Raw genomic sequence first — 115,343 nt, 5'->3', positions numbered from 1 at the left:
GTATCATGCCCGGACATATACACTTGCCCGGTAAAGTCGGTATCGTTTCTCGTTCTGGTACTTTGACTTACGAAGCAGTAAAACAAACCACTGATATTGGCCTAGGTCAATCAAGCTGTGTCGGTATTGGTGGTGATCCGATCCAGGGATCTAACTTTATTGATATTCTTAACTTGTTTCAGCAGGACGAAAAAACTGAAGTGATTGTTATGATCGGTGAAATCGGCGGTAATGCGGAAGAAGAAGCCGCTGCTTACATCGCCGAGCATGTTACGAAGCCTGTGGTTGCCTATATTGCAGGTGTTACTGCACCACCAGGCAAGCGTATGGGACATGCAGGTGCAATCATTGCCGGTGGTAAAGGTACAGCAGAAGATAAATTTACTGCGTTAGCCGCAGCGGGAGTAAGAACAGTCCGTAGTCTGGCAGAAATTGGTGATGCGGTGAAAAAAGTATTATCTAATAACGAATAAAAATAAAGAGTAAAATCATTGACCACCTTCGGGTGGTCTTTTTTGTCGTAATGCTGCGTTCCAGGCACTTTGACTTCGCATAACGAACTACGGTTTCGCAAAAAGTCTAATAAAATAGTTGCACTCTTGGTATATTTATGGGTAAAATACGCCCGGCCTGTAGTGCAGAGCTATTTATGAGTATGAAGTAGAGAATAAAGCAGTTCCTCCCAAATCGTTATCTTTTTGATTCAGCTGTAAAGACGAACCTTCGATAATCTCCAATAAACAGCTCCCATAAGTAACCTTGCTCAATGTGGTCAAGTTGCTTGAAAATAGCGATGTGCTTTTGTGGCAAATTTATTCAGATTTGAAGGTAAAAATTATGTCGAAGAAAACGGGTAAAGTGAAGTGGTTCAATGAAGGTAAGGGTTTCGGCTTTATTGAACAGGACGATGGGGAGAAGGATTTATTTGTACATTTCTCTGCAATCCAAGCGGGAGGCTTTAAAACTTTGCAGGAAAATCAGCGGGTTGAGTATGATATTCAGGATAGCCCTCGCGGGGCGGCCGCCGCAGACGTTACTGCTATTTGACAATGATGTCTCAGTTATATCAGGAAAATAAAATGACAACGTGACTACGTTGCGTGTCCCTGAGTAACCAAACTTTGAAACCCGCATTAAGGCGGGTTTTTTCTGTTAATACTGCTCACGAGAGGTTTAATTAAGAAAACTTTAGGATGGGCAACTGCATCTAAACAATAAATAAAAATAATTTGTTAGGATGCCCAAGAAAAGGAAATTTATCATGATGTTAAAAATGGGTCGAGTGAAGTGGTTTGATCAAGGTGCAGGCTATGGTTTTATTTCACTCTACGGTGATGAGTTGGATGTTTATGTCAACAAAACTGCTATTGCCAATACTAAGAATAAGTCGTTAAAGGAGAATCAGCATGTTGAATTTTCTCTTTATCACGGCGCTCATGGACTTTCAGCCGCAGATGTGATTGCTCTATAATCGATATTAACCCGTCCTATTGGGCGGGTTAATAAAGTCATGACAACCATGACAACTAGGAAAAATTGCACCCGTAGTAAATTTCTTGCATTTCTTTGTACAGTCTGTCACTAATCCTCTTCTTCTCTTCCCCACTCAGTTGTTCCAGTTTGGCATCAAACAGATAGTGCTTTAAATCAAGATTTTTTACCATCATCTTGGTATGGAAGATATTTTCTGAATAAACGTTGACATCTACCATGTTGTATAATTCCTCTATATCTTTAGGTATAAAATTTTGGATAGAATCGATTTTATGATCGATGTAATGTTTAACGCCTGTTGTATCCCGAGTAAAACCACGTACCCGGTAATCTACAGTGACAATATCGGATTCCAGTTGACGAATCAGATAGCCAAGCGCTTTCAACGGAGAAATAAGACCACAGGTAGAAACTTCAATATCAGCACGAAAGGTACACAATTCGTCTTCGGGATGACTTTCCGGATAGGTATGAACACAGATATGACTTTTATCCAAATGTGCTACCACTGAGTTTGACGATGATCCAAGGTGTTTTGCAGGATCAGTGGCACCTGAGTCAATAGGTTCTTCACTAATTAATACAGTGACACTGGCACCTTGGGGATCGTAATCCTGTGGAGCAATATTTAAAATGTTAGCACCGATAATCGAGCAGGTTTCTTTCAGGATCTCGGTCAGACGCTCGGCATTATATCGTTCGTCAATGTAGGTGATGTACTCTGCACGGCCATCTGCAGTTTTAGCATAACAAATATCGTAAACACAAAAACTTAAGCTTTTAGTCAGATTATTGAAGCCATGTAGTTTAAGCTTATGCAATTTTATCTCCTCATGGATATGATATTTAACAGACCTCTTTCGAAATCGACTACGCAGCACAGGATCACGTAGGTCGATTTCGGAAGAGGTCTCATGTCTTATTAGACTTCTTGCAAAACCGTAGCGAGTACTGCAAATTCAAAGCGCTTGGTGCCAGTAACACGGTGTACAGGCGAGGACATGAGAATTGCGAGCACCACGTAACGCAGAATCTGCTGCACACAGTCGATTTTGCAAGAAGTCTATTGATTCCTTATTTAGGTGACAGTGTATCAAGCAAATATTGTGGCAGCGCAAAACTGCTAATATGGATGGTTGGATTATAATAACGGCATTTTTCCAGGTTAGCTGTGGCAAAACGTTGTTGCAACGTTGTGAGATCTAACTGACGTAAGGCCGAATTGTTTGATGCCCAAGCGAACGTCATCACACCACCGTAATAGCTTGGAATAGCAGCCTGATAAAAACCGACATCAGTAAAAAGCTCTTTCAGTCTTTTGTCGCTGTTAATCACTTCTTCTTCCTGTAAAAAACAGACTCCATTTTGCGCAACAAAGATACCGTCGTCATTTAAACAACGCTCACAACCTTTATAGAACTCAGAAGTAAACAGACTGCTACCTGGACCCACAGGGTCGGTACAATCCGAGATGATCACATCGAACTTTTCTACTGTGTTCTGAACAAAATCAGTCCCATCATCAATCACCAGCTTAAAACGTCGATCGTTATAAGCCCCAGCGCTATGATTGGGTAAATATTTTTTGCAAAGCTCAACGACCTTGGTATCAATTTCTACCATAGTAATCTTGTCAATTTGTTTATGGCGACAGACTTCACGTAACATGCCACCATCACCACCACCGATAATCAATACATTCTTCGTTTTTCCATGAGCCAATAACGGCACATGAGTCATCATTTCATGATAAATAAACTCATCGCCCTCAGTAGTTTGTACCACACCATCGAGCGCCATCACCCTACCAAAAGCCGCATTTTTGAAGATAATGATATCCTGGTGTTCGGTTTTTTCAGTGTATATCCTTTCTTCGACTGAAAAATATTGACCGACGTTGTTATGTAACCTTTCACGCCAGAACTCTGTTGCTGACATCTTTAGCTCCTCTGCTGACGGTAAATACCATAAAAAGGTAACTGCTATAAAAATAAGCGCAGTATGATAGCCAACTTTGCTGGATGTTGCACGACGGAATTTCAAGTAGTGGGATAATCCACGGGATCTTACTTAGTGTGAGACAACGGTACCAATGAGCTACGTGCTAAAAAGCGGCATTTTTTCTGTCTTGAAATGGCAATGCCTCTGAGATCGTGATAACTGTCGTTACCTAACTTGCTCATATTAAAACTGTTATAGTTACTTAAATCCCAACGGTTTTGTTGTGCAAAATAAACCAAAGCCTGTTTAATATCGGCATTTGGCAAATTGTTATAGCCACATTCATTTTGCAGATAAACGAAAACAGCAGCCAGATTAGCAAATTCCTCTGCCTCCGGTTGACTCAACGCTTGAGTGATAGAGGAAAATCCAATAAAAAAAAGAACTAACGCAATCAAAGTGATTTTTTTCATCATTGTTAGAGTTATCTCGCAACGTATCCTGTTCACGGATCTTGCTTTTTATTTGCTGTACAGCAACCCGACTATTTATGGCACTGTATTATTATGTAGCGTAGCAATAGCTTTACGGTAATTCATTTCCAATGTTTCCTTGCTGGTTGAGGAGATGTTTAAATCACTGAGACGACCATCTTTAATACCGTAAATCCACCCGTGTAACACCACTTTTTTTCCACGTTTCCAGGCAGAGTTAACAATGGTTGAATGCCCAAGATTATAAACTTGCTCAATCACATTGATTTCACACAGCCTATCGGGGTGAACTTCCACAGGCAGTGTACCGAGTATATCTTTATGCTTATACCAAAGGTCGCGGATATGTAGTAGCCAATTGTCGATCAACCCTCTCTCCTCGTTTTCTAGCGCCGCTTTAACACCGCCACAACCGTAGTGACCACACACAATGATATGTTCGATGGCTAATATATCGACTGCGTATTGCACTACGGACAGACAGTTGAAATCGGTGTGAATCACTAAATTAGCAACATTACGATGAACAAACAATTCTCCTGGCTTCAGACTCGTCAAGCGTTCTGCAGGTACACGACTGTCGGAACAACCAATCCACAGAAAGCGGGGCTTTTGCACTTGAGCAAGACCGGTGAAAAACCCTGGATCTTCTTTGTTCACTAAGTCTGACCAAGTTTGATTATTGGCGAGAAGATCTGTTATTTCTTTCATCGATGGAAATGACCTGTAATAAATGGATTGGCGTAGGATGTTATCAAGAGGTAGCGAACGCAACAACTTATTTGCAAATACATGAGGGTTAACAACAGCACGCACCGCGCTCCATGCGCTTTGACTTCGCAGCACTCTCTGCGGTCTTGCAAGAAGTCTATTGCAAAGATTTACATTAATACATTGATATGAATTAATAAAAACAATCATGTTACCTAAACCACGCTATATACTATAGCCAAGAAATATTCATTAAATAAGGTCTTTTTATGGCTTACGCACTGGAATTATCCCGACTCACCAAAATCTACTCAGGAGGGGTACAAGCACTACGAGGTATCGATTTGCAGGTCGAAGCAGGAGATTTCTATGCTCTACTTGGCCCAAACGGGGCGGGTAAATCCACAACCATCGGTATCATTAGCTCTCTGGTTAACAAAACAGCCGGTAAAGTTCAGGTGTTTGGTTACGATACTGATAAAAATCCTGTTCATGCTAAACATCAGCTTGGCTTAGTACCACAGGAGTTTAACTTCAACCCATTTGAAACTGTGCTACAAATTGTTACAACTCAAGCTGGTTATTACGGTGTCACTCGCAAGCAAGCCAAAATAAGAGCAGCAAAATATCTCGGGCATCTCGATCTTTGGCACAAGCGTAACGAACGTGCTATCCGTTTATCCGGCGGGATGAAACGCCGTTTAATGATTGCTCGCGCACTCATGCATAAACCCAAATTGCTGATCCTAGATGAACCGACTGCCGGAGTGGATATCGAATTGCGACGCACCATGTGGAGCTTTCTAAAAGAACTCAATACCGAGGGAACAACCATTATTCTGACGACACATTATTTGGAAGAGGCAGAAATGCTGTGCCGCAATATTGGTATTATCCAAGGTGGGGAGTTAGTGGAAAATACTTCAATGAAGAAGCTATTGAATAAACTAGAATCGGAAACATTTATTTTTGATCTGGCACCCAAAAGCCCACTGCCGCAGTTAGCGGGTTATCGCTTTTGTTTGCAGGATACTTCTACACTAGAAGTTGATGTCAAACGTGAACAAGGGCTAAATAGCCTGTTTAGCCAACTCAGCTCACAGGGTATTCAGATACAAAGTATGCGCAATAAAACAAACCGCTTAGAACAACTATTTGTTGACCTGCTCAATAAGCCTGATCAATAAAAGGGATGGGAGAAAACAATATGATCCGCTTATGTTGGATTGCATTACAAAGTATTTGGATCAAAGAAATTACGCGTTTTAGTCGCATCTGGATCCAGACACTCGTACCACCGATTATTACCATGTCACTTTATTTCGTTATTTTCGGCAGTCTGATTGGTCCAAGGATTGGTGAAATGGGCGGCGTTGATTACATGCAATTTATTGTCCCAGGGTTAATTATGATGGCGGTTATTACTAACGCTTACGCGAATGTTGCAGCATCATTCTTCAATGCCAAATATCAACGCAATATTGAAGAACTCCTGGTGGCACCCGTACCAACACATATCATCATTATTGGCTACATCGGAGGGGGGGTAGCACGAGGGATTATCGTCGGCATATTGGTGACGCTGATCTCTCTATTTTTTGTGCCATTACGGGTGCATTCCTGGTCAATGCTGGCTTTGATCTTACTGCTAACCGCGATTTTATTTTCGCTGGGTGGTTTGTTAAATGCCGTATTTGCTAAAACTTTTGACGATATTAGCCTGATGCCTACCTTCGTTCTCACCCCACTGACTTATCTGGGAGGTGTCTTCTATTCGTTGACGTTATTGCCTCCCTTCTGGCAAGCAGTTTCCAAACTTAACCCGATCGTTTATATGATCAGCGGTTTTCGTTATGGTTTTCTCGGCGTTGCTGAAATGTCACTGACTGTTACCATTGCAGTATTGGCCACCTTTATTGCTGTTTTTTATGCTTTTGTCTGGTATTTGATCAACCGTGGTTGCGGTTTACGTACGTGACTATTGCAAATAGTCTCTTGGAGACAGGCTCATGACTTATCCCGTTAATGTCAGCCCCTCTGCACAACGACAAGATATCGTCAAAAATTTACATTTCGTTTGGTTAGGTAAACTGGGTGGCATACAACAAGACTATATTCAGGCCTGGGGCGGCATCAATGGCGGTGAGCAGGGTTACACAATAAAAGTCTGGTATGATCCTCAAGCACTATTAGCGAGTGAACTGGGTCGACAGATAAAAAGTTTTGCCGCCAAAGATACCTTAATCGGTGAAGGAGATTGGGTTGATAAAGTCATTCAACTGCAAAATCAAGCACACAGAGAAATCAGTCTCGCACTGAGTCATCAAACCTTTGATCAGGCTGCGTCCCATTTTATCTGTACCCATTTAGCAGGATCAGCAGAAAAGCTTGAGCGTATCAAATCTGATAATCAGGCTTCTTTCGATCATTTCATCGCTAACGCCGGTACAGACTATGTACTGCAAGACATTAATAGCCTGGCGTGGCAAGGGATAGATAAAAGATACTACTATCAGGAACTGGCTTTACGACAAAACTTCGCGGCGGCTTCCGATCTTTTACGACTAGAGATACTGCATCAGCAGGGAGGCGCCTACTTTGACATCGATTTTTTACCTCAATGGAAACCCCTCCCCTTCCCCGCAGAGATAACGACAAAAATTGAACACTTGCAGGTGAGAGGCAGTGTCAATCTTCTGAAAACACAGTTAGTACTGGAACATTTACAGGCAGATTTTCCCCATCGGCAGGCGTTGGCTAATGCGAATCAATATCACAATTATGCTGCCGAATTTGCCAGGCAAAGTACAGAACATGCCGCTCTCGTCAATAGGCTGCGTACCTTTCTCCAAAGTGTCGGTCACTCACCAAGTCATTTCTTCCAAGCATTAGGGCAACAAAAATTACCGCCAGACGGTATTCAACTGGCAAAAATATTATGGGGTACCTCGAATGCCGCTATTGTAGCACCGGCTAACAGCCGATCCTTAACCGAGGTGCTGCGACAAATAGGCAACAATTATCGCCGTTTGTCAGAAGCTGGACTGATTAATATTAAGCAAAGCAGTGATATTAGCCAAAAAAAAGGTCTTGAGTACGCCAGTAAATTCGAGCACGATTATGGTTATGCACGGAATGCTGATCCTCAGCTTTTCCTGGCAATGGATTACCGTTTGGATGGTCTTGCCGACGAAGCAAAAGCAACCATCGGTATTAGTGGGCCAGGCGCAGTAAAACGTGCTTTACAAAAGTTATCACATGAAAGCGATCCAACACTCCCCTTTAGCGGTGATGTGTTTGAGCAATTTAATGCGAATACCGAAGAGGATAGAAAACACTCCTGGCTTATTAAAACAGAAAGCATCTCAGATATGGGATTTCGACGGGTGATGTCTCGTGATCAACTGTTGAAAGAAGCGAGGGTACCCTTGAAACCCATAGGTACGTTATATCAAAATATTCTTACTTCCCTGTACAAGCTTCATCGCACTCGAGGTACCGAACGTGTCGAAACGGCCTTTATCCTGAAAAACCAAATACGCACTTATATTGAAAAAAATCCGAATTCTAATCGTCGTCGTGCAGCTTTTTTACAGTTGGAAAAGCAAATTAATCAAGCACTCTTCCCCGTTGCTGTAGCAGATTTCGCCGAAGTGATCACGCCTATTGCGATCGAACAACCGACGCTAGCAAAAGAACTTTATCGCGATACCTTTAATACAACCAGAAGTTACCTCCTCGATAATCCCGTACAAGGTCAGCATCTCGATCTAACTGATTTGTCCTTAACCCATAATATGGCGATACGATTGGAGAAAATTATTATTCTGGTAGATAATTTAGCATCAGGTAACAAAAAATATCATTCACTGGATACGCAAGATTACCTTTTGCTCACTGATTTTTTCCACCAACATGACGGTAAGTTGGACATCAAACGCGTCATACTGACCGCCTTTAATGAAGTACATTATTTAGCCTGGCGTAAAAATGTACATCATGGGCTGCAACTCCAAGACCTTTCTCCTCAGTCAGGTTTAAGTGGTCAAGCAGCACTGCAACAGATTCAACACTGGAATGAGATACAAACTGAAGGAGCCGTGGCTCTGATAGATGCGGGAAGAAATAATCACGAACCGCGGGTAAAAATCGACACACGACTTGTCTTACAGGGGCTGTATACCGACAACAAGGCATCTCATACCTCTCACCAAACACCTTCGCACACTGCAACCTTAGCTCTGGCATGGCTTGATGCCCGCTCTCAAGGAGAGAGAACGGCAAACCAGTTTTTGACAGGATTAGAAATTCATACCGCATTAAACGAACAAAGAGCCGATAGCCTTCTTTCACAGCAAAAAACACAACAAACAGATCACTTGCGTGAGTTATTTAATCAGATAAAAAGAACACTAGGCAATCAACCATTTTTTACCCACCAGCAGATAGCGGCTTTTAACGGAGAGACCGGTCATTATTTATTAAAAGTGGGTAACCATGTCCTGGCACTGACCCATCAGCAGCAAGGTGAACAATACACTTCGTTGCTCTACGCACCCAATATCGGGGAAATGCGCGTCACGGGTTCAGATCCTAACGATAATATGCGAGCACTTTATGCCGCTGTACAGCAATACCTGGCAGGAAAAAATAGCGTTTGGGGTAGCACAACTCGAGCGGAACACTGGGGATTAACGCAGGTAGAGGGTCAGTATCCCGTTGAGGTTTTTAAGGTCAATATCGATACGACCAAGGAAAGGTTTCCTGAGCTGGCTAAGCTAACGAAACTGTTGGTAGATGCCGACACCAAGCCAACACAAATCGACGCTACATCGGATACATTATGGTCATCATTGCATAAAAAACGGACTGACTGGCAACAGATCAGACAAATGAACCACTATGCTAACAAAATAATGAAAAAATACGGTTACTGGAGCGGAATATCCGGCATTTTTCAATATAGCAGCCTGTTAACACGTAATGATCTGACAAAAAGGCAAAGGGAAGATTTAATCTTTGAAAGAAACATTACTATCGCATCTATGGGTTTAGATAAAGTACAGGATATCAGTCTGACTGGTATGAATCGCTATCTCGCTCGCTTACAATCCGCCAATCACGTTATTCGGGCTGGCCACACCCACCTTGGGATCAAACTGTTCGGCTCCCGCACCGGGCAGATCAGTATTCACACGGCGACTAAATTAACTAAATTTGCTGCCCCAACCTTAGGGCTTTTATCCAGTAGTCTAGACATCGTCAACGCTGCCCGTTTATTTTCCCAACTGTCATCAGAAATTAATCCCGATGTCCGACGTGATATTATCGTTAATGCTTCCCTTTCTACAATCAATGCCGCTGTCGGCATCAGCAGTGGTGTTGCTTTAGCAGCAGGAGGCAGAGTAGCGGTAATCGCCACGCCAGCATCGATTGCCATTAGCATGGCGATTACCGTGGTAACACAAAATTATGCTGCTATTCGCACACTTCGGACAATCGAAAAATATACCCGATTAACTTTCTCTGAAAAAATAGATAATTATGTCCAATTATTCTGGGGAGCAGGGCCAAGAGCCGAGGTGCAAAATCGCATACAGAGGGAACAGACCAGGGAAAATGCGCGTGCATACTATGATCGCATTGTAGATGAATACGCAGATAAAATGGTCAACACATCAACACGCGGTATCAATACAGTCTATTACAGCCGCGGTGATTTTGATCTGCAAAAAAATAACTATCGCATATTATTCGTTTATGAAATAATTGGTCGAAAAAGAAATAAACTGAGAATACTGCCACTCACCAATCAGGACAGGATATACCCAGAAGATATACCTCGTGTCAAAACAGAGTACCGTAATCATCATAAATATAAATACTTTAAACTTCATTTTTCAGAGAGAAGCAGCCAGTATCACTATTTTACGCCAACTAATCTGCATGATGTTGATGATGTCGTTGATGCAAGTGATCCACTGGGTGGCCTGACGGCCAGTGTAAGAAAAACGCTAGCAGTACCCACCAGTGCGGATCAGAGACAGCCCGATCAACAAGCAGGAGCGATGGTACAAGAAGGTGCCATTCTTTTTTATCTTGGCGGCGGTAACGATGTTGCCATTGGCCACCCCAACAAAAAAAACATATTTCAAGTGGCTGCAGGCAGTAAAGACTACACCGGTGGTCAATTAGCTGATGTTTTTTACCTCACAGGCGCGGCAGCACCGACAACAGCCAGCAAACTCAATGGCGGCAAGAGTCATGGCAATATTATTATTGCTGACAGCAAACCTTCGGCAGGCACAGGTTATAACATCGATCTCAAACTGGGTACTGTTCGCTATCACGAACAAGAGGCTTTAATTGCCCGTATTGATAATATTGAACATGCGGTTGGGCATGCTGAGACTAACGATATTCTGATCGGTAATCAAGAGAGCAACCATCTCGATGGTAAAGGGGGTCTATGGTAACGATGGCGATGATATCCTGGTATTAGCCAGAGGCTTCGCTGACGGGGGTAACGGAATAGATACCTACCATATTTTGCAAAACCCAAAAACTGATCTGAGTGTTATCAATATTGATGAAAGCTCATCGCAAGAAACATCCAGGCAAGAAGTTAGTAATATCATGCTCGATTATCACGTTGATCACATCAAGGCCGTCACATTTATTAAGCCAGACAAAAGGATAACCGGGCTTAATACAAAAAGCAGGCGCTACGGAATTGAAATATTGTTGCAAAACGATAATGGTACAGAAACGATTTTGAGATTACAGGATGTCTATCGGCTCGCTGATAATGACGAAACTCAGGTTGAGCAGGTTAAACAGTATCTTTTATCAACCCGAACAGTATCTTTTATCAACCCGTGATGGCATGCAGCTATTCCCTGAATGGCCATCAGTCATAAAGTGGAATACTGAAGATAACTGCTGGCCATTTTCACCCTCATTCAAAGCACAATATAGGGTGACTTATGATCACAGAAAAAGCAGCCTCGATTTTTTCAACACCCCCACAACAAACGGTTTTATTCATCTAAAACAACAGTATATGGAGCAACCAGGAGAGGTAACGGTGGCGGGTACTAGGGTGGTCTTGCCCAGCTTTGTCCAGTTGATGGCTGAAGATACTGCCTTTAATGATCACCTGGAAGGGAATAAACAAAATAACCAATTATACAGCCGCTACGGCAATGACAGATTGAAAGGAGATGCTGGGACGGATATCTACCATATTTACAGCAATCAAATTTCGCCAAACCGGGCTACCTTGCGCCGAGAAATAACCCTCGATAACCAGGACACCCAACCCGATCCTCAATTAGATCTGTTGGTACTACATAACCTATCTATTGAACAACTGAATAAAATTGACCGAGACGGTGACGATATTCTTTTGAGCAGAGCGATTGCTGATCCAGATAATAATGTCGATATGGCAATACGTATTAAAAATTTTATGCGTGATGCCAGTTATCGCCATATTGCCTTGATGGATAAATCAGGAGGTTTTTATCAATTAAATGTTGACCAACAAGAACAACCCTATCTTGATAAGACACAGAGTGACATGCAGGCGACAGAAGGGAACGACATCATTAGATTATCTGGCGTAGTAGTCCTCACTGACAATACCTTTGATGCGTTGGACGGTGACGATATTATCATTGATATCAGTGAACGCGATCGGTGCTTAATCGGTGGTGCAGGTAATGATATTTTAATCGCCACGGGCGCAGGAAAAAAAACATTTATCGGTGGCCTTGGAGACGATAAATTATTTGGCGCTAACGGAGATGACACCTATCATTTTGCCCGTGGTGATGGTTATGATGAAATTGAAGACAGCGGCGGTACTGATACCTTGTTGTTGAGTGGAGCGATATGGAGAGAAGAAATGCTTTTTCAAAGAAATAAAGATAATTTGCAAATTATGATCAGATGGCGAAATACCTATGATGCTATTACCATTAAAAACTATTTCACCTCCTCGGAAAATAAAATCGAAAAAATACGAACAGAGGAAGAGGAAATAACTGCTGCCGAGATAGAAACCTTAGTACAGACGATGCCTCTATTCCCCACTGATGCACCCAGCTCTCTTCAGCCGACACCAACGGCGGCAATCAACGGTGCAAACCTGCTCACTCATCCCTCTTCCTCTTCCTCAGCTTGGTAATCCAATTGCAATACCATCCGCAATAATGCGGAGACAGGTTCAAACAGATGTTCGGGGATAACATCACCACAATTGACATCACTATGTAATGCCCTCGCTAGCGACACATTTTCTACTACTGGCACCTCCATTTGTTCCGCTAGCCTGATAATGGTTCTTGCCACCTCAGCATGTCCCTTTTCGATCACCACGGGCAAAGGCGCTTCTTCTGGATGATAAAACAAACAAACGGCAAAATGCGTGGGATTACGCACCACAGCGGTTGATCGCTTCACATTGGACGCCAAACTACCGCTCTGTATTTGCTGTTGCAATTCCCGCCGTTTCTGTTTGATATGGGGATCGCCCTCGGTATCTTTATGTTCCCGTTTAACTTCTTCCTTCGACATTCTTAGCTGCTTCATCACGCTATGGCGTTGAAAAGAATAGTCGAGCAGAGCAAACAATAAATAACAGGCAATTAATGAACCGAGCAGCCAGCTCATTAACGTACCAAATACCGGAACGGCGCAGGCACTGCCACAATAGGATAAATAGCCAAAGGTAGGAGCATAACGACTGAGTAAATAACCGAAAATTAATGACAGTAAAATAATTTTAGTTAATGATTTCGCCAATTCGAACAGGCTACGTAATGACACTAAATTACGCAAATTACTGATAGGATTAATCCTCTCCCCTTTAAAAGAAAGCGCCTTGGTTGCCAATAAGGGGCCCACTTGGACAATCCCCATCAATAAGGTTATCAATACTAAGGCACCGCCCAAAATACCTGTCACATGCACCAGCAGTGACGTTGCTTCTGAACCAAGACGCAATGCCGCAATATTGAGCGGCTGATTTAGTTGTTCAATACTACTCATAATTAACGCAGCGACTTGATCGACCAGATCGTAACCCGTCAACATAAAATAGACCAACACCACTACCAGCTGTGCACCCGAAGTGATTTCCACACTTTTAATTACCTGTCCTTTTTCACGGGCGTCCTTAATTTTTTTCGGGGTGGGTTGTTCGTTTTTTTCAGCCACTATTCACTACTCCTTAATGACTGAATGATCCTACCCATATCTTGCTCAATATTATCAATTTGAGACAAATAATGGTGGAACGCAAAGGGCAAACCAATAAGTAATAAAAATAGGGCCATCGCGCTTTTGATCGGCATAGCGAGAAAAAAAACATTAAGTTGCTGTGCTGAGCGGTTAATTAACCCCAAGGCTAAATCTGTTAATAACATCACCAATAATGCAGGCAAGGCAAAAGTCATACAGAGTTCAAACATGAGTCTCCACTGTATTTTAATAAAGGTAAAAAAGGATGCAGAAGGCATGATCCCTTGCCCAAGAGGCAACAGTTTATAAGAACCGTACAGCACCAAAAGTAATTGATTAAAACCACCAGAGATCAAAAACAGCACGGATAAAACCTGGGTGAATAAAATACCGAAAATAGAGGATTGCATCCCCATCGTCGGGTTAAGCAAGGTCGCCATAGTGGCACCGCGCATGGTATCTATCAAAAAGCCGGCCATATCTATCGCCCAAAACGGCAAAGCGGCAAAAAAACCAATGATCACCCCGATCAATAATTCGACCAACACCAGTGAAAACCAGGCGATCAGTGAGCCGGAAGTAATCAATGGCGATGAAACAAACAACGGCGTCATGGGTAAAGCAATCGCCACCACTAAACCATTACGCAGTAAACTACTACCCAGACTACGAGCAGTAAACAAAGGTAAAATCAATAACATACCAAATGGTCGCACCATCGCCAGTGCTAATGCTGCTACCCAAAATAGATGCTCAGCCACTTCAGTTACGCATATTGCCGATTTGTGAAAAAACCTGGTGGGTATAGTTCAACAGCGTACTGCCCATCCAATGATAGCTGGCTAACAAAGTCACCGAGACTGCCAATAATTTAAGCAAAAACTGTAATGTTTGGTCCTGTATCTGAGTTAAGGCCTGAAACAGGCTGATCAATAATCCAACGACTGAAGCAACGACCACGACTGGCATGGAAAGCATTAAAACAATCCACAACACCTGGGTGGTGAGTTGAACAACAATGGCATTACTCATGTGTATGATCCTACTAATTGCCCCAACAACAGATGCCACCCACCGACCATAAGAAAGACAAGTAGCTTAAAGGGTAAAGAGATGGTCATCGGTGATACCATCATCATTCCCATCGCCAGTAATATATTAGACACAATGAGGTCGATAGCCACAAAAGGCAGATAGAGTAATAGCCCAATTTTAAACGCCTCTGTCAGTTGGCTGACAGTAAAGGCTGGCATCAATATCAGCAATGAATCAGATTTAATTTTATCGCGATATTTTTCCGGCCAATCGTTTTTAACGATATCAGAGAAAAAACTGGTTTGTTCGGACGCCGTATGACGCAGTAAAAAAGCGCGATAAGGCTCCAATGCTTTTTTATCAATTTCTTGCGCAAGAGCGGCAATATCATCTGGCAATTTTTCTCCTTGCAGGCGTTCATACGCATCTAACCCAACCGGTGCCATAATAAACACCGTTAATACTAACGCCAGGCCATAAATAGCAATATTCGGCGGCACTTGCTGCACGCCGAGCGCGTTACGTAGCAGAGAAAATACCACTGATAACTTTAGAAACGACGTCCCCATCACCACCAAGAGTGGTAATACAGATAATAAAAACAGCAAAACGATCAACTGGTAGGAGCTATTAAGTAATTCCATTGCCGATTCCACTAGGGCTTGTTGTTTATACCACTAAGGTGTTAGCCACCACTGTTCGATTTTCACCAATAATTCATCGTCACAGCTGACTAGGCAGCCAGAGCCTACTGGCTGCCCACGTAATCGAATGCTGACTTCACCGTAGTGATTGCTTTGACAGTTCAATGTCTGCCCCACCTTGAGTTGACCAATTTTAGCCGTCGGGAGGGTGAGGCAGCCAATCTCCATCGTTAGTGTCTGAGGCAATTGATGTAAAGAAACGGATTGGTTTTTTGATGGCGACAGAGCGGCACTATCCAGCTCCAGTAATTCATCAATATCCTGATTTATATTTAGTATTGTCATCTGGTTTTCCTCACTTAACCTGATATGAATCTGCGGCCCCGCGACCTGCCACAACCAGCAGCAGCCCCCCTCAAGATCGGCAGCAGCAGATAACCGCAACCCATCACCAACGTGAATCCTTTGCAATTGTACCAACGATAAGCGACACCAACCCACCACCAATCCGCATTGATACTGCAATGGTAGACGCTCACCTGACGCAGACGATTTATTACGTGGCCAATCCGCTAAAATTTGAGATAACACCCGCAACGGCCAATCGACTAACACAGCATGAAATTGCCGATCTTCCTGGCTAAACGTGCAGACCACTGCCCACTGTTTTAATAAATGCTCTTCACGCGGCAACTGATCAGTCACCGCCAATGGAAGAAATACCGATGTTAATGGCGCAAGCGCCCAGTGAGACACACCAACCAATAAATCCTCGTCCAGACAGCTGGCGTCAGGAACAGCAAGCACAGTTTCTAGCCAGTCAGTCCACTCTTGTTGAGGCAGCCAAACGCCAGCGCTAACCCGATCCAGCGTCACCGGCAGATAAACGCCAGCACCTTCGACCACTTTCAGACTCACTGTTACCGCATTTTGTGTCCGGCCGTCTCCCAGTAGTGAACTTAACGATGTTAACTCAGGGGATAGATTCAACGGCATCAACGACCTCCAACGAACAGGGAACACCAAGCCGTGTTAGCGCGCGCTGCCAACGCGCTTTGAACCGGGACAGCAAGCGTTTCGTCTTACTGTTGGAACAGCGCAACTGTAACACCCAGCCGCTTGCGGTTAGCGTGACACGCACTTGCGTTCCATTAAGGACCCCAGAAACAATACGGTAATCCGCCCACTGATCCGGTGATGCCAATCCGTGTTGCGCGGCCTTAGTTGCCACCAATTTATGAGATAACTGTGGTTGCAGATAACCGGCAAAACGTTCTCGGTCTCGCTGATCGCCCTGTTTAGGGTCATTAGCGATGCTTGCCCTCACGGGTATGGCACCTTCAATATCGATTCGACTCATCTTCAATCAGTATCCGTAGTTTTTCCTGCTCACGCAAATTACGCTGCAACAATGCTCGTTGTTCTTCTACCTTTTCGGCAAGCTGCTGACCTTGTTCCAACAATTCACTAATTTGCGATTGTTGACCACGTTCTTGTTGATAAAGCTGGTGTAATTGATCTTTTTGTTCACTGAATTCAGCCGGCGCTAACAAACCACACCATTGTGTCAGCTCACGTAATTGCTGGCAAAGTTGTTGACGTTTAACACGACTGGCCGCTAGCTGCTCATTCAGCTCCGCTTGTTGTTGACAATACTGCGCAATACCACGACGCAAACTTTGTTCCCTGCGCTCGCGGATCCCCAACAAACGGCCCAGGGTTATGACTCCAGCACGTGCTCGAGCTGCTTTAATGTTTGTTCCAGATCGCAATGTGTCTCTCTCCCCTGTTGCAAAAAAGCACAAACCGCGGGATAACGGCGCAAGGCTTCATCCGCCTCAGGATCATGACCGGTTTGATATTCACCTACACGGACCAATAATTCAATCTCCTGATAGCGTGCCTGTATCAGGCGTAGTTTTTGCGCCAGTGCCAAATGCTTTGCGGATACCACCTGTGGCATAATTCGGCTGACACTGGCCGCAATATCGATCGCTGGATAATGCCCCGCTCCTGCCAATTGCCGTGACAAAACGATATGACCATCCAAAAGTGAGCGAACTTCGTCAGCTACCGGTTCGTTCATATCATCCCCTTCGACCAATACCGTGTAAAACGCAGTAATACTGCCGCGATCGCTATTGCCGGTTCGTTCCAGCAAACGCGGCATCGCTGCAAAGACGCTGGGAGGAAAACTACCGGCTGCTGGCGTTTCACCCGCGGCCAGGCCGATTTCGCGCGCCGCCCTGGCATAACGTGTTAACGAATCGGCCATCAATAATACTTTTAAACCCCGGTCGCGATAATATTCGGCAATGGTGGTTGCTGTGTAGATACCTTTGAGGCGTTCCAATGCCGGACGATCAGACGTTGCGACCACCATTACCGTGCGGGCGCGCGCTTTTTCTGTCAGCACCTGTTCAAGAAATTCCCTGACTTCACGTCCACGCTCGCCGATCAGCGCTAGCACCATCACATCGGCATCACTGCCCTCACACAACATACCGAGTAAAGTACTTTTCCCAACACCCGCAGCAGCGAAAATGCCAATACGCTGACCTTCTCCACAGCACAACATAGCATCAATTGCACGTACACCCGTGACCAAGGGTTTTTCTATCGGATTACGCGTCAGCGGGTCCGGGGGCGCACGATCCAGTTCACGCCAATTGCCACCCAATGGCGCACCATTATCCATCGGTTGCCCTAACCCATCGAGGATTCGGCCCGTTAACCCCGATCCTACCGCTACACGGTGAGCATGTCTTAAAGGAGACACTCTTTGCCCACTACGCAACCCTTCGGAGGAGGAGAAAGGTGACAACAGTGCCACCTGTTGTTCAATAGAAACCACTTCAGCCAGTATCCCCTCAGGCTCTATGCGGCAAAGTTCCCCCATGCTGACTCCTGGCAAGCTAGCGCGCAGCAAAGTGGGCCCGACATCCAGTATCGAACCACTGTAACTTAAGCCACTCGGCGGTGAGGTTGCAAAACTCAATTGCCGTTGTAAATTTGCACTCAGTAGATGAATATCAGGCAAATTCATCGAGTTCTTCCCCAATCAGCTCAACCATACCCACCACTTTAATATTAATTTCATCACCCAATTCCTGCCAGGAAAGCACGGGTAAGATAAACATGTCACGTTCAATAATTTTGCGCAAAAAACGGCGTACATCAATAGCCGTTAATAATGCAACATCAGGGTGCTCTTCAACAGCAGCTTTAATTTTATCCAAGATCAAACGTGATTGCTTTGGATCCAACGACGAATAGGTTCCCGCAGAAGTCTGGCGGATAGATTCACGGATAAGATTTTCGACTCCCTCACCAATACGCAACGCTGGCAACCAACTGTTACCCTTACCGAAACGTAAACAGAGATGACGGCGCAAAGCAATACGCGCATATTCTGTCAACATGATGATATCTTTTTCTTTGGGTGCCCATTCCACCAAAGCACCAAAAATCGTCCGTAAGTCACGGATTGAAATACCTTCTTCTACTAGCCGTTGTAAAATCTCTGTCACTTTGCCTACGGGCATCTGACGTTGTAATTCTTTCACCAGTTCGGCATAACGCCCTTCCATCGCATCCATTAAATAACGTGCTTCCTGCACACCGATAAACTCTGAGGTATGGCGTTCCAACACCCGTTTCAAACAGTGAATGATACGTTGATTCCCTTCGGTATAGGGGATACCTAGCGTTTTTGCGCGTTCTTTCTGGGAGGCGGGGATCCAATGTAATTCGCCTATATTATGAGCCAGTGTCTCGCTACGTGATCCTAATTGTACATTAGGCGTATTGAGCAACAGATCGTCAGGCGGTAACACCAGTTTAAGTACCTGCTCTTGATAAACACGAATCGATAAACTGTTATCCGCCCAAGAAGGATCACAACGTATCACCACCTCAGGGAGCGGCACGCCAAGATATTCAAAACGTCGCCAACGGAGTCCGTCCACATCACGCTTTAAATCCTTGTGATGCAGATTGGTAGAACAGTACAACATCAGTGGTACTGCCCCTGGTGTCATTTCTGCGCCTTCCTGATAGTCAACATCTTCACCGTCCACACTCATGCTATTGCCTGCTTGCGTGCCACGGCGTTTTTTACGGTAGATAATAAAAGCCGGGGCCACAATAAGTGCCGCCAGCCCGGCGAAATCTAGAAACGGAAAGCCAGGCAATAACGCAAACATCAACAGTAGTCCTGCAGCCATCCACAATGCTTCTGGTTGTCGAACAATCTGACTGGCCACATCTTTCGCCAGACTCTGCTTTTCATCGGCAGGAACACGTGTAACCACAATCCCGGCAGTAATCGAAATCAGCAATGAAGGAATTTGCGCCGCTAACCCATCACCCACGGAAAGCACGGAATAAGTCTGTACCGCATCTCCTGCCGACATCTGATGCTGAAAAACACCGATGGCAATACCGCCAATAATATTGACTAAAATAACAATGATGCCAGCGATAGCATCACCTTTAACAAATTTCATCGCACCATCCATGGCACCAAATAGCCGACTCTCTTTTTGCACCCTCGCCCGCTGGCGACCCGCTTCCGCGGCGTCGATAACACCTGCTCGCAAATCACCATCGATGCTCATCTGTTTGCCTGGCATCCCATCGAGAGAAAAGCGTGCGCTGACTTCGGCTACCCGTTCAGAACCCTTGGTGATGACAATAAACTGTACCACGGTGATAATGGTAAAGATGATCAAACCCACGGTGAGATTTCCACCCACGACAAATTGACCAAACGCCTCAACAATTTCTCCCGCATCATGCTGTAGCAATACCAAACGGCTGGTACTGATGGTTAATGCCAGCCGATATAAGGTGGTAATCAACAACAATGAAGGAAAAACCGAAAAATCCAGCGGATCACGTAAGTAAATCGCAATCATCAATAAAGTAACGGAAAGCGCGAGATTGATAACAATCAACACATCGACCAATGCCGTCGGCAATGGCAGGATCATCATAAAGATGGCGACCAACAACATCACCGCCAGAAATATATCTTGCCGGGCAACTATCAGCATTAGCCCACGTTTAATTGGTTCGAACATTATGACCATTCGCCTTGAAGAGATCTAAGTAGTACACATTGCTGCTTATAGAGTTGATACCAGAATTCAGCGCCAGCAGCGGCATGAGGACAGCAACTTACCATAATACCCGTACCCAATCGATAGATGCGTTGCGGGATACCCTGAAAACGCTCAAGCCGCCAACGTTGCTGTAAAGTACGCAATTCATCGAGACTCGGCATGGCTTTTAAACGCCCCGTCGTCAGTAGTAACCTTTGCTGCTTAATCTCAATAAATACTGCACGCTGACCTATGCGCCATTCCATACAGGATGCAACCGCTTTACAGGGTAATTCCGCTAATTTAACAAATAATTGCAAATTGCGGGTCATTACCAAATCCATATCCACTCTCGGCTCCGCTTAAAACCTGTTCGACATCTCTCGTACTCGCTGATACACCGTTAAAAACGCGCTCAACATGTTCATTGACTCCCTTTTGTTGTATACAAAGAGTAAACCGCGCGCCTTCGCCCGTTTTTTCCTCTTCTGAGCACAGCGAGAAAGATTTAGAACAGGTTCTGATAGATAATTGAGTGCCCTCTCCAGTCTAGCAGAGGAAAACACTCATGAGGATTCAAAAAGTGCCCTCTCCAGTCTAGCAGAGGAAAACACTCATGAGGATTCAAAATTAACCAACGTCTCTAGTATTTGCTCACGTTGATCATCATCTTTAAAGCAGGTCGCTGGCATCAGTTTAAACAGCTCACATAATCGCAAGACAAAACCGGGTTGTCGCTGCGGTGTTAACTGTTCCAATTGAGAAAACCGCTGCTGTAACCATTCACTGAATAGCCACGATTGCCCAACAATAGTCAATACTTCCTGCAACACCACTTCCCCTTGCAAACCACATGCACACCCAACCTGGTTACAATGATCTTCTAATCCAAGAAACAGCAGCACACGCCGCAGTTGGCGGAGCATGGCAGCCAATCGATGGCTTCGCCTGGAGGTGGGTGGTTGAGTGCTCATATCAAACGCTAACGCACGCAACAATACGCGGATCTTACGTTTACGATCCTGCCACCGGCTTACCCGTTTAAACCATTCATCGAGTGATTGCTCTTCTTCATCATCAATGCTTTGTTGAAACAGCCGTTTCATCTGGCGCAACGCAGCCGGATTGAGCTGACCGAATTCTAACAAACCAAACAACTCGACTTCCCAACCGGCTTCTTCCATCAATGCTGCCAATTGTTGAGACAAGGTACGGCGACGTGCGGGATTATCGTGGTACTGCAATAACAGGGAACTGATCTGTAACATTTTCTGGGCGCGATTTAACTCGCTATCCTGCCCAGCAAAGGAGAATTTTGCTAATAGGTTTTTATCGCCACTGCTCTCAAGCATTTTCTGAATCAGTGCCAACAAGGCCTGCATACTGCGCTCTTGACGTGTGGTTTTTGCCTGTTTCTCATCTTGCCGTCTTGTGCCTAAGAGCAGGCTCATTTCTTCTACGGTTTCGTACAATGCTCCAGCCCTTGTTTCTTCGGCGATAAGACTCATTATTGAGCTGGCATTTAAAACTTGACCCTCGTCATGAGGCTGCCCGGGATGCGGATCGTTACGGTGAATAACTGGCTGAATACCTTGCACCGAGTTGAGTGGTGTAACCATTAACTTTCATCCTGTAATATCACCGATGACTCATGTAGCCATGATACTAACTGCGACAAATGATCACTGAGCGAGATTTTCAGCGAAAGCAGTGGTGAAGCCAAAATCGCTTGATCCGGCGCGAGATTAGCGTCGGCACGCAGCTTGAGTCGATCGCCCATCGCTTGCTCTAACGCGGTGAGTTGTTGTGGATGGGCACTGAGTATCATCACCCCTTGTTCCGCCATTTCCTCAACCTGATCACTCAGACGCGTGATCAAAATCTTATCGACCGACTGTTCACCTGCCCAGGATTGGACCACAGTCGTGATCGCTTGCATGATCCTGCTGCGTGCCTGTTCCACCAGCACCTTATCAAGCTGTTCAGCCTGAACTAACCAGTTAACATGGCGTTGCAGCAAGGTGCTTTCCATTTCAATCCGCTTTTGCTCCACGATTTCTGTCGCCTGCTGTTGAGCGGCAGCCAAGAGTGCTTTTTTTTCTTTTTCTGCTTGCTGCACAATCAATTGTGCCCGCGCGTGAGCCTGTGCCTCTATTTCCAGGCTAATATCTATTTTTTTAAAGATATCTGCGGGGATATAAGTACCAAGCGGTAAAACGTAATGACGCTTTTGTATACTGATGTGGAATGGATTCATAATAGACGTTCCAGTCTGGCTAACCAGAGATCTGCCGATGGTAGCCACAGAGCACGTGGCAGAGGCGGTAACAAAATAGATAAAGCCTGCCAGGTGATCGCCGCTGACGTTGTCGCATGCAAAATACCGCGACCGAGCTGTAATGCGACAGCGGGTAATTGCTGTGGACTAAAGATAGCTGCGCGCCCTCCTGGACAACCCATGCCTAAAAGTTGACACAGATGCTCATCAGTTAACAACGGATGTAACACCTCTCGATAGCTGCGTATCCGCAAATAGTCAGTGCAACGCAAACTCACCAACCCCAATGCCATACATAATGCATCCAGTCGTGGCTCTAATGCCATTTGTGCGATTTGTTTATCCGTTAAAACGGCAGGAAGGGGTTGCCTGGGAAAACCACGCAAACGGATCAAACACCGGTTTACAGCCCGATCACGCGCATGACAGTCTCCATAACGGTATTTTTTACTCTGTAACCCCATTCTGACGAGCCACAATGGATGCGCGAAACGCACGGGTTGCCAAGCCAATTGGTGTAACCGTATTACCGGTTGGTTAAGGGGCATCTGTTGACCGGAAATTGTCCGTCGTTCGACAGCCACCGATTGTTCAGGCATGCTGTTATGATCAGAAACTCTCTGTGGGTCAACCATAATCAAATACCATCATCTGCGTAAATATTTTATCCAAGCGATAAACGCCAAAGCACCGATTAACACACCCAACCCTGCCAATACAATCTGAACCGTTTTGACGTTTGCCAACAACCATTGAATATTCCACGAATGGGCTGGCTTCAATTGTGCTGTTTGCGCGCTAAAACGAAAATTAGCGGGCTGCATCAATACACTGATTTGTTCATAATCAATACCTGGGATAGCATCATGAATCAAACTTTTTATCTGTGAGCTGTAGCTTTCCAGGTTAACTTCTGGCGAAAATTTGATAAACACCGAGGCAGCATTTGGCACACTGCTTTTGCCGTCGGTAGGTGCGGCTATGGCAATGGTCACATCAGCACGGATCACACCGTCCATATGACTCAGCATGCTTTCTAATTGCTGCTCCTTCAGATAAACCATTTTGGCTTGTTCTTGCACCGGTGACGTGACCAACTGGTTAGAAGGAAAGAGCTGATCGACAGTCACATAACTTTTGCGTGGATAACCGTTTTGCCGCAGTAACTCAACCGCATTGATAAAGTGATCGCGGTCAACTTTCAGTGCCACCGTTCCACCTTTTTCCTGCTCTTTTTCGGCACTGATACTGTGCAACATCAACAGCGCAAGCATCTGATTGGCTTCATTCTCGGCTAAACCGGAATACAGCTCGACCTTACAACCGGCAAGTGATAACACTATCAGTAACATCACTACACCACGTTGCATTATTCTCATGACATATTGACCAATTTGTTAATACATTCACCACCTTTCCCAACGACTTTCGCCAGTAGATTCACTTCCACATCAATACGTCCTATTGTTACTTGATCGGATGCCGTTTTTTCTAGTGTCATAGGTTGAGCATTAAGCATCTGCGTGAAAGTATCAATTTGTTTCTGAGTAGCGTTAAGTGGCGCTTGAGACGCTACAGGCTTGGTCACTGCTTCAATGGCTTCAACAGGAACATAACTCATAATGTATTTCTCCTATCAATGAGATAGACGGCCCGGCTGCTGTGTATCTGCTGGAAACAATTCCGGCGCTAATAACTGACGTAGTGCCAAAGCGTCTGCCGATTGACTTTTCTCCAGTAACTGCAACGCTTGCTGACGTTCTCCCAAGCCAAATAATAACATTGCCTGGCATAACAAACGCACTTCAGGATCGGGCACCAATAGTGGTAAGGCTTCCAGGATCGTGCGTGATTCTTTGAACAAACCGTGATTAACCCCAGCCAGAGCGGCTTCAACCACCAGTTGTCGACAAGATTGAGTCAATAATGTCATATTTTAGCAATTATCCCACTGCATACATCGAAAATCTTTTTCGTTACTGAGCTTCCAAAAGAAACAAAATTTGAATATTGCTGAAGAGCGAACTGCATTTTCATCATTTCTACCGGATTTTGCAAATCGCTAGTCGACATTTTATTTTCAACACTTTGAGAAGCTCGTGCTATCTGACGGCTAATACTATCTAATATTTGTTGAATGTCCATTTGCTTCTCCTAATCCGTCAACGTACGTAGCTGTGAAGGACACTGCTGATAACGGCGACGAAAGCTGTCAGAAAAGTGAGCATGATTGCTAAAGCCACACTCCATAGCGATGTCTGCTACCCGTAAACGAGTCGAAAGCAATAATTCACACCCTTTTTTCAAGCGCTGATCCAGTAACCATTGCTTTACTGACATACCAAATTTCTGATAGAAAAGAAAATTAAGTTTACGGGTTGAAATGCCCAGCTCATCGGCATAACGCGAAACACTCCAAGGATTGAGACTATTCTGCTCAAAGAATTCTAGCAGCTCATTATTGGTTCCGACGATCAAATTGAGTAGGCTTGAGAAATAAGCGTTTTCCATGCCTAGGCAATAGAGATAAAGAAAGCGCAATGATACGCCACGTTCCATATGCGTTAACTGCTCAGCAGCCTGCATCATATCTGCTTGTAGCGGCAACATTTTACAGGTCTCAAATACCACGCGCTGACGCTGTTTAGATTGTACTGACTGTTCCGCCAGTGTTTGATACAGCGGTAATAAATCGATGGGGTAACAAAATACGGTGGTCAATGTGCTACGGCAGAAAGTAGAGGCAATGGCGTTTTCATCTGCCACAACCAGGTGACCCACGGGTATGGTGCTACGTTCACTACCACACCGTAATGTCCCGTCTTGCCGGAATAAAATAAATTGAATTGATTTCATGTTCACCTCCGGAGGACTCTTGACTCTTACAGTCTTGCTCAATTTCAAGCATTACCCCATCAGGTGTATACCTCATATTTTCTGATATAAGGTATATGGAATTTTATTGATATCCTTTATGCGTATGTATAGGCACGATGACGCCGCTTGGCGGAAGCTTCTTTGAGTATGTGATGGCAAGCACCCAGTAGGGTCTCTATAAGTTCGCTATTACTTTCTGCCCTTTTTAGCCTATTGGCTTCTTCCTCTCTTTGTGCACATTCTATTTCTGCCTGACATTTTGCCGCTGCCTGTGCAAGTGATGCCTCTCTTCCTGCATCACATCCCTCTGTAACAATTTGAGTGCATTTCAGGGCGTAATTTAATACGTTGAGCGCTGCTGTTGCCAGCCCCCCCACAGTACTCGGAACACTAAATAGACTGAACGATGGCAGAAAAGCTAAAATCCCACGGATAATTACCGAAATCACAGCCGATGCAATGGCAGCTTGTTTTTCCGGTAGTTTGAGAAGAACAAAAATTTTATTAACAAGGAAAGCAAGACAATCATTGCCGGTAGACAACTCATCCTTTCCTGATTTACTCTGCTTAAAATTATAATATTCACAGCCGATATCACCTAAGGCCACTGCCAATTGGACGCAGGCCAATATCAAAAAGGGTGATGTTGCCCCTCCAGTTAACACTGTTGCGATTGCAGCTACCACCACTGCCGTTGCAGGAAGAATTGTAGCCATAAGCGTTTTTCGCAATCCCCTCAAGGCTTCGCTAACCTTAATAATTTTTAAGTTTTCTTTTTTAAGAAATGCTACATCTCTTGGCGGTATTGTCTCTTCTAATCCTACCTTATCACTATTTGAAGCTCCTGGATGGCAAAGATCCCTAAGAACGGTAGTAACCGCAATAATTTCTTGTTCTTTTTCAAGCGGTGTTATATTTCCTGGCAATCTTTCCTTTTCTAACCCCTCCTTAGAAGGCAATGGGATTTCTAATTTATCGGACGCTACTACATCATGGTTATAATTTCTTTTATCTATTTCATCGCCAATAATCTTAATAGATGTTGTAGGATTTAACATACTGTTTTACCTCGCTACATATATACATTAAATTTTAGCCAATAATCGATTTGCTTTTTCTCTTATCGTTGTATAAGCAGGATCAACGTAGCTTATTTCAATCACTGTTTGCAGTACTTCTCTAGCATCTGCTTTTCTTCCCAGAGCTTGTAAACAGACTGCCATTTCACATAACGGTGCTGGGTCGCAAATATCTAATGCCTGTGCATGGTCGTAACAGGTTAATGCTTTGAGATACTCTCCTTGCATCTGTAAAGCACCCGCCATGGCCAAATGAAAGCGGCGTTCTCCAGGATAATGTTGCGTTAGCCAGGTAAAATCGGTCAATGCCGCCACATAATCTTTTTTTTGCCATGCCTCATAGCCACGGGCATAGAGTTGTTCCGCATCTAGTCCATCGTCATGGTGAACTTCTTGTCGTGTTGTCAATAAATTAGTACGGGAAATTTTTTTTCGATTATTCGCAGCTTGGTAAGAAATATTCACAAATAATTCTCCACTGGCCGACTAATTTTACGAATAGCAATAAAATATCACACTTGCGAATATAAAAAATAATCAATTAGAATATTTTTATTATATTTTCATATCATTTATACCCAATGAATTTCGAGTTACGGCAAGGCGGCAATCAATCGAATCCCAGGCGTGTACAGGTAGTACATGACTGGGATGAGTGCGAGCAACCAACGCCGCCGTAACTTGAAAAGCGAAGGGTATATTTGTGATAATGAATCAATCAATCTTTATTATCTAATGGTTTTTACTTATTGCATTTTTAGAAAAAAATAGAATGTATCATAGTGATTAAATATAAATCACAGATTGTTTCTATTATAAACAAGAGGACTATCCTTACAAAAAATAAGGATAATATATATCGGTTTTATTATAAGTTGGATGGGAAATTTAATAATATTTAACTTAGTCTGTGCCTATTATTTTGCCCAATGTATATGTTTTTCGAGATATTTGAGAGGGTGTGATGTTTATCAATCTCCAGTAGGAACAGTAAAAATAGAGGGTCCATGATCTATGTTGTCTACCTTGGATGACATTAACAGTGTTTGTAATGATCTAAATCTACCTTCAGCTGCCTCAGCTCGTTGTAAAGCGGCGAGGTATTCTTCTTGAAAAAGCGTTGTAACGTTTGTTTGCTGTTGAGAAGAAGGTTCGGTTTCGCTATCTTCTTTTGGTTCTTTTCTATTGAAATATGCCTCTATCCCTGCTTTAAGCAGGGTCATCACATTAAGTAGCCAAGTGATCCCCATAATGACTGCTGGAGGCATGGCGGCAACCTTAACTATACTGGAGGTTCCTCCGACAACGATAAGAGACACACGAGTAACAGATGCAATTATGGATGAATATTTAAGATTGTTTCTACGCGACATACCGCAGCAACTGAATATTTTAAAAAATAGGTTAGCGATAGAATCAGAATGCATAGGCAACAGCGCATGGCCAGATTTAGCGGCTTCCAAATCATGCCATGCGCATAAAAAATCGGCCGAAACGACCATAAAATAAACACCAGCCAGTACTACTGGCAGAATCGGGCATGCCACGCCCGTTGCTACTATTGCTGCAAAGGCTGCAGTAAGTCCTAAAGCGGATAAGACTAACTTACCAATATTTAAGTAAAATGCACGACGAGAAAATTCAACCAGGGACTTATTATGCTCAGTCTTCGCGATCTTTGCTTGCTGTATATTTATCACCTCAAAACCGGGTGCGATAAGTGTTGGTTTTTCATCTATTGCGAAAGAATGATAATCTGTATCGCCCTGTATAGACATAGCTCTGTCACAAACGCCCTGAGGCATAGCTCTGCCACAAACCTCGCCCATATTTCCTCCAAAGATGATGAAAATGGTAAATACAGGGTATTAAATCTCGGCAAGTAACCGATTAGCCTTTTCCCTTGTCACCGCATAAGCGGGATCGCAATAACTCATTTCAATCGCTGTTTGCAATGCTTCTCTGGCGTCGGTTCCTTCTCCCAGTTTCTGCAAACAAATCGCCATCTGATATATTGGCTCTGGATCACAAGGCTCTAAGGTTTGGGCATAGTGGTAACAAGCTAAGGCAGCAATATATTCTTTTTCCATTTGCAATGCTCCTGCCATTGCTAAATGAAAACGCCGTTCATAAGGATAATTTAATGCCAACCAAGAAAAATCGACTAATGCCGCTGCATAATTTTCTTCTTGCCATGCTTGATAACCCCGTGCATAAAGCTGTTTTGCATCGAGACTACCGTTATCATGCACTGCCAACCGTGCCAGTTTCTCCGTAAGTGACGTGTTTTCTCGATGATGGGTTGCTTTATAATGAATACTCATCGCTCATCTCCCTTTAGCACAATCAATTTTACTGACAGTAATAAAATATTATGTTTCTGAACATTAAGAATTGACGAATACTATGCCTTTTTACTTAGCATAATAGTAATAATATTGTGTATTAATTTGTCGCAACTTATTACAGACATAAAAAAAGTAAACAAGAAGATGTTTACTTTATCAGATGTGCAATTTTCGTTTATCGCCCATTAATTTTTCGATAATTCTTCACCATTATGCCTTAGAGCCTGTTCGAAATCTCTTGTGCTCGCCGTGTTTTGGTCAAGTAATTCGTCAAAAACGCGCTCAAAATGCTCATTTACTCCCTTTTTTGTTATATACAAAGAGTAAACTGCGCTTTTTCGCCCGTTTTTTCTCGTCTGAGCGTCGCTCAAGAAGATTTGGAACAGGCTCTTAGCTTATTTAGGCTGAACACTAGCCAGTTGTCGCCATTTTCATCTGTTGAAAATTCAGCACCTTTTTTCAATAATAGTTGGATCAATCTCGCCCTTATTTCATGCAGCTTGTCATCAAAGACATTATCGATCACCATGCCTTTTATTTCAGTGAGTTCACCTTTTTCCAGGGTCATTTTTTTCAGCAAAGAAAATAAGCGTAATAATCCTGTTGGGGACGTTGTTTCATCGTCCAAGCGTGCCAAGTCACATATTATCAAGCCACCCTGTTCGATACGATAAGTGATTTTGTAGTTATCGTATTCGAACTGGTAGCCTAATAATATTTTACTGCCCAAAAAATAGGAGGGTTGCACAGGGATCCCTCCCTGATTTAAGTAATTAGCGATGGGATCTGTCATGGTTTTCTCTCATCCCCCCATTGCTTTTGTCATAGCACCCGTATTTGCTCGCATAATTGTTTCACACGTATCTTGCAACTGCTTAAGATAATCCCGAATCTTATTGATAGATTCCTGCACCAATTTTTGAATTTGCTGCGCCATCTTTTCTTGCATATCAGCGTTTGCTCTATCGATATTTACTTGGTTATTGATCGAATTAACTGGAATTTTTCCAACACTCGTTACAAGTTTATCTGCCATTTGAGCTAAACTATTGACCAGTTCTGTGAGTTTGAAACTACTGCCCGCAGCGGCTACTCCGATCACTCCCATCACTATGCCTATAATAGCTTCAACATTACCCGCCTTTCGCTGCTTTTCTGCTGCTTCCAATTTAGTCTCGAAGTTTTTTACCATCATCTTAAATTCAGCCAATACATTCGCCGTAAGAGTTTCAGATGCAGTTTGAGCCAATTTATTAAAAAGTTTTTTTACCTCAATCATTAGCTGATCCATATTCATGAGAAGATCAGAAATGGAGGTCGCTAGACGCTTATCTTGATCCAGTTCATTAACATTTTTTGTTTCACCGAGTGCATTTGAATACACTTGGTCTACTGTTGTTATCTTGCACATAATAACTTCCTCTCTATATAAATGATGCTGATAACCCTAATTGAGTAAATTTGATATTGTTGTCTACGATAAATTGCACAGTGTCTTGAGTTTGTTTATTTGCATTTTCCATTACGCTCTGTTGTCTTTCTTGTATCTCTTTAGCCCACTCTTGCATCCATTCCAGGACACTTCGACTAGCACTCAGATCGTTTATTTGTTTTTCAATGTTATTGTTAATAACAGCATGAGCATGTTTACTGATAGCCTGCCCCCCGTGTGCTGCACCGGACACAACAGCTAACACGTTAGAACTCAACATCACATTTTTAAGCATCTTGAGGGACATGTCTTTACATAGACTCAGTATAATCTGCTGGGTCAATTTCTTGGCTGAAAGTCGAGCTCCCTTCTGAATTGTCTTAACCACGGCCTTTTCAATAACTTCAACGACCAGTTTTTCCATCACCTCTTTAGTCAAAGATTTTCCTATCGTACCCGTCATTTGTTCAGTCGCTGTTCTCGCTACAACTGTTGCCGTACGTTGGACACTCTCTTGTAAAAAAAGATTAGCAGAGCCTTTTGTTGCTGTACTGGAAACTGCGCTTAGTGCTTCAGCAGCTCCCTCTTTCAGAGCACTTGATGCTCCTTTAACCACAGTATAAGCACCTTTAACCATTCTACCAATCTGCAAGACATCTAACGCCATTGCCGCCATCTCAAAGCCAAATTGCACTTCTCCTGCTTTTTCAATCACTTGATCTAGTGTTTTTTTATCCCCTACACCGGCCAACAGACAGGTCTCTGCCGCGGCCTTGACTAAACAGGCAACACCCGCCGTGACGTAAGAGACCCCTGCTGCTAAAGATAGAGGATCGAAAGTTGCCAGTGCTGCCGCGATTTTAAATGCACCATATACCACTTCTGCGGCACCTATTACCCAATCAAAAACTGCGGAAAAAATCCCCCCTTTTCTCGCTTTATCGGCTTGGTCTACCGATTTTTCAAATTGTTCCATGTACTCCTTAGATTGCTTTGTACGTAACAGCTGCTCTAAGTCAGCATTACTTTTTATCTGTTGACCCGATCCGGTAGAAATTTTATTCTGCGCAGACACTACAGTCACTGAAGCTTCTTCAGCGATAGACATCATCCCGCCAGCAAGTAAATTTTCCAAATTTGTACCAGGCAGTAGACGTGCCAATACTTCGTTGACCCGAGACTCTGAAATCTTCGGACCTAGAACGTTTGATCGATCAACATAAAATTCAACTTTATTAGCATCGTTCTCCCAGTTAGCAAAAGGAGTACTTAACGACTTGTCGAGGTGCCGCCGTCGTATCTGGCTCTTATCAGAACCTACCTGATCAATATCAGACGGACCAAAATTTGAAGGTGTTGCTGCGCTACTTACCTGGTTTTCAGTGTAGGTATCCATTTCATACCTCTAGTGTCAAACTCGCCAATCCATTTTCTGCGCGTACCCGAATATCATTCATTTCAGGATGAACACAGCACCAATTTAAAGCAGCCCGGAACGCTTTTTCTGCATAAGCCTGGTTACTACAGGCAAGATAACACTCACCTGCCAAACAAGACGGTCGAGGATCGTCAACACATATTTGCCCTGATCTGCTGAAACAATAAATGGCTTGATGGTAATCACAAGTCTGTTTATAGCATTGACCTAATGTTTGCCAATATGAAAAATTGTGATGATCCAAATGCACCAATAAAGTCAATAATACTTTGGCATTTTCATATTCGTCCCCTTCACATAACTGAATACAGTATCGATATAATAATGCTAAGTCTTCCGGTGCTCTATCCGCTAATACATGTAGAGAGCCACCACGGCGCATAAAATTAATTAATGCCTCATTGTGTTGATCACTCATAGTCTATCAGTTCCTATATTAATCACCAACTATGGAGAATGTGTTTCAGCAAATCTATATTAACGCCATATCGTCTTAAGTAAGTCGTTATTATCAGATTGTTGTTTATTAATGAAACCCACTAGCATTTGATAAACCTGAGTGATTTTTTGTATCTGCAAATTATCACTGGTGACCTGACTATTATTACGTGTCACCATGTTATCCAACGATGCTTTTATTGCCTCAAGTTGACCTTTATTCAGCTTACCATCGGTTTTTAATCCCTTTATATAGTCATCAATACTCTGATTATTGACGGTAAGATGCAAATCACGTAAAGCTTGACGTATGTCATCTGGCAATACTAGGGTGTCTTTGGTAGGATCTTTACCACCACTCAGAGTGTTAATATCCACGTTAATATTATTCGCCTCTTCTTGAGCCTCATCCACTATTTTTGATCTGCTCTGCATCGCTGCAAGTTGTTCAGCTCCCAATTTGTTTTGCTGTTCCATCAGTCCATATGCTTCCGCAGCGGCTGCTAGCAATAAACCACAGTCTTCTATAGATTGTAAAAATTCGTTAGTAAAATCATTAATCCCAGCTGTCAATTTCCCACTATTTCCGGCACCCGGTGTAAGTCCAGAAGGAGAAGTCGCTCTATTGCTATTTGGTGTAGAAGGTAGTTCATAAGGTAGTGGTGCATAACCAGGTAACATTGTAGAAGCCATAATCTTATCCCCTCTGATTTACATCATTGATAATCGAATATTGTTTATTTTTGTTTTCAACTGATTAGTTTGATTTTTAAAATTCGCTACAACAACTTTAAGTGCTTCCCGTTCTTTCTTAAAACCATCGGGATAGGTTACTGCTAATTCAGCTAATTTCCTTTTCGCTTCAGGATCATGAGCAGCCCTTGCATCCAGAGAAGATATTTCTTGTTGTAACTTTTTAAATTTTTTATAATCTTTTTTTATTTTTTCATACTGAATTTTCATCACGTGCAAAGTAGATTCAAACTGCTCTGTGTTTGTCATATTTGCCTCCTGATACCAATTTGTATAATTTATATCTGCTATAAACACATCCTAGTCAACAATTTTTTTCCTGTCTTTCACTTTTCTACGCTTTCTAACCGAAATTAGCCAAAATGATATTTTTTTTAAGATTTTTTGTGATAACGGTATTCCAATGTCTCAATTATCTTTTTAGCACTGAGAACTGCTTCGGCAAGTTGACAATATTCTTTTTGAATCTCAGGTTTTTCCGGTATTGTAATAACTTTTTTTAATTCGATCAGCGCTTGTATTAATTCATCCAGCTTGGCCTGAGTTTGTTCTGGATTAGATTTGATACAACGTTCAAGATCCGTAATACGTGGCATGGTAATCATTACTCCAAAAAATTAAAAATCAAGTGGGATGTGCACCAGATTATTTCCTCTCATTAATTGAATACCATGAGCACTGAGAAAAATAACTTTATAACCATTCGGTAAAATCGTGCCTTGCTGTAAACGCAAACCGTTCGCCAATTCCATAAATGCAGATTCCTGATTGCCACCATAACTGACAATTTCCGCGGGAAGTAATTGTTTAGATTGGTCTGACGCAGGAATATTTTGATAAACGATCGGCAGGAAATCAGGTTGTTCCTGATGAACGACGGTCAATATGTTGTTGAGTTTTTGCTGCTGTTCGCCAGAAAGTTGCCCACTGATGACAATATTTTTTTTATTTTGTGTCAAGCTGAGGTAACCCAACAATCCTGAAGACCGTAATTTACCAACCAGTAATTGCAACAATTCTCCATCATGGTTGATAACGTTCCATCCTTGTAATCCAGGCATCGCCGTTAGCACATCCTGTACCTTTTTCCACTGGGGACCCGCCTGAATGGTGCCGTGAATGGTCACACGACCCGGTTGATTACCTTCGCTTACCTCGGCGTCCTGATACCCATATTGACGTAACACATCGCTAACACTGACAATCAGATGATCATCGCAAACCAGTTCGTTACGGTATACCACCGCATTCATCGTCAAAAAATTTTGCAGCCGCCGCATAGCTTCGGAAGATAAGCAGTAGCCACTCAGTTGTACACTGCCATCAGGCTGCCAGCTACTTTTAATATCTTTCAATTTCAGCAACTGAAGTTGATGTGCCAATTGACTTTCGATACCTGTCGGTTGATCCGACTCGTCAACTTTATGATGGCCAGATAACCAAAATAAACCGATGGAGACGACCAGCAATAGCAACAATGCACAGCCCGATAGCAACAGCAACGATCCCCGCCCAGAACTTGAGGGGATACTGATCCCACTCAACGTATCGTTATGCTCACCTAACACCATCATGACACCAGACGCTTCGATCACTTGGTGCAAAGGCAGCGCATTTTTTACATCGAAAACGCGACCATTGACCCAAACACGCCCTGGCGCTTGCATGAAAACCTGATTTTCTGCGACTTTCAGGATCAGGATCTCGCCTTTTTGTAAAGGCAGGAGGACATCACATCCTTGTTCTCCGAGCGTAAAATCTCCGGCAGGCAAACGAACTTCACGCCCATTGAGCTCCCCGTTTAACAGACGCACTTTCAGCTGTGCATTCATTTTAATGCCCCGTGTTAACCGGTACTGCTTTAATTAAGAAAAGTCTGACTACGCTATGTGATTGTTTATCGGTACTACGGAATAATCCACCGATTAAAGGAATATCGCCCAATAATGGAATTTTGTTTTGTATTTCACTTTGTTTATCCTGAATAAAGCCACCCAACAGTAAACTCTGCCCCACCCTTAAGGTCGCTTGGGTCGATATTTCAGATTTTTGTATTTGTGGTAAGGGTTCATTAACGATCTCCGACGCTTTTTGTACCCCATCCTGAATATTCAGATTAAGTAGTACCTCTTGTTGACCGTTATCGTTAATCATACGTGGCGTGACTCGCAACAAAGAGCCGGAAGTCACAGACTCAAGTTTTGCTACTTTATCGCCTTGTAATTTTGTATAAAAAGTGATGTTTTTATCCAGCACCGCCTGAATATTATTCAGCGTAACAATAGAAGGCCGAGATAATACCCTAGCCCGAGAATTTTGCTGTAATGCATTGAGACGCACCATAAAATTACCGGTATTACCAATGACAGTAGAAAAACCATTACCGCCTTGCGGCATTAAGCTGCTATTGAAAGAGATTTTGCCCCCCCCTAAAGAGGCGGACGCTGCCCAATCAATCCCCAGCTGGTTGATGTTGGCGGCATCGACGTCAATGATAGCAACAGAAATTTCTATTTCAATCGGACGTACATCCAGTTGATTAATCAGACTTTGGTAGATCGGCATGTTCAGCTGACGATCGCGGACAATAATCGCATTCTGCCGTGGATCCGCCGAGAAAAGAGGCAATCCTGTGCTTTGGGCCTTCACACCATCAGTAGCGGCAGCCGCCATACTACCCATAGGCAAACTACTTGAGGCGCTCATCTCACGTAAAACACTGACCAGGCCTGGCACTTTAACTTGTTGATCGCGATATTGATAATCTGAATCTGTTGCCGAGGCATATTTAAGCGTGAAGACTTTTACCGCTTCTTTATTATTGCCGTGCTCACGCACCTGTTCATTAAGGAGTTTCGTTAAGCGGGAAGCACGTTCAATACACACAGGAACCCCGCTAACTTCGAGGGCATTGAGCGGAGAGACAGCCCTTATAGCGCAATTTTTTCCATCGGATAAACCACTTTTTTTGAGATAGTTGATCAAAGTGGTCATGGACAAACCTTCTGGCGAGATGATTTCTTTTCTCACTTCCTGTGTTTTATAAACATAAAGCACATCGCCGTCGGAATACCACGTCAGATTATATTTGACTGATAATTCGGCTAATATCTCTCCGGGGGTTTTATCCTGTAACTTGCCACTAAAGCTGTCGGTGATCTCAGGGCTAACCATAACCGGAATACCGTAGTTTTTTCCGAGTTCCTGCAATAAATTAGCAACCGTGATCCCTTTGCTGTAAATAAAAAAAGGAGAACCCTGCCAATTAATCGGCTGTGCGTAGACCAATGACCCTGATAGCAGACAAATCAAGCCGGCAATTTTCTTCATGCCGTGATCCCGCCTGTTTTTTTTCCGCCAAAAGACGTCACCATAGGTACCTGGGAAACCAGATAGCGATTAAGCGCCACCAGCTGTTCTAACAAAACAGCCACTTCATCGGTTTTACTGTCAGAATCATAACGCCGCCATAACCACCAGCCGTCTTCACCGAGCTGCAAAGCATAGTCTTTAGTCTCTTCTATCGATGCCAATAATAGGGTGACATGTTGTAATGCTGTATCGGGTAAGCCATTTTTTTCTAATAAAAACAATCCAATACAAATAGAATGGGCAAAATCTTTCGCCATACCCTGAATTTCATCCACTTCGAAGCGAACCATATTGGAGCTGGCTACTACTAGTATATTAGTAATCAACGGTTGCATTTTCAATATTTCGAGCATTAAGTATACTGGCTCCTACGCTGCCTTTTTGTATTATTCATCACATGAAACCTTACCCTATCGGTAGAAGACCTGAACTTAGTAATAAATTACCTGATTTTGCTCTAAATATACCAAAATTTGCAACAAAATGCACTTAACCCTTGATCTCCATTACCTCCTATGGCGTACTGATAAAAAGAATTGGATGACTTTCTATGGGAAATACCTCATCACTGGTCACTAGGTTGACATTATTATTGGGCGCCACACTGGTAGCAATATGGTTAATATCCATTGCTACCAATGCTTTTTTTTCGTTTGAAAACACGCGTCATCGCCTGATTGAAGATTTAACACATGTTGCCATGCTACGCGCTGACTTAAGCAATCAGCAATTCGAAGGCGCAGAACGTGATGCTAATTTGCTTGTTCACCGTCGTGAACATTACCAGACACAGAAAGAGGCCCCCCTACCACAATCTTCTAACAGTTATGACAGCTTTTATATCCCGTTGGTGAGAACAGGAAGCTGTACTTCACCAGAGAATAGCGATGACTGTTGGGTTATTCAGGCTTATGGTGCTGCCGATCAAACCTATTATCTTGATAGCTTCATTATGAATCGCGGCACGGGCATTGCCTTACTGCCTCCACAGAAAATCTCTAAAGACTATCTTGCTAAACGCCGTCGTGAACTGTTTCAGCTACCTGCTTTTCCAACCCATGGCAATGTCTTTTGGGGAACGCCAGTCTATACACCCAACAATGGATGGCATGTTTCTGTTGCTGTCTGTGGTAAAAACGGAATACTGGCTGGCTTTGCCTTAAAGCTCAACGGTATACTTTCTTATGGTCAATCGACAGAACAAAAAGATATTAATCTACTGCTGGACAGTAACGGTGACCTCCTCCCCATTTCTCAACAGGCTGCGCCTGCTGCACAACTCGATAAAATCCTCGAACAGTTGGGCAGAATAAAACTGCATGATGGATGGCAACAGAGCGAGGATTACCTGATATTTCGCACTCAGCTTAAGGGACCAGGATGGCAACAATTGGTGATCTACCCACGTCTCGGGTTTGCCTGGGAAGCCGCAAAACCAGCATTACATCAATTACCTTTCGCGCTGGCTATTTTAGTCTTACTCACACTGGCGCTGTTTTTCCTACTGCGCTACTACTTGGCTATCCCATTATCGAATTTTGTTAACATCATTGGTGCCACTGGCCCAGATGCGATGGATGCACGGCTACCCATAATCCGTGCTGATGAGTTGGGACACATCGCCCGAGCGTATAATCACCTGTTAGATACCCTCAACGAGCAATACGATACCCTAGAACTAAAAGTGAAGGAACGTACCTTGGAACTGGCGGAGGCAAAACAAGAGGCAGAACAGGCTAGTAGCCGTAAAAGCCTGCATCTGACAACCATCAGTCACGAGATCCGCACACCTCTCAACGGCTCGCTTGGTGCCATCGAATTATTACAAAACACGCCACTGAGTCCAGCCCAGTCAAGACTGGCAGATACCGCGCGATTATGTTCACTTTCCTTGTTGGGGATTATTAATGATTTACTCGATTTTTCACGTATAGAATCGGGTCAAATGATGTTGGCACTGGAGGAAACCGCCCTACTACCGTTGTTAGATCACGTCATGCTGGCTATTCAAAGTTCGGCAACGACTAAATCGTTAACCCTATATACACAGGTTGGTCAAGATGTTCCTCTGAAATTGCAATTAGATGCCCTACGTTTAAGACAAATTTTGATCAATTTATTAGGTAATGCGGTAAAATTTACTGAATCGGGTAACATCAGCCTTCATGTTAAACGTAAGAACGATAAACTGTGTTTTATTGTTGAAGATACTGGCTGTGGTATTGATGCCGCAAATCAGCAAAAAATATTCGAACCTTTTTTTCAAAGTGGTACTCATGGTCAGGGAACCGGGTTGGGGCTGGCGATAGCCAGTAATCTTGCCAAACTGATGCAGGGCACTTTGCAATTACAAAGCACGCCTGATTTGGGCACCCGTGTTTCATTACTACTGCCACTGAACGAAACACGTGCTTCCCTCGTTTTCAGCGGCAGTTTAGCGGCACCTGCGCTGTTGCATCCACAGCTAACAGCCTGGGGGATCACCTGTCTACTGGATGACGATAATGAACATCTCTCTGATGCAGAACTTGCCTATCTACCAGGGCGCCTCTATGCACGTGTCAAACGTCTCCTTTTTGAATACCAACCACAAACTCCAGCTGCACTACCAATACAACCCTGGCGGATGAAAATCCTGCTAGTGGATGACGCGGAAACCAACCGTGATATTACCGGAATGATGCTCACTCAATTAGGTCATCACGTCGAATTGGCTGAAAGCGGTGAGCGCGCTCTTGAATTAGGTCGTCAACAATATTTTGATTTGGTTCTGATGGATATCCGCATGCTCGGATTAGATGGATTAGAAACCACTGTTCGCTGGCGTGCTGATGAGAAAAATAAGGACAGAGCCTGTATGATCACCGCCCTCACCGCAAACGCCAGCCCGGCAGAAAAAGAGCGCGTGCAGCAAGCCGGGATGAATGACTATTTATCGAAACCTGTCACTATGGCACAATTGGCTGAGATGCTCGATTTAGCAGCACAGTTTCAGTTGCAGCGTGATATTGTGCTTTCACCCCAACTGTCAGCATCCAAGTCAATATTAGATCTGACTGATCAAAACTTTACCCTAAAAATACATCAGGCATTATTGACGTTAATACAGCAGGTTGCTCAATCAATCGATGATCCCGCCGCGCTATCACATTATCTCCACACATTAAAAGGTTGTGCAGGGCAAGCAGGATTAACCGAACTTTGGGACAGTACCAGCAAATTGGAAGCGCGCATCCACAATGGTGACACGGTAACGCCGGAAGATATAGAAAAGTTAGATCAGATAATCAGTTTGGTAACAGAGTCTAAACTATAATCTGGGCTCTTGGAAAACTCGAGGAAAAGGAAATGCATTTATGAATCTCACAGCTAAAGTCAAGGTAGTCATTGCTGATGACCATGAGCTTATTATTGATGCGATAAAAAACATCATCAACCTCCTGCCAAATTATCAAACCGTTGGTCAGGCAAAAAATGGGCTTGAGGTTTATAGTGTATGTCTTGAAACAGAACCGGACATGATCATCCTTGATTTAGGACTACCAGGGATGCATGGACAGGATGTGATCACGCAATTGCTACGCCGTTGGCCTTCGTTGCGCATTCTCGTATTCACAGCACGAACAGAAGAACACTGCGCGAGCACAATATTAAACAATGGTGCATTAGGTTATGTACTAAAAAACAGCCCACAGCGTACTTTGCTTACTGCAATGGATACCGTAAGGCTAGGTAAACGTTATATTGACCCCAAACTAAAAGAGGATGTGGTACAACAATTGATGGAACAATGTCCTGATAGCGATCCTTCATGGCTCGCCGCTCCAACAAGCACCGCACCAGCGACAACAGCTGCAGACAGAAAAATCATAACAAGAAATGCGCAACTTATTCCAAATAAAAAACTCACTACACGCGAGCGGCAAGTGCTTAAACTCATCACAGAGGGCGCTTGTAACCGTATCATCGCTGATCAGCTCTCTATCAGCCAAAAAACGGTAGAAACTCATCGTCTCAATATGATGAGAAAACTCGATGCACACAAAGTCGCTGACCTTGTCCGATGTGCATATCGAATAGGATTAATCTGTTAGAAATCGTCATCCCTAGCCAACGGAGCCATGTCATCATGCAACTCCATTGATTTTATTGAGTAAAAACAGACATTTCGGGGTGATAGATGAGCAATAGCTATCTGGCGTTTCCTGACTTCGATCCGATCATTTTCTCCATCGGTCCGATTTCCCTTCACTGGTATGGTCTAATGTACCTGGCGGGCTTTATTTTTGCCATGTGGCTTGCTGTTCGCCGAGCAAATAAGCCAAATAGTGGTTGGAGCAAAGAAGAAGTCGAAAACCTACTGTATGCGGGTTTTTTGGGTGTTTTTGTCGGTGGTCGTGTTGGTTATGTATTGTTTTATAATTTCGAATATTTTCTAGATAATCCGCTTTATTTGTTTAAAGTGTGGGATGGTGGTATGTCATTCCATGGTGGGCTGATTGGGGTTATCTGTGTCATGATGTGGTTTGCCCGACACACCAAGCGCAATTTTTTGCAAGTATCGGACTTTGTCGCTCCCCTGATCCCTTTTGGCTTGGGCGCGGGTCGTTTAGGTAATTTTATTAACGGTGAACTCTGGGGTAGGGTAACAACCAACACCCCTTGGGCAATGTTATTCCCTGGTTCCCGTAACGCAGATATCGCCATCGCTTCCACCAATGCCGATTGGCAAAGCATATTCAACCAATACGGTCTTTTACCACGTCATCCATCACAACTCTATGAAATGATCCTTGAAGGCTTGGTACTATTTATCCTCCTGAATCTATTTATTAGAAAACCACGTCCAATGGGCAGTGTTTCCGGTTTTTTTCTAATAGGTTATGGATTTTTTCGTATTATTGTCGAATACTTTCGTCAACCAGATGCACAAATCGGTTTGTTCGATGGGCTGATCACCATGGGGCAAATTCTCTCTATGCCGATGGTGTTAGCGGGTATGATAATGATGATTTGGGCGTATCGCCGTATTTAGCCGTAACTTTCGTGAGGTAATATGCAACAGTATCTGGATCTGATGAACAAGGTGTTAACCAAAGGCGCTGAGAAGACTGACCGTACCGGTACGGGTACGTTATCAATCTTCGGGCATCAGATGCGTTTTAACCTACAGAATGGTTTTCCACTGGTAACGACTAAATGTTGCCATCTACGCTCCATCATACATGAGCTGTTATGGTTTCTTAAAGGTGAAACCAACATCAAGTCTTTAAAAGACAATAATGTTAACATCTGGAATGAATGGGCGGATGAAAAAGGTGATCTTGGGCCAGTATATGGCAAGCAATGGCGTGCCTGGTCCACTGCTGATGGACATCAAATTGATCAGCTTGCTAGAGTGATTGAACAATTGAAGTGTGATCCCGACTCGCGCCGTCTCATCGTTTCCGCGTGGAATGTCGGCGAATTGGAGCAGATGGCGTTAGCACCTTGTCATGCTTTTTTTCAGTTTTACGTAGTAAACAAGGTGCTTTCATGCCAATTGTACCAACGTTCATGTGATGTCTTCCTCGGTTTGCCGTTCAATATTGCCAGCTACGCATTACTGGTACACATGATAGCTCAGCAGTGTGGTCTCACTGTTGGGGATTTTGTTTGGACTGGAGGAGATGTTCACCTTTATAACAATCATCTGGAACAAGCAAGATTACAACTGAGCCGAAAGCCACACGCGTTACCTAAATTGGTAATAAAAAACAAAAAAGAATCGTTATTTGATTATTGCTTCGATGATTTTACCATCGAAGACTATCATCCTCATCCAGCGATTAAAGCCCCGATTGCCATCTAAGGATCTGTCCGAAACCTACTGCACCACTCACACAACGCGCAATACAGGATCTACCTGACACAATAGGCGCCGCAAGAAATCCCGTGATTAGCTGGTGCTGTCATGTTCAGACAGCACCAGCTTAACAGGTTCAACAGCAAAGGTTAGCCCCTTTTTATCATTATCCACTACCACATAACGAACGGCTCCCACCGAATAAGCATAAAAATGAACACCTTTTCCACGTTCCAATAAATTTACAATGTCGCTGATGCTCTGTTGTACAGAAAGCCTGGCCTGGAATTGACGCATTAATGCCGCCATGTAGCTGATCGCCACTGATTTTGCTTCCTTTCCTTTTTCACCGTTGATGGGCAAGTAAGTTATTTGTAACGTCTTGATTTTACTGCTACCGTTTTCTAATACAGTCGAGGCATAGAGATTTTCATTAATTTTGCTGGCCGCTCGTGTGAACGGGGTAAGGGATCCTTTTTCATGGACAGCTCGAAATTTATTGATTGGTAGTGTTGGATTTGTCTGGTTATAGTGTTTACGAAATTGTATGAGTGTTACACCAAAAGTCGGGGCACTAGCAAGCAAATAAGGTGCGGTAGAGGATTTGCTATGGATGCTAATACTGGTGGCGACGGTATTGGCTGCATTAGGATTGGCGATAGCAGCATTGACAGAATGGGCGAGAGCAGCATCGGCACTAACACTACTCGCTGTCACTACTAGCAGTAATAGGACTAGCACAGCCGCCCTCTTTTTCTTCGTCGCTGACACCATAGTGATACCTTGATTTTTATCAGATAATTACCAATATTGTTCGCTACTAATATGCCCTACTTTACTACTCCTCAGATATTTTTTCATCTGGCGGATATCTTGCAGCATTTGTTGTGTATCACGTACCATTTGCGGATTACCACATAACATGACATGACTGTCTTTGGCAGCGATTTTTAACCCCACAGCTTTTTCCAGAGCATCATTTTCAATCAGTGCGGGTATACGTCCATGCAATGAGCCGACGAATTTTTCTCTACTAACGAGGGCACAGGTACGCAATTTGCCGTTGTACTCCTCTTCAAGCCGTTGCATCAAAGGTAAATAGCTGAGATCACAGCCTAATCTGACAGAATGTACCAACACCAGATGCTTAAAGCGTTCCAGATCCTTTTTTTCCTGCAAAATCGACAAATAAGGGCCAATACCCGTACCCGTTGCCAGCATCCATAAGGTATCACACTGGGGGATTTCCTTTAAAACGAAAAAACCAGCGGCTTGTTTACTCACCATGAGCGCCGCTCCGGCCGATAACCGACACAGGTGAGGGCTAAGTTCGCCTTGGGGTACGTCAATCAGATAAAACTCGAGATTATCATCACTTGGAGCATTAACGTAAGAATAAGCACGTTGTATCCGTTTCTCATTAATCTTCAACGCCAATTTAGCGTATTGACCGGGGAGAAAAGGATCTACCGGCGCCGTGACTTTAATACTGTATAAACTACCCGCACAATGCACAACATTAATGACTTTGCCACTAACCCATTCAGCCATAACTTTTTACTGCTCCCTATCAGACTACATTTTTTATTCAATCTACTTCTGCATAATGTGATGTTTCTTCATTTTTTATTTTTTGATGCGAAGAATGGGTGTCTTGCCCACGATGACAGTGCCAGAGAGTTTAATCAGTCCTTTCATTTCATCCATGTTGGAAATAACCACTGGTGTTAAAATAGATTTCGCTTTTTTTGTCAGCAAGGCGAGATCGAACGTAATGACAACATCACCTTTTTTAACCCGTTGGCCTTCTTTAGCAATACGCGTGAAACCGTCGCCTTTGAGTTCAACCGTATCAATACCAAAGTGGACAAACATCTCAATACCATCATCAGATTCGATAGAAAATGCATGATTAGTCTCAAAAATTTTACCAATAACCCCATCAACCGGAGCGACCACTTCATTGCCAGTGGGGTTAATGGCAATCCCATCGCCTACGATTTTTTCAGCAAAAACAACGTCGGGTACATCTTCAATATTAACGATTTCTCCGGACAACGGTGTGACAATCTCAATGGTACTGTCGTCTTTCTTATCATCTGAAACCAGAGATTTTAGTCTATCAAACAACCCCATGATTTTCTCCTAGTTATTGATTTTGGGTTATATTCCATAAATTAACGGTATTAAGCTTTTTTTGCTACGACAAAGTCGTTGATCAATTTCATTACGTCCGACACCGTCGCTTGAGCAAGAGCTTCTTCTGCTAATGCTTTGACATCTGCAAAACGAGTATTACGAATGATTTGTTTGATACGCGGAATTGAAGGGGCACTCATGCTAAACTCATCCAGTCCCATGCCAAGAAGCAACAGTGTAGCGCATTTATCTCCTGCAAGTTCGCCACACATACCTGTCCATTTACCTGCGGCATGCGAAACATCGATAACCTGTTTGATTAAGCGCAAGACGGCTGGAGACATTGGCTTGTAGAGATCAGAAATCAGCTCGTTACCACGATCGACGGCCAAAGTATACTGAGTTAAATCGTTTGTCCCAATACTAAAAAAATCAACTTCTCTTATTAAGTGATCGGCAATAACCGCAGCTGCCGGTGTTTCCACCATAATGCCCACTTCGATATTTTCATCGAAAAGCTGACGTTCTTTTTGCAATTGCTCTTTCAGCTCGGCAAGCTCTGTTTGCAATTGACGCACTTCTTCAACCGAGATAATCATCGGAAACATAATACGCAGTTTACCGAAAGCCGATGCACGTAAAATCGCACGCAATTGAGTACGCAGGATCTCTCTGCGATCAAGATAAATACGGATGGCCCGGTAGCCTAAAAAGGGATTATCTTCTTTCGATAGCCTCATATAGGGCAAATTTTTATCACCACCGATATCCATAGTGCGAATGATCACTGGCTGTGAACCGAACGCTTCTGCAACAATTTTATATGCCATGAACTGTTCTTCTTCTGTTGGCAGATTATCACGATCCATAAACAGAAATTCGGTGCGATACAGGCCAATACCTTCTGCACCATGGCGCTCAGCCATCGGAATATCACGCGGGGTACCAATATTAGCTACCACTTCAACCTGATGCCCATCCAGCGTCATGGCAGGGAGATTTTTCCCTTGCGCTAAAGCATTTTTCTCCGAGAGATAGTCATTCCTCTGCTTTGTTAACAGAGCGATCACCTCAGTGGTTGGATTAATATAGATACAGTTTTTAATCGCATCGAGGATCAAATAATCATCATTTTTCACTTTTTTACTGATATCACCCGTGCCGACAATCGCGGGTAATTCTAAAGAGCGTGCCATAATTGATGTGTGGGAAGTACAACCGCCGACGTCGGTAACAAAACCGAGTACCTTGTTGAGATCAAGCTGTGCAGTTTCGGATGGCGTCAAATCTGTCGCTACTAGGATCACTTCTTCTGAAATAGTACCCAGATCGACAATGGCCAAACCAAGAATATTTCTTAGCAGGCGTTTGCCAAGATCAGCCGTATCGGCAGCACGTTCCCTGAGATATTCATTATCTAATTCCTGCTGCTCTTTTACTTGTTTTTGGAACACGGAGTCAACAGCAGCACCTGCCGTTATATGCTGTTCCTTAATCAAGATAATAATTTCCTGCTCAAGTTCTTCGTCTTCTAACAGCATGATATGGCCTGCGAAAATATCTGCTTTTTCTTCTCCCAAGCTTTCAACCGCTTTGCTTTTAATCACAGCCAGCTGCTCACAAGCTTTCGCCCGACCCGCCCTAAAAGCAGCGATTTCTTCTGCCACTTGTTCACTCGAGATCTTTTCTCGATCGAGAACAATTTCATCTTCTTGCAACAAAAGTGCTTTACCGAAAGCAATACCTGGTGATACTGAAATGCCTGACGTCATACCTTACCTTACTCATATACTGGTTTAAAAAAATGGCGCTCTCTTATTCAAGCTCACTCATTAGCTTTACTAGGTGTTCCACAGCCTCCTTTTCGTCTTTACCCTCAGCGGAGATAGTCATGACAGTTCCTTGATTCAGATCCAAAATTTGTAGTTTAAATAAGCTTTTCGCATTGGCAGTCTTATCGCCTGTAGTGATGGTAATCTCAGCAGAAAATTTTTTCGCTTCTTTGACAAATTGGGCAGCAGGGCGGGTGTGCAAACCATTGGGTGAGGTAATAGTAACTTTTTGCTTGAACATGATATTTTCTCAACTTATTGGATTGATATTATAAGGATCAAGTTTAATGTAAAGTGTAGAGTTAAACCTATTAAAATAATGGGGCAGTTAACTACTAAACCCCGAGGGCTAAATCAACCATAGTGCGGTAAAAACCTTTATCTAGTCTATACAAGAACTATTTAGATCAATGTTTTTTAAGTTTTTAGTGTAATAGTGCCGCTTTTTATCGTTCAACCGTTCTTGATGACATCCATGATGTTCACCATGCCTCTTAATTCTCTACAATATCGAAACTTAGGCTATCATATCGGTAAGCTTTTTCATTAGCTAGCCATAAGTTATGTGAGTAATACGTCAAACAACGGGTATAATTTTTTTGTTAGTAGAAAATTGAGCACAGATTTGTACTGGTGTACATTAGACTTGTTGTTTAGCGGCTCGATTATGTAACAGAGTAACAAAACCTGTAGTGGATCTGTTGGCAACAAGAGTTAAAGGATGGATGTACGCCCTGGCGGCAATCTATGGAAACCCCAAAAAATTGTAGAGATTCTAATGATGCAAGATTTGCGTCTGATATTAATCGTTGTTGGCTCGAGCGCCATAATCGCCTTGTTGTTGCACGGCTTGTGGATCAACCGTAAAGAACGTTCTTCATTTTTTCGCGATCGCCCGGGTAAACGTCCACGACAGGAAGATAAAGAAATCCTGTTTGACGAAGGTGTAGGAGAAGTGCGTGTGGTTGCGCCCTCTTCTCGTCAAGCGGATCCTGTCTCATTGGCCACAGCTTCGGCAACTTTACAACGGATCGAGGACAATCTTGCATCCATGCCAACAGCATCGACGAATGAAAATAACCCAATTACACCACCGATACCACAAACTGTAACAACACCGTCAGCACCGGCTAGAGAAACCAAACAGGAAACAAAAGCCGAGCAAAAAACAGAAACGGAGCAAGAAATATTGAAAGAAACCGTACTGGTACTCAATGTTGCAGCTCATCCGGGTGGTTTAATTGCAGGGGAGCCACTATTGCAAAGTATTCTTCAAGCGGGCTTCCGCTTTGGCAAGATGAATATCTTTCATCACCACTTCAATTCAGCGGGCAATGGTGCGATATTATTTAGTCTGGCAAACATGGTTAAACCAGGATCTTTTGATCTTGGAGCTATGACCAATTTTACCACGCCCGGTATCTCGCTCTTTATGGTAGTGCCCTCTTATGGCGACGCCCATCAAAACTTTAAGCTCATGTTGCAATCAGCTCAGCGTATTGCTGATGATGTTGGCGGCGTAGTGCAAGATGATGAACACCGTATGATGACACCGCAGAAACTGGAAACCTATAAGGCGCGTGTCCGTCAAGTGTTGGATGAAATTGGCTAACTATGAAACCGATAATTCAACAAATCAATCAACTACGAACTGTACTGCGCCGTCATGAACATCAGTATCATGCTTTGGATACCCCAGAAATACCGGATGCAGAATATGATCGTTTGATGAATGAACTGTGTCAATTAGAAACCGAATACCCTGAATTTATCAGCGCGGATTCACCGACTCAGCGAGTTGGTGCAACGCCGCTGAGTACGTTCGAACAGGTGACACATGTGGTTCCGATGTTATCACTGGATAACATCTTTAATGAAGAAAGTTATTTAACCTTTAATAAACAGTTACATGAAAATTTAAACAGTAAATACTTCAATATTAGTGAGCAACTGGCTTTCTGCTGTGAACTTAAAATAGACGGTGTGGCGATCAGTTTGTTGTATGAAAATGGTGAATTGGTGCAGGCAGCAACCAGGGGCGATGGTAACATTGGAGAAAATGTTACGCGTAATGTAAAAACCATTCGCAGTATACCGTTACGTCTACATGGTGATGATATTCCACAGAAAATCGAGATCCGTGGTGAAATTTTTATGCCGCAACGCGATTTTATACGCTTCAATGAAGAAGCAAGGCGCAAAGGGGATAAGGTTTTCGCTAATCCACGTAATTTGGCAGCAGGTTCTTTACGTCAACTTGATCCTCGTATCACGGCTAAGCGACCATTGGCATTTTTTTGCCACAGTGTGGGATTATTGAACGGGGGATTGTTGCCACAGAGCCATATGCAGTGCCTACTACGATTTAAAAACTGGGGTTTACCGGTTAATGATCACACCAAACTTTGTATTAGCAGCGATCAAGTTATCGCTTTTTACCGTCAGATTGAACAACAACGGGATAGCTTAGGTTTTGATATTGATGGCCTAGTGATCAAAGTTGATGATCTGTCATTACAAAAACAATTAGGTTTTGGCACCCGAGCACCCCGTTGGGCAACAGCGTTTAAATTTCCGGCTCAAGAGAAAATGACGCAAGTGCATGACGTGGAATTTCAAATCGGGCGAACGGGGGCTATCACTCCAGTCGCTCGGTTAGAGCCTGTTCAGATAGCGGGCGTGGTGGTGAGTAATGCGAGCTTACATAATGCCGATGAGATAAAACGCTTAGGTTTACGTATCGGTGATACCGTGATAGTGCGGCGTGCGGGTGATGTTATTCCACAGATTGTTAGCGTGATAATCGATGCACGACCGACAGATACACGAGAAATCATTTTTCCTTTGCGTTGCCCAATTTGTGGTTCAGATATTGAGCGAATTGAAGGTAAAGCCATCGCGCGTTGTAGTGGTGCACTGTCTTGTGCTGCACAACGTAAAAAGGCGATAAAACATTTTGTTTCTCGCCGAGCATTAGATATAGAAGGTATAGGTGAAGAATTAATCGAACAATTGGTAGAAAAAGAGTATGTGCAACATCCCGCTGACTTATTCCATTTAACCGTCGAAAAATTAATCGGACTGGATAGGATGGGTGCTAAATCGGCGCAAAATCTGATTTCCGCATTAGACAAAACGAAGCAAACAACGTTTGCCCGTTTTCTTTATGCGCTGGGTATCCGTGGTGTGGGCGAAGCGATGGCAGTAAATCTGGCCACACATTTCCGCAATCTGGAAAATTTACAAGCCGCTGATGTTGAGGTGTTAAAAAAAGTACACAATATGGGCACGGTGAATGCTGCACACATCATCCATTTTTTAGCGCAAAAACATAATCAACAGGTTATTGCCGCACTTGAAACCATTCTCTGTTGGCCGGAAGCCTCGGAACCGATGGAAAATACTGCCGCCAAAATTGATAGTCCATTCGCAGGTAAAACCGTAGTATTAACCGGTCGTTTAACTATGTTAACCCGTAGTGATGCCAAAGATCGCCTACGCGCCTTAGGCGCGGAAGTCAAGAGTTGTATTTCGAGTAAAACCGATTTAGTCATTGCGGGTTTAGCTGCTGGCGAGAAACTGCAAGAAGCGCAGAGACTGAATATCAAAATTATCAACGAAACTGAAATGATGAGTCTATTCGACGATTGATCTTTCTGCCCCCCCTCTGGGCGGGCGTCAGTAACTGAAGAAAATACCAAGAAACAGGCTTAACCCCACATAATTATTGTTCAAAAAAGCGCGCAAATAGAGATCAGACTCAGATTTCCACATGATTTTTTGCTGATAAATAAAGAGTAAAGCGGCAACTAAAATCGCACCATAATAGAGATTGCCAAACTGCATTACATAGCCCAGTGTCATCATCAGTAGCAACGTTATCAGTTGCAATAACCCAATGATTAATTGGCTATATCGACCAAATAGGATCGCTGTGGATTTCACATTAATTTTTAGATCGTCGTCACGATCGACCATGGCATATTGAGTATCGTAAGCCACAGTCCAACACACATTCACCAGCAATAACAACCAACAAACCCAGGGTAGACTACTGTTAACCGCGGCGAATGCCATCGGAATCGACCAGCTAAACGCCATCCCCAATACCAGTTGTGGTAATTGGGTGATACGTTTCATAAACGGATAAATCCAGGCTAATACCAAAGCAACCAATGATAAGCCGATAGTCATCAGGTTTAGCGTTAATACCAAAGTAAAAGCCAGTAGCAGCAATAGAACGAATAAAATTTTGCTCTCTTTTTCGCTGACAGCACCACTGACTAAAGGCCGCACCGCAGTGCGTTTTACATGACCATCAATATAGCGATCAACATAGTCGTTGATCACGCAGCCAGCACTGCGCATAAGGAAAACACCCAATACAAACACGAGCAATATTTTTATCTCAGGCACGCCTTTTTGTGCTAACCATAACGCTGACAAAGTTGGCCACAGTAAGAGTAATGACCCAATGGGTTTATCGAGTCGTATTAAACGACAATACGCTTTCCATTTGTGTAGCATTATATTTGATACATTGGTGATGCCGATAAAAAAACTTCCGTCAGTAATAACGGCTTACCGGATAAACGTAATAATGAGCGCCTCGCCCATAGATCATCCTGTCGCCCAATTTGGATGTAATCACGGGTTAACTTATTATCTCTAAATAGATAGCGTCCAAGCGGAGTGCTACCCAAATCCAATAACTTTTCATGAACGCCTGAGAAGGTTTCCTCTGGGATCACAGTACGCCCCTGTAACCAGGGCATGCCATCTCCATACATAATCACTTCCCGCAACCAATAGCGTTGACTCTCTGGCAACAGTGCCTGCTCATTACCCAAGTCTTGCCGCGTAATAAAACGCTGTTGCTGTGGCTCGACAGTAACACTCCGGCAATAGCGTTCAAAACGTTCCGTCATCGAACCTTGTTCGTGCAACCAATCAGTAATATTTGTAGCCAGTTTTTGTGGCTCCATCGTCCACCATTGGACAGGCTTTAGAATTGATACCCCGCCATCGATCATTTAAATTACTCCCTGCAATGAGTAAAAGAAGAAACATTGTAGCTCAGAATAGAGTACTTTCGAAACCAGTGCTTATCGTGCTCAGTGCGTCTCGATTTTGGAATATTGGCAAAGTTTTATACCCAATGAATTTCGAGTTACGGCAAGGCGGCAATCAATCGAATCCCAGGAGTGTACAGGTAGTACATGACTGGGATGAGTGCGAACAGCCAACACCCCCGTAACTTGAAAGACGAAGGGTATACAAGCACCATATGAAATATCTTCGCTGATAAATGCAGTCTTTTGCTGCTAATTGCTACGATATCATTATAATGCTCGACCTTAACACCGATTGTTATAGCAATCTCATGGTAAAGGGGTGACAAATCGGCCATATCGGGTTATTTTGAAGACAATCAAAAAATTGCTGAGAATGACAGAATGATAATTAGGATAGAGAATGTCAGATAATTTTCATATTTTGCTGCTGAACGGGCCTAATTTGAATTTACTCGGATCCCGTGAAACGGAAAAATACGGTGCTACTACTTTAGAAGAGGTAGTTGATCGATTAAAGGAACAGGCACGATGCCTGAAAGTACAGCTATCTCATTTGCAAGCGAACGCAGAGCCAGCGTTAATCGATAAAATTCATCAAGCACGGGGTAACACCGATTTTATTTTGCTTAATTTTGCTGCGTTCACCCACACCAGTATCGCGCTGCGTGATGCATTGTTGGCGGTAAAAATTCCTTTTATTGAAATCCACCTGTCTAACCTGTATGCCCGTGAAACTTTCCGTCATCATTCCTATTTTTCCGATATTGCGCTTGGCGTAATCTGTGGGCTAGGGGTAGACGGCTACCATTTTGCTTTACAAGCGGCAGTCAATAGACTTCGTGCAAACCGTAGTTCGTTATGTGAACTCAAGACACCTGACACACAGTAGGGTTTGCAAGAAGTCTAATCATTTATCAGCATCTCATTAAATTACAACATGTAAAGAGTACGGAATCATACTTATGGATATTCGTAAAATTAAAAAGCTTATCGAACTGGTTCAAGAATCTGGCATTGCAGAATTGGAAATTTCAGAAGGTGAAGGGTCAGTACGCATCAATCGAACGCCAGCAACACCCTATTACCCCATGATGCAACAACCCCCTTCTACACCCGCACAACAGCCTATGTCTGTAACCCCAACAGGACCCACAGCAATTGAACCCTCTGCATCGGTTGCGACTAGTGGTCACATTGTGTGCTCACCCATGGTCGGTATCGGCTACCTCTCTCCAAGACCAGGAGAGGAAGCGTTCGTTAAAGTGGGACAACAAGTGACTGTCGGTCAGACTCTGTGCATTGTTGAAGCAATGAAAATGATGAACCAAATTGAATCAGATAAAGCCGGTACAGTAAAAGCTATTTTAGTAAAAAATGAACAACCGATTGAATATAACCAACCTCTTATCATCATCGAATAAAGAGGCATCTATGCTGAAGAAAATTGTTATTGCCAACCGAGGTGAAATTGCGTTACGTATCTTACGAGCCTGTCAAGAACTCGGAATCCACACGGTGGCGGTTCATTCCACTGCCGATCGTGATCTAAAACATGTATTACTGGCAGATGAAAGCGTGTGTATTGGTCCTGCGCTTTCAACACAAAGTTATTTGAACATTCCAGCGATCATTTCAGCCGCTGAGATCACCAATGCGGACGCCATTCATCCCGGCTATGGCTTCCTGTCTGAAAATGCAGATTTTGCTGAACGGGTAGAACGTTCAGGATTTGTTTTTATCGGTCCCGAGCCAGAAGCTATTCGTATGATGGGAGATAAAGTGTCGGCAATCACTGCCATGAAAAAAGCCGGTGTCCCCTGTGTGCCTGGTTCTGATGGTTCATTGCAGGATGATACAGAACAAAATAAAAAGATTGCAAAACAAATTGGCTATCCCATTATTATTAAAGCATCTGGTGGGGGCGGCGGCCGTGGAATGCGTGTGGTGCGTAGCGAGGCCAACCTGGAACAGTCCATCACCCTGACCCGTACGGAGGCCAAAGCCGCTTTCAATAACGATAGTGTTTATATGGAGAAATATCTTGAAAATCCACGCCATATCGAAATTCAGATCCTAGCTGATGGCCAGGGTAACGCTATTTATTTGGCTGAACGTGATTGTTCGATGCAACGCCGTCATCAAAAAGTGCTCGAAGAAGCGCCAGCTCCTGGTATTCTCAGCAGTGTGCGGCATCGTATTGGTAAACGCTGTGCAAAAGCTTGTATTGACATCGGCTATCGTGGTGCCGGTACTTTTGAATTCCTCTATGAAAACGAGGAGTTTTATTTTATTGAAATGAATACTCGGATCCAGGTTGAACATCCAGTCACCGAAATGATAACCGGTGTGGATATGATTAAAGAACAGCTACGTATTGCTGCCGGTCAAATACTTAGCATGAAACAAGACGACGTAAAAATCTCTGGTCATTCCATTGAATGTCGTATTAACGCTGAAGATTCGAACACTTTTCTACCCAGCCCCGGTAAAATCACGCGTTTCCATGCACCAGGCGGATTAGGCATACGTTGGGATTCACATATTTACGCAGGTTATACTGTGCCACCTTATTACGATTCGATGATTGGCAAACTTATTACTTATGGTGAAAATCGTGACGTCGCTATCTCTCGCATGAGGAATGCACTAGGCGAGTTAATCATTGATGGCATCAAAACCAACATTGAGTTGCAAAAGCGGATTATTGATGATCCCTCTTTTCAACAGGGAAGCACCAATATCCACTATTTGGAGAAAAAACTCGGATTACAGGAAACCTGATTTCGAACAAGTTCTAAGGAGCTGTCCGCTCCTTAGACTCTTTCCATCAACAAAATATACCTGGAAAAATCAGCCGTAAACTGGGAATTTTTTGCAAATCTCCAGAACTTTTGCTTTAGTTGCCTGGATAACGCCTTCGTTCTTGATATTGTCCAAAATATCACATATCCAACCCGCTAATTCACGAGATTCAGTCTCTTTGAAACCCCGACGCGTGATCGCTGGCGTGCCAATGCGAATACCCGAAGTAACAAATGGGCTAAGAGGATCGTTAGGCACCGCATTTTTGTTGACGGTAATATTAGCGTGACCTAAGGCAGCATCGGCGTCCTTACCAGTCAGTTCTTTACCCACTAAACTTAGCAAAAACAAATGATTATCGGTACCACCTGAAACCACTTTGTAACCCCGCTCCAGAAATACCTTCACCATCTCTTTGGCATTCTTAACCACTTGCTGCTGATAAGTCTTAAAGTCAGGTTCCGATGCTTCTTTAAACGCGACAGCTTTAGCAGCAATCACATGCATCAGTGGCCCTCCCTGAGAACCAGGGAATACGGCAGAATTCAGCTTCTTGTGGAGAGCTTCACTATCTAGCCTTTTATCATCGTACGCAGCAACACTCGCTCTACTTTTAGCAAGGATCAGACCACCGCGTGGACCCGCCAACGTTTTATGGGTGGTGGTGGTAACAACATGAGCATGAGGAAGCGGAGTATCATAGACTCCAGTAGCCACTAATCCCGCAACATGAGCCATATCAACAAATAAGTAGGCGTTGATGCTATCGGCAATTTCACGCATTTTAGCCCAATCAATCACACCAGAATAGGCGGAAAAACCACCGATAATCATTTTTGGTTTATGAGTACGAGCCAAATGTGCCAGCTCCTGATAATCAATTTTTTCAGACTCATCAACACCATAGGGAATGATATGATAAAGCTTGCCAGAAAAATTTACGGGTGAACCATGAGTCAGATGACCACCGTGAGCCAAATTCATCCCCAGCACGGTATCACCTGGTTCAAGCAGTGCCATATAAACAGCCGCATTCGCTTGCGAACCAGAATGCGGCTGTACATTCGCGTAATCAGCACCAAACAATTGCTTGGCGCGCTCAATCGCCAACTGTTCGACCAGGTCGACATATTCGCAACCACCATAGTAACGCTTGCCTGGATAACCTTCAGCGTATTTATTCGTCAACTGTGAACCCTGAGCCTGCATCACCCGCGCACTGGTGTAATTTTCAGACGCAATCAACTCAATATGCTCTTCCTGACGCTCTACCTCTTGCTCCATTGCCTGCCATAATTCTTTATCATAATCGGCAATGTTCATTTCACGCTTTAACATCCGGATCTCCTGACTAAATGCACCTAATGAGCTACCCACTTGGGTTGGTGAGCCTAGTATACTCTGGTATGCCAGAAAATTTAACACAAGTTAGATCAGGAACAGTCGCTTGCTTTCACATAATAGACCTCTTGCATAACCTGCTATGTGATGTGAACTAGTTTGCCTGATAGCGCGAAAAAACAAATAAAAAAGTAGATTTTACCTTTAAAAGGTGTATATTGTCCTCTTCCCTGGTGTTAGCCAATTGGCAACCCTTCTCCAAGTTACACTTGCAGAAGGTTTTTTTTTGCATCAACGGCTCATGATGACACAGGTTAGTCCTGAGTATCTCGTTGAGTATGCAACATATAATTAACGTCCACATTTTGTCCTAGTTTAAAACGGTCACTCAACGGGTTGTAATGCAGTCCGATAATATGGCGTTCATTTAGTGATGCCTGATCGGCCCATCTTATCAATTCTGCAGGACGGATAAATTTTTTCGCGTCATGCGTACCCTTCGGAACCAAACGTAAAATATATTCCGCAGCCACCACCGCCATTAACCAGGATTTTATATTACGGTTGATAGTGGAAAAAAAAACATGACCACCTGGTTTAACCAGATCGGCGCAAGCACGGACAACCGACTCAGCATCAGGAACATGCTCAAGCATCTCCATACAGGTGACGACATCATATTGCTGTGTATGATTTTTTGCATGCTCTTCAATAGGTTGCTGAATATAATCCACCTTTACACCGCTTTCCAATGCATGTAACCGTGCCACTTTCAATGGCTCACTACCCATATCTAACCCAGTCACCAACGCTCCTTCACGCGCCATACTTTCGGCTAAAATACCGCCACCACAGCCAACATCCAGCACTTTTTTCGCAAAAATCCCCCCAGCACGTTGCAAAATATAATCAAGACGCAAGGGATTGATGCGGTGTAACGATTTAAGCTCACCGTTTAAGTCCCACCAACGCGAGGCGACTGCCGCAAATTTAGCGATTTCCTGTTGATCAACGTTTACTGGATTATCTGTATATTTTGTCTGCATAAATAAATATCACACTAGTTTGTTCGTTATGCCAAGATTATACTTGTTCTTTAACTAGACTTCTTGTAAAACTGTTAGTGGACCGCAACCAATCAATAACCTTTGAATTTCCCCAAAAATGACGCTTTGTGGTATAGTTTGTTACCTTTGAACCCGGTAATTGTGTAGAGGGATAGCGGCTTAATGAACGACCTTGCCAGAGAGATCACCCCGGTCAACATCGAAGAAGAGCTGCAATGCTCCTATTTGGATTATGCGATGTCCGTGATTGTGGGACGCGCGTTACCTGATGTTCGTGATGGACTAAAGCCCGTACACCGTCGTGCACTGTTTGCAATGAGTGTATTGGGTAATGATTGGAATAAAGCATACAAAAAATCTGCCCGCGTAGTCGGCGACGTTATCGGTAAGTATCATCCCCACGGTGACAGCGCAGTCTACGACACCATTGTGCGTATGGCTCAACCGTTCTCACTACGCTATATGTTAGTAGATGGACAGGGTAATTTTGGTTCAGTTGATGGCGATTCTCCTGCCGCAATGCGTTATACCGAAATTCGTATGTCAAAAATTGCTCACGAACTGCTGGCAGATTTAGAAAAAGAAACTGTCAATTTCGTGCCCAACTATGACGGTACGGAGCAAATTCCAGAAGTCATGCCAACCCGGATCCCCAATCTTCTGGTTAACGGTTCAGCGGGTATTGCTGTGGGGATGGCAACCAATATCCCGCCACATAATCTTTGCGAAGTCATTGATGGCTGCCTTGCTTATATTGAAGATGAAAATATTAGCATTGAAGGTTTAATGAAACATATTAAGGGCCCGGATTTCCCTACAGCAGCGATTATTAATGGTCGACGAGGAATTGCAGAAGCCTATCGTACTGGACGTGGCAGAATTTATCTTCGGGCGCGGGCCGAGGTGGAAACCGATGCCAAAACCAAGCGTGAAACCATTATCGTGAGGGAAATCCCCTACCAGGTGAATAAAGCACGACTAATCGAGAAAATTGCTGAGTTAGTGAAAGATAAGCGCATGGAAGGCATTAGCGCACTGCGGGATGAGTCTGATAAAGACGGGGTGCGTATCGTCATTGAAGTAAAACGTGATGCCACTGGAGAAGTGGTGCTGAATAATCTCTACTCACTCACGCAATTGCAAGTAACTTTCGGCATCAATATGGTGGCTTTGTACAAAAATCAACCCCGGTTACTGAATCTGAAAGATATTTTGCGGGCATTTATCCGTCACCGCCGTGAAGTTGTCACCCGTCGTACTCTCTTTGAATTGCGTAAGGCACGTGATCGCGCCCATATTCTCGAGGCTTTAGCGATTGCTTTGGTGAGTATTGATGCCATTATCGAACTTATCCGCACAGCAAAAGACAGTGCTGAAGCAAAAGATAACCTGATGAAACAGCCATGGCAGCTGGGCGATATTGCCAAGATGTTGGAACAAACCGATGGTGGTGCCACACGTCCTGAAACACTGGAAAATAACTACGGTATTCACGAAGGACGATATCATTTTAGCGAACAACAAGCACAGGCTATTTTGGATCTACGCTTACAGAAGTTAACTGGTATTGAGCATGGAAAGCTGATCAATGAATATGAGGATCTGCTGAAAAAAATTGGCGAGCTGATTTTTATTCTGGCTGATCCGGAAGAACTTTTAAAAGTTATCCGTGAAGAATTAACGAAGATTAAAGACCAATATAAGGATGAGCGTCGTACCGAGATCACCGATAATGCTACAGATATTAATATGGAAGATTTGATTGATCAGGAAGATGTAGTCGTGACTTTATCACATCAAGGTTACGTCAAGTATCAGCCGCTGACCGATTATCAAGCGCAACGCCGCGGTGGTAAAGGTAAATCAGCAGCACGGATCAAGGAAGAAGATTTTATTGATCAACTGCTGATCGCAAATACCCACGATACCATCCTATGCTTCTCCAGCCGAGGTCGCCTCCACTGGATAAAAGTTTATCAGCTGCCAGAGACCAGTCGTAACGCACGTGGTCGCCCGATTGTCAATTTATTGCGATTGAAAGAAAATGAACGTATTACCGCTATTCTTCCGGTACAGGCATATGAAGCGGAGCGCCACGTTTTTATGGCCACAGCCTGTGGTACTGTGAAAAAAAGCGCCCTGACTGATTTTCGCAATCCGCGCAAGGATGGTATCAATGTCATTAATCTGAAAGAGGATGATGAATTGATAGCCGTTGCGCTAACAGATGGCAACGACGAAGTAATGTTATTTGCTACCTCCGGTAAAATGGTGCGTTTTCCAGAAGAACGCGTGCGCTCTATGGGGCGTGGTGCGACAGGTGTACGAGGGATGAAACTCGAACGTGATGATCGTCTGGTATCACTCATCATCCCACGTGGTGAAGGTGAGATCCTGACAATCACTGAAAATGGCTTTGGTAAGTGTACCCCGTCCGACAAGTATCTAACGAAGTCCGGTCGTGGTAACGGGGGAGTACGCTCGATCAAAGTCAGCGAGCGTAATGGCAAGCTCGTCGGTGCTATTCAGGTTGTGGCCAGCGATCAAGTCATGATCATTACTGATGCAGGCACATTGGTACGTATCAGAGTAGCCGAGATAGCCACTGTGGGTCGTCAAGCTCAAGGAGTGACCCTGATCCGCACGAAAGAAAATGAGCATGTGGTTGGCCTGCAACGCGTAGCAGAACAGGACGACGAAACCTTTGATAGTGAAGACGATGATCAGGGAGCACTACCTACGGAGTAATCGACACCAAACAGGGAGGTTCCTCCCTGTTTGACCTTCCTTTAACAACGATCCAATAGACCTCTTTCCAAACCCTAGCGAGTGATGTGAAGTCAAGGCGCACAGCGCACAGCAACCGTCGTTAACACACAGTACATGAGGATTGTGCGCACCGGGCAACGCAGGATTCGAGTCACACAGCAGGTTTGGAAAGAGGTCTAATATCATTACTGACTATTTATAATAATGTCATGGTCACAAGGTATAAGCGCAATATTTTTTTATAATAGAAAGTGCTCTTTTTCAACAGCAGAATAAAAATTTTTTAACTAAGTTTTAAAGAAGCTTAATAATTCGTATTGTTCATCGCGGCTACAGTTGTTTATACAACGAGGAGATGCATATGACGACGTCTATTAGTTCTTTGCATGGTTCATTTAATTTTAGTCACTACAATATCCGTTCATTATGTACTGATAATTATAAGGTAAATTTTAAACCCGATTTAACTCAGTGCGATAAATTCGTTAATTTTTTTAAACGCATATTTTCATCCACACGCAAGGAAAAAGCGCTAACCGAGTTATACCATCGTATACATTCAAATTGTCGAGAGAATCAATTAAACGCATTAATTGAATTAAAAAATAATACTAAAAAAGAACTGCAAGATAATTATAAGACCACCATCATTTATGGTGAAGACTATGTTTATAGTGTTAGATTTACCTATGATAATCATCTATTGCAAGAAATTTCACTGAATGCAGATAATATTGAAATAGAAACTAAAAATGACTTTAAAACATCCATTACGGAGGGTAATTTTATAATAGAAGAAGCATTTCATGGTACCTACTTCATTGCTCTCAATAAGGTTTTACACAAATTATTGGCTAATGTTGAAGAAATGGTGAAAATTGTTAGACAGTATAGGGATGAGTTTCACAATACTTCTGATAATGGTGTAGGCAGTTACATACAGATAACGATATCAGAGAGTGTAATGAAAATTTTGACGAAAATAGCAGAACCCATCCCGTATTATTCAATGATAATAGAAAAAATTTTTCAACTGGATTCGCATCACCGTTCTTTATCTGTTGATGATAAAAAAATATTTTTATCTAAGTTAAAACGTGAAGTTATATCATCACAAGCCCTCACTGACAGCATAAAAGGGACAAGTTCAAGGCTGTATCCGGCAAATATAAAAGAATTTGACAGCCAGTTAAAAACTCTGCATAACAATACCCGTGATACTACAATGGCATTCTACAACGGCTTCATCGAAAATCCGGGACGGTCCGCCACAGACCCTACTATTCCACGTGATATTATTTGGCAATAATCATACGTTCAAACGGCCTCCTGATTAGCAAGAAAGCTAAGCCATGCTAATCAGTCATTTCGGTGGAGCCAGTACTGAAGCCATTTTTTGATATGGAAAGATAATTCTCTCACTGAAATTGAAATATTTTTAAGTCAATGAGTTACTTGTTTTAGGCATTGGAGGCTTGGCTTCGGTTCCTTGCTAATCAGTAACGGCCTTAACTGGCCGTTACTGATCACTAAATCAATAGTAAGAATGTTCACCACGCTGATGTTCAGTGATATCTCTCACTCCTTTCAGTTCAGAGAATGTTTGCAATAACTCTTTCTCAATACCCTCTTTCAAGGTGACATCAACCATAGAACAGCCGTTACAGCCGCCACCGAATTGTAAAACAGCGAACGCATCATCAGTAATCTCAATCAAGGTTATCCTCCCACCGTGGCTTGCCAACTGTGGATTAATCTGTGATTGTAATACGTACTCTACCCTTTCCATTAACGGCGCATCGTCGGCGACTTGACGCATTTTCGCATTAGGGGCTTTTAGGGTAAGCTGGGAACCAAGCTGATCGGTAACAAAATCAATTTCAGCATCTACCAGATAAGGTGCACTCAGTTCATCAACGAAGGCGGACATCTGTTCGAACTTCAGCTCAGTATCTGTTACTTCAATCGCGTCTTGAGGGCAATAGGACACACCACATTCAGCCGTAGGGGTACCAGGGTTGATAACAAATACACGAATTTGCGTCCCTTCTTTTTGATTTGCTAACAATTTGGCAAAATGATTTTGGGCGTTGTCTGTTATTTTTATCATGGCATTTAACTCAACAATTAATTTTTTTCTGTCAGCTATAATACGCCCATTAATGGCGTGACGACAAGGTACGGCAGATACACCATATTTGTAACGATGCAGCTCCTTGGGCCAGGAGCAGATTGGCAATTTCGGTCACAGTACTGCCAGTAGTCACAACATCGTCTAGCAAGGCAAGATGTTGCCCACGGATAGGGTCAACACAGTGAAATACACCGCGTAAATTTTTTCGGCGCGTGGCTGCATTCAACTGCTGTTGCGGCGGTGTCGAATGTAAACGTATTAAACTGCGGGGGTGATAATCACAATTGAGCCAGCGTGCCAATGGACGTGCTAGCAGATCGCTTTGATTAAACCCCCGTTGCCAACAACGGTACTTGTGTAAAGGAACACTGATGATCCGTTGCGGTTTTATTCTCTCACCATGACGCTTGGCATTTAGCCAACGTAACAGTAACAAGCGAGCCAACAGCGGGGCCAATTGTGTCATACCATCAAATTTCATTCTTTTTATCAACGTACTCAGCGGTGGTTGATAGTTGCTGACAAAGGTGATGTTCGTCCAGCAGGGCGGATTGAGCAAACAACGACCACAAGGCAAGCTCGGCGTCTCTGAAGGCAAACCACAACACGCACAGCACGAAGGCGTATTAGCCAAGTTACGGAGACAAAAACAACAAATTCCATGATGGGACAAATACAATGGCTGCATGCATAACCAACAGTGACTCGCGATTGTTAACATAGCTCCTCCTTGAACAGTAACCATTTGATAGTGACACAACAGGATAATAACCCATGACACAACTTTATTGGCATACCTGTGGTAAAGGTCATCACGATTTTGTGTTGTTACACGGATGGGGGCTGAATGCTGAAGTATGGCGTTGCATAATTGATAGATTTGTACCGCATTTCCGCTTACATCTGGTGGATCTTCCCGGTTACGGCCGGAGCAACGGATACGGCGCAATGTCCCTTGCTGAGATGTCAGCACGAGTATTAACTCAAGCTCCGACCAAAGCGTTATGGCTAGGTTGGTCGATGGGAGGACTGGTTGCTAGTCAGATTGCATTGAGCCAGCCAGAACGGGTGCAAGGGTTAATTACCGTTGCCTCTTCACCTTGTTTTAGCGCACAGGATCAATGGCCGGGGATCAAACTAGAAGTACTGAATGAATTTCAGCAGCAATTGAACAATAATCTCCAACGCACCATTAAACGTTTTCTATCACTGCAAGTCTTAGGTACTGCAAGTGCACAGCAAGATAGGCAGTTACTACAATCATTGGTGCTTCATCACCAGCGTCCAGAGGTACTGACTGCCGGACTAAAAATTCTACACACTACTGATCTGCGAACCGCATTGACCAATTTTTCACGGCCTTTCCTACGTATTTACGGTAATTTGGATGGACTAGTCCCCTCTAAGATAGCCACATTGCTGGATGGCGTGTGGCCAACAACCCAATCAGCGATTATAGATAAAGCAGCTCATGCTCCATTTATCTCCCATCCTGATGATTTTTCATCACTTATTATCCGTTTTTCTCAGCAAAATGATCTTTGTGATTAAAGTATGGTTGCGGCGCAACCGCTTCTTGATATAGACTAGAATAATAAGGATTCTCATTAGGATTTTTATTGAGTAGGTTATGCAAAAAGTCTAATGTATTCCATCAGCAACTATCCAGAGGTTAACATGAGAGATCATATGCAGCTTATTCCTAAAAAATGTTACAAAATCATCAAATTCTTTCCTGAGATTAGCCCCACCTACCGGCAAAAATTACTCTCCTTGGGAATGCTACCAGGTTCGTCATTTAAGGTCATTCGCTCGGCTCCCTTTGGTGATCCTCTACAAATTGAAGTCAGGGGAGTCAGCTTACTATTAAGACAAAAAGATTTGTATCTCTTGAGTTTAGAACCCCATGACCTAGAATGGCATCAACTAGCAAGATGTCTGATGAAAGATTTTAAGCAGTCAGGACAAACAGTATCAGAATTTAAAGACCTGTTCGAAATCTTTTTCGCTGTACTTAGACGAGGCAAAAACGGGCGAAAGAGCCGCAGTTTACTCTTTGTGTACGACAAAAGGGAGTAAATGTGCATGTTAAGCGCGTTTTTGACGAATTACTTGACCAAAACACGGCGAGTACAAGAGATTTCGAACAGGTTCTAAGGGCTAGCGAGTGGATAGAAGTCACAGTATGATGATAACCCCACGTCAATTGTACTGACCTGTAAATTTTAATTTATTGAATTTTAAAGAATAAAAAACAATGATAACAATCGGTTTAATTGGAAATCCCAATGCGGGTAAAACTACGCTGTTTAACCAGCTAACGGGGGCGCGGCAACGAGTAGGTAACTGGGCTGGAGTAACGGTGGAGAAGAAAGAAGGTCATTTTTCCACCGCCAAGCGTCAAGTGACTTTAGTGGATTTGCCCGGAACCTATTCTCTTACCACCATATCAGAACACACTTCACTTGATGAACAGATCGCCTGCGATTACATACTGAATGGTCAAGCTGATCTGCTGATCAATGTCATCGATGCTTCTAACCTGGAGCGCAATCTCTACCTGACCCTGCAATTAGTCGAATTTGGTATCCCTTGTATTGTCGCTCTCAATATGCTAGATATCGCTGAGAATCAAAAAATCAAGATTGATATCAATGTGTTGACTCAACAGTTAAGCTGCCCCGTCATTCCATTGGTTTCTACTCGTGCAGCAGGCATTAACGAATTAAAAAATAGCATTGATCACTATCCCCTCAGCGCTGTAAAAATACAGGGTAACTCTCTGGTTAACTATTCACCAGTCCTACTAAAAGAAGTGAATAAATTGGCACAAGCTATGCCAGAATCGCTCTCTTTGCAGCAGCGTGACTGGCTAGCTTTACAAATATTGGAAGGCGATATCTATGCGCTAGCACATTCAGGTATCCCCGCAGATTTATTAACCGATGCACACCAACGGCTACAGCAGCAAAATGAAGATCCAGAGCTATTGATTGCCGATGCTCGCTATCAAAGTATCGCCAAGATCTGTGAAGCGGTCAGCAATCCACAACAGGCAGAACCCAATCTTTTGACACAACGGCTCGATAACATCATCCTTAACCGCTGGTTGGGCGTGCCTATCTTCTTGTTTGTTATGTATCTGATGTTTGTTCTAGCTATTAATATCGGTGGTGCGTTACAGCCAATATTTGATATCGGTTCCTCGGCAATTTTTATTCAGGGATTACAATGGCTAGGTTATACCCTACATTTCCCACAATGGTTAACTGTTTTTCTGGCTCAAGGCGTAGGTGGCGGTATCAATACCATGCTACCGTTGGTACCACAGATTGGCATGATGTACCTTTTCCTTTCTTTCCTTGAGGACTCAGGTTACATGGCTCGAGCTGCATTTGTCATGGATCGGCTGATGCAAGCACTCGGACTACCTGGCAAATCTTTTGTGCCGTTGATTGTTGGTTTTGGCTGCAATGTGCCATCCATTATGGGGGCACGCACCCTGGACGCGCAGCGCGAACGTTTAATTACTATTATGATGGCTCCATTTATGTCATGCGGCGCACGCTTAGCTATTTTTGCCGTTTTCACTGCCGCATTTTTCGGTAAAGGGGGAGCCAGCGTTGTTTTTTCCCTCTACTTGTTAGGTATTGTAGTCGCAATCTTTACCGGTTTGGTATTGAAATACACGGTTATGCGCGGGGAAGCCTCTCCCTTTGTGATGGAACTGCCCGTCTACCATGTTCCACATTTAAAAAGTTTGTTATTACAAACCTGGCAACGGCTGAAAGGTTTTGTGCTGAGAGCAGGTAAAGTGATCATTCTTGCCTGTATCTTTATTGGTGGACTCAATAGTTTCTCTTTCAAAGGTCAAGCGGTAGACAGTATTAATGACTCTGCACTCGCATCCGTCAGTAAGGTTCTGACCCCGTTATTAACACCTATGGGGGTTCATCCTGATAACTGGCAAGCGACCGTAGGTTTGATCACCGGTGCCGTTGCTAAAGAGGTGGTAGTGGGTACTTTAAACACCCTTTACACTGCTGAAAAAATCACCAACGAGCCCTTTGATGTAGAGGGATTTAACCTCTTCGAGGAACTCAGTGGAGCGTTAAACGAAACCTGGCAAGGGCTAAAAGATACTTTCAGCTTTGATGTGCTATCCAACCCGATAGAAGCCAGTAAGGGTGATGGAGAAATGGCTACCGGTTCGATGGGGGTCATGAGTAGCAAGTTTGGCTCTCGTCTCTCCGCTTACAGTTACCTGATATTTGTTTTGCTCTACGTACCCTGTGTTTCTGTAATGGGTGCCATCGCTCGAGAAACTAGCCGTGGCTGGATGATTTTTTCGATTTTGTGGGGCCTAAATCTTGCTTATTCGTTATCGACCCTGTTTTATCAAGCCGCAACCTTTGGTAACCATCCACAGCAAAGCTTTATGATTATCACTATTGTTATTGTTATCAATGTACTGATTCTATTCGGTTTACGCCGTTCACGCAGTAGGATCATCACCAGATTCAAACAGGAAAACAAGCAGTTGCTGCAATAATTAAGTAAACTGTCGTTAATGCGTCGGAGGTCTGTTTTGGGAGATTAATCTATGGCGAGTCTATTACAGGTGCGGGATGCAATAGCGCTCAACGGCATTGCAGAAGCACATCAACTTAGCCGACAATTGGCGACACCTTTACGCCTGGTAGAGGCCATGTTAGAACGATTGAGCATCATGGGAAAAATCGAACGTATCGAACAAAATGACCGCAGCTGTCTATGCGGTGGTTGCAAGCGCTGCCCTGAAGGGCAGCGACATCATAGAATGATGTATCAATTAACCACACCTCGCTGAGAGCCTTTTCCAAACCCCTTTCGCTATGCTCAGACGAGGAAAAAACGGGCGAAGAAACGCAGTTTACAGAGAGTCAATGAGCATTTTGAGCCCGTTTTTGACGAAGTACCAGCAAGCATAAAAAATTTCGAATAGGTTCTAATAAAAATCCGAATATTTTTTAGGCATTTTTAGGGGTGCGTTTTGCATTACCTTGCGCGAAAAAATCACTTAGAGGCCCTTTATAGACGCCCATTGTTACTTAATAAACACCTAACCGCTATTAGGCAACAAATCTACTACAGAAAAAGAGTCAATTTTCTCAATCTACGCAATTCGTTTCTATTCAATTCATTTCTACGGTGATCATCTTTTACTCGTACAGAAGATGAAGCATCTGTATCTGAAGGTATTGCTTTTTCTGTAAGCATTTGTTGTTCCACGCATGAAAAAAAAGGAAGACCTGGCTGAAATTTACAGACAAAGACCGCCGGGGCTTTTTCTTGATAAGCCGAAACAAACAGAGGTAATAGCAAAATCGGTAACACTGTTAACACAGCCTTTATTTTTTTCATCGGATGCCTTTTTATTTTGTCATATTTAGTGTGACTCTATTATAGCAGAACGACTCTCTTCTGATTACACCATCAAAGATGAATCGTGCCATATATTCATATCGAATGGTATTCATTATGTAATCAAAACTACACCGCACCGCTATACTGTCTATTCTACTCACATTCACCCCCATAATAAATGAGCAAAGATAAGCTGGAAAAGACTTAATTTAGGCTTCTCACGTTTATTTTCACCAGAGGAACTAGAAGATTTTGTTTGCTCTGGGATAATTTCTTGTTTGTTACACACTTTTACGAGACCCCAAAAAGTGACCTCCCACGTGGTAGTGGGACAAACAACGGAAGAGGCCCAAAGCAGGTGTTGATAATGCTGGCAATGATAAGATGAGTAATATTCCTAATGTATTAACTATTTTTGTTATCACCATGACCAGGCTCTCCACATTTTTGCATTGAATTCATCTTCTTGTTTTTGCATAGAGAAAGATTGGCGTTCTCCACTAGAGAGTATTATTTCTTGCACTGAATCTTTTTCTTCGATGCATACTGATACTGATGAAATCCCCACATATTTATGCTTCTACTGAATTTTACAACTAATAAGACTATCAGTAGCATAAGCCCAAGTGGACATTGGCAATAATAAAATGACCAATATTCTTAAAAAAGTCTTTATCTTTTTCATTTAATACTCCTTATTTTCGTAATAATTTGAAAAAACAGACTACCCAACCTACTGGGAAGAAATCGAGAGACGGTACAAAGCTTTATCGTATATAGCAGAACGATTCTATTTTAATTACAGCATAAAGATCAGTCGTGTCGTATATTTATACTTAACAGTATTCAGTATGTAATCAAAATTACACCGTACCGCTATATATGCTTCATATTCTGATTAAGAAAATGTATTATCTGCATCAACAGGGGGTTTCTCATATGAACATATTTTTGATGGGAAGAACTGGATCCCACCCACCTTCCAAAGTTCTTGGCATACATTCGAAATTGTTTTTTCATGAGAAGCCCAAATAGATGTTGGCAATAATAAGATGGATAATAATTTTAATAGAATCTTTATTTTTTTCATATGCTCATTTCCTATTTTTCGATTAGCGTCATTTGAATATGCACTGGATCTCTGTCTCCTATTAAGCATAGTCACAAAACCAGTTGTTTTCCTTTTCAATCTTTATTACTTGTTTATCGCTTAAATTAATTGACTGCTTTTGATTTCAAGGGCTGCGCATGACGTGGCCTTTTTTACTTTTAGCATCTAGCCCATTACCTATCAGTGCTCAACCCTTTTAATTCACGAGAGTTTAGGGTGCGACGCTATTTCTATAACACCACCCCCGACTCTTAGTGGAAAACGGTATCCCCACTGAGAGACGAAAATGACCATGGAAAAACTGACCACCGGTGCAGCCTATGGTGTTTCCGCCGGTAGCATCTTGAATGGTTTGCTAAACAGCTACAGCCCAGAACAATGGAACGCCATTGGTGTACTCGCGGGCGTCTCACTTGCTGCATACATGAAAAACATAATAATAATCACATCATATATTCTAAAAATAAGGTATCGATGTCGCAATTGAGGTCTCTTCTTTTACTTTTAGCCTGGGCCCATTTATGTTCAATGGGATTGAGGTCTCACTTTTACCCACAACGTTGAATGAAAAATGATTCAGGTGAAATTGGATTATTGGTAGAGTCAATAGTTAAATCAGGAAACAGGCACATGAAAACAGTAACGGGTAATGGGAATGAGTGGATCCGTGAAGAATTTCATCAAATTGATTTCGGAGATAAACGCCTTAAAGAGCGTTTTTTTGAAACAGCGGGCTTATTATCATCAAAAGCGTCAGGTTCAATTTACCCAAGCTGTCATGGCTCCTGGTCACAGGCCAAAGGAGCTTATCGATTTTTTAGCAATGAGAGAGTGAGCGAGAGCGCGCTATTCCGTACACATTGTGTGCAAACACAAAAACGTCTGGAGGGGCATTCACTGGTTTTTTCTCTTCAGGACACATCAGAGTTGAACTTTGACTCACATAAAAAGACAGAGGGGTTGGGAAGTATATCTAAAGCCTATCACAAACATAAAATGGGGTTGATGCTTCATGCAAGTTTGATGGTAACTCAGGAGGGCTTGCCGCTTGGGTTATCCTCGCTTAAATGCTGGTCACGTGTTTCCCGAGAGGAACCCCCTCAGGAAAAACAGCGGCGGCTTTATCAATCGACAATGAAAGAGAAAGAAAGTATTAAGTGGATAGAGACCCTCTACGAGACAGCGGCGCTGATACCCAAAGATACCTGCTTAATCACGCTGGGAGACAGAGAAGCGGATATTTTCGAACTTTTTCGGGTTGCAAGCTCACTAAAAACATTTTTTATTATCCGCAACCGGAAAGACAGAAAATTTATCGATGAAAAGGGGAAAAAAACAACGGTGCAAACCGCCTTGTCAAAGACGCCGATTTTAAAAACCATAGCACTCACCCTGCCCAAAAATCAGCAAAGGGTAGCAAGAACGGCTTATGTGGATATTCGCTCCATTTCAGGCTGGCTCCCCATTAGAAATAATCTAGTTTATGGGCCTACCAATAAAGACGCTTCACGGCATATCCATGAAAAGGTTCACGTATCTGCCATCAGTGTTAAAGAACAGCCTCCTCCAGAAGGAGTAGCGCCTGTCGAATGGGTATTATTGACCCATTTGACGGCCACTGACGCCTTTGAAGCAGAAGAGAAAGTGAATTGGTATAGACTGAGATGGAAGATAGAAGAGTTCTTCAAAACACTGAAATCAGGATGTTGTGTTGAACAATGTCGTTTAAATACGGCAACCAAACTAACGAAAATGATCACCCTCAAAAGCATTATCGCCTTCAAACTGATGTATATGACCAAAATGGCAGCGTTGTGTCCTGAGGCTACCTGCACCGATGTGTTGTCAAAGATAGAATGGCAAACGCTGTATTGCAGAATACAGACAACAAGCCGCCTTCCCGAGCATCCCCCCACAGTGCTTCAGGCAATAACATGGCTGGGTCAATTGGGAGGATTTCTTAACCGACGTGCCGAGGGTTTACCGGGAATCATGTCGCTTTGGCGAGGGTATGAGATCCTGCAAGAAAATGTGAGATTGTTCATTATTCTTAATAACAAAAATTGTGGGTAAAAGTGAGGATTGAGAGCAGGTGAGTAGGGAGTGAGATATTCAATCCAATGCCCGGCTTTACTGATAGCCTGCTGAATGTCGAGACGTTTGTGGAAACTGGCGTTATCCATCACGATGACACAATGAGGAGGAAGAGTAGGCAAAAGGCGCTGGGTAACCCAGGCGTAAAAAACATCACTGTTAATGGAACAAAAAAATAATCCGACCGCCATCAGGACGGTTCCCAGTAACGCGCCAATGACATTTGTTCGGCCCTTAGGCTGCCCATCCTGGGTACCCCAACAGCGTTGACCTCGTGCAGCATAACCGTGGGTTCGTGGCCTATCGTGTGCGAAACCGCTTTCATCCAGATAAACGACCGGTTTTCCCTGCTTTTTATAGCAGGCTATCGTGTCCTGGAAGGCGCGCCGTGTCTCTTCGTCTGCCTTGGGATGACGCAGGGTTTTTTTTATAGGTGACGCCCAGGTTTTTCAGTGCCTGCCAAATGGCTTTCTTGTTCTGGTCAAGTAATTTTGGACACAAATTCAGGTGTTTTATGCCGCCTGGTATCTTTCATCATTGGCGTTTGGTAATCATTAACACTATGTAGCCTGACTTGATTGTAATAATGAGTGAGGTAGGGAAGTACATCAGCTTGTGCTTGTTGAACGGTACTATACCCGTGATCAATGAAGATGCTTGATTTTGAAGTCGATAAGGATCATGCTCATAGCCATGAAAATAGAGCTGACTGCTGACCAGAAAATTACCCTCGAAGCCCAACATCGTCAAAGCCATGACCGCCGTGTCTGTGACAGGATCCGGTGTGTTTTGTTGTCCGCAGACGGCTGGACTTCCCCTATGATTGCTCACTCACAGCTCATTAATGAAACCACGGTGCGGCGCCACCTTACAGACTATCATAAACTCAACAAGCTCAAGCCTGAAAATGGCGGCTCCGATGGCTATCTCAATGCGGAACAGACCACGTCGCTGGTTGAACATCTCACCCAGCCGCTCTACCACCACAATCACCAAATTGTGGCGTATATCGCTGGACGCTGGAACATCACCTTTACCGTATCAGGTCTGTATAAAGGGTTGAAGCAGCATGGCTTTAGCTATAAAAAGCCGAAAGGTGTTCCGCATAAATTTGCCGTTGAGAAACAGCAGCAATTTATAAAGACCTACAGCGAATTGAAAGACGCCGCGGGTAATGACCCCATACTGTTTATTGATGCCGTTCATCCGACACAAGCCACCAAAATAAGCTACGGCTGGATACGAAAAGGCCAGGATAAAACGAGATAGAGCGATTGTGGAAGGTGATGAATGAGCAAACACGAAACAATAGATATTACCCATCTAAACAGAGTTTTAAGAACGATATCTTAAACTTCTTTGAGGTGAAGCTACCACAAATGGCAAGTTCTCTGGTATCTCGCTTAAACGATAATTTCCAGGCGCTAAATCCTGCATCTTGATTTCACTTGGGTATATCAATACCAACAACATGTCCTACTCCTTCAACTTTAACAATATCCGTGGATAATCCCAGATTTTCTACCCACTTTTTCGTTCTCTTATCACTATCATCAACATATAACTGTCCAGCCTTTTCCGTAACAGCATATTTATCTTTCAATTTGATTAAATCAAGGTATATTTCTCCCGTCTGGATAACAACCTTATCACCACTACTGCTATTTGATTTACCCATTTTGGTAACAATATCACTAAATTCTTTATAAAAATCAGAATATTTTTTCGAGGCATTTTGATGAATATCTAAATAATGCTCTTTTACAGTGTTGATTCCTTCAATAAGTTTGTTAGCAATTTCAGAACTGGATAACATCTTTTCTTTCGTTGCTCCCTTTGGCTGTATAGGAGAAGAAAACAGATAATTACTAGATAATGCATCGGATACAGTCTGCATTTCAAGCTCTTTCAGTACTGTAGCCATCTCTCCCTTTATTTCTTCTTCTAATTTTTCTGGGTCTATTTTAGATAACCAAGGCGTTACCTGTTTTAAAATAGTCTGATATGCTGCTGCACTGCTTGACATTGAGTGTGTGGCTAATTCTATTTTAGCATCACTACTGGATAAATGTTCTTCTAAACTGGCGAGACGTCGTAACTCGCGATTTTTTTTCTGTGTTAAATCTTCTAGTTTTTTGCTGGTCTCTTTTATTTCTTCGCTATTTTTTTCTATATCATTTTCTGAACTGCTGTTACCCTGTAATAAATGATCTCTTTTTTCATTTAACCTGGTTAATTTTTCAATGTTCTGATGTATTACTATATTATTTTCACTGTGTTCTTTTCTTAATTTAAAGACAGAAGATAAAAAACTATGTTCTTCCTGATTTAATTCATCAACTTTTTTGTTGTCAATCCTTAATTCTCTGGTGAATTTTTTTAACTCTTCTACTCGTTCATTACCTGTCGTAAGGCTATTAACGCTTTCTTTTTTCAATTGGACCAAACCGCCAGCCGGCTTGGTATCTGGTTCAATGACCCCTTTTGCATTATGAAGCCCCACAGAAAGAAATGTAATATTATTTGATGTATTAAGAACCTCACCCATAGTAGAGTATCCTTTTATCTGTTGCTTAATTTAAGCATTAAAATTGCCTGATGCTATTATAATGAGATTATTTTGATTAACCGTCAGGAAATGTAATTTCATGACGGTGATTATTAAAGTTATTTAAAGAACAATCCGAAAATAAAAGCATGTCGTCTTTATCATTGGAAGTGTTAGAAATTCTGTGTTATTCCTATAATATAGCAGGCGCCGTATAAGTTGATTATGAAAATTAGCAATAACATATTGATATTAAATAATATTTATTAACAAAAGTGATCACGTTACATGGCGCCTGCTATAGCAGCTCAAGTGAAAGCGATAGTAGCATGGAAGGGATTGATGCTTGATCTGAAGGTATTCGTTTTGGCATTTGGAGACTATTGTTTACTTTTATAAAAATTATAATTTTGTGTCCTATTAAATAATTTGTTTTTTCCAGTGTTTTGAATGGTGATAAGTATATACCCAAGTGAAATCAAGATGCAGGATTTAGCGCCTGGAAATTATCGTTTAAGCGAGATACCAGAGAACTTGCCATTTGTGGTAGCTTCACTTCAAAGAAGTTTAAGATATCGTTCTTAAGACTCTGTTTAGATGGGTAATATCTATTGTTTCGTGTTTGCTCATTCATCACCTTCCACAATCGCTCTATCGGGTTTAGATTCGGGCTATACGGCGGAAGGTAATGAAGCTGGATATTCAACGTAAGCGCGGCGTCTTGCACAAGCTGTGAACGGTGATAGCCTGCACCCTCGAGGATCACATGTGCCGTTGTCATGATGGGATAATGCGCGCGAATGGCAGACAGGAAGTGAACCACATTTTCGCTGTTCATCGTCTCATCATCACGGATTATGGGGTTAGCCACATTCTGGATGTTCAAGGCTCCCATGATATTCAACCGCGTTCTGCTCCCGGTGGTCTCTATCGTTTTATCCTGGCCTTTTCGTATCCAGCCGTAGCTTATTTTGGTGGCTTGTGTCGGATGAACGGCATCAATAAACAGTATGGGGTCATTACCCGCGGCGTCTTTCAATTCGCTGTAGGTCTTTATAAATTGCTGTTGTTTCTCAACGTCAAATTTATGCGGAACACCTTTCGGCTTTTTATAGCTAAAGCCATGCTGCTTCAACCCTTTATACAGACCTGATACGGTAAAGGTGATGTTCCAGCGTCCAGCGATATACGCCACAATTTGGTGATTGTGGTGGTAGAGCGGCTGGGTGAGATGTTCAACCAGCGACGTGGTCTGTTCCGCATTGAGATAGCCATCGGAGCCGCCATTTTCAGGCTTGAGCTTGTTGAGTTTATGATAGTCTGTAAGGTGGCGCCGCACCGTGGTTTCATTAATGAGCTGTGAGTGAGCAATCATAGGGGGAGTCCAGCCGTCTGCGGACAACAAAACACACCGGATCCTGTCACAGACACGGCGGTCATGGCTTTGACGATGTTGGGCTTCGAGGGTAATTTTCTGGTCAGCAGTCAGCTCTATTTTCATGGCTATGAGCATGATCCTTATCGACTTCAAAATCAAGCATCTTCATTGATCACGGGTATAGATGGGGCGATCCCGTTACCGGGGCATATTATTGCTGTCGCCGATGAAATGTTATCAGGCAGAAAAATAGGAGGGCGCATCAATCAAGCAGCGGACTGTGACATCACGTTAGATCGATCCGCTGACGTCAAACCCGGCGATCGACTTCTGGTTAATCTGCCCAGTGGCACCGCCCAAGCACGCACCGTCCACGCGGTTAACGGTCAACTTATCACCGTCAGTGTGGCTTACAGTGAAACGCCGCAAGCGGAGGCAATTTGGTCGGTGGAGGCCGATGACTTAGCTCTTCAACACTACCGTTTGACGCGTATCGAGGACAATAACGACAACACTTATCGTATTAACGCTGTCCAACATGACCCCGATAAATATGAACGTATCGACAGCGGTACACGTCTTGACGAGCGGCCTATCAGTGTTATTCCGTTGACAATTCAAGCGCCTCCGACGCACATCACGCTGACCAGTCATGCGGTGATTGCTCAAGGTTTAGCCGTCACCACTTTACAGGTTAATTGGCAGGCAGCCAGCGGTGCGACCGCTTACGACGCCCAATGGCGGCGGGATAAGGGCAATTGGACGCCGCTGTTGCGGGTATTAACTTGCGGCTTTGAGGTCCCCAACAGTTATGCCGGGTGCTATCAGACCAGAGTGAGAGCCATTAACGCGACGGGCAGCGCTAGCCTGTGGGTTACGACGCCAGAGACGACTCTCCAGGGGAAAGAAACCCCGCCGCCTCAGCCAATTGGCTTGACGACCACGCCGATTGTGTTTGGCATCACGCTAAACTGGGCCTTTCCTGCGGGAGCCGAAGACACTTTAAAAACCGAGGTGGAATGCAGCCATTCTGCCCATGATGCTAATCAGAAGCCACTGACCGACATCGCCTACCCGCAGCGTCATTACACCATGCAGGGTCTGGCTGCGGGCAGAACCTTTTACTTTCGTGCCCGTCTGGTCGATCGACTGGGCAATCAAGGCGCCTGGACACTGTGGGTGCAGGGTAAATCGAGTGACGATGCGGATATTGTGCTCGATCACATCCGTGATGATATCATGACCACGCAGGCCGGTAAAAGACTGACTTCTCAACTCGATACGCTCATAAAAACCAACCAGGCCAATGAACAAAAACAGGCGCGCACCCGTATTACCCTCGAAAATGAGGTAAAAAGCAAGATAGAAGAAACATTGCTACAGGTGAATGAGAGGCTAGAGCGAGAAGACAAAACATTGCAACGGTATAATCAGGGACTTAAATCCCGCTTTAAAATCAGCCAATTACAAACACAAGACGTGCAAAAGACCGCCACGCATCTGGATACCGCATTTGTCACCTACAAAGAGGAGATGGACACGCAATTTGACCGTGCTAACGCGGATATGCTGGCACTCAGACAGGCTCAATCCGATGCTCAGCAGGCGTTCAGCCTTTACCGCCTAGATATCACTGCCCGCTTTGATAAAAATGACGCGTTAATAACCGACATCCACACGGCGCACGCCACGGCGACCCAGGCCCTGGCCGACTATCAAAACCGGATAAGTGCCCGATTCGGCAAAAATGAAACGGCGATAAGTCAGACTAAGCGTGCTCAAACCCTGGCGACCCAGGCGTTAGCGGAATATAAAAACATGATTGCGGCGCGATTCCGTGACAATGACGCGGCCATTGAAACCAAAGCCACAACACAATTTACCTCATCAGGCGGTAATGCCCTGTACAGTATTAAGGCAGGGATTACTCACCAGGGTAAGTATTATGATGCCGGCATGGTGGTAGGTGTGGAAACCCAGGGGGGCAAAGTGAAATCGCAAATCGGTTTTAATGCGGATAATTTTATTCTGTTAAGCGGGCAAAATGGCAAAAAATTCTCGCCCTTTGCGGTAAAAAATAATCAGGTCTTTATACGCGAAGGCTTTATTCAAGATGCGACCATTGACACGGCTAAAATAAAAGATGCCGCCATCACTCATGCGAAAATTGGCGGGCCTCTCCAGTCGACCAACTGGGCGGCAGGCCGTTCTGGGTGGAAAATAGATAAAGCCGGTCACGCTGAGTTCAACGATGCCACCTTCAGAGGGACGATTTATGCCACCCATGGCTGGTTTAAAGGGACGGTGTATGCGGATAACATTGAAGGGGATATTCTGGACATGTATCCCAATTTTTTAAAAGAAGAAAGGAGGGGACTTTTAGGTGATTACCAATCTATAATATTACCCCTGTTTTATGTAAAGAAATCACACTCACCGAGAAGAGTACTGCTATTAGGAAGAGAAGGAAAAGGGATCGTTGTCAATGCTTGGGCAAGAATGGGGGTCATCGTGAATATCACCTGTGATGGTGTTAATCTTCAATACCTCGGGCGGACAGGAAATGTCGAAGATTACGTCGGCCCCAGTCCCGTCAGGGCAGATATTGATATCATCATTCCGGCAGGTGAGGGGGAGGCATTAATTGGATTAAACTTGCGGGCCGTAGAGGACAGTTGCTATTTTTCCTGGAAGGCAAGTGGTAACATATTCACCATGAAAAACGCATCCAGTATAAAACTGGCTTGATTAAGATGAATACCCACCGATGAATTTTACCGTATGTGGGATGACGTTTTCTGTCATCCAAAGTTTTATATAAAAATAGATGATACATGATCATACCAATGAAGAGGAATAAGAATGACCTGATATAGCTGGGCAATTTAATTTTAATTGGCACACAAATATGAGCCACTCCCTAGATTTACTCTTCAATGTATGCGTTAGGCAATCAAAATTAAATCGTACAGCTATACAGGCCGCTCGGTGCCCCAAAATTTTAGGTCAGGACAAACGGACGATCAGGATGCTTGGAGCCGCGAGCATGTTTGGGCTAAAAGCCACGGCTTTCCTAAACCTAGTCAGTTTGCTTATACCGATATTCACCATTTACGACCGGCTGATATCAGTGTGAATAATACACGCCGGAACAAGGATTTTGATTGGGGCGGCACTCCCTTGGCAGAGTCACCGGAAAATAAAACTGATCGCGACAGTTTTGAGCCTGCCGATAATGTCAAAGGTGATGTCAGTCGAATGCTGTTTTATATGGATGTGCGCTATGAAGGCGACATTGATTCCAAAGTGGGTGATTTGAGTCTGGTCGATGAAGCGGGCACCAATGGCAACGAGCTGGGAAAACTCTGCACATTGCTAGAGTAGCATAGGCAAGACCCTGTTTCCGACTGGGAACGCCGACGTAATGAGCGTATCTACGCGCGTCAAGGAAACCGCAAGCCTTTTATTGACTATCCCAAATGGGCAATCGGTATTTACGGGGAGAGGTGTGGGAAAGACGCGAAATAACATGACCGTTTTTAGAGAATAAATATGTTGCCTAGGTCTGTCGACGTTTCGCTATAATTGATTGAATATGATATTTCACTTTTTTCCAATTAATTATAGCGGAACGCTAACAACCCATCGGCAAATAACGAAAATATTGACACTACAATATTCCTGCTCGTTTCAGGATATCACTCATTTTTGGGTTAATTCTATCGCGTGCAATATTGTAAGGTTTCTTCCCTTCATTATTAGGTTGGTTGAGCACACGGACAATATCAATATGATTCTTCAATAAAAAATCGACTATTTTTACTAAGTTTCTTTGAACTAAATAATGAAGAAACGTATTTCCCGACTGACTTATAATCTCTTTCAGATAAATTTAAAAGTTTTCTTTATCGAGTATTCTAGCTATATTTTTTAGGCGATTATAAGATATATCAGCGTCTGAAAGATGAATACCAAGAGCAATCCAAGAAGGGATCCTATTATTGTGATTATGCTGAGTGATAAGATCAGGGGCAATTTCGAGCAATCGATCAATTTGTTTCGCTTTCCTTCCTTCAACGGCATAGTGAAGAGCCGTATTTCCCTTTGCATCAACATGCTTGCATAGGCGCGTGAGAATCTCCAAGTTCTTTTTATCGAGTGCAATATCTAAAGACGTTTTTCCTGCATGATTAGTTAGTTTGAAAACAAGATTATCAAATTGATTTGTATTGAGTAAAACCTCGACCATTTTTTCTCGCCCATTTATAATTGCCTGATGAAGCAAGGAATTTCCCTTTGCATTAACCAGCCTGGGCAGATGTGAGAGAATTTCTGGATTATTTTTAACGAATGTATCATACGTTTCATCTGGAAGATTAAGCAACCAGTCGAAAAAAGGAGAAAGTTGAACACCCCCAGTAGCGCTAGTACGTGCCACTGAAAATCCTGTTCCTAACCGCATCAATGTTACTTCCTCATCATTAAAGTTGATTTTGCTAATTACGCGAAAGGCTGTATCGTGAATTATTCCCTTTTCGCTAAATACATTCAATTGTCGTGCTAGTAAACGAGGGCTTATATTTGCATCGATTTCATATAAGTTATAGTCGTCATTACTTTCTTCTACAAGCGTCGAAAAATACTGTGCGGATACGCCTAAATTCTTTTCAACTTCTTTTACTGCTTTCATGTGATCTTTAATCTCTATATTGTATATATTTCCACCAATCTTTTGCCGAAGAGAATCTAACTCCTCTTGAATTAATTTTTTTGCTATATTTAAGGGACTCACAAGTAAACGTACTATGGGTCAGGAGGAAAGGAAATTAAGTCTTTTATCTCTAACAGTAGTTTTTGAGCTGTATGTATGTTACCAAATTCATACTTTATCACTAATTCTTGTGCATACGCTTTGGCAATCGTTCTTATTGTCTTTGGTACTCTCGTCAACAAGTTCTCCTCGTGTGAATTCAAAGTTGTAACTACTTCTTGAATACGGTCACTTATAGCGGTAGTGCAGTAACCCCATACTTTTTCATCATCTAACAATTTGATGGTATCCAAACGAACCTGATTAAGGATATTCTCATCTTGTAACGTTTGATTCAAAATCTGAAGGGTGTTTATCCACAGAGTGGCGTCGCTCTTTTCCTGTCTGTTTTTTGCCTTTAACATCCACGTTCTTATTCTATTTGTCATATCCTGCTGCTGATGATCTTTTAGAAACTTTAAAAAGTCTTCTATGGGGTCATCACCGAGTACCTGCATTGTTTGTGTCTTTGGAATTACAGGGTTCAAAAAACCATGAATATACCCAGGTATTAGATAGTCTTGATCAATCAGAAAACCTTTGATGTTTAAATCCTCTGTATAAAAGACTAGATCTTGACCTTTATTACCAAAGAGGAACTTTATCAGTATGTTATTAAATAATGTACATTTCGATATTCTTTCCGGCTTTGAGGTAGCCTATTATCAGATTCAGTAGCGATCTTATGTACGTTTTCTCTTCGACCGTAGCAGGTATTTTAATTTTCTCCAGTTTTTGCAGGATTTTGCTTAAATTTGTATCAAAAAAGAAATGCATAGCTTTCAGATTAAGATTGCTGAGATTAGTACTGATCTGTTTTAGATTAATGTCAGCAAGTAACGTGTCACGCAGTGCGATCTCCTTATAGAGATCAGGCCAGTCATTGCAATTTTTACCTTTTATGTCCAGAATTGCTATGGCTTGGTTCTTATCTTTTCTGTGATTGACTTCTTTTTGGCTGTATTTCACCATATCGTTAAACAATGATTCGATTCTTTTTCTTTGACCAGGGATACCGATAAAAGAACGCCAACCAGAGAGCAATAGCTGTGGGTGCTTCTCCAGCATATTGTCAGTGAAAGCACGAAGGGCGCAGTCTTCATTTCAAGGAAAAGGGTTTGTGTCTGTTGGCGCCGTATTACTATGCAGGAACCAATGTATCTCTTGCATAACATCTTTGGCTGCATGTTCATCTAAGTGATACTTAGTATTTAATTGCCGGAGAATACGGTAAGAAGGTTCGATGTCGGAGACATTATGTTTGTTATCTTTAAACACTTGTATATTTTTTTTTGTGTTTTCTGATAGTGATAGCTTGGCCAGGCAAGCAGGTAGATGATGAGAAATAATTTTTATTGGCTTCTTTCGTTCCGCTATTTTGTTTAACAATTCCAATAAGATCTTCTGGCTGTCATCACTTTTATCCCCTGTTAACAGCTCGCCTTGATCGACTGGATTGCCTGTAATGTTTACTTCTTCCAAGTGAGGTGACGCTAATATGAAGCTGAGTAGGTCTTGCAAAGAATTTATACCGTTATTACTGAAGCTTACCTTAGTTGTCTCCGCTGATGTCGGCAGAGATGTGATCTTCTTGAGCTCACATCCTTCTAGATCTAGATACTTTCCCCCACATAACACTCTTGCTTTTGTCATGGAATAGTCTGTACCCTCTCCTGCTTGGCATTGTTCTTCCCATGCGTCGAACTTATTTTCTAGTGATGACGATGGGTCAAAGCATGGAAAACAGGATGAGATGAGAGAATAAAAACCATTTATTAGCATGATGAAAAACCTGTTAAATAGTAACTAGCTTACAATAAGTGCTTAGAGCCCGTTCAAAATCTAACATCAACCACATTACACAGTAGTTAATGCCTTATTTTTCAATTATGAAGTAACCTTGTAGCATAAAAATATATTTATTTTTGTAATGAAATGTATCTAAATAATTACAATGCTCCGTTTCACAAATATTCAATAAGCTAAACGGTTATTAACCATTTCATGACAGACAACGATAAGACGAAAACAGAAAGGGGCACATATGGGACAAAAAATTATCGCAAGCTCACTCGATATCGAATTTTTCTTGCGGTAATATGTTTATTCTCTTTAGAATAAACTGGTATCTTCAGATAAAATGGGTATATCCAGTGCCAGAGAAGTATCATAACAGTGTCACTGGTTTCACGTCATTGTTTTACTACCTGGAGTATTTAGAAATACCATCTATATAATACCAACGTTTTTTTAAACGGAGAAAACGTGAACATTCATATATCATACTTGTTTTTGTAGTATTCCTATCAGTAAAGCCCGCACAGAATTCAACAAAACCTTCATCGGTATGAGATCCTGCCATTTCTTTTATCACGATCAGTCCATGCCATTCAGTGTCACATTGTATTAGCATTGTACGAAATTTTTCTGCATGACAATCCGGATGCCAACTGATAATCAAATAATCAACATTGTGTTTCACATAGGCACTATAGCGTGAACGCATCAAAATTCCGGGCGATGAGGCTATTTTTTCACCTATTACATAGGGTTCACAGCAAACATTATATTTTAATATACTACCGCATGGGCACAATTCTGACACGATATCCCCCTGGTATAAGTAAATTGATGCCAGACATACTACGTAATTTTAACTTAAAATTCAAAGTCATTGCTCAATTGACCCCGGGCTGAAGTTATTTATGAATGTCAAAAAAGCCGTAGTCCATTTATTGACTATCCTGAATGGGTAGTCAGTCTTTACGGGGAGAGTTGTGGGAAAGAGGCTCTTCATTGATTTAACTTTTCAAGTTTCTTCGCTAACTGTCGCTTAACCCTCCCTTTTTTTCAATCGTGCATATGATAATCGATGCCCGCACAAAACGGGCGTCAGACACACAGTCATTTTATGATTATATACTCGTAATAAGTATACAAGTATTTACGATAAATAGGTAGTTACACAATTGAATCAGGGCAAGAGCGCGAATATTTTTTAATCTAAAAATGCGCATTATTTATATTTTATTAGTTCAGTAAATGGAAGAGAGCATTATTCTTTAGGTGTTTTTTAGATTAAAAATTAATCAATCTGTTTATTTTTTGCCAACTCGTACTCTCGTCCTAGACTGTGTGTAGAATCCATTCAGTTAGAGTCAGGTATTTCACTGATTGAGTTATAGCAATTTTAGTCACTATAATCCGGAACTGTATTCATTTATATAAACGAATTTATAGTATCACGTATCTTAAAAAAATCAACAATGACAAATTCAGTTGAAACAGAATTATTTAAACTGACATTGCGATATCTAAATATGTTATCCATACAGTTAAATATAAAAACTTTATGTCATAACCAGACATAATATATGTATTAATGAAACATTTTAGTAATAAATTCAATATGATAGGTACCGTTACACAAAACAATTTTTTTGTTAGTTATGATAATACTAATAGATATGATATTTTTTTAAAAAAACAAGTTGTTAATTATGGACATGCTTTGAAAGAAAAAATATCTAATCATAATAAAGTCGTTATTAATAGTAAATTAAATAATATTGCGACAAGAATTCAAAAAAGGATTAATCGAGCCAATTTGAGTAGTGATGATTTATCAAGATACCCAAAAGAGTTAGATAACTTGCTTAAAGAAGACTCTGGATCTCAAAAAGAAAATATAAGAAATTTTTTTAAATGTTGTATTTTTTTATCTAAGCACAATACTGAAAAAAGCACTAAAAATAATTATTTTTACTTTACAAATAAAACACATTCATTAAGAATGCTATCTAAAATGGATTGTTTATATTCAAACATACCTGAGATTACAGAAGAAAAGTTAAATGTAGTACTAAGTGATATACTCCTTCATATAGATTATTTTCGTGAAGATCAGTCTATAGAAATAGAGAAAAAGAGAAAAAGACAGAATCATACGTTGTAGAAAGAAAAAAAGAAAATATATATTCATATAATAAATTTAAATTTCTATATAGTTCTGAAGAGTTAAGTGTTACAGAAAAAATGGTAGAAGAAGATACCTATGCGCTTAAAATACTCAATTCTGAAGACAGTAAAAAATCAGTAATTAGTGTAGCTAGAATGCTTCATTATTATCTAAAAAAGAACCTGTCTTCTATTCGAAAGCAAAATGATTTCTTTGAAACATATAAATTTTGCATGCAAAATAGAATTGGAACATATCCTATTTTTAAAATAAAAAACCATTCTTTTAAGGATATTTTAGAAATCTTTAAAAAAATGAGGATCATATTATTTTGCTATCTTTAATATGGCCTATTTTTATAGAAGGAAATGGAACCGGTTCAGATATAAAAAAATAAACAATATTTATTCAAAAAAAATTCGCCCAACCAAAGATTATATTGATGTTCATATAGACGTAAAAATAAATGAACTATCTAGTAGATTTGGAAATTCTAAAACTATTTGTAGTAATATTTTTTCTGACCAAAAATTTCATCCTTATTATAGAGATGTGGATTATAGAAAAATAAATATTAATTCAACAAACAAAAAAGTAAGAAAATTTATAGAGCGTAAGATCCCTTACATTGCTGGCAATTCTGGGATGGCAAACATGACATGCAAGGTTCTTAGTAAATTACATATCCCCCCTTATTCAGAAGAAGGGCGTAGCTTTTGTGAAGCCATGTCAGCTTTTATAGTTGGGAGTGGTATGCATTCCTACTATGAAGTATATAAATCATTTAATCTCTATGCGAAAGAAATTCATTATCCTTGGCTATTTTCTTCTAAAATGGCTTAAGCTTAATAAAAATTCATTAAAACCATGAGATTATTTAGTCAATATTTAAATAGTGTCGTCACGTAATAAAAAATAGATTATCATTCCCATTGAGAAGAAATGGACTCATGCCAAAGCCCAGTGTAGAAAAGAGAGGTGTGATGTCGATCACCTCTTTTCCTTCTTTAATTGAACCATTTTATAAGGCCACCGCTATATGTACTCCTTAGTTGTCACTCAAGTAAATTGAATATAAAAATGAGTAGCAAATAAAACAAGAAAATTTTGAACTTGTTGTACATGAGCAACAATAATCTTGGGAAATTGAGAGGGGTACTATTATGCAAAGGAAAAGGTAACGATCACTTTGATAAAATGATTATGTGGAAGTTGTTTGGGGGTGATAATGACTGTGTCGTATTTGTGTCGTCACTGAACGGTGTTAAATGCCGATCAAGGACATTAGAATGCACTTAATGACATAAACCACGCCACTGACATAGATTTTATCAATAATGACAATAAGTTAAATTATCACCCGTGGATTTTTAAGCCGTAGGTCACAGGTTCGAACTCTGTAGGGCGAAGCAATCTTTTCAATTAGTTAGCATCCTTTTTCTTACCTGTTTTTAAAAGTGTCAGATGGGTGACATGAAGATCGAAGAAAAAGATAACATTACCGATGCCGATGAAACAGGTTTCAAACAAGGCTACCTTGGATGCTGGGAAAATGAGTTATTTTACGATGAATGACAGAAAGGAACCTTCGCTCGGTGCAAGACGATAGGTCGAAATGAAGAGGCAACATATTGATAAATAATGGCTGAAAAGTTGTGCTTTGTTGTGTTTTGTCGCCTATTATATAAGCAATAATATTTTATCTTTTTGTTTTTTATTGGTTATTTCATCACAGGGGTATAGGCGTTAGTGGACGTATTTTATTTGTTATAAAAATCAATAAATTAAAAACAAAAAGTCACAATCGATCGAAATTAGGTCAAAATGTCGAGTGGATTATCTCATATCTAACGTCTCATTCTATAACCCAAGAATCATAAAAATGTATCAGATCTCGTCCCATTCACTTCCTCGGCTATCACGGTATTTGTCCGTCATGGCAGAGGATTTGTGTCCCAGTAATTTCTGTGCAAAATCCTTACCTCTGGCTTCACTGTGTAGCCTGGCGGATAAACTTCTGATTTCGTGAAATGAAGGCGGTGTGCCTTGCCATTTCAAGCCAGATTGTTCTCGTGAGTCTGTAAATCCTTGCGACAATCTTTTAGGATTGAGGTTAATTTTCTTGTTTCCTATAAAGACATATTCTTCTCCGCCTATTTGTTGTCGACACGCATTAAGAATACCTTCAAGGTTTTTATTAATTATCTCCAAACTCAAGGTTAAGGGTATCACCAATTTCATCCCGGTTTTCTGTTGCTCTACCCACCATTTCCCACCATAAACATCTTGCCATTTCATCCGTTGGATATCCCCTACTCTCTGACCCGTCAGTAAAGCCAAGTCCATGCTTAAACCTATCCAAGGCTGCCGTTGGTTTGCTGCCTCTCTGATCACAAGAAACTCTTCTAGAGATAAACGCTCTCTCTGTACCTGTATACGAGGGCTTCTCGTGGCTGTGACGGGATTGGTTTCCAGATGCCCCTCTGCAATGGCTTCATTAAACATATCAATCAACAAGCTGCGGATTAATTTTGCGCTGGTAGTTTTACCTTGATCACTGTAACTATTTAGAAATTCAGCAATCTCTTTAGTTGTGAGGGTATTCAGTGCCTTATCAGAAAAAGCACGGGTGATGGCCGTTAATCTTGATTGGTAGTCTCTGAGAGTGTTAGACCGCAGGCCGCGTTGATGCAATTTTTCTGTAAATTTAGCGACCCATTCTGTCACCGACAGCGTATTCACCTCGTTGATTCTATCTACTAAACTGTAGCGTTGGTCAAAAATCTGCATGTTCATGGCAATCGCTTCGTTAATCGCGATACGTTTCACGCTCCCTACGCCGTATTCCTTACCTGTGCGGGGGTCTCGGTAGCAATAGTAGCCGTTATTACGGACATACAGATTGGGCGGCAGGTCTCGGTTAGCCGGCTTTCTTTTGCGTGCCATGATACAGTCTCTCCATTAAGCGTTTTCCGGCGTAACTGGCGGGGTTTGTTGGGTCAATTTTTACGGCATGCGCCTCGACAAGGTATTCTCGGCCATCAAGCCGTGGTGGCGGTTGAATGACGCCAGAGCGTGCCCATCGACGTACTTGTTCCATGCAACGCGGACGAGGCTGGTTTTGATTCCATTGCTTGAGGCTGATTTCCATATAGCGGCTCTCTCTTTATTAAAGTGAAAAATGTCATCACGGCGTCCGTATTTTAGACGGAAAAGTCATAGAGGGTAATGTGAATAAATTTATTTCAAGAATAAAAAATAATGAGAGGAATAATCAATATCAATAAATAATAGCGTCCTTCATTGTTATGAGGGGTAGTATTAATAGGGTCCAATTTATTCAATAAAAATAGCCTTGACGAGCAAGGCTATCCTATTTTATTTATTCTTTAATAAAATCCATTTTTACTCTTTCAATGTAGCAATAATCCTGTCTTTGGCTATTTAACCGTAATGTTAGATAAGGTATTCAGTGAAATGAGCCACAGTGATTCCGTGTTCACAGTGAGCATTGATAGATGCGGAAAATGTTTCAAGTTCTTTGTATAGTGTTATTCCAATATAAATCATTTCTGACGGTTCTCTCATCACTTCTTGTAACATAAGGCTTCCTTTTTTTAGAGATAAAATATAAGCCTTCCACTTGTTTTGACAAGACGAAACCCTACGTTAAACGTATTATTTTTTAAAAAATAAATAAAATGTATTTATGGCAATCTACGTTCAATCTTCTTTTTGTTCTTGAACCAACTTCTTAATCGATTAAACCAATTTTTATTTTCATTTCTCTTAGCTTCCAAGAGTTTATTTTTTAACTCTCTTTTTCTCGCTCTGCTCTGTCTGTTGCTCATAATTAACTCTCCTACTCAATAAACTGTATTCCAAGAGGGATAAGCACTTGAGGAATAGTGCGATCAAAGCCGGTTTGATGACAAAAGTGTTTAAAGTCTCGCAATGAATGCACTTTCGCTTTTTGGTATAGAATACGAATTCTATTTTCTATTGTGCGATGAGAACGTGCCAATTTTTTACCTATTTCCTTGGCACTCATCGTGCGTAATAAATAAAAGATTATCCTCAATTCAGATTGTGTGAAGAGAGTCGAGGGAGGTTCAAATAATAGCGTGGCAGTCAGCTTATCTACGTAGTGGGGCAGTGAAATAATAGCCAGTTTTCTACCATAAAAAACCGTGCCGATGCATTTCTTTCTTTTATTATACAGCGGAAAGGTTTCGTATAAATAAGGTTGCAGTTTCTGCTCTCGACCAAAGAAATGCGTTTTAATTAGGGTGCTTTTTTGTCCGCTTTTTATAACCTCTCTTTCCAGTTTTTGAATTATTAAAAAAAATTCTGTAATACAGGTGGGAAGTTCATCATCATGCCGCCCTATCACATCAAATCCTTGTGGCAAATTTAAAAATTCAAAAAAAAGCACGATTGGTATAAATAAAGCGTGAGTCGCTGTCTTTTATTCCCCAAACATCTTGACTGTTTTCCATCATAGCTGTCAGAGGCAATGAACATGATACCTTTGCTATTTTTTTCATCATCTGTCCTAACTCTATTCAGTCCCTTCATCGTGGATGACGCCCATTTAGGAGAGGGTAAATTACTTAGTCAGTGCGAAAGTCTAATTAGAAAAATAAAATGGGATAGTCTCCACAAGAGAGACTATTTTTTCTATTTTTATCATGCTAGACGCTATCGCTTTCTACATCCCTTTAAGGCAAAAAGCACAAGGCGGACATGAAATACGGTAAACAGACCATGCAGCGAATACGGTTCAAATTTGAGTTTTGCACTTGCCAATGTCTGTTTCACGGCGGGATAGGACACCGAGCGTAATAAAGCGATGTCTTTTTGTGATACGCCTAACGCGAAAAGCATCGCCGTTTCAAATTGAACAGTCGTTAACTCAGGAAACACTTCCCGTAATTCAGGAAATTGGGTAATATCGATGTTAGCCATTGTAGCCTCCGCTAGAGGTTATGGTGGTTAGCTACAGGGGTGGTTCGAGCCACCTCTGTTAGCGCTAGGGTTAATATGTATATGGAAAGGCGATTGGGGTCGCCGTTACTATCTTATAACTTGTTGTGAATGTTTATGTTTTCATGGTGTATGGCTCCATTAATTTATGATGCGATGTTGAGTTCTTTGTCATGGGTGAATTACCCATCCCAATAAGTTTTCATTGGCAACTTATTTTTGCGATAGAGGTCAAATAGTCGGATTGCCCCTTTGCGCAGTAAAACCGGTTGGTATTTGATAAAGTCATCGCTCCCGTGCACACTGATTTTATGCTGATGTTCCGTCAAATATCGGTCACGTGCATAAGAGGTTGCACGCCAGCGGATATGGGATTTACTTTCGTTATAGAGCCAATTTTTTTCTGCCAAACAGTGATTAATCTGTTGTGTATTAATACCGTTGAGCATTTTGCAAAACTGAGTCGTCGTTATTCCTTCCTTAAACAGGCTCTTCAACTCCTGTAATTCCGCTTCCTGTGCTTTGTTCACTAAGGCTAACCTGGTTTTTTCACGAAACTGCTCTGCCCATGCCATAGCCGCAACAGGGGGATCTTCGAAATTAGGTAATACGCAGACAGGCCGTGTTGCTTTCTCTTCCAGCTCCCGCCAGCGAGTGGCGACTTTATAGCGTAGCGAAATGCTGTAGCCCATGACCAATGTCATGGTTAAATCCTGGTCAAGCACATACTCTTGATAGGTGCGCCCATTGGCGTCTTTATAATCAGCCGAAAACTCGGCCGATTGAATGTTGATCGATTCGAACATTTTTCGACAATCATCGAGAACATGTTTATGCTGTTTGCCCGTTAGTTGAGCAATTTCACGGCTAGACATTTTTACCTGTTGATAGATATTAATGACATTTGACATGCAGAAATTCCTTATCCTGAATTTATGTGGTGATTAACTCATAAGAAGTGTGATTTGCGGGCACTTCCCACCCTATGACCGAAAAGGTACCTATTTTGGGATAGCTCCAGCGTGTTGTGTGTTTATTAACCGACTGACTGTCTGTCAATTGGTTCCTGAACGCTTTAAGCTCTTCACCTTCTACCTTGTGGTAATGCTTACCCGCAATGAACCTTTCTTTGTCCCGTTTAAAATTTTGCTGAATATTATTACTATCCGTACCGTATCCTTGTGCCAACAGTTCGGTGGTGATAACACGTTGTTTGTGGTAGGTGATCACCGGTAAGTTTTCGGAATTTAATGGGGCTTGTTGATGAATATCAATGATATTTGGCATGCAAAATTCCTCACAAATGAATTGCGATTCATAAAACCCCTGTAGGTTACAGGGGTAGGGGATTAATTATGTCTTGGTATTGCGCCGACGGGGAGCTGGGCTTTTAGGCTTCTATTAACAAAATTGGCGAATATCATCCCATCTTTGAAACGATCACAAAGACGATAAGCTAAAGGTGAATTTAGTTTTACTAATGCTGGATATATTTCATGCCACCACGCATCAGAAATGACGGTGAAATGTTTCATAAATATTTGAATATGATAGCAATCTATTTCAATCTGAGTGGGTTTGCTATTGTTCTTGGATATTCTTGAAGTATCGTACAATTCAGCCTCCATGCGATTAAATTCTGCAACGTAGGCTTCTTTAAATGCTGCTGCTCTCTTGCCGGTGAAGCCCATAACCAGGAAGATGAAGCCGTCTTTGGTCATTTGGTAAAATTTAGATTTTCGGGTTGCACCATTGCCGATAGTTACAATCTGAGCATCAGCCGAAAAGTTGGCTGATGTAAATGTCTGCGAGCAGTCCAATTTTTCTATCTTGGCAATAACATGTTTGTGCTGCTTACTGAAGTAGTTTGCAAATGCCTGTGAGGTAGTAACAACTTTACCGTTATGGATAGTGATTTCAGGGGTTAATGCGAATATTTGAGTAGTCATTTTTACATCCTCTTTGTTTGTTCATTACCCCATGTTCATCGGGGCGGTCGGGCACTTGAACACCGCAAAGAGACGGCCAGTAGATTTCCCTCCTCGGCAGAGGTGTTATATAGCTACTCGCTACCCGACCATAATACTCTATGGACGTAAAAAAACCGCATAACTTTCGGGCGCGGTATCCGCTCTTTGAAGGTGTGTTCAGCACCTGTAGCGAATGTAGCTTACAGCTGAGTAACAGTCAACCCACGCTAGTTTCTCATTCAAATTATTCGTCAATATTTGCGAGGCAGCATGAAGATTTTCTCCAACTCGCTGCTGCTATTATGTACTTTAGTAACCCTCCATCGCTATTTGCATCGCTCTTGCCTTCCGAAATTCCGGTAATCCACTGCCTTCGTCACGGTGGGTTTTTCTTTTTTGCTCTTTATCTGCTAATTTTCCACTGTGGTAATCAATAAACGTCTGGTTAACCATGATCCGAAAGTCAGGGCGTATCCAGCCTGCGTATTCAACAGCAAGGATTTCATGAGCGTAGGTGCCTGGATTTTTTCCACCATGTTTAACATTGATGACTTTATGAGCAAAGCCCGAATTCGGGCTTTGACTATTCTTCAAGAGGCTGGACTCTAATTCTGTCATTAATTCCCGAGCCTGAGCGGTGGCAAGCCATTTGGAAGGGCGTTTATGTTCACCTTCGCTACTTGCTTTATGAATATAGCCGCGACTGTATAAATTGATTGTGAAATTTATACTAATGCACTGATATTAAATAATATTTTTTAAAAAATCAATCATATTACATAGCCACTGCTATAGCATTGAGGTTAAAACGGTTCTCTTCATCGGTTGTCACTGCAACACCTGCAACGACGGGCAGATTTTCTTTAGACATAATCAGTTTTCCTTGATTGATTTGTTTATCTGGGAAGGTGTAAATAGGTTTACACGAATGTTTATTGCGCACGATATTTTCTAACGTTGTCTGGTGACAGTGAGCTAATGGCAATTTATGGGCGTAAAAAAACCGCACTACTTACGTATGCAGCATTCGCTAGTTAAAGTTATTTAACACCTTTAACGAAACATTCCCCCGAGGCTGAATCATCATTCAGCCCGTCCGGGTATAGCAGGTGCTAAGACACCTTAATGTAGCAATACTTCAATATCTTTAATATCTTGGTCAGAAAGTCCAGTATATTTTTTAATCTTTTCTTTGCTTGCTCCGTCAGCAAGAAGTTCTTTCGCGATTTTTAAGGACGCTTGTTTTTCTCCCTGTTGCATGCCCTGTTGCATGCCCTGTTGCATGCCTTGTTGCATGCCTTGTTCTATGCCGCGTTTTTCGCCCCGTTTTTCGAGTTGTTGTGCAAATGTCATAATGTCTTCCTTTGCTTGTGGAACGGAATTAAGCCACAGTGCTAATGACTTGTCCAGCTCATCTGATTCTGCCAAATCACTGGCTCTACCACATATTTCAATAAAGTACCTCAGTACGTCTTTGAAATAGTCACGGCTCACTTGTGTGTAAATTGTAGTCATTTTCTCTTCAGATAACAACGCCTCTAACCAGGTGAGGGGAGATTGCTTTTCGCGGTAGTGTTTGAATAAGATTTCCATCACTGACGCTAAACCATGTCGATTTATCTCTTCATCTGACATGACCGTTAAATCAATCAGTTGAAAGGGCTTCAGGGCCAATTTTTTTGCTAATTTTGGCTCCTCAAAACATTCCCAGATTGCTCGTGAGTGGGGATAAGGCGATTTTTCTCCGTGATAGAGCACTAAGGGCAACACAATCGGCAATTTTTTATGACCCTGCTTTAAGTGGTAGTTCATCAACTCGACAACGTAACAGAGGATACGAAATGCCATCATTTCATCATCACTGCTTTGATGTTCCGCCAAAATATAGATGTAGCTCAGTTGGCCTTTAATCTTACAACTGAAAACCACATCGCTATACAGTGTATCAGGCCATTTAGGGGATAACTCGTTGGGTACCATCTTTAACGTGGAGATATCAATTAACTTCAGGATCCTCTTTGGAAGATGTGCCTTCAACCAATCCAACGTAATCTGTTGATGCTGTAGGGTCCCTTTAAATAATTTGTCATGAGGCTTCGATATGTCAGGCACGGTCTCTCCCTGTGGTTCTCTCTACAATGTGGCGTTGATATTATCGACAGGCAACTCTACGCGTATTTCATCCGCTAAACGATCACTTTTTTTCAGTGGCGTTATCTTCATGCCACTTTTCCATACGTTTTAATCTGTTCGATTTCATCTTCAAGTTCCTGCAGAAATTTTCGCACTTCTGTTTCAATTTCCTTGCCCAGTGCCTCATCAAAGTGAATGCGCTTTTTGAAGTAGGCTAATGTGTCAGGCAGTCGATTATCATAGCTGACAAAGTCACACCATCTTCGCCCCGTACACAGCATTTGCGCGTGCATTTGCAGGAGGTATTTTTTTTCGAGTACACCTGTTCTTATCGTTTTCAGATGCGTCCAGGTTTTGGGGCATTTAATCTCGATCAGGCCATCCTCATTAACCAATCCGTCGGGACTGGCCGCAAACCCCTCAATAGTGGGGTGGTCGACGAGACCGACCTCCGTGACCTCTACTGCAAATTCACGCAAGATGTAAGCCTCACGGGCGACGGGTTCCAGTGCCGTCCCGTGCTTCATATCGAGCGTGACAAAGGTGTCTCCCCGTTTCCCCGTCAGACGCTGGCAAATCAGCTCGGCCCTGTATTTTTTTCGCGTTGCTGCGTCGCCTGTTTTTACTTTTGCCATCACCTCTGCCAATTTGCTGGCTGTGACCTTGCCGCATCTTGCAGCAAACCAGGCTTCTGTTCGTTGTTCCATTTTTACCTCGATAAATTGTCTTGTCATCAAAACGGAGAACCGCTCGTAGAGTAGGTCTCTGGTTTGACATCATCTCCCCAGCGACCTCTCGTCAAACCGTGCTTGCAGTTTTCCCGTACACGGCTTTCCGACTGTCTTCTTTCCACAGCGTTACGACGGCACAGGTCGGGCATACCGACTCCCTTCATCTCCGGTTATGGACAGGCTGTACAGCTTAAACAGCCCGTGGTAATCGTAGAACCAGGACGGCGGGTGGTCCCTCCACCCCTTACCCCGTTTCTTGTGCTTCTTCCGCAACATGATGCAGAGTGTCCATATCGTGTAATTCGCTATGCTCAAGAAATGCTTCCTTGAATTACCTGTCTTGAAGTAATTCCCCCATCCGCGAAGAATCGGGTTTACCTTTTCTTTCACCAATGTGGGCCAATCCCAGTGCTGCCCTTTTCGGACAACATCACGGATTTTCTGCTTAACAGACTTCATAGCCTTGGGAGTCGGATAGTAAAAGGTCTTCAACTCGCCCGTCACTTTCGATGGTTGAACTGCGAACCTGTGACCTAGAAAGTCAAACGGCTCTTTCATGGCATTAACTATCCGCGTTTTCTTGGCATTAAGCGTCAACCCAAGTCGGTCTAAGACTTTCTTGGCCTGATCCAGATAAAACTCCGGGCGCTTGCTGCACAAAATCACAAAATCGTCGGCATATCGCACGATATGAGCATCATGCGGACGTTTACCGAACGCCTTTTTCTCCCACGTCGAATCAAGCCAGTGCAGGTAGAGATTAGCGAGCAAGGGAGAAATTACTCCGCAAACAATAGTGCAAACTTTCGCGTAAGCTGGGGCCTGCGTTTTCACCGGCGCTGCCTCAAGTCTGGTCATCCGGATGGGAGCATCACTGAGTTTTCCCTCGTTATTGAGACTGATAACGGCACACGGAGTGACCCTCAGCAATGAAACCGAAGCCATTTTCACAACACGTACGTATCACTTTCGAGCCCAGCCGGTTTTCTGACGACCAGCTGACGGATGTTTATGAACAGCTGACTCCCGTTAACCACCACGTGCTTACCCCTCACGACCAGGCCCAGGCCAAACCTCACCGGGCTCCTGCCCGCTCAACCGCTAGACGGAGCAAAATGTTATGAACAAGGCACTGGTCGCACTCTACGCCCGCGTTTCTTCCGGGCAACAGGTAAAAAATGGCACCATCGGCAGTCAGCTTGCAGCAATCAAGGACCGCATCCGTGAGGACGGCCACGTGTTGCCTGACGCCATGCTCTTTATCGATGATGGTGTCAGCGGTGCTACACTTATCCGCCCGCAACTAGAGCGCCTGAGGGACTACGCGGCGGCAGGCGATATTGAATGCCTGTACATCCTGTCGCCCGACAGGCTAGCCCGTAAATACGCCTATCAGGCTCTGCTGATGGAAGAGTTCAGCGCCTGCGGCGTGGAGGTTATCTTTATCTGTCACACCCCCGGCGACACGCTGGAAGACATGATGCTTCTGCAGATGCAGGGGATGTTTGCTGAATATGAGCGGGCAAAGATTATGGAGCGCAACCGGCGTGGTAAGCTTCACGGTGCACGCTGTGGTAATGTCGGTGTCCTTTCCGGTGCACCTTACGGTTATCGGTATATCCGCAGGCAGCCGGACGGGACACCCGCACAGTATATTGTCAACCTTCATGAAGCCTCCGTGGTCAGGAAGATATTTAGTTGGGCTGGCATAGAGCGCCTGAGTCTAGGCGGTGTGGTCAGACGTCTGGCTGAGAAAGGCATAGAAAGCGCCACCGGCAAACCCGGCTGGGACCGCAGTACGGTATGGGGCATGTTAAAGAACCCCGCTTACAAAGGACTTGCTGTGTTCGGAAAAACGAAAAACTGCGCCCCCCGTCCCCGGGTGAGAGCAGCGCGCAACAGTGCAGATATCCTCAAGAACGGTTATTCAGTAATACGAAGTAAGCCGGATGACGGCATCGGGATCCCTGTGCCTGCCATCATCAACAGCGCTCTTTTCTTGACGGTCAACGAACAGCTGGAAGAAAACCGCCGACATGCACGACAGGGGCGCCGGGGAGCCGCTTATCTCTTACAGGGGCTGACTGTGTGCGGCCACTGTCGCTATGCGTATTATGGCAAAAAAGTCAGTAAATCTGCGGCAAAAGGGGGGGCGCAGTATTCTTATTACCACTGTACTGGGACGGATGCTTACCGCTTTGGGGGCATTCGGGTGTGTGACAATAAACAGGTCAGGACATCCATGCTGGATGAAACGGTCTGGGCACAGGTCATTGCGCTGCTGTCTGAGCCGGAACGGCTGAAAAAAGAATATGAGCAGCGTCTAACGCAGGCGTCAGAGCACAGTGGACAGACCGCAGATGCTGAGCGTCTGAAAAAGCAAGAAAATCAGCTAAACGTGGGGCGGTCCCGATTGATTGATAGTTTTGCCGAAGGGCTGATTGGCAAAACAGACTTTGAACCACGGATCAGAGTGATGACGCTCAGGCTGGCGGAACTTGCGCGCCAGAGAGTGAAGGTGAAACAGGCCACAGAGAACCAGCATGAGTTGCTGCTACTGGTTAACCGGGTGGAGGATTTTGCTGCTGCGGTCACGGAACGCCTGAGTACGGACGATTTTCTGATGAAGCGAGAAATTCTGCGTGCGCTGGTGAAACGGATAGAAATTTATCGTGATGAAATTGTGGTGGTTTTTCGGGTGAATCCCGGGAATGATACCAGCCTGGAAGCAGGATCAGACAAAACATATGGCAGAAGTTTGCCAGATTGTTTGCGGAGTAATCACTCCCCCTTGCGGCGTACCGGTCGTCTCCTTCCGGATTTTCATCTCTTCCATCGCTCCAGCTTTAAGCCACATCTCGATCAGCTTTACAACCGAGCGATCAATGACTCTGGTTCGAACGGACAGCAGTAATTTATCGTGCGGAATTGTGTCAAAGTACGACTTCAAATCCGCATCTACCACCCAGTGGCACTTGAAATTCAGCCACTTGTAGATTTCCCGCAATGCTTGTTGTGCATTCTTCCGAGGCCGGAAGCCATACGAGCAATCCTTGAAGGTAGCCTCAAAAAGAGGTTCGATAACAATTTTCACCGCTGCCTGAACAACACGATCTGCGATAACGGGAATGCCTAGAGGTCTTTGCGTTCCGTCAGCCTTGATAGATAGGAATTTTAATAATTTGGTTTTATTGTCAAAAACAGAATTGGATCAAAAAATAAACGATATTATTTTCAAACTTTAGGGTTATTCTCCTTAACGTAGAGAGTCCCGGGTGATAATAGGGTCATTTTCGTTTAAAAAACCAGCATTTTCGAACGCGAGGCGCCCCTTCCCTGCAGAGGCTAAATCCCCTTCATTTTTGCCAGAGATTCATGGTGAAGCATTAACTGATGCCACGGCAAGCCTGATGTGATACCGCTTAGCACCAAACGAGAGCCACACAGGATGCACTCATGAGGGCCAATACGACTTAGGCGTTTTAACATTGCCGCATAAGTGATGTTGACGGTTTTTTCTTTTTCCTGCCCCAACAAAGCATCTATAATCGGCAGCAGTGTAGTCCGACGGCGGGGCGCTAAAAAACCATAATAGCGGACCATCCTAAAATGTTTATCCGGAATGTGGCTAATAAAACGCTGAATAAACTCGTCCATACTGAGGTTAAGTTTTTCTTGCTCTCGGGTTTTATGACTGAGGTAGCGATAGGTCACTTCCTGGCCGTTATAATGTTCCAGCCGGGATAACGACACCGGAGGCTTTTTTAAATAACGGCCTAAATAATTGAGCGTTTGCTGGGCATTGTCTGTCGGCTTTGCCAGGTCGATATTCCAATGCCGTTGGTAATGGAAATCCAGAAACTGCTCCCGTTGACCCAGCCTCGTGAGGGTTTGTGATAACTCCGGTGGTAATTGCAAGGTATCCCACTGTTGACGAAGTAGTGTGATAATCTGATAACGCCACTGTTTCATCAACGTTTTTCCGCTAAACGTGATTTTTTTCCATTTTTCGGCATTGTCATCGAGTCCGCCACAGGTCACCGAAAGATGCACATGAGGATGCCAATTCAGCGCTCGCCCATGCGTATGCAACGCCGTGAATAGGCCAGGCAATAGGTTTTTTGGCTGGCAAAAATCTAAAATAACCTTGGCAGCGAGACGACTGAGATGCGTTAACAGCGCACGATTTAGCTCAAACAACGGCCAGAACTCACGGGGAAAAGTGAACGTAATGTGTTGCCATTTTGTGATGGGAAGCACCGTGCGCTGTTTGGCCACCCACCGCTCTGTGGCTTTCTTACCACAGGAAGGGCATGAACGGCTGTGGCAGGTAAAGCAAATCCGTTTGGTGTGCGTACAGCCTGCCTTTTGACAGCGCCAGCTGGCAAACCCCAGCGCCGATGTTCCGCAGGAAAACAGTTTAATCAGATTATCGACCACCACCGGCCGTATTTTATCCGCATGAGCACAATAGTAATTCCACCACGCATGACCGACCTGAAAAGGATGACGCAGTTTACGGTTCATCTTTCGGCTCAAGCATCACGGGTGTTCTAGATCAAACGACCGACACTCCGGGCAAAAATAGACCGCATTCATTGCAGACTCTGCGGGAAAGCGAGCCCAGAATATTTCCCAAAACGTCTCTGTAATGAAAAGATTATCTCCGCCAGTAAAGGCCTGATGCGTTTTCTGATAAGGCATGGCTAAGGCTTTAGCAACCTCTTTCAAGGTCTGCTTCACCATTTTGGTATGCGCTGTTTGATGTGAGTGACAGATATTTTTAGGCATAACACCTTAGCTGAACGAGTAACGGGACCGGCTAATAGATAACACCGTTTCTTCAAAAAAATCAAGAGATAACAGACTACTTCACGTCGCCGACCTTAGGAGGCAGCCTTGATAAAAGCTCCGGATGGAGCAGCCCATGTCGCTCTTTTCAATCGCGTCGCGTTGGGTGTGATTAAACAGCACAAAGGTAAACAAGATAGTATTGCCAGTAAACGTAGACGAGCCGCCTGGTCAGCCGATTTTCGTAGTAAACTTATTTTTGGTTAAAAAATCAGCAAAGTGGAATCCCGCCCTGATATAAAACCACGGATAGTTTTTATCCAGAAGTTGATGAACGTTCTTCGATTAATATAAGCGTTTTTACTTTTAAGTTTGCTTATAAGCGGCAAAACGAGATACCCATTAAAATAAGTGGATTAAATATAAGGATTGCTAGTTGTGAGATCCTTACTCCTAATGTTACTGTGCTACTTGGCAATGTTTTAACGAAATATTTTTCGGGGATTGGCCGTTATGCAGCCGATCGAAAATTCAAAATTTTACTAAGCTGTGATCCTTATTCTGAGGTTCGTTTAACCCTAAACGGTAAAACGGTGAATAATCTTTCTGATGTACTTGAATTAGAACCATCGCTCCATGCTGTTGTTGCTGACGATGTAGGAATACAAATACTGCATGAAGGCAATCCGATGATGTTAAGAAGAAGAATTGAGGTACCCGATGGTGCTATCTCCGAAGAGATTAAAATTCCATGTGTTGCTCGCTACGTTCAAACAAAAAATGTAATTAAAGGTGGCCAGGCTAACAGCCATGTCACTTTTACCGTCCATTATAATTAAATTATTAGCTAGAAAACCGTGCCGTAAAACTTTACCTTTCAGATTGAAATTTTACGGCATACCCGATAAAAATATGACTCAACGACAATATGATCAACGACGGCTAATATTAAGCGCGGAAAAACTCTGAGCTACCGGCATGATCTCGATACGGTTGATGTTGACATGAGGAGGCTGTTGACTGATCCAGAGCACCGTATTGGCGATGTCTTCTGGGCGAATAAATTCCACTCCTTGGTAAACAGCAGCCACTTTAGCATCATCGCCTTGAAATCGTACGTTGGAGAATTCAGTATCACCACATAGACCCGGCTCCACGTTGGTGATACGCAGGGGTGTCCCGATTAAATCAGCGCGTAAATTGAGGCTAAATTGTTTGACAAAGGCCTTGGTGGCACCGTAGACATTTCCTCCAGGATAAGGGTAATTGCCAGCAATAGAACCCATATTGATCACATGACCTTTACCTCTATCGACCATGCCTGGTAGCAAAAAATGTGTCATCCGTATTAACCCTATAATGTTGGTTTCAATCATCTTTTCCCAGTTTTCTAAAGAGGCTTTATGCGCAGGTTCCAGACCAAGTGCCAGCCCTGCATTGTTGACCAGTAGATCGATATTCTTCCACTCAGTTGGCAGCGAGGAGAGGGCTGCTTGAGTAGAAGCCTCGTCTCTGACGTCAAAGGCTAAGGGCAAGAAAGCCTCCTTACCCTTAGCCTTCTTCAGCTCATCATGCAATTTTGCCAGGCGTTCGGTTCGGCGCCCTGTACCAATAACTCGCCAATCTGCATGTACTAAAGTTCTACTAATCGCTTCTCCGAAGCCAGATGTGGCACCTGTTATTATTGCAATCCTACTTTCCATATTTTTCTTCCAAAAGTAAATATCAAGAACGTACTTTGCCAGAAGATAACACAAATAAATACAAGGATATATTATTAATCACATTTTTTATCCTCAATAGGATATAAAATATTATTAATTCATTTATATTCGTCATTTTACAAAACTCGGGCCGTATATAATATGAGATGAATTTCATATATAATAAATAAGAAGGCTAAGATAAGCCAACTCAGTTATTATAAAAAATTCAAAATATAGATAATCATTATCATCTCTATGAAATAGCATTTCATCATGCCAACTGTAATCAATTCCTTGATAAATATAATGATGATAAGTTGTTTTTTAAACAACATGAATATGCCATTTCCTTTCTGGATATTGATGTCATATTGCTTGATCTTCCGGTAGATGAGGGTACTGTCGCCAATAAAGATCCTCGGAAAATCGAGAAAATGGCAATCTTTTGCATTAAACTAGGACTCCAAATGAAATAATGAGATGAATAAAAGGTAGAGCAATCAGTAGAGTTCTTTCCAAACCCTACAAATCCAATTCATAGTTATAAATTCCGGCAATTAAATTGAACCGCAGTCCAAATCGCTTTCGTCTATTTCGATATTTATTTGCAATACTTTTAAACCGTTTTAACATGTCCAATGACATTCTCATTCAGAACTCGCTGACTTGATAGTGCCCTATTTTTTTATCCTCAATAGTCAGTGGGCATTTTTTTGACTTTTTCTTTGGCAACGCACTATTGGCATGCCGCTTATCTAACCTTTGATAACCCGTATCCGTCAATACCTTGGTGCTCGTTTTAAAGTGAATATTGGATGCTTTAAATAACCGAAAATCGGGGCGCTTTCCATTACTGAAATTTGTACAAATAACACATCGACTGGCCTTATCTACGACAATCTGGCTTTTTAAGGTACGTCGTTTCTTTTTCCCTAAATAGTACTTGCGGTGCTTTTTTGATTAGCAAGACCTCTTCGAGGATAAGTTTTGGGTCGACCTCCGCGTGCTCTCTTTGCCGTTCGGGAGCCCCCAAGTAATTTAACCCTCTCATCAAACCTAGCCCTTTTTACACCTGTTAAACGCCGAAATTCTTCCGCTGACAATGGGCTAATGGCTTTCAAATTCATTCTATAAATCTTCCAGAGGTTTTTTTAAGAACGTTATTCTCATATATTCTCTTGGGTTTGGAAGGAACTCTAGTAAACTGTTTGAGGAATACCCTATTTTAACCTGAGTTTGAGATAAGCCGACTATTTTATAATGTGACGATATTTTTACAATGCAGAGCTAATTTTGGTTTGGATGGTACAAAGCAGTAAACGACGATGCTATCGAGTAAATTGACGATAAAATTCTGTGGTGAGTGGTGACGAGTATGCTCTATTTGGCACATATTTTTTAGTTGTTCAAAAACGATTTCAACCAATGACCGTTCGAATAGAACCTTGTCTGACACGTGATAAACCCGCCAGTAAAATAGCTCGAGCGGCGTTGATTCTTGATGTGGAAACCTACCCTGACGCGTCTCAATACGAGCGAGCCCAACGTATGGGAGTGAGCGCTAGAGGTATCTGCCATGCGTTAAAACGGGCAGGGTTTAGCTATAAAAAAAACATTTTATCATCCAAAAGCCAACGTCCAATCCCGAGAAGATTTTCAGGTCAAGATCCAGGCCTATGAAGCCAGCGAGCCCCCCATTATTTACGTGGATGAAAGCGGTTTTGCTCATGAGATGCCCCGCCTCTACGGCTATTGAGCTAAAGGTAAGCGGTGTTACGGTCAACATGATTGGCACGCTAAAGCGCGTACCAATGTCATCGGCGCTCAGCTTAACGGAAAATTAACCACCGTTTGTGCCTTTGAATATAATATCAATAGCGATATTTGTTATGCGTGGGTAACCCAAGACTGACTGCCAAAAATCCCTCAAGGGGCTGTCATCGTGATGGATAATGTGAGCTTTCACAAACGCCAGGATATCCAGTCTGCTAGACAAAAATCCGGTTTTATTCTGGAATATCTCCCGACGTATTCTCCTGACCTCAACCCAATTGAGCACAAATGGGCTCAGGCTAAAGCCCTTCGTAGGAAACGACAATGCGATATCGACACTCTCTTTTCTAACCCTTTGTTTTGAATCAATTTATACGGCTACAGACATATTGTATGCACAAATTATTGTGATTATCTATGTAAAAAGAGAAACTGTATGTATTTTCTGCCCAATCTTTGATGATGCTTAGTCGCCCGATATTTTTAAAGCTATGCTGTATTTTATTCAAACGTTTATCTCTATACGACACCTGAGAAATTACGTTATCAAATAAAACATCATATTTGTTTTTTTAATATCTAATGCCAACGTTATATTTTTGACGATCACGGTTATTAAGGTTACATTTAATTAAGATAGTACCCTTTCCCATTATTATTTTACTGTTGGGGATGAAAATAAGAGGAGGCTCGGTGTTTACTTGTATTTCAGGAATAATGATTATCTCCTTACCTTGCTCTCTAAGCCATTCATCTTTTTCGATGTCATCCACATTGTTTTGATCGTCAATCACTAAAATTCTGGTAGCGGTTAGTTTTTTATCCCACAAATTGCGTATTCTGAGCGACTCCAGCTTATTGTTCTTGTTTTCGATGGCTAACTTGGCTTCTGGATTATGATCTGTACCAATACCTACATTGTCATTGGGCTTGATAACTATTTTTGGTATAGGCGTATAACCCGTGTTATTTTTCGTAGAGCCATCCCCAAAAAATACAATACCTCTTTTTCCGTCTAGTATGGCTGAACGACATAATAATGATTATGCACTATATTGAGAGAATAAGGCGTCAAGGCTGCAATTTAAGTCCCTTCTTTTGCTTTTGGCTTGTGCCCATTTATGTTCAATGGGATTGAGAGCAGGTGAGTAGGGAGTGAGATATTCAATCCGATGCCCGGCTTTACTGATAGCCTGCTGAATGTCGAGACGTTTGTGGAAACTGGCGTTATCCATCACGATGACACAATGAGGAGGAAGAGTAGGCAAAAGGCGCTGGGTAACCCAGGCGTAAAAAACATCACTGTTAATGGAACAAAAAAATAAGCCGACCGCCATCAGGACGGTTCCCAGTAACGCGCCAATGACATTTGTTCGGCCCTTAGGCTGCCCATCCTGGGTACCCCAACAGCGTTGACCTCGTGCAGCATAACCGTGGGTTCGTGGCCTATCGTGTGCGAAACCGCTTTCATCCAGATAAACGACCGGTTTTCCCTGCTTTTTATAGCAGGCTATCGTGTCCTGGAAGGCACGCCGTGTCTCTTCGTCTGCCTTGGGATGACGCAGGGTTTTTTTTATAGGTGACACCCAGGTTTTTCAGTGCCTGCCAAATGGCTTTCTGGCACACCTGAAAGCGCGCCGCCCGTTCCCGTTGGTAAGCATCGGGATAAAGTGCAACATCTTCAGCTAACGCCACTTTATCAAGCTTACGCCGACGGGGGGAAGAAGCTTTAACCTCGATACGACTGAGCCAGCGAGTAACGGAAGCTGAACCAATGTGGAAGCGTTTAGCGGTCTCTCTGATACTCAAGTTTTCTTGCTCTCGAATACCCAGAACTTTACGGCGAAAATCGACAGAGTGGCTCATCGCTAACTCCCTGTTAAATAATTTAGCTATACATTGTAATCAAAATTAATACGTTACGCTATACTGGTGCTCTATCTCCGGTAATTGTCAATGTAGTTGTCGCCCGGAACATAAAATTCTAGGCCGCTTTTTGGGACTGAATATCGCCTTTTTTTCATGTGATTTCTATGGATTTAAATGCACTTCGTTCACATACTGCCATTTACGTAGTTGACCTGACCCGCGAGTTGGGTTTGCAGCCCGCGCGTTGGTATAGACGCGGCGGCGCTGAGCTAATAGGGCCTGATCCAATCCCGCGTGTCTCTGTGCAGGTGTAACAAATTCAATCCCACTGTGGCGATGCACTGGGTTATACCAGTGCTCGATGTGTTCGACCCAGTCGCGTGCTTCTAGCAGATTATCAAAGGGCTTAACCGGGTAATCAGGGCGATATTTTAATGGTCTGAAGGTCGATTCAGAATAAGGATTATCGTTGCTCACTGAAGGTCGACTCAACGAGGTCGCGATACCCAACATGTCTAGCGTAAACAACAGCGTAGCGCCTTTCATGGGGCTGCCGTTTTCGGAATGGAGGGTGACTTGGCCGGGCAGAATCCCCTCACGCAGGCAAACATCTTTCATCATATCACTGGCATTATCCGCACTTTCTTCGGCATATACCTGCCACCCCACTATTTTACGGCTAAAAATATCGAGGAAAACGTAGAGGTAAAAATACAGTCCTTTAATACAGCTGGGTAGATAACTGATGTCCCCACTGTAGAGTTGATTGGGCGCGTTGGCACTGAGCGCCCGAGGTTTACAACGCGGGTGAGCCGGGCGTTCGGCTCGTCGATGCTTCAGCTGCCCGGCCTCACGCAATACGCGGTAAAAGGTGGATTCTGAGGCGAGATAGCTTCCTTCGTCGGCCAACATCGGAACAATCTGACTGGGAGGTAAATGGCTGAGCTCCCCTGCTAATCTTTTATTTTCCAGCTTTAATTCACGTATTTCATCGCGGGGAGGAGTGCTCTGTGTTCGCTTCGGGTCACAAAAATCCTCACGCCAGCGCGTCAGGTGATGGGCAGAAATTCCCTGCGCCCTGCACCACGCGGCGAGTTCACTTTCTGCTAAGCCATGACTCTGTTGCAAAGCCAACAAGCGGGCTTCAATCGGCCACTCTTCCGGACGTTTCGCTGGGTCAGCTCTTGTCGTCATTTTCTTTGCTCTCGCTGATTCTAACCAACTTCTTAGCTTTCTGGGGGGCAAGTTAAGTTCATCTGCAATAGCTTTAATTGTTCGCCCATTGCGCTGATAAACTTTACACAGAGCTTGTTCTTTAAACTCATCTGAATAAGTCGCTTTTCCCACGATAATATCGCCTCTTGAGTATAATCCTATAAGGAAAATTAGAGGCGACAACTATGCTGACACAGGGGGGTTAACCGCAATGCGTGGACGAGGCAACCCATTGAATTTACCCGGCTAGATTTGTCACCGCTACCCAATACTGGTTAACTGACTGCACCAGGTGCTCATTCCGCAAGGGTGATGTTACTCCGCCCTCCGCCGGAAAAGCTGTCATGGCTTGCGCAAGATTATCAATATTATCCCCGACTAACCGGTAACCCCCTGCCTGTATCACTTCCAGTTTATTCTGCGGCTGCGCGTAGTAATCTTTAACCGTTACACTGTCACCAGCATTTTCACCATCGATAAACAGCGTTAAATCATCCCCCTGTTTCCTCAAACCAATCCTGTCTTTGGTGATATCGACAGAAGTAAAATCCAGGGTGTCATGGCCACCACTTTCCATGATGGTGTTATGGCCATCACCACGAGTAAACTGATAATCATCATCGTCATGACCACCAAACAGTGTCTGGCCTGTGTCGTTGAGTAGCTGGAACTGGCCCTGATCTGACATCAGCCGCAATGGACTATCATCGTCGTTTAACGCCGTTTGTCTGGCCATTTCTTTCAGTAACAGGCTCAATGCCAGCGGTGTGGTACCTGTAATTGCAAGTTTCAACCGGCGCTGCGCGGCCGAATCAACATCATTCAGGCGTATACCGCTGCCAGACAGGTTATCATACAGAATGAGTGCCTTACCGCTGTGCTGCAATGAAAATCCTGCCTCACCAGGCTCAAGCCGGATGATAGAATCGACACCTCGCTCGTCCATGACTATCTGCTGATAATGGCTCAAGAGTGAACCATCAAACCGATAGCGATTTCTGCTGGTAGGTAGAGTAGAAATGATAAGGCTATCTGCCCCCTGCAACTGCGGCAATACCACCTCGCCCAGCTCAGTTGCCGATGTCTGCTGGTTCAGCTCCAGCACCAGATTCCCCTGATCCTGGTGAATAAAACTGTAATTCCCTACACAGGTGGTTTGCTGATCCCCTACCACCCAAAGTTCGCCTGTCGTCTGGTCATGGATATAACTGGCCTTCTGCCCGGCAACCTTACCCAGATAGTGTAAGACGTGTTCAGCATTAACACCCGATGCCCGGAGGATTTTTTTCTCGTGAGCCAGATACCAGCCTAGTGCCTGGCCGGATTGAACCAGCAATCTTATTACTGGCGGTGACGCGTAATGGGGCATCATTGCCTCAATCAGCGAGGCCACCTGTGCATCCTGGCGCGCGTTGACACGCAAGGCAATCAGAACAGGTTTGTCCGCCAGTTTTGCGGTGATCGACAACAAGGCGACCGCACCGTCAGTGGTTTCCAGGCGCAGGTTATTGCCGACGCGCACTGCACTGACATATTTTTGGCCCGAAGCCTGTGGCTGCCAGACCTCAGCATTGCCAGGCAAGTCATCAGGCACCAATGACTTGCTCAGTGTTAGCACAGCATTTTCCGCCTGTGGCTGGCGATATAACGTCTGGCTATCAGCATCAAAAATCCATGCATGGCTGTTGTCATGGCTTAACCCAAGGTAAGTCAGGCGGTGATCGGCATTCAGGTCAGGCCCTCCCTGTATTACCCTGCTCGCCACGCTGTCGTACCAGCTACTGAGCACTTTCCCTGTTCTGTCTTGCATCCCCCATAGCAGCAGATTATCGAATTTATTGTCGTTCTGTGTCGCCAGCAGGTCCAGCTGTGTGGTTAAATTTTTCCGGTGATGATGCAGCCACTCTGAAGCCACGCCTACCAGTTTACCTTTGCCTCCGTCATTCAACAACCATACCGTGCCTTCATTGGTGAGCACAAAATACTGTTGATCACAGGGAATGACAGACTTAACCCCGCTCAGAGGCACCCTGGTTGCCTGGGTGCCAGAGAGTCCATTATCCGCCTGGAAATAAACACAACCCTTCTCCCTTCTAAAAAAGTAGTAGCCTGGTTTATCATTCCTGGTGACGAAAGCCAGCACAAGATCCGACGGCAATGCTGCCTCGCCCAGGTTAGCCTTGACGCAGCCCTTTATCTCCTGACCATCAGAAAACAGCCAGTAGCCCTCACTGGTCTTCTCCTCACCAGAAAGACTGATACTGGCTGCCAACGTCCCTTTAACCTGACGTGTTGTCGAGGTCAACGCCTGTACTGGATTGAGCCACTGATGAGGAGTGAGCCTGGCAGATAAATGGGAAAGATGCTCACCGTCCCGTTTTTTCAACCCGTCTACCTGCTCTCCCGGCCTGCCATCTTCTAACGAATAGGCATATTGAACGCCAGCAGATTGCGGGAAAACCGCGGAAAATTCGTTTCCTGCCAGGTCTTGCAGCTCATTCATCAGTGCAGTATCACCACTCACCCTAACCAGTTTCAGGGCGGCCTCTTCAATTTGATAAATGTAGTGAACATTGTTACCCGCATACTGCTGCTCAAAGGCCAGGTAGAGCTGGTTATTGTCTTGCCAGACGCGGCTTTGGATCACCCTGGTATCGTTACCCAACAGTTGAATCGGCAGATACTGCCGGAGCACCTCACCGGTGGCGATATCCACTTGCCAAACATCGGTGCCCCGATAAAACCAGGCTTTATTGCCGTCAACCCAGGCTAGCTGCGCAGTGCTGAGATACTGGTTGGCTTCAGGTTTGCTGGTATAAATAAAGCGATCTGTACTCACCTGATAAAACGCCCTGCCAACATTCCTGCCTGTAGCCGGCGGCCGATAATTTTCCACTGTTATAAAGGAGTTGTGATTGCCGGGATCTGAGTGGTTGGTTAATAACCTGAGGTGCTGGTGCAACGCCTGCCAGTCAGTAAAGCGACTGCCATCGGTTTCCTGTAAGGTTTTACCCTGTTGATCACGGTCGAGAGTAAAAATCTCATTTTTGTTATTTATCACGGAAATGGTGCCACAGGGCTCAGCAGACAGGGTGATTTGTACGCCACCAACCTGCAACTGGTTGCCGCGGATAACAACCTCATCAGCACCCAGTTGACGCCCATCCAGTACCCAGCGGGTGGCAGAGTTGCCTGACTGTAAAGATAAAGAAACCCCAGGCTGCAGACTGATGCGGTATTCGCCACCGTCACCGGCAAACTGATAAGATAATTTCCCCTTAATCACGTCAGGCAGTTGCGGCACAATAATATCGCGGTTCTGCCCGTCTAAAATGACATTGACCGCGGTGGCTTTAATTTCATGGGTAATTTTATGGATGATCCGTTCAGAAGGAAAAGCATAAAAATCATAGTCAAAGCGCCCGTCTTGCTCCAGCCGCCGCAACACATCAAACCCCCTATCACGACGCAAAGTACAAAAGGGTAGAGCCATATACTCATAACGAATATAAGAGACGGCGGTGGTCGGCAGGATCAACGGGCCATCACCCGGAATAAAGCTGTGTTGTGCCTCGGAATAACCAATGCCTTCACGGATATTGATCGCCTCATTTTTATTAGAGTTAAGCTCTCTTGCGGGCCAATAGAAGAAGTAATTACTTTTGCTAGAACCCACTGAGTATTCAGGATCGTTGCGATAAATATATTGGCTACCCAACGTCAGCTGCCTGTTTTTTAAATCCAGTATTTTGATCACCGCACCCGGTATGGGCTCCATCACAGAATAGCGACTGCCATCTGCCAGCGTTCTCGTCACTTGCCGGTAGCCACCCTGTTTATACGCCTCATCCAGATCGGCAAAATAGTCACCCACCGCCTGGGCTTTAGCGGTAACGGCACTAAAGGCTTCTGCCAGTGCGGTAAAACCTATCCCCAGCCCGGCCAGGGGCACCGTCAGCACACCCGCGCATGCCCCTGCCGTAGAAGTGGCCCCCGCAAACCAGCTGAACGCAGTGGTGGCCAGCGACGCTGAATCAAAAGCCAACTGGGTGCCAAAAACTGCGCGCTGGGCTTCATTTTGCGCACGGGAAAGCTCAATGCTATCCAGCACCACATTGCCCAGATTGAATAACGTGCCGAGCCCCTTGCCCAGATGTGCCAGCGGTGACATCTTGCTGGTCAAGGTATTACCCTGGCTGATAGCCACTGCTGACCGGTACAGTGTGGTGATCTTCGCAATATCTTCCGCTGTACTGTGAGCCATTTGTGCCAGGCCAACATAGGTATGTACCTGTAGGGCGGTATTTAATGTGCCAGGCATTTCATCGCCAGCAACAGCAGTGCGGCTTTTACTGGCAAACCAGGGGATCAGCATTTTTACCAGTATGCCCGCATTTAGCCCATCGACTCCCTCAACATCAGTGACATCAGGCAATGAAATGCGTTCCCCCCCGGCAATGTGATATTGTTTGCCGGCCTTCGCCAATTGTTCATTATAATGCTGAATAAAATCAACGATACGCCGATCATCGATGGTGAATTTACGCCGGGCCTGAAAGGGATCAGTCTGATGAATGAACTCGATAGTATAGACCCTGTTCCCCTGCGACAGATCGTTGCTGGTATCACCAGGCTGCAAACTACTGAATACCGGTAGCCACTCTTTTGGCGATAACTGGTTTTTTCTGTAAAACCCGGCCATAGCTGGATAAAGTGCTTCCGCCTGATGAAGAGAGGTAAGCAGCTGATTTTTTTCATTTAACTGACTGATTTTCTGGTCTGAATCCCCGATATCCCAACCGCTTATCTGAACCGCAGTAGAGACTAATTTTCCTGAGTTTTTGTCCCAGCGCAGGATTAATTTATCTTCACTGATTTTATGCTGCCAATTGTTGTTACTGTCCTGCGTCAGTTTTTGCCCACGGTTATTGACGGCAACCTGTACGCGACGCGCAGAAATGTCCGTACGGATATGCTGGGCATCCAATGACAAAGCAAGTTGTTTTGCGTAATCAGTTTCAGTCGCCATCAAACAGGCTACCAGGCTGACATGTTGAGGTTTGCTGTTAACGTTATATTCAGTGCTAAGCAGGGTACGCAGTGCGGCGATCTTTTCCGCAAGCTCAGTCGCGCTGTATCCCGCCAGTCTGTTAATGCCATCTTTATTACTGCCATGTCCCACCACTTGCCAACGCAGGTTTGTTTTCCCTTGCAGAATAGAAGGATCACCATAAACTACCCGAGGCATTCCCTCGGCATCCAGCTGAACCAGCACCGAGTGGGCTGGATGTTTACCGGCCAGCCTAGCGGCTGCATTCATGACCACAGATTCATCTTCAAGCTGAAGAATGATCTGGCCATCAAAGCGGCTGGCTTCTCCAGGGTTGTCAGTATTCACTGTCAGCTGGCTCCAGCTGTTGACATTATCCCTTTTAAGATCAGGCGTATCACTTAACGGGAAGTAACCCTCTTCATGGTAGTGTTCATCACTATTTATTTTTGCTCGGGTTAAACCCGGTATGACACCATGACGTTGTTCAAGATCATTGACATGTAATAGAAAATCACCCAAAACCCGCGGTAACGGGTTCTCTGGTGTTAATTCATTCGCTGCTGTGTCGATATTTTTCAACGCGACCAACCTGGCTCCTCTTGGCCTGGCAACCCGCCTTGACTGCGATTTATCATGGCTATAAACCTGAAACCCAAGCTGTTGCAGGAGGCTTTCTTTGCCTTCTGAAAAGGCATTCATGATCAAAACCTTCGCGCCCTTTTCGGTAGCAGGTATAACGTACTCGTCAATTTTTTGAGCGAATTCAGCTTCAGATAAATATTTATCACTAAAATGACCACTTAATATGATTAAGTCTCCAGGGCCTATATCGTCCCGTTTAAATAATTCCCAGCCATCTCCATGCAGAAATTCTGTTGGCCTAGCTTTATTTGCATGAATATGGCTAATAAAATTCAGTTTTTTATCATTCACCCTGGTATTAAATACCTGTAAGTAGCGGTGTTTATCCCTTGTCAGGATAGACAAGGGCAAGTGAATGGTTTCTTCTCCTAAAGCAGGCAGGTTTCTTATCCTAACCGTATCACCATGATTGCTGGCATTTTGCATAATATAGAATAACGCAGCGAAATTTGCGTTGAAGTGACTTTTTAATTCCTGAAGGGTGGTTATGGTACCATCTTGATGGTGAACTGCTGCGGCAGGCTCATTAAAGACGACTTTTTTATTTTCTATTGATGCGAAGCTGTTCATTTTTTCGTAAAAATATTCATGCAGGTTTTTACGAAACGCGGATCCCTTACCTTTTTTGCTGAATTCAATTAATTTCTGTGTTTTTACGTTTTCATCTAAAGCAATATGACGTAATTCAGGAAAAAGATCGTCAAATTTTATTATCAGTTTCTCATTAAAATTAATGCCATGCCTTTTGCCAATCGCCAGTATATCTGATTTGATTTCCTCAATGGCTTGCAGAACCTGTTCTGGATCCTCAACAATGGCTTTTTGTGCCCGCACAAGCCAGGGATTAACATCATTTAATATCATTTCTCCCTTAAACCCCAGTGCCCTTACCCAGTTAGAATAAGTGCCTGATCCCGACATCGGCTCTATCACTCGCCTGATCACAGGTTCACCACCAACCCTGTGATTGACCACATCTGCAATCAGTTTACCGTTATAATTTGTTAATTCGGTGGCGACATTGCCTGGCATCCGAAAAAATTCCAGGCCATGCAGGTTAAGCTGGATACCCTGCCGGCTGAGTGCTCCTGCTTTTTCTTCGTTGGTTTTGGACGCATCATTTAACAGGCTTTTCGCTGTATTCCAGAATTCACGAGAACGTTTACCCTGGGGATCCCTGCCAGAAACAGGATAAGCCGGATCATTTTCATGCCAGGTACTATCCGTGGAAACATAAGGTTCATATTCAGATCCGTTTAAACCATACTGAATGCCTGAGATTGTAGAGGTGGATGGCTGCTCCCGAGATGTCTCAGGTGCGGCGACTCTGGCTTTTTTGGCTGGCGGCCCTGCGGGTTTTAACTGCGGTGATTGTCCAATGGCAGAGGGTGCTGGAAAGGAAGAGGTATGCTGAATGACAGACGGACGTTGGCCAGATGTGTGCTGAATGACAGACGGGCGCCCAGGAGCCGGTGTGAATCGTATGGCCGTGTTTTCATTGCCCTGGATCGCCTCCCTTCCTAATGTATTAGTCTTCAGGATGTCAGGGTTAATTGACATCGATTTGGCAACGCCAGGGCGATCCTGATCCCCGCCGGGATGACTGCCACCCGTTTCCTCGACCAATTCCCCCATACTGTTCCAGCGCAGGATTAACTTGTTTTCGCTGATTTTGTGGCCCCAGTTGCCAGTGCTGTGTTGCGTCAGTTTGTTACCGTTATCAGTGACAACAACCTGAACACGGCGTGCGGAAATAGCCGTATGAATCTGTTTTTCCTTCAATGACAAAGCGAGCTGTTTTGCATAATCAATGCGTGTTGCCATCGAACAGGCGACCAGGCTGAGATGTTGAGGTTTGCTGTTAACGCTATATTCAGTGTCAAGCAGGATACGCAGTACGGCGATCTTTTCCGCAAGCTCAGTTGCGCTGTATCCCGCCAGTCTGTTAGTGTCACCTTCATCGCTGCCATGGCCCACGACTTGCCAACGCAGGTTTGTTTTCTCTTGCAGAATATGGGGATCGCCATAAACTACCCGATACTTTCCTTGTGAATCCAGCTGCACCAGTACGGAATGGGCCGAATGTTTGCCAGCCAGTTTTGCAGCCGCCTTCATCACTACCGGTTCATCTTCAAGTTGCAAAATGATCTGGCCGTCAAAGTGGCTGGGCTTACTGTCGCTTTCACTGTCGCTATTAACCTTTACTTGGCTCCAGACATCGACATCATCTCTTTTGATCTCAGACATACCCTCAGTGCCAGCATCCAGAGGGTGATACTGATTTTCTTCACCTTTTCCTAGAACAGAAGGGGGTGGCTGTAACGATAGAACATGTGCTTCAACCCATTCACGGGTGCGACCTGATACAGTTGGCACGCCCTGGCCGCTGCTATCGCCCGACAATACAGAAGAGCCTGATTCATTGCCTTCCTCTTCACCAGGCAAGGCAAAACGATCCTCTGCAAAGGGATTATTGGGTGAGTTAATGTCTAGATCACCAGCCTGATAATCGATAAAAGCTTGCAGCGGCACGCCATAGGGCGTGGAAACATGATCCGATGTGACGATATCAGCGATGAGTTTTTGTTCATCCAGATCACTTGAATCAAGAAGATAAATCCTCTCCGGCGTGACGTAAGGAAAATGGGCTTCATCATAGTTTGAATCTTCGTATGTTTCTCCAAGATCATTATCCAGTGCAGAAGCAACATCCTTGCCTTCTGTCACTATGGCATACTGATACGTGGTTTTACCGGTGGTTCGAGCATTATCTGTTCCCCATTCATCAAAAATGTTGTTATTAGCACTGAGGCTGGCACTCCCGATGGTAGCAAATGTGTCAAGCATATTGGAGAAACGCAAAAATTTCCCTGAAGGCCCAAAGCCATAAGTGATCAAGTCAAGGGGCGCTCGATCATCTACACGAAAGACGATGGAATAATTTCCGGCTTTAATTGACTTGCCTTGAACCTTAGCGCCATTCCGGGTTAGCGTGTCCCTGGTAAATTCCTCCATGCTGTGTCGTTTTTCATCGACCCTCATTTTTAGCAGCCCGATAATCTCCGACACTGGCGTGTCTGGATTGACAGTATCAACTGAATAACCTAACGGGGTGAGAACCTGGCTCGTATGCTGACGCCTTTCTGCCGGAGATGGCAAGGGGGGTCTGCTATCTTTCCCAATCTGGCTCATTTCTCGTGTTGGTGCCAGGCCAGCATGCTGAAGGTCACTTTCCTGTGTTGAGGAGGGCGCCACAATATGCAGCAAAGGCTCGTTTGTTTTTTTCATTAGTCGTTTCTTTTTCTTTTTAGGTTCATGGTTAAAAAATAATCGCCATCATGTAAACTTTAATTTTATATTTTAGTTTACAATTAATAATTTGTAATCCAGTTTTTTTATGATGAGCTGATCCAGATTGTCATGGGTTGGACGGAAGAGGCAATATGATAATGAAAACTTCCCCCTATTCAGAGGAGTTTAAAGAAAAGGCGCTGTGTAAGGTATATCAGAGGAATGGACGTACGATTAAGGCTATCGCTGATGAACTTAACTTACCAACCACACAGGACGCTAAGAGGTTGCTTATACCCATTCAACTTGAAGGTATGGGCCCTATGGTTTGGAAATTCTGCCTCTGAGAAAGGGAGCAATTTTTGCCAATGTGCTATCGAAAAATTCAGCTATAGCGTCACGAAATTTTACATTGTAATCAAAATTAAAATGCGTAGCTATATCTGAAAAATCTGTCAAGATTACCTAATATTCAAGTAAAAATTGTTATTATCCCTCAGCTAAAAAGCGATTTTCTTCCATCTTCGCGGGTACTTCATAGTAAAACAATGACCCTTGATAACAAGAAAACGTGGACAGGTACGAGTAACTGGAGAAGTGGTTATTTTCAAGGAGGTAGCGTGTTTCCCGTTTAGTCATGGATTGCATGATTTTGTGATGGCGCAAGACAAGTCGTATAAGTCGACTTGTCTTGGTCTTCTTTTCTTCCGGGCGTTCTCTAGTAACGGTTTTATCTTGTTAAATTTTTCTTCGCTGATGTCGCTTAAGTATTTTTTTCTCATCCTATCAATTTACAGCAACACAGATAAAATTTAAAAAATATTTCGAACCGGCTCTAAGAAAATACGCATTTTTAGCGTCTATCAAACTTTTTTCAATTATCAAACCTATTTGATAATTGAAAAAAACTTTCACATGTGAAAGTTTTAAGAACCCATTCGAAATCTATTATTTATCGCTAATATTTTTCAAAAAACAAACTTATTCACTACATTTTATTGTTACAAGAATTCACAGTGCTTTTTTGCCAGTTTCCCTTATCTTAGCGTCATTCATGACTATTTTTAATAGGTTATAAAAACTGTACTTCCTAAAATTAACCATAGGAAAGTGTTGTAATATCATATTATGATAACTACAATCTTTCACATGTGAAATGGGAGCGAGGCTAGATCACCTATGAAGAATAAAAACAATGAAGAATAAAAACAAAATAGTGAATAGTAGTAAGAAAACCATGACAAAAGTAATCAGCTTTGCTAACCAGAAAGGCGGAGTTGGAAAAAGTACCCTCTGTATTCAGGAAGCATTTTTTCTCTCGATGAAGAAAAACAAAAAAGTGCTCGTATTAGATATGGATGGGCAGGGTAATACTACCTCAAGACTGGCTCCAAGAAATGAATCTAAAGATGGCTCTTACGAAGTAATTTTGTCTGGCACCAAGACTGCTGAGCTTTTTACATCCCACAAGGATAACGTTGAAATGATGAGCTGTCCTTGTGGTGTGGATCTTATCCATACACCGAAAAATGACCCTGATCTATTTGAAATGGAAGCAATGGCTCTGGATCAAGTAATAAATTCAGCTCGCCATTTAAAAAGCCTGTTTGCTAAGTATGATTTTGTGTTGATTGACTGCCCTCCTAGCCTTGGCAGGAAACTTGTGGCTGCGTTGGTAATGTCAACTCATGTAGTCTGCCCTGTGAAGTTGTCTGGATTTGCCGTGGATGGTGTTGAAGGGCTTCTGAAGACCATCATCAATGTCCAGCAAGTCTACAATCCAGACTTAAATATTCTCGGCATCGTGATCAACGATATGGATCGTTCGATGAATCATGACAAAGCGCTGAAAGTACTTCAAGATACGGTTCCAGATTTTTTGTTCCAGAACAAAATTATGCATCGCTCACCTATTGATATTGCAACAACTGATGGTATTCCCGTATGGACGCTCCGTTATGGGCATGTTGCAGCTAAAGAAATAGAAGCGGTATTGGAAGAAATTTTAGAGAAGGTAGAAAGCAATGACGTTAAATAACTTAAAAAGCCTGTCAGATCTTGCTAAAGCCGCTCAAAGTAAAAAAGGTAAAGTAGTCCTGACTGTTAACGTCGAAGATGTAGTTTGTAAAAATCAGGTGCGCAAGCGTTTCCGTAACATCGAAGAATTAGCCGTTACTTTATTGACGGAA

At 43.2% G+C, this 115,343-nt stretch carries 109 protein-coding genes and 10 pseudogenes (2 of these 119 cut by a window edge); 37 read left to right on the top strand and 82 right to left on the bottom strand.

Translation table 11 applies throughout. From position 1 onward, the window contains the following. The 3 genes from sucD to AAHH42_RS09440 all read left to right on the top strand — a co-directional run. Window positions 1-473, top strand: partial view of a succinate--CoA ligase subunit alpha gene (sucD, locus tag AAHH42_RS09450; protein ID WP_072550956.1) — the 3' portion only. Its footprint begins 406 nt before the window's first position; 473 of the gene's 879 nt are visible here — the last part of the coding sequence; its start codon lies off the left edge, out of view; its stop codon occupies window positions 471-473. A gap of 364 nt (window positions 474-837) precedes the next feature. Next, a complete protein-coding gene (locus AAHH42_RS09445) occupies window positions 838-1,047 on the top strand; it encodes a cold-shock protein (RefSeq protein WP_072550955.1) in 210 nt (69 codons plus the stop codon). Between the two features lie 214 nt (window positions 1,048-1,261). After that, window positions 1,262-1,471, top strand: coding sequence for a cold-shock protein (locus AAHH42_RS09440; protein ID WP_083429655.1), 210 nt, complete (start codon window positions 1,262-1,264; stop codon window positions 1,469-1,471). Window positions 1,472-1,526: 55 nt separating this feature from the next. Here AAHH42_RS09440 and speD read toward each other — a convergent pair whose 3' ends face one another. The 4 genes from speD to can all read right to left on the bottom strand — a co-directional run bounded on the left by speD (window position 1,527) and on the right by can (window position 4,640). Further along, window positions 1,527-2,315, bottom strand: a complete 789-nt coding sequence (speD, locus tag AAHH42_RS09435; RefSeq protein WP_342220984.1) for an adenosylmethionine decarboxylase — start codon at window positions 2,313-2,315, stop codon at window positions 1,527-1,529. 253 nt (window positions 2,316-2,568) lie between these two features. Beyond that, the gene (gene speE / locus AAHH42_RS09430) at window positions 2,569-3,432 is read right to left on the bottom strand and encodes a polyamine aminopropyltransferase (protein WP_342220983.1); all 864 of its coding nucleotides are present in this window, start codon (window positions 3,430-3,432) and stop codon (window positions 2,569-2,571) included. 128 nt (window positions 3,433-3,560) lie between these two features. Then, window positions 3,561-3,908 carry a YacC family pilotin-like protein gene (locus AAHH42_RS09425; RefSeq protein WP_072550247.1) on the bottom strand — a complete coding sequence of 116 codons (348 nt, stop codon included), beginning with the start codon at window positions 3,906-3,908 and terminating at the stop codon, window positions 3,561-3,563. 75 nt (window positions 3,909-3,983) lie between these two features. Further along, window positions 3,984-4,640 carry a carbonate dehydratase gene (gene can, locus AAHH42_RS09420; RefSeq protein ID WP_072550256.1) on the bottom strand — a complete coding sequence of 219 codons (657 nt, stop codon included), beginning with the start codon at window positions 4,638-4,640 and terminating at the stop codon, window positions 3,984-3,986. Between the two features lie 269 nt (window positions 4,641-4,909). Between can and AAHH42_RS09415 the strand changes: the two genes are divergently transcribed. The 5 genes from AAHH42_RS09415 to AAHH42_RS09395 are packed head-to-tail and all read left to right on the top strand — an operon-like array spanning window position 4,910 to window position 12,831. Beyond that, the gene (locus tag AAHH42_RS09415) at window positions 4,910-5,827 is read left to right on the top strand and encodes an ABC transporter ATP-binding protein (protein WP_072550246.1); all 918 of its coding nucleotides are present in this window, start codon (window positions 4,910-4,912) and stop codon (window positions 5,825-5,827) included. 20 nt (window positions 5,828-5,847) lie between these two features. Continuing rightward, window positions 5,848-6,618, top strand: a complete 771-nt coding sequence (locus AAHH42_RS09410) for an ABC transporter permease (protein WP_072550245.1) — start codon at window positions 5,848-5,850, stop codon at window positions 6,616-6,618. A gap of 31 nt (window positions 6,619-6,649) precedes the next feature. Further along, a complete protein-coding gene (locus AAHH42_RS09405) occupies window positions 6,650-11,116 on the top strand; it encodes a TcdA/TcdB catalytic glycosyltransferase domain-containing protein (protein WP_342220982.1) in 4,467 nt (1,488 codons plus the stop codon). Next, on the top strand, window positions 11,094-11,522 hold the full coding sequence (locus AAHH42_RS09400; protein WP_342220981.1) for a hypothetical protein: 429 nt from the start codon (window positions 11,094-11,096) through the stop codon (window positions 11,520-11,522). The genes AAHH42_RS09405 and AAHH42_RS09400 overlap by 23 nt, the downstream gene beginning before the upstream one ends. Continuing rightward, entirely contained in the window at window positions 11,449-12,831 is a 1,383-nt protein-coding gene (locus tag AAHH42_RS09395) for a calcium-binding protein (protein WP_342220980.1), read from the top strand. Before AAHH42_RS09400 ends, AAHH42_RS09395 begins: the two co-directional genes overlap by 74 nt. On the opposite strand, the gene AAHH42_RS09390 is transcribed toward AAHH42_RS09395, so the two are convergent. The 32 genes from AAHH42_RS09390 to AAHH42_RS09235 form a co-directional block, all read right to left on the bottom strand. Continuing rightward, on the bottom strand, window positions 12,801-13,865 hold the full coding sequence (locus AAHH42_RS09390; protein WP_342222053.1) for an EscU/YscU/HrcU family type III secretion system export apparatus switch protein: 1,065 nt from the start codon (window positions 13,863-13,865) through the stop codon (window positions 12,801-12,803). The two genes, AAHH42_RS09395 and AAHH42_RS09390, sit on opposite strands and share 31 nt — an antisense overlap. Beyond that, complete coding sequence (sctT, locus tag AAHH42_RS09385; RefSeq protein WP_072550241.1) at window positions 13,862-14,647, bottom strand: type III secretion system export apparatus subunit SctT; 786 nt, start codon at window positions 14,645-14,647, stop codon at window positions 13,862-13,864. Before sctT ends, AAHH42_RS09390 begins: the two co-directional genes overlap by 4 nt. Window position 14,648: 1 nt before the next feature. Then, complete coding sequence (locus AAHH42_RS09380; protein ID WP_072550240.1) at window positions 14,649-14,918, bottom strand: EscS/YscS/HrcS family type III secretion system export apparatus protein; 270 nt, start codon at window positions 14,916-14,918, stop codon at window positions 14,649-14,651. Beyond that, a complete protein-coding gene (sctR, locus tag AAHH42_RS09375) occupies window positions 14,915-15,565 on the bottom strand; it encodes a type III secretion system export apparatus subunit SctR (RefSeq protein ID WP_119797307.1) in 651 nt (216 codons plus the stop codon). Before sctR ends, AAHH42_RS09380 begins: the two co-directional genes overlap by 4 nt. 33 nt (window positions 15,566-15,598) lie before the next feature. Next, window positions 15,599-16,561, bottom strand: a complete 963-nt coding sequence (locus AAHH42_RS09370) for a YscQ/HrcQ family type III secretion apparatus protein (RefSeq protein ID WP_342220979.1) — start codon at window positions 16,559-16,561, stop codon at window positions 15,599-15,601. Next, window positions 16,539-16,925 carry a hypothetical protein gene (locus AAHH42_RS09365; RefSeq protein ID WP_072550237.1) on the bottom strand — a complete coding sequence of 129 codons (387 nt, stop codon included), beginning with the start codon at window positions 16,923-16,925 and terminating at the stop codon, window positions 16,539-16,541. Before AAHH42_RS09365 ends, AAHH42_RS09370 begins: the two co-directional genes overlap by 23 nt. After that, window positions 16,906-17,337: a type III secretion protein gene (locus tag AAHH42_RS09360; protein ID WP_083429601.1), complete on the bottom strand. Its 432-nt coding sequence runs from the start codon at window positions 17,335-17,337 to the stop codon at window positions 16,906-16,908. The genes AAHH42_RS09365 and AAHH42_RS09360 overlap by 20 nt, the downstream gene beginning before the upstream one ends. Continuing rightward, window positions 17,286-18,611 (bottom strand): EscN/YscN/HrcN family type III secretion system ATPase, encoded by a 1,326-nt coding sequence (locus tag AAHH42_RS09355; protein ID WP_342220978.1) that lies wholly within the window; start codon window positions 18,609-18,611, stop codon window positions 17,286-17,288. Before AAHH42_RS09355 ends, AAHH42_RS09360 begins: the two co-directional genes overlap by 52 nt. Then, on the bottom strand, window positions 18,598-20,658 hold the full coding sequence (locus tag AAHH42_RS09350) for an EscV/YscV/HrcV family type III secretion system export apparatus protein (RefSeq protein ID WP_072550235.1): 2,061 nt from the start codon (window positions 20,656-20,658) through the stop codon (window positions 18,598-18,600). The genes AAHH42_RS09355 and AAHH42_RS09350 overlap by 14 nt, the downstream gene beginning before the upstream one ends. Further along, window positions 20,649-21,020, bottom strand: a complete 372-nt coding sequence (locus AAHH42_RS09345) for a type III secretion system protein (RefSeq protein WP_072550234.1) — start codon at window positions 21,018-21,020, stop codon at window positions 20,649-20,651. Before AAHH42_RS09345 ends, AAHH42_RS09350 begins: the two co-directional genes overlap by 10 nt. A 264-nt stretch (window positions 21,021-21,284) precedes the next feature. Then, window positions 21,285-22,289 carry a TyeA family type III secretion system gatekeeper subunit gene (locus AAHH42_RS09340; RefSeq protein ID WP_083429598.1) on the bottom strand — a complete coding sequence of 335 codons (1,005 nt, stop codon included), beginning with the start codon at window positions 22,287-22,289 and terminating at the stop codon, window positions 21,285-21,287. After that, entirely contained in the window at window positions 22,289-22,927 is a 639-nt protein-coding gene (locus AAHH42_RS09335) for a type III secretion protein (protein WP_072550233.1), read from the bottom strand. Before AAHH42_RS09335 ends, AAHH42_RS09340 begins: the two co-directional genes overlap by 1 nt. Further along, a complete protein-coding gene (locus AAHH42_RS09330; protein WP_342222052.1) occupies window positions 22,924-23,496 on the bottom strand; it encodes a type III secretion system domain-containing protein in 573 nt (190 codons plus the stop codon). Before AAHH42_RS09330 ends, AAHH42_RS09335 begins: the two co-directional genes overlap by 4 nt. Before the next feature lie 99 nt (window positions 23,497-23,595). After that, window positions 23,596-24,327 (bottom strand): EscJ/YscJ/HrcJ family type III secretion inner membrane ring protein SsaJ, encoded by a 732-nt coding sequence (gene ssaJ / locus AAHH42_RS09325; protein ID WP_072550232.1) that lies wholly within the window; start codon window positions 24,325-24,327, stop codon window positions 23,596-23,598. Further along, window positions 24,324-24,569 (bottom strand): type III secretion system inner rod subunit SctI, encoded by a 246-nt coding sequence (gene sctI / locus AAHH42_RS09320; RefSeq protein WP_072550231.1) that lies wholly within the window; start codon window positions 24,567-24,569, stop codon window positions 24,324-24,326. Before sctI ends, ssaJ begins: the two co-directional genes overlap by 4 nt. Before the next feature lie 15 nt (window positions 24,570-24,584). After that, the gene (locus AAHH42_RS09315) at window positions 24,585-24,881 is read right to left on the bottom strand and encodes an EscG/YscG/SsaH family type III secretion system needle protein co-chaperone (protein WP_072550230.1); all 297 of its coding nucleotides are present in this window, start codon (window positions 24,879-24,881) and stop codon (window positions 24,585-24,587) included. Further along, window positions 24,878-25,093 (bottom strand): type III secretion system needle filament subunit SctF, encoded by a 216-nt coding sequence (gene sctF / locus AAHH42_RS09310; protein ID WP_342220977.1) that lies wholly within the window; start codon window positions 25,091-25,093, stop codon window positions 24,878-24,880. The genes AAHH42_RS09315 and sctF overlap by 4 nt, the downstream gene beginning before the upstream one ends. 9 nt (window positions 25,094-25,102) lie before the next feature. After that, entirely contained in the window at window positions 25,103-25,804 is a 702-nt protein-coding gene (locus tag AAHH42_RS09305; protein ID WP_342220976.1) for an AraC family transcriptional regulator, read from the bottom strand. A gap of 116 nt (window positions 25,805-25,920) precedes the next feature. Next, entirely contained in the window at window positions 25,921-26,883 is a 963-nt protein-coding gene (locus AAHH42_RS09300) for a hypothetical protein (RefSeq protein ID WP_342220975.1), read from the bottom strand. 27 nt (window positions 26,884-26,910) lie between these two features. Continuing rightward, window positions 26,911-27,369 (bottom strand): SycD/LcrH family type III secretion system chaperone, encoded by a 459-nt coding sequence (locus tag AAHH42_RS09295; RefSeq protein WP_083429597.1) that lies wholly within the window; start codon window positions 27,367-27,369, stop codon window positions 26,911-26,913. 506 nt (window positions 27,370-27,875) lie between these two features. Next, entirely contained in the window at window positions 27,876-28,709 is an 834-nt protein-coding gene (locus tag AAHH42_RS09290) for a hypothetical protein (RefSeq protein WP_342220974.1), read from the bottom strand. A 63-nt stretch (window positions 28,710-28,772) separates the two neighbouring features. After that, window positions 28,773-29,228, bottom strand: coding sequence for a tetratricopeptide repeat protein (locus AAHH42_RS09285; RefSeq protein WP_072550225.1), 456 nt, complete (start codon window positions 29,226-29,228; stop codon window positions 28,773-28,775). A gap of 391 nt (window positions 29,229-29,619) precedes the next feature. Beyond that, a complete protein-coding gene (locus AAHH42_RS09280) occupies window positions 29,620-30,045 on the bottom strand; it encodes a hypothetical protein (protein ID WP_072550224.1) in 426 nt (141 codons plus the stop codon). Between the two features lie 9 nt (window positions 30,046-30,054). Then, entirely contained in the window at window positions 30,055-30,663 is a 609-nt protein-coding gene (locus AAHH42_RS09275) for a hypothetical protein (RefSeq protein WP_072550223.1), read from the bottom strand. A gap of 13 nt (window positions 30,664-30,676) precedes the next feature. Then, window positions 30,677-32,080 (bottom strand): type III secretion system translocon subunit SctE, encoded by a 1,404-nt coding sequence (gene sctE / locus AAHH42_RS09270; RefSeq protein ID WP_072550222.1) that lies wholly within the window; start codon window positions 32,078-32,080, stop codon window positions 30,677-30,679. A gap of 1 nt (window position 32,081) precedes the next feature. Continuing rightward, window positions 32,082-32,540: a CesD/SycD/LcrH family type III secretion system chaperone gene (locus AAHH42_RS09265; RefSeq protein WP_342220973.1), complete on the bottom strand. Its 459-nt coding sequence runs from the start codon at window positions 32,538-32,540 to the stop codon at window positions 32,082-32,084. A gap of 59 nt (window positions 32,541-32,599) precedes the next feature. Beyond that, window positions 32,600-33,253: a hypothetical protein gene (locus tag AAHH42_RS09260; protein ID WP_342220972.1), complete on the bottom strand. Its 654-nt coding sequence runs from the start codon at window positions 33,251-33,253 to the stop codon at window positions 32,600-32,602. An 18-nt stretch (window positions 33,254-33,271) separates the two neighbouring features. Continuing rightward, window positions 33,272-33,562 carry a hypothetical protein gene (locus AAHH42_RS09255; protein ID WP_072550219.1) on the bottom strand — a complete coding sequence of 97 codons (291 nt, stop codon included), beginning with the start codon at window positions 33,560-33,562 and terminating at the stop codon, window positions 33,272-33,274. Window positions 33,563-33,687: 125 nt separating this feature from the next. Continuing rightward, window positions 33,688-33,909 carry an EscE/YscE/SsaE family type III secretion system needle protein co-chaperone gene (locus tag AAHH42_RS09250; protein ID WP_072550251.1) on the bottom strand — a complete coding sequence of 74 codons (222 nt, stop codon included), beginning with the start codon at window positions 33,907-33,909 and terminating at the stop codon, window positions 33,688-33,690. A gap of 21 nt (window positions 33,910-33,930) precedes the next feature. Further along, window positions 33,931-35,145: a type III secretion system inner membrane ring subunit SctD gene (gene sctD, locus AAHH42_RS09245; RefSeq protein WP_072550218.1), complete on the bottom strand. Its 1,215-nt coding sequence runs from the start codon at window positions 35,143-35,145 to the stop codon at window positions 33,931-33,933. Window position 35,146: 1 nt separating this feature from the next. Beyond that, on the bottom strand, window positions 35,147-36,643 hold the full coding sequence (locus AAHH42_RS09240) for an EscC/YscC/HrcC family type III secretion system outer membrane ring protein (protein ID WP_342220971.1): 1,497 nt from the start codon (window positions 36,641-36,643) through the stop codon (window positions 35,147-35,149). After that, entirely contained in the window at window positions 36,640-37,038 is a 399-nt protein-coding gene (locus AAHH42_RS09235) for a type III effector (RefSeq protein ID WP_072550216.1), read from the bottom strand. Before AAHH42_RS09235 ends, AAHH42_RS09240 begins: the two co-directional genes overlap by 4 nt. Before the next feature lie 197 nt (window positions 37,039-37,235). Here AAHH42_RS09235 and AAHH42_RS09230 point away from each other — a divergent pair, with 197 nt between their 5' ends. From AAHH42_RS09230 to thyA, 4 genes are all read left to right on the top strand, one after another. Continuing rightward, on the top strand, window positions 37,236-40,001 hold the full coding sequence (locus tag AAHH42_RS09230) for a two component system sensor kinase (RefSeq protein ID WP_072550215.1): 2,766 nt from the start codon (window positions 37,236-37,238) through the stop codon (window positions 39,999-40,001). A 40-nt stretch (window positions 40,002-40,041) separates the two neighbouring features. After that, window positions 40,042-40,779: a response regulator gene (locus tag AAHH42_RS09225; RefSeq protein ID WP_342220970.1), complete on the top strand. Its 738-nt coding sequence runs from the start codon at window positions 40,042-40,044 to the stop codon at window positions 40,777-40,779. Window positions 40,780-40,865: 86 nt separating this feature from the next. Continuing rightward, on the top strand, window positions 40,866-41,720 hold the full coding sequence (gene lgt / locus AAHH42_RS09220; protein WP_072550213.1) for a prolipoprotein diacylglyceryl transferase: 855 nt from the start codon (window positions 40,866-40,868) through the stop codon (window positions 41,718-41,720). Window positions 41,721-41,741: 21 nt separating this feature from the next. After that, on the top strand, window positions 41,742-42,536 hold the full coding sequence (gene thyA, locus AAHH42_RS09215; RefSeq protein ID WP_072550212.1) for a thymidylate synthase: 795 nt from the start codon (window positions 41,742-41,744) through the stop codon (window positions 42,534-42,536). 87 nt (window positions 42,537-42,623) lie between these two features. Here the strand turns inward: thyA and AAHH42_RS09210 are convergent, their stop codons facing one another. The 5 genes from AAHH42_RS09210 to AAHH42_RS09190 all read right to left on the bottom strand — a co-directional run bounded on the left by AAHH42_RS09210 (window position 42,624) and on the right by AAHH42_RS09190 (window position 46,742). Further along, window positions 42,624-43,304: a DUF1454 family protein gene (locus AAHH42_RS09210; protein ID WP_072550211.1), complete on the bottom strand. Its 681-nt coding sequence runs from the start codon at window positions 43,302-43,304 to the stop codon at window positions 42,624-42,626. A gap of 27 nt (window positions 43,305-43,331) precedes the next feature. Next, window positions 43,332-44,081, bottom strand: a complete 750-nt coding sequence (gene fpr, locus AAHH42_RS09205) for a ferredoxin--NADP(+) reductase (protein WP_072550210.1) — start codon at window positions 44,079-44,081, stop codon at window positions 43,332-43,334. A 75-nt stretch (window positions 44,082-44,156) separates the two neighbouring features. Next, the gene (gene crr, locus AAHH42_RS09200; protein WP_342220969.1) at window positions 44,157-44,666 is read right to left on the bottom strand and encodes a PTS glucose transporter subunit IIA; all 510 of its coding nucleotides are present in this window, start codon (window positions 44,664-44,666) and stop codon (window positions 44,157-44,159) included. A 50-nt stretch (window positions 44,667-44,716) separates the two neighbouring features. Beyond that, window positions 44,717-46,441 (bottom strand): phosphoenolpyruvate-protein phosphotransferase PtsI, encoded by a 1,725-nt coding sequence (gene ptsI, locus AAHH42_RS09195; RefSeq protein WP_342220968.1) that lies wholly within the window; start codon window positions 46,439-46,441, stop codon window positions 44,717-44,719. A 43-nt stretch (window positions 46,442-46,484) separates the two neighbouring features. Then, complete coding sequence (locus tag AAHH42_RS09190) at window positions 46,485-46,742, bottom strand: HPr family phosphocarrier protein (protein WP_072550207.1); 258 nt, start codon at window positions 46,740-46,742, stop codon at window positions 46,485-46,487. 537 nt (window positions 46,743-47,279) lie between these two features. Between AAHH42_RS09190 and zipA the strand changes: the two genes are divergently transcribed. Next, window positions 47,280-48,113, top strand: coding sequence for a cell division protein ZipA (gene zipA, locus AAHH42_RS09185; RefSeq protein WP_072550250.1), 834 nt, complete (start codon window positions 47,280-47,282; stop codon window positions 48,111-48,113). A gap of 2 nt (window positions 48,114-48,115) precedes the next feature. Then, on the top strand, window positions 48,116-50,152 hold the full coding sequence (ligA, locus tag AAHH42_RS09180) for an NAD-dependent DNA ligase LigA (RefSeq protein ID WP_072550206.1): 2,037 nt from the start codon (window positions 48,116-48,118) through the stop codon (window positions 50,150-50,152). Window positions 50,153-50,179: 27 nt separating this feature from the next. Here ligA and ubiA read toward each other — a convergent pair whose 3' ends face one another. Together ubiA and ubiC are read right to left on the bottom strand one after the other, a co-directional pair. Continuing rightward, window positions 50,180-51,028, bottom strand: coding sequence for a 4-hydroxybenzoate octaprenyltransferase (gene ubiA / locus AAHH42_RS09175; RefSeq protein WP_072550205.1), 849 nt, complete (start codon window positions 51,026-51,028; stop codon window positions 50,180-50,182). Beyond that, the gene (gene ubiC, locus AAHH42_RS09170; RefSeq protein ID WP_072550204.1) at window positions 51,028-51,534 is read right to left on the bottom strand and encodes a chorismate lyase; all 507 of its coding nucleotides are present in this window, start codon (window positions 51,532-51,534) and stop codon (window positions 51,028-51,030) included. The genes ubiA and ubiC overlap by 1 nt, the downstream gene beginning before the upstream one ends. Window positions 51,535-51,976: 442 nt before the next feature. On the opposite strand from ubiC, the gene aroQ reads away from it, so the two are divergent. The 3 genes from aroQ (at window position 51,977) to accC (ending at window position 54,357) form a co-directional block, all read left to right on the top strand. Continuing rightward, a complete protein-coding gene (aroQ, locus tag AAHH42_RS09165; RefSeq protein WP_072550203.1) occupies window positions 51,977-52,465 on the top strand; it encodes a type II 3-dehydroquinate dehydratase in 489 nt (162 codons plus the stop codon). A gap of 73 nt (window positions 52,466-52,538) precedes the next feature. Continuing rightward, window positions 52,539-52,997 carry an acetyl-CoA carboxylase biotin carboxyl carrier protein gene (gene accB, locus AAHH42_RS09160; protein ID WP_072550202.1) on the top strand — a complete coding sequence of 153 codons (459 nt, stop codon included), beginning with the start codon at window positions 52,539-52,541 and terminating at the stop codon, window positions 52,995-52,997. Between the two features lie 10 nt (window positions 52,998-53,007). Continuing rightward, window positions 53,008-54,357: an acetyl-CoA carboxylase biotin carboxylase subunit gene (gene accC / locus AAHH42_RS09155; RefSeq protein ID WP_072550201.1), complete on the top strand. Its 1,350-nt coding sequence runs from the start codon at window positions 53,008-53,010 to the stop codon at window positions 54,355-54,357. 69 nt (window positions 54,358-54,426) lie between these two features. Here the strand turns inward: accC and glyA are convergent, their stop codons facing one another. Beyond that, window positions 54,427-55,716, bottom strand: coding sequence for a serine hydroxymethyltransferase (glyA, locus tag AAHH42_RS09150; RefSeq protein WP_342220967.1), 1,290 nt, complete (start codon window positions 55,714-55,716; stop codon window positions 54,427-54,429). Window positions 55,717-56,033: 317 nt separating this feature from the next. Then, entirely contained in the window at window positions 56,034-56,765 is a 732-nt protein-coding gene (gene ubiG / locus AAHH42_RS09145) for a bifunctional 2-polyprenyl-6-hydroxyphenol methylase/3-demethylubiquinol 3-O-methyltransferase UbiG (RefSeq protein ID WP_072550199.1), read from the bottom strand. Window positions 56,766-56,948: 183 nt separating this feature from the next. Here ubiG and gyrA point away from each other — a divergent pair. Together gyrA and AAHH42_RS09135 are read left to right on the top strand one after the other, a co-directional pair. Beyond that, a pseudogene (gyrA, locus tag AAHH42_RS09140) lies at window positions 56,949-59,510 on the top strand (DNA topoisomerase (ATP-hydrolyzing) subunit A); the annotation flags it as partial. A gap of 406 nt (window positions 59,511-59,916) precedes the next feature. Continuing rightward, a complete protein-coding gene (locus tag AAHH42_RS09135) occupies window positions 59,917-60,864 on the top strand; it encodes a hypothetical protein (RefSeq protein ID WP_342220966.1) in 948 nt (315 codons plus the stop codon). 225 nt (window positions 60,865-61,089) lie between these two features. On the opposite strand, the gene nfuA is transcribed toward AAHH42_RS09135, so the two are convergent. Together nfuA and gntX are read right to left on the bottom strand one after the other, a co-directional pair. After that, window positions 61,090-61,665: a Fe-S biogenesis protein NfuA gene (gene nfuA, locus AAHH42_RS09130; protein ID WP_072550197.1), complete on the bottom strand. Its 576-nt coding sequence runs from the start codon at window positions 61,663-61,665 to the stop codon at window positions 61,090-61,092. A gap of 49 nt (window positions 61,666-61,714) precedes the next feature. Then, window positions 61,715-62,410 carry a DNA utilization protein GntX gene (gene gntX / locus AAHH42_RS09125; protein ID WP_072550196.1) on the bottom strand — a complete coding sequence of 232 codons (696 nt, stop codon included), beginning with the start codon at window positions 62,408-62,410 and terminating at the stop codon, window positions 61,715-61,717. A 53-nt stretch (window positions 62,411-62,463) separates the two neighbouring features. On the opposite strand from gntX, the gene bioH reads away from it, so the two are divergent. From bioH to AAHH42_RS09105, 4 genes and pseudogenes are all read left to right on the top strand, one after another. Continuing rightward, window positions 62,464-63,240 carry a pimeloyl-ACP methyl ester esterase BioH gene (bioH, locus tag AAHH42_RS09120; protein WP_342220965.1) on the top strand — a complete coding sequence of 259 codons (777 nt, stop codon included), beginning with the start codon at window positions 62,464-62,466 and terminating at the stop codon, window positions 63,238-63,240. A 138-nt stretch (window positions 63,241-63,378) separates the two neighbouring features. Then, window positions 63,379-63,591, top strand: a pseudogene (feoA, locus tag AAHH42_RS09115) (ferrous iron transporter A); the annotation flags it as partial. A gap of 355 nt (window positions 63,592-63,946) precedes the next feature. Beyond that, window positions 63,947-66,245, top strand: a pseudogene (feoB, locus tag AAHH42_RS09110) (Fe(2+) transporter permease subunit FeoB). A 47-nt stretch (window positions 66,246-66,292) separates the two neighbouring features. After that, window positions 66,293-66,538, top strand: a complete 246-nt coding sequence (locus tag AAHH42_RS09105; protein ID WP_072550194.1) for a FeoC-like transcriptional regulator — start codon at window positions 66,293-66,295, stop codon at window positions 66,536-66,538. A gap of 278 nt (window positions 66,539-66,816) precedes the next feature. Here AAHH42_RS09105 and AAHH42_RS09100 read toward each other — a convergent pair whose 3' ends face one another. Beyond that, window positions 66,817-67,092, bottom strand: a complete 276-nt coding sequence (locus AAHH42_RS09100; RefSeq protein WP_072550193.1) for a hypothetical protein — start codon at window positions 67,090-67,092, stop codon at window positions 66,817-66,819. 1,406 nt (window positions 67,093-68,498) lie between these two features. Between AAHH42_RS09100 and AAHH42_RS09095 the strand changes: the two genes are divergently transcribed. Further along, on the top strand, window positions 68,499-68,693 hold the full coding sequence (locus tag AAHH42_RS09095) for a phage holin (RefSeq protein WP_083429600.1): 195 nt from the start codon (window positions 68,499-68,501) through the stop codon (window positions 68,691-68,693). Between the two features lie 77 nt (window positions 68,694-68,770). Beyond that, window positions 68,771-70,279: an IS4 family transposase gene (locus AAHH42_RS09090; RefSeq protein WP_342220964.1), complete on the top strand. Its 1,509-nt coding sequence runs from the start codon at window positions 68,771-68,773 to the stop codon at window positions 70,277-70,279. 65 nt (window positions 70,280-70,344) lie between these two features. Here AAHH42_RS09090 and AAHH42_RS14815 read toward each other — a convergent pair. Beyond that, window positions 70,345-70,629, bottom strand: a pseudogene (locus tag AAHH42_RS14815) (transposase); the annotation flags it as partial. A 25-nt stretch (window positions 70,630-70,654) separates the two neighbouring features. Next, window positions 70,655-70,801 (bottom strand): hypothetical protein, encoded by a 147-nt coding sequence (locus AAHH42_RS09085; protein ID WP_205411491.1) that lies wholly within the window; start codon window positions 70,799-70,801, stop codon window positions 70,655-70,657. 192 nt (window positions 70,802-70,993) lie between these two features. On the opposite strand from AAHH42_RS09085, the pseudogene AAHH42_RS09080 reads away from it, so the two are divergent. Further along, window positions 70,994-71,742 (top strand): annotated as a pseudogene (locus AAHH42_RS09080) (winged helix-turn-helix domain-containing protein). 2 nt (window positions 71,743-71,744) lie between these two features. Here AAHH42_RS09080 and AAHH42_RS09075 read toward each other — a convergent pair. Together AAHH42_RS09075 and AAHH42_RS09070 are read right to left on the bottom strand one after the other, a co-directional pair. Further along, window positions 71,745-72,848 (bottom strand): IpaD/SipD/SspD family type III secretion system needle tip protein, encoded by a 1,104-nt coding sequence (locus tag AAHH42_RS09075; RefSeq protein ID WP_342220963.1) that lies wholly within the window; start codon window positions 72,846-72,848, stop codon window positions 71,745-71,747. Between the two features lie 478 nt (window positions 72,849-73,326). Further along, complete coding sequence (locus AAHH42_RS09070) at window positions 73,327-74,349, bottom strand: IS630 family transposase (RefSeq protein WP_342222051.1); 1,023 nt, start codon at window positions 74,347-74,349, stop codon at window positions 73,327-73,329. Between AAHH42_RS09070 and AAHH42_RS09065 the strand changes: the two genes are divergently transcribed. Together AAHH42_RS09065 and AAHH42_RS09060 are read left to right on the top strand one after the other, a co-directional pair. Then, on the top strand, window positions 74,299-76,974 hold the full coding sequence (locus AAHH42_RS09065) for a phage tail tip fiber protein (protein WP_342220962.1): 2,676 nt from the start codon (window positions 74,299-74,301) through the stop codon (window positions 76,972-76,974). The genes AAHH42_RS09070 and AAHH42_RS09065 overlap by 51 nt on opposite strands. Before the next feature lie 240 nt (window positions 76,975-77,214). After that, a pseudogene (locus tag AAHH42_RS09060) lies at window positions 77,215-77,754 on the top strand (endonuclease I family protein). A gap of 364 nt (window positions 77,755-78,118) precedes the next feature. Here the strand turns inward: AAHH42_RS09060 and AAHH42_RS09055 are convergent. From AAHH42_RS09055 to AAHH42_RS09035, 5 genes are all read right to left on the bottom strand, one after another. Beyond that, window positions 78,119-79,018, bottom strand: coding sequence for an ankyrin repeat domain-containing protein (locus tag AAHH42_RS09055; protein ID WP_342220961.1), 900 nt, complete (start codon window positions 79,016-79,018; stop codon window positions 78,119-78,121). Between the two features lie 11 nt (window positions 79,019-79,029). Beyond that, complete coding sequence (locus AAHH42_RS09050; RefSeq protein ID WP_072551027.1) at window positions 79,030-79,494, bottom strand: hypothetical protein; 465 nt, start codon at window positions 79,492-79,494, stop codon at window positions 79,030-79,032. Between the two features lie 157 nt (window positions 79,495-79,651). Continuing rightward, entirely contained in the window at window positions 79,652-80,104 is a 453-nt protein-coding gene (locus tag AAHH42_RS09045) for a hypothetical protein (protein WP_342220960.1), read from the bottom strand. Window positions 80,105-80,140: 36 nt separating this feature from the next. Further along, the gene (locus tag AAHH42_RS09040) at window positions 80,141-80,818 is read right to left on the bottom strand and encodes a hypothetical protein (protein ID WP_342220959.1); all 678 of its coding nucleotides are present in this window, start codon (window positions 80,816-80,818) and stop codon (window positions 80,141-80,143) included. Between the two features lie 421 nt (window positions 80,819-81,239). Then, a complete protein-coding gene (locus tag AAHH42_RS09035; RefSeq protein WP_083429662.1) occupies window positions 81,240-81,641 on the bottom strand; it encodes a YchJ family metal-binding protein in 402 nt (133 codons plus the stop codon). 804 nt (window positions 81,642-82,445) lie between these two features. Between AAHH42_RS09035 and AAHH42_RS09030 the strand changes: the two genes are divergently transcribed. Both AAHH42_RS09030 and AAHH42_RS09025 read left to right on the top strand, forming a co-directional pair. Further along, window positions 82,446-82,991, top strand: a complete 546-nt coding sequence (locus AAHH42_RS09030; RefSeq protein ID WP_342220958.1) for a hypothetical protein — start codon at window positions 82,446-82,448, stop codon at window positions 82,989-82,991. Between the two features lie 348 nt (window positions 82,992-83,339). Continuing rightward, the gene (locus tag AAHH42_RS09025; protein WP_342220957.1) at window positions 83,340-83,837 is read left to right on the top strand and encodes a hypothetical protein; all 498 of its coding nucleotides are present in this window, start codon (window positions 83,340-83,342) and stop codon (window positions 83,835-83,837) included. Window positions 83,838-84,881: 1,044 nt separating this feature from the next. Here the strand turns inward: AAHH42_RS09025 and AAHH42_RS09020 are convergent. The 14 genes from AAHH42_RS09020 to AAHH42_RS08955 form a co-directional block, all read right to left on the bottom strand. Then, window positions 84,882-85,940 carry a site-specific integrase gene (locus tag AAHH42_RS09020; RefSeq protein ID WP_342220956.1) on the bottom strand — a complete coding sequence of 353 codons (1,059 nt, stop codon included), beginning with the start codon at window positions 85,938-85,940 and terminating at the stop codon, window positions 84,882-84,884. Continuing rightward, window positions 85,915-86,145, bottom strand: coding sequence for an excisionase (locus AAHH42_RS09015; RefSeq protein WP_072551021.1), 231 nt, complete (start codon window positions 86,143-86,145; stop codon window positions 85,915-85,917). Before AAHH42_RS09015 ends, AAHH42_RS09020 begins: the two co-directional genes overlap by 26 nt. Before the next feature lie 305 nt (window positions 86,146-86,450). Next, complete coding sequence (locus AAHH42_RS09010) at window positions 86,451-86,597, bottom strand: hypothetical protein (protein ID WP_162859995.1); 147 nt, start codon at window positions 86,595-86,597, stop codon at window positions 86,451-86,453. Between the two features lie 259 nt (window positions 86,598-86,856). Next, complete coding sequence (locus AAHH42_RS09005; RefSeq protein ID WP_342220955.1) at window positions 86,857-87,405, bottom strand: transcriptional regulator; 549 nt, start codon at window positions 87,403-87,405, stop codon at window positions 86,857-86,859. Window positions 87,406-87,415: 10 nt separating this feature from the next. Next, window positions 87,416-87,544: a hypothetical protein gene (locus AAHH42_RS09000; protein WP_342220954.1), complete on the bottom strand. Its 129-nt coding sequence runs from the start codon at window positions 87,542-87,544 to the stop codon at window positions 87,416-87,418. 151 nt (window positions 87,545-87,695) lie between these two features. Further along, window positions 87,696-87,962 carry a transcriptional regulator gene (locus tag AAHH42_RS08995; RefSeq protein WP_342220953.1) on the bottom strand — a complete coding sequence of 89 codons (267 nt, stop codon included), beginning with the start codon at window positions 87,960-87,962 and terminating at the stop codon, window positions 87,696-87,698. Window positions 87,963-88,162: 200 nt separating this feature from the next. Then, window positions 88,163-88,891, bottom strand: coding sequence for a Rha family transcriptional regulator (locus AAHH42_RS08990; RefSeq protein ID WP_342220952.1), 729 nt, complete (start codon window positions 88,889-88,891; stop codon window positions 88,163-88,165). A gap of 22 nt (window positions 88,892-88,913) precedes the next feature. Beyond that, complete coding sequence (locus AAHH42_RS08985) at window positions 88,914-89,267, bottom strand: ORF6N domain-containing protein (RefSeq protein WP_119797298.1); 354 nt, start codon at window positions 89,265-89,267, stop codon at window positions 88,914-88,916. A gap of 62 nt (window positions 89,268-89,329) precedes the next feature. Beyond that, a complete protein-coding gene (locus AAHH42_RS08980) occupies window positions 89,330-89,929 on the bottom strand; it encodes a Rha family transcriptional regulator (protein ID WP_342220951.1) in 600 nt (199 codons plus the stop codon). A gap of 330 nt (window positions 89,930-90,259) precedes the next feature. Next, on the bottom strand, window positions 90,260-90,643 hold the full coding sequence (locus AAHH42_RS08975) for a KilA-N domain-containing protein (protein ID WP_240313890.1): 384 nt from the start codon (window positions 90,641-90,643) through the stop codon (window positions 90,260-90,262). An 82-nt stretch (window positions 90,644-90,725) separates the two neighbouring features. Next, window positions 90,726-90,893 carry a hypothetical protein gene (locus AAHH42_RS08970; RefSeq protein ID WP_342220950.1) on the bottom strand — a complete coding sequence of 56 codons (168 nt, stop codon included), beginning with the start codon at window positions 90,891-90,893 and terminating at the stop codon, window positions 90,726-90,728. A gap of 179 nt (window positions 90,894-91,072) precedes the next feature. Beyond that, window positions 91,073-92,062 carry an Rpn family recombination-promoting nuclease/putative transposase gene (locus AAHH42_RS08965; protein ID WP_119797294.1) on the bottom strand — a complete coding sequence of 330 codons (990 nt, stop codon included), beginning with the start codon at window positions 92,060-92,062 and terminating at the stop codon, window positions 91,073-91,075. A gap of 107 nt (window positions 92,063-92,169) precedes the next feature. Next, the gene (locus AAHH42_RS08960; RefSeq protein WP_342222050.1) at window positions 92,170-92,790 is read right to left on the bottom strand and encodes a lambda exonuclease family protein; all 621 of its coding nucleotides are present in this window, start codon (window positions 92,788-92,790) and stop codon (window positions 92,170-92,172) included. Between the two features lie 150 nt (window positions 92,791-92,940). Continuing rightward, window positions 92,941-93,759, bottom strand: coding sequence for a group II intron maturase-specific domain-containing protein (locus tag AAHH42_RS08955; RefSeq protein ID WP_342220949.1), 819 nt, complete (start codon window positions 93,757-93,759; stop codon window positions 92,941-92,943). Between the two features lie 175 nt (window positions 93,760-93,934). On the opposite strand from AAHH42_RS08955, the pseudogene AAHH42_RS08950 reads away from it, so the two are divergent. Continuing rightward, window positions 93,935-95,026, top strand: a pseudogene (locus AAHH42_RS08950) (recombinase family protein); the annotation flags it as partial. Window positions 95,027-95,548: 522 nt separating this feature from the next. Here the strand turns inward: AAHH42_RS08950 and AAHH42_RS08945 are convergent. The 3 genes from AAHH42_RS08945 to AAHH42_RS08935 all read right to left on the bottom strand — a co-directional run bounded on the left by AAHH42_RS08945 (window position 95,549) and on the right by AAHH42_RS08935 (window position 97,605). Then, a complete protein-coding gene (locus tag AAHH42_RS08945; RefSeq protein ID WP_342222049.1) occupies window positions 95,549-95,935 on the bottom strand; it encodes a reverse transcriptase domain-containing protein in 387 nt (128 codons plus the stop codon). A gap of 224 nt (window positions 95,936-96,159) precedes the next feature. Next, on the bottom strand, window positions 96,160-97,341 hold the full coding sequence (locus tag AAHH42_RS08940) for an IS91 family transposase (protein WP_342220948.1): 1,182 nt from the start codon (window positions 97,339-97,341) through the stop codon (window positions 96,160-96,162). Window positions 97,342-97,356: 15 nt separating this feature from the next. Beyond that, window positions 97,357-97,605, bottom strand: coding sequence for a hypothetical protein (locus AAHH42_RS08935; protein WP_342220947.1), 249 nt, complete (start codon window positions 97,603-97,605; stop codon window positions 97,357-97,359). A gap of 111 nt (window positions 97,606-97,716) precedes the next feature. Between AAHH42_RS08935 and AAHH42_RS08930 the strand changes: the two are divergent. Both AAHH42_RS08930 and AAHH42_RS08925 read left to right on the top strand, forming a co-directional pair. Then, window positions 97,717-97,872: pseudogene (locus AAHH42_RS08930) on the top strand (ISAs1 family transposase); the annotation flags it as partial. Between the two features lie 197 nt (window positions 97,873-98,069). Next, window positions 98,070-98,444: a fimbrial protein gene (locus tag AAHH42_RS08925; protein ID WP_342220946.1), complete on the top strand. Its 375-nt coding sequence runs from the start codon at window positions 98,070-98,072 to the stop codon at window positions 98,442-98,444. A gap of 93 nt (window positions 98,445-98,537) precedes the next feature. On the opposite strand, the gene AAHH42_RS08920 is transcribed toward AAHH42_RS08925, so the two are convergent. The 3 genes and pseudogenes from AAHH42_RS08920 to AAHH42_RS08910 all read right to left on the bottom strand — a co-directional run. Then, complete coding sequence (locus AAHH42_RS08920) at window positions 98,538-99,308, bottom strand: SDR family oxidoreductase (protein ID WP_342220945.1); 771 nt, start codon at window positions 99,306-99,308, stop codon at window positions 98,538-98,540. A 525-nt stretch (window positions 99,309-99,833) separates the two neighbouring features. After that, a pseudogene (locus AAHH42_RS08915) lies at window positions 99,834-100,268 on the bottom strand (transposase family protein); the annotation flags it as partial. Between the two features lie 298 nt (window positions 100,269-100,566). Next, window positions 100,567-100,755: pseudogene (locus AAHH42_RS08910) on the bottom strand (transposase); the annotation flags it as partial. Between AAHH42_RS08910 and AAHH42_RS08905 the strand changes: the two are divergent. Both AAHH42_RS08905 and AAHH42_RS08900 read left to right on the top strand, forming a co-directional pair. Continuing rightward, the gene (locus tag AAHH42_RS08905) at window positions 100,737-100,991 is read left to right on the top strand and encodes an IS630 transposase-related protein (RefSeq protein ID WP_342220944.1); all 255 of its coding nucleotides are present in this window, start codon (window positions 100,737-100,739) and stop codon (window positions 100,989-100,991) included. The pseudogene AAHH42_RS08910 and the gene AAHH42_RS08905 sit on opposite strands and share 19 nt — an antisense overlap. Before the next feature lie 265 nt (window positions 100,992-101,256). Then, window positions 101,257-101,448 (top strand): transposase, encoded by a 192-nt coding sequence (locus AAHH42_RS08900; RefSeq protein ID WP_342222048.1) that lies wholly within the window; start codon window positions 101,257-101,259, stop codon window positions 101,446-101,448. A gap of 208 nt (window positions 101,449-101,656) precedes the next feature. Here AAHH42_RS08900 and AAHH42_RS08895 read toward each other — a convergent pair whose 3' ends face one another. From AAHH42_RS08895 to AAHH42_RS08875, 5 genes are all read right to left on the bottom strand, one after another. Further along, the gene (locus tag AAHH42_RS08895; RefSeq protein WP_342220943.1) at window positions 101,657-101,914 is read right to left on the bottom strand and encodes a hypothetical protein; all 258 of its coding nucleotides are present in this window, start codon (window positions 101,912-101,914) and stop codon (window positions 101,657-101,659) included. 213 nt (window positions 101,915-102,127) lie between these two features. Then, the gene (locus tag AAHH42_RS08890) at window positions 102,128-102,670 is read right to left on the bottom strand and encodes an IS630 family transposase (protein ID WP_342220942.1); all 543 of its coding nucleotides are present in this window, start codon (window positions 102,668-102,670) and stop codon (window positions 102,128-102,130) included. Beyond that, on the bottom strand, window positions 102,585-102,950 hold the full coding sequence (locus AAHH42_RS08885) for an IS630 transposase-related protein (protein WP_323586042.1): 366 nt from the start codon (window positions 102,948-102,950) through the stop codon (window positions 102,585-102,587). The genes AAHH42_RS08890 and AAHH42_RS08885 overlap by 86 nt, the downstream gene beginning before the upstream one ends. A 165-nt stretch (window positions 102,951-103,115) precedes the next feature. Beyond that, entirely contained in the window at window positions 103,116-104,300 is a 1,185-nt protein-coding gene (locus AAHH42_RS08880; RefSeq protein WP_342220941.1) for an IS3 family transposase, read from the bottom strand. A 106-nt stretch (window positions 104,301-104,406) separates the two neighbouring features. Further along, window positions 104,407-113,151 carry a TcdA/TcdB pore-forming domain-containing protein gene (locus AAHH42_RS08875; protein ID WP_342220940.1) on the bottom strand — a complete coding sequence of 2,915 codons (8,745 nt, stop codon included), beginning with the start codon at window positions 113,149-113,151 and terminating at the stop codon, window positions 104,407-104,409. 1,240 nt (window positions 113,152-114,391) lie between these two features. Between AAHH42_RS08875 and AAHH42_RS08865 the strand changes: the two genes are divergently transcribed. Together AAHH42_RS08865 and AAHH42_RS08860 are read left to right on the top strand one after the other, a co-directional pair. Then, window positions 114,392-115,192 (top strand): ParA family protein, encoded by an 801-nt coding sequence (locus AAHH42_RS08865; protein ID WP_342222047.1) that lies wholly within the window; start codon window positions 114,392-114,394, stop codon window positions 115,190-115,192. Continuing rightward, on the top strand, window positions 115,179-115,343 hold the start of the coding sequence (locus AAHH42_RS08860) for a ParB/RepB/Spo0J family partition protein (protein WP_425286289.1). 708 nt of this gene lie beyond the right edge of the window; 165 of the gene's 873 nt are visible here — the first part of the coding sequence; the start codon lies at window positions 115,179-115,181; the stop codon falls past the right edge of the window. The genes AAHH42_RS08865 and AAHH42_RS08860 overlap by 14 nt, the downstream gene beginning before the upstream one ends.

Source organism: Candidatus Fukatsuia endosymbiont of Tuberolachnus salignus (assembly GCF_964030845.1).
Lineage (GTDB): Bacteria > Pseudomonadota > Gammaproteobacteria > Enterobacterales > Enterobacteriaceae > Fukatsuia > Fukatsuia symbiotica.
The sequence above is the reverse complement of the archived record's forward strand: the minus strand, read 5'-3'. Positions and strand labels throughout refer to the sequence as shown.

What these genes read in the sequence shown, in the direction of transcription:
- AAHH42_RS09445 (WP_072550955.1), top strand. Translation starts at nt 838, where the DNA reads ATGTCGAAGAAAACGGGTAAAGTGAAGTGGTTCAATGAAGGTAAGGGT.
- AAHH42_RS09440 (WP_083429655.1), top strand. Translation starts at nt 1,262, where the DNA reads ATGATGTTAAAAATGGGTCGAGTGAAGTGGTTTGATCAAGGTGCAGGC.
- speE (WP_342220983.1), bottom strand. Translation starts at nt 3,432, where the DNA reads ATGTCAGCAACAGAGTTCTGGCGTGAAAGGTTACATAACAACGTCGGT.
- AAHH42_RS09425 (WP_072550247.1), bottom strand. Translation starts at nt 3,908, where the DNA reads ATGAAAAAAATCACTTTGATTGCGTTAGTTCTTTTTTTTATTGGATTT.
- can (WP_072550256.1), bottom strand. Translation starts at nt 4,640, where the DNA reads ATGAAAGAAATAACAGATCTTCTCGCCAATAATCAAACTTGGTCAGAC.
- AAHH42_RS09415 (WP_072550246.1), top strand. Translation starts at nt 4,910, where the DNA reads ATGGCTTACGCACTGGAATTATCCCGACTCACCAAAATCTACTCAGGA.
- AAHH42_RS09410 (WP_072550245.1), top strand. Translation starts at nt 5,848, where the DNA reads ATGATCCGCTTATGTTGGATTGCATTACAAAGTATTTGGATCAAAGAA.
- AAHH42_RS09405 (WP_342220982.1), top strand. Translation starts at nt 6,650, where the DNA reads ATGACTTATCCCGTTAATGTCAGCCCCTCTGCACAACGACAAGATATC.
- AAHH42_RS09400 (WP_342220981.1), top strand. Translation starts at nt 11,094, where the DNA reads ATGGTAAAGGGGGTCTATGGTAACGATGGCGATGATATCCTGGTATTA.
- AAHH42_RS09395 (WP_342220980.1), top strand. Translation starts at nt 11,449, where the DNA reads ATGACGAAACTCAGGTTGAGCAGGTTAAACAGTATCTTTTATCAACCC.
- AAHH42_RS09380 (WP_072550240.1), bottom strand. Translation starts at nt 14,918, where the DNA reads ATGAGTAATGCCATTGTTGTTCAACTCACCACCCAGGTGTTGTGGATT.
- sctR (WP_119797307.1), bottom strand. Translation starts at nt 15,565, where the DNA reads ATGGAATTACTTAATAGCTCCTACCAGTTGATCGTTTTGCTGTTTTTA.
- AAHH42_RS09370 (WP_342220979.1), bottom strand. Translation starts at nt 16,561, where the DNA reads ATGCCGTTGAATCTATCCCCTGAGTTAACATCGTTAAGTTCACTACTG.
- AAHH42_RS09365 (WP_072550237.1), bottom strand. Translation starts at nt 16,925, where the DNA reads ATGAGTCGAATCGATATTGAAGGTGCCATACCCGTGAGGGCAAGCATC.
- AAHH42_RS09355 (WP_342220978.1), bottom strand. Translation starts at nt 18,611, where the DNA reads ATGAATTTGCCTGATATTCATCTACTGAGTGCAAATTTACAACGGCAA.
- AAHH42_RS09350 (WP_072550235.1), bottom strand. Translation starts at nt 20,658, where the DNA reads ATGGTCATAATGTTCGAACCAATTAAACGTGGGCTAATGCTGATAGTT.
- AAHH42_RS09340 (WP_083429598.1), bottom strand. Translation starts at nt 22,289, where the DNA reads ATGGTTACACCACTCAACTCGGTGCAAGGTATTCAGCCAGTTATTCAC.
- AAHH42_RS09335 (WP_072550233.1), bottom strand. Translation starts at nt 22,927, where the DNA reads ATGAATCCATTCCACATCAGTATACAAAAGCGTCATTACGTTTTACCG.
- AAHH42_RS09330 (WP_342222052.1), bottom strand. Translation starts at nt 23,496, where the DNA reads ATGCCCCTTAACCAACCGGTAATACGGTTACACCAATTGGCTTGGCAA.
- ssaJ (WP_072550232.1), bottom strand. Translation starts at nt 24,327, where the DNA reads ATGAGAATAATGCAACGTGGTGTAGTGATGTTACTGATAGTGTTATCA.
- sctI (WP_072550231.1), bottom strand. Translation starts at nt 24,569, where the DNA reads ATGAGTTATGTTCCTGTTGAAGCCATTGAAGCAGTGACCAAGCCTGTA.
- AAHH42_RS09315 (WP_072550230.1), bottom strand. Translation starts at nt 24,881, where the DNA reads ATGACATTATTGACTCAATCTTGTCGACAACTGGTGGTTGAAGCCGCT.
- sctF (WP_342220977.1), bottom strand. Translation starts at nt 25,093, where the DNA reads ATGGACATTCAACAAATATTAGATAGTATTAGCCGTCAGATAGCACGA.
- AAHH42_RS09305 (WP_342220976.1), bottom strand. Translation starts at nt 25,804, where the DNA reads ATGAAATCAATTCAATTTATTTTATTCCGGCAAGACGGGACATTACGG.
- AAHH42_RS09300 (WP_342220975.1), bottom strand. Translation starts at nt 26,883, where the DNA reads ATGTTAAATCCTACAACATCTATTAAGATTATTGGCGATGAAATAGAT.
- AAHH42_RS09290 (WP_342220974.1), bottom strand. Translation starts at nt 28,709, where the DNA reads ATGCCTCAGGGCGTTTGTGACAGAGCTATGTCTATACAGGGCGATACA.
- AAHH42_RS09285 (WP_072550225.1), bottom strand. Translation starts at nt 29,228, where the DNA reads ATGAGTATTCATTATAAAGCAACCCATCATCGAGAAAACACGTCACTT.
- AAHH42_RS09280 (WP_072550224.1), bottom strand. Translation starts at nt 30,045, where the DNA reads ATGACAGATCCCATCGCTAATTACTTAAATCAGGGAGGGATCCCTGTG.
- AAHH42_RS09275 (WP_072550223.1), bottom strand. Translation starts at nt 30,663, where the DNA reads ATGTGCAAGATAACAACAGTAGACCAAGTGTATTCAAATGCACTCGGT.
- sctE (WP_072550222.1), bottom strand. Translation starts at nt 32,080, where the DNA reads ATGGATACCTACACTGAAAACCAGGTAAGTAGCGCAGCAACACCTTCA.
- AAHH42_RS09265 (WP_342220973.1), bottom strand. Translation starts at nt 32,540, where the DNA reads ATGAGTGATCAACACAATGAGGCATTAATTAATTTTATGCGCCGTGGT.
- AAHH42_RS09260 (WP_342220972.1), bottom strand. Translation starts at nt 33,253, where the DNA reads ATGGCTTCTACAATGTTACCTGGTTATGCACCACTACCTTATGAACTA.
- AAHH42_RS09255 (WP_072550219.1), bottom strand. Translation starts at nt 33,562, where the DNA reads ATGACAAACACAGAGCAGTTTGAATCTACTTTGCACGTGATGAAAATT.
- AAHH42_RS09250 (WP_072550251.1), bottom strand. Translation starts at nt 33,909, where the DNA reads ATGCCACGTATTACGGATCTTGAACGTTGTATCAAATCTAATCCAGAA.
- sctD (WP_072550218.1), bottom strand. Translation starts at nt 35,145, where the DNA reads ATGAATGCACAGCTGAAAGTGCGTCTGTTAAACGGGGAGCTCAATGGG.
- AAHH42_RS09240 (WP_342220971.1), bottom strand. Translation starts at nt 36,643, where the DNA reads ATGAAGAAAATTGCCGGCTTGATTTGTCTGCTATCAGGGTCATTGGTC.
- AAHH42_RS09235 (WP_072550216.1), bottom strand. Translation starts at nt 37,038, where the DNA reads ATGCTCGAAATATTGAAAATGCAACCGTTGATTACTAATATACTAGTA.
- AAHH42_RS09230 (WP_072550215.1), top strand. Translation starts at nt 37,236, where the DNA reads ATGGGAAATACCTCATCACTGGTCACTAGGTTGACATTATTATTGGGC.
- AAHH42_RS09225 (WP_342220970.1), top strand. Translation starts at nt 40,042, where the DNA reads ATGAATCTCACAGCTAAAGTCAAGGTAGTCATTGCTGATGACCATGAG.
- lgt (WP_072550213.1), top strand. Translation starts at nt 40,866, where the DNA reads ATGAGCAATAGCTATCTGGCGTTTCCTGACTTCGATCCGATCATTTTC.
- thyA (WP_072550212.1), top strand. Translation starts at nt 41,742, where the DNA reads ATGCAACAGTATCTGGATCTGATGAACAAGGTGTTAACCAAAGGCGCT.
- AAHH42_RS09210 (WP_072550211.1), bottom strand. Translation starts at nt 43,304, where the DNA reads ATGGTGTCAGCGACGAAGAAAAAGAGGGCGGCTGTGCTAGTCCTATTA.
- fpr (WP_072550210.1), bottom strand. Translation starts at nt 44,081, where the DNA reads ATGGCTGAATGGGTTAGTGGCAAAGTCATTAATGTTGTGCATTGTGCG.
- crr (WP_342220969.1), bottom strand. Translation starts at nt 44,666, where the DNA reads ATGGGGTTGTTTGATAGACTAAAATCTCTGGTTTCAGATGATAAGAAA.
- ptsI (WP_342220968.1), bottom strand. Translation starts at nt 46,441, where the DNA reads ATGACGTCAGGCATTTCAGTATCACCAGGTATTGCTTTCGGTAAAGCA.
- AAHH42_RS09190 (WP_072550207.1), bottom strand. Translation starts at nt 46,742, where the DNA reads ATGTTCAAGCAAAAAGTTACTATTACCTCACCCAATGGTTTGCACACC.
- zipA (WP_072550250.1), top strand. Translation starts at nt 47,280, where the DNA reads ATGATGCAAGATTTGCGTCTGATATTAATCGTTGTTGGCTCGAGCGCC.
- ligA (WP_072550206.1), top strand. Translation starts at nt 48,116, where the DNA reads ATGAAACCGATAATTCAACAAATCAATCAACTACGAACTGTACTGCGC.
- ubiA (WP_072550205.1), bottom strand. Translation starts at nt 51,028, where the DNA reads ATGCTACACAAATGGAAAGCGTATTGTCGTTTAATACGACTCGATAAA.
- ubiC (WP_072550204.1), bottom strand. Translation starts at nt 51,534, where the DNA reads ATGATCGATGGCGGGGTATCAATTCTAAAGCCTGTCCAATGGTGGACG.
- aroQ (WP_072550203.1), top strand. Translation starts at nt 51,977, where the DNA reads ATGTCAGATAATTTTCATATTTTGCTGCTGAACGGGCCTAATTTGAAT.
- accB (WP_072550202.1), top strand. Translation starts at nt 52,539, where the DNA reads ATGGATATTCGTAAAATTAAAAAGCTTATCGAACTGGTTCAAGAATCT.
- accC (WP_072550201.1), top strand. Translation starts at nt 53,008, where the DNA reads ATGCTGAAGAAAATTGTTATTGCCAACCGAGGTGAAATTGCGTTACGT.
- glyA (WP_342220967.1), bottom strand. Translation starts at nt 55,716, where the DNA reads ATGTTAAAGCGTGAAATGAACATTGCCGATTATGATAAAGAATTATGG.
- ubiG (WP_072550199.1), bottom strand. Translation starts at nt 56,765, where the DNA reads ATGCAGACAAAATATACAGATAATCCAGTAAACGTTGATCAACAGGAA.
- AAHH42_RS09135 (WP_342220966.1), top strand. Translation starts at nt 59,917, where the DNA reads ATGACGACGTCTATTAGTTCTTTGCATGGTTCATTTAATTTTAGTCAC.
- nfuA (WP_072550197.1), bottom strand. Translation starts at nt 61,665, where the DNA reads ATGATAAAAATAACAGACAACGCCCAAAATCATTTTGCCAAATTGTTA.
- gntX (WP_072550196.1), bottom strand. Translation starts at nt 62,410, where the DNA reads ATGTTAACAATCGCGAGTCACTGTTGGTTATGCATGCAGCCATTGTAT.
- bioH (WP_342220965.1), top strand. Translation starts at nt 62,464, where the DNA reads ATGACACAACTTTATTGGCATACCTGTGGTAAAGGTCATCACGATTTT.
- AAHH42_RS09105 (WP_072550194.1), top strand. Translation starts at nt 66,293, where the DNA reads ATGGCGAGTCTATTACAGGTGCGGGATGCAATAGCGCTCAACGGCATT.
- AAHH42_RS09100 (WP_072550193.1), bottom strand. Translation starts at nt 67,092, where the DNA reads ATGAAAAAAATAAAGGCTGTGTTAACAGTGTTACCGATTTTGCTATTA.
- AAHH42_RS09095 (WP_083429600.1), top strand. Translation starts at nt 68,499, where the DNA reads ATGGAAAAACTGACCACCGGTGCAGCCTATGGTGTTTCCGCCGGTAGC.
- AAHH42_RS09090 (WP_342220964.1), top strand. Translation starts at nt 68,771, where the DNA reads ATGAAAAATGATTCAGGTGAAATTGGATTATTGGTAGAGTCAATAGTT.
- AAHH42_RS09075 (WP_342220963.1), bottom strand. Translation starts at nt 72,848, where the DNA reads ATGGGTGAGGTTCTTAATACATCAAATAATATTACATTTCTTTCTGTG.
- AAHH42_RS09065 (WP_342220962.1), top strand. Translation starts at nt 74,299, where the DNA reads ATGTTGGGCTTCGAGGGTAATTTTCTGGTCAGCAGTCAGCTCTATTTT.
- AAHH42_RS09070 (WP_342222051.1), bottom strand. Translation starts at nt 74,349, where the DNA reads ATGAAAATAGAGCTGACTGCTGACCAGAAAATTACCCTCGAAGCCCAA.
- AAHH42_RS09050 (WP_072551027.1), bottom strand. Translation starts at nt 79,494, where the DNA reads ATGCAGGTACTCGGTGATGACCCCATAGAAGACTTTTTAAAGTTTCTA.
- AAHH42_RS09045 (WP_342220960.1), bottom strand. Translation starts at nt 80,104, where the DNA reads ATGCTGGAGAAGCACCCACAGCTATTGCTCTCTGGTTGGCGTTCTTTT.
- AAHH42_RS09040 (WP_342220959.1), bottom strand. Translation starts at nt 80,818, where the DNA reads ATGCTAATAAATGGTTTTTATTCTCTCATCTCATCCTGTTTTCCATGC.
- AAHH42_RS09030 (WP_342220958.1), top strand. Translation starts at nt 82,446, where the DNA reads ATGATAGGTACCGTTACACAAAACAATTTTTTTGTTAGTTATGATAAT.
- AAHH42_RS09025 (WP_342220957.1), top strand. Translation starts at nt 83,340, where the DNA reads ATGGCCTATTTTTATAGAAGGAAATGGAACCGGTTCAGATATAAAAAA.
- AAHH42_RS09020 (WP_342220956.1), bottom strand. Translation starts at nt 85,940, where the DNA reads ATGGCACGCAAAAGAAAGCCGGCTAACCGAGACCTGCCGCCCAATCTG.
- AAHH42_RS09015 (WP_072551021.1), bottom strand. Translation starts at nt 86,145, where the DNA reads ATGGAAATCAGCCTCAAGCAATGGAATCAAAACCAGCCTCGTCCGCGT.
- AAHH42_RS09010 (WP_162859995.1), bottom strand. Translation starts at nt 86,597, where the DNA reads ATGTTACAAGAAGTGATGAGAGAACCGTCAGAAATGATTTATATTGGA.
- AAHH42_RS09000 (WP_342220954.1), bottom strand. Translation starts at nt 87,544, where the DNA reads ATGATGAAAAAAATAGCAAAGGTATCATGTTCATTGCCTCTGACAGCT.
- AAHH42_RS08995 (WP_342220953.1), bottom strand. Translation starts at nt 87,962, where the DNA reads ATGGCTAACATCGATATTACCCAATTTCCTGAATTACGGGAAGTGTTT.
- AAHH42_RS08990 (WP_342220952.1), bottom strand. Translation starts at nt 88,891, where the DNA reads ATGTCAAATGTCATTAATATCTATCAACAGGTAAAAATGTCTAGCCGT.
- AAHH42_RS08985 (WP_119797298.1), bottom strand. Translation starts at nt 89,267, where the DNA reads ATGCCAAATATCATTGATATTCATCAACAAGCCCCATTAAATTCCGAA.
- AAHH42_RS08980 (WP_342220951.1), bottom strand. Translation starts at nt 89,929, where the DNA reads ATGACTACTCAAATATTCGCATTAACCCCTGAAATCACTATCCATAAC.
- AAHH42_RS08960 (WP_342222050.1), bottom strand. Translation starts at nt 92,790, where the DNA reads ATGGAACAACGAACAGAAGCCTGGTTTGCTGCAAGATGCGGCAAGGTC.
- AAHH42_RS08955 (WP_342220949.1), bottom strand. Translation starts at nt 93,759, where the DNA reads ATGGCTTCGGTTTCATTGCTGAGGGTCACTCCGTGTGCCGTTATCAGT.
- AAHH42_RS08940 (WP_342220948.1), bottom strand. Translation starts at nt 97,341, where the DNA reads ATGAACCGTAAACTGCGTCATCCTTTTCAGGTCGGTCATGCGTGGTGG.
- AAHH42_RS08935 (WP_342220947.1), bottom strand. Translation starts at nt 97,605, where the DNA reads ATGCCTAAAAATATCTGTCACTCACATCAAACAGCGCATACCAAAATG.
- AAHH42_RS08920 (WP_342220945.1), bottom strand. Translation starts at nt 99,308, where the DNA reads ATGGAAAGTAGGATTGCAATAATAACAGGTGCCACATCTGGCTTCGGA.
- AAHH42_RS08905 (WP_342220944.1), top strand. Translation starts at nt 100,737, where the DNA reads ATGACCGTTCGAATAGAACCTTGTCTGACACGTGATAAACCCGCCAGT.
- AAHH42_RS08900 (WP_342222048.1), top strand. Translation starts at nt 101,257, where the DNA reads ATGGATAATGTGAGCTTTCACAAACGCCAGGATATCCAGTCTGCTAGA.
- AAHH42_RS08885 (WP_323586042.1), bottom strand. Translation starts at nt 102,950, where the DNA reads ATGAGCCACTCTGTCGATTTTCGCCGTAAAGTTCTGGGTATTCGAGAG.
- AAHH42_RS08875 (WP_342220940.1), bottom strand. Translation starts at nt 113,151, where the DNA reads ATGAAAAAAACAAACGAGCCTTTGCTGCATATTGTGGCGCCCTCCTCA.
- AAHH42_RS08865 (WP_342222047.1), top strand. Translation starts at nt 114,392, where the DNA reads ATGACAAAAGTAATCAGCTTTGCTAACCAGAAAGGCGGAGTTGGAAAA.